This window comes from Bittarella massiliensis (ex Durand et al. 2017) (assembly GCF_017566145.1).
Taxonomy (GTDB): Bacteria; Bacillota; Clostridia; order Oscillospirales; family Ruminococcaceae; genus Bittarella; species Bittarella massiliensis_A.
In genome coordinates this window covers 1-87,927 of the sequence record NZ_JABFCL010000010.1, presented here as the reverse complement: position 1 = coordinate 87,927, position 87,927 = coordinate 1, and the positions used below count along the sequence as shown (strand labels likewise).

General features: G+C 63.1%; 91 protein-coding genes and 1 pseudogene. 23 read left to right on the top strand and 69 right to left on the bottom strand.

Features of this window, described 5'->3' with window-relative positions:
* On the top strand, positions 1-465 hold a 465-nt coding region (locus tag HJY11_RS10445; protein ID WP_208075903.1), incomplete at its 5' end, for a hypothetical protein.
* 106 nt (positions 466-571) lie between these two features.
* Here HJY11_RS10445 and HJY11_RS10440 read toward each other — a convergent pair.
* Positions 572-1,447, bottom strand: coding sequence for a LysR family transcriptional regulator (locus HJY11_RS10440; protein ID WP_208075902.1), 876 nt, complete (start codon positions 1,445-1,447; stop codon positions 572-574).
* 176 nt (positions 1,448-1,623) lie between these two features.
* Between HJY11_RS10440 and HJY11_RS10435 the strand changes: the two genes are divergently transcribed.
* The 3 genes from HJY11_RS10435 (at position 1,624) to HJY11_RS10425 (ending at position 6,211) form a co-directional block, all read left to right on the top strand.
* Positions 1,624-3,348, top strand: coding sequence for an ABC transporter ATP-binding protein (locus HJY11_RS10435; protein WP_208075901.1), 1,725 nt, complete (start codon positions 1,624-1,626; stop codon positions 3,346-3,348).
* A complete protein-coding gene (locus HJY11_RS10430; protein WP_208075900.1) occupies positions 3,348-5,111 on the top strand; it encodes an ABC transporter ATP-binding protein in 1,764 nt (587 codons plus the stop codon). The genes HJY11_RS10435 and HJY11_RS10430 overlap by 1 nt, the downstream gene beginning before the upstream one ends.
* 194 nt (positions 5,112-5,305) lie before the next feature.
* Entirely contained in the window at positions 5,306-6,211 is a 906-nt protein-coding gene (locus tag HJY11_RS10425) for a helix-turn-helix transcriptional regulator (protein ID WP_208075899.1), read from the top strand.
* A gap of 73 nt (positions 6,212-6,284) precedes the next feature.
* Here HJY11_RS10425 and HJY11_RS15215 read toward each other — a convergent pair whose 3' ends face one another.
* The 5 genes and pseudogenes from HJY11_RS15215 to HJY11_RS10405 all read right to left on the bottom strand — a co-directional run bounded on the left by HJY11_RS15215 (position 6,285) and on the right by HJY11_RS10405 (position 8,452).
* On the bottom strand, positions 6,285-6,752 hold the full coding sequence (locus tag HJY11_RS15215; protein ID WP_243764425.1) for a hypothetical protein: 468 nt from the start codon (positions 6,750-6,752) through the stop codon (positions 6,285-6,287).
* 280 nt (positions 6,753-7,032) lie between these two features.
* Positions 7,033-7,161, bottom strand: a pseudogene (locus HJY11_RS15680) (helix-turn-helix domain-containing protein); the annotation flags it as partial.
* A gap of 216 nt (positions 7,162-7,377) precedes the next feature.
* Positions 7,378-7,974, bottom strand: coding sequence for a manganese catalase family protein (locus HJY11_RS10415; protein ID WP_208075897.1), 597 nt, complete (start codon positions 7,972-7,974; stop codon positions 7,378-7,380).
* A gap of 3 nt (positions 7,975-7,977) precedes the next feature.
* A complete protein-coding gene (locus HJY11_RS10410) occupies positions 7,978-8,229 on the bottom strand; it encodes a spore coat protein CotJB (RefSeq protein ID WP_208075896.1) in 252 nt (83 codons plus the stop codon).
* Positions 8,222-8,452 (bottom strand): spore coat associated protein CotJA, encoded by a 231-nt coding sequence (locus HJY11_RS10405; protein WP_208075895.1) that lies wholly within the window; start codon positions 8,450-8,452, stop codon positions 8,222-8,224. The genes HJY11_RS10410 and HJY11_RS10405 overlap by 8 nt, the downstream gene beginning before the upstream one ends.
* 235 nt (positions 8,453-8,687) lie before the next feature.
* On the opposite strand from HJY11_RS10405, the gene HJY11_RS10400 reads away from it, so the two are divergent.
* On the top strand, positions 8,688-9,434 hold the full coding sequence (locus HJY11_RS10400) for a tyrosine-protein phosphatase (protein ID WP_208075894.1): 747 nt from the start codon (positions 8,688-8,690) through the stop codon (positions 9,432-9,434).
* A gap of 47 nt (positions 9,435-9,481) precedes the next feature.
* Positions 9,482-9,967, top strand: a complete 486-nt coding sequence (locus HJY11_RS10395; RefSeq protein WP_208075893.1) for a YbaK/EbsC family protein — start codon at positions 9,482-9,484, stop codon at positions 9,965-9,967.
* Between the two features lie 62 nt (positions 9,968-10,029).
* On the opposite strand, the gene HJY11_RS10390 is transcribed toward HJY11_RS10395, so the two are convergent.
* The 3 genes from HJY11_RS10390 to pyk all read right to left on the bottom strand — a co-directional run bounded on the left by HJY11_RS10390 (position 10,030) and on the right by pyk (position 13,966).
* Entirely contained in the window at positions 10,030-10,653 is a 624-nt protein-coding gene (locus tag HJY11_RS10390) for a DUF47 domain-containing protein (RefSeq protein WP_208075892.1), read from the bottom strand.
* A gap of 39 nt (positions 10,654-10,692) precedes the next feature.
* Positions 10,693-11,745 (bottom strand): inorganic phosphate transporter, encoded by a 1,053-nt coding sequence (locus HJY11_RS10385; RefSeq protein WP_208075891.1) that lies wholly within the window; start codon positions 11,743-11,745, stop codon positions 10,693-10,695.
* A 451-nt stretch (positions 11,746-12,196) separates the two neighbouring features.
* A complete protein-coding gene (pyk, locus tag HJY11_RS10380; RefSeq protein WP_208075890.1) occupies positions 12,197-13,966 on the bottom strand; it encodes a pyruvate kinase in 1,770 nt (589 codons plus the stop codon).
* A gap of 317 nt (positions 13,967-14,283) precedes the next feature.
* On the opposite strand from pyk, the gene HJY11_RS10375 reads away from it, so the two are divergent.
* The 6 genes from HJY11_RS10375 (at position 14,284) to HJY11_RS10350 (ending at position 19,523) form a co-directional block, all read left to right on the top strand.
* Positions 14,284-15,048: a YczE/YyaS/YitT family protein gene (locus HJY11_RS10375; RefSeq protein WP_208075889.1), complete on the top strand. Its 765-nt coding sequence runs from the start codon at positions 14,284-14,286 to the stop codon at positions 15,046-15,048.
* A 358-nt stretch (positions 15,049-15,406) separates the two neighbouring features.
* On the top strand, positions 15,407-16,579 hold the full coding sequence (locus HJY11_RS10370) for a phosphopentomutase (RefSeq protein WP_208075888.1): 1,173 nt from the start codon (positions 15,407-15,409) through the stop codon (positions 16,577-16,579).
* Between the two features lie 83 nt (positions 16,580-16,662).
* Entirely contained in the window at positions 16,663-17,337 is a 675-nt protein-coding gene (locus HJY11_RS10365; RefSeq protein WP_208075887.1) for a YczE/YyaS/YitT family protein, read from the top strand.
* Between the two features lie 146 nt (positions 17,338-17,483).
* Positions 17,484-18,317 carry an HAD family hydrolase gene (locus HJY11_RS10360; RefSeq protein WP_208075886.1) on the top strand — a complete coding sequence of 278 codons (834 nt, stop codon included), beginning with the start codon at positions 17,484-17,486 and terminating at the stop codon, positions 18,315-18,317.
* 382 nt (positions 18,318-18,699) lie between these two features.
* Positions 18,700-19,179 (top strand): DUF6530 family protein, encoded by a 480-nt coding sequence (locus HJY11_RS10355; protein WP_208075885.1) that lies wholly within the window; start codon positions 18,700-18,702, stop codon positions 19,177-19,179.
* Complete coding sequence (locus tag HJY11_RS10350) at positions 19,179-19,523, top strand: GIY-YIG nuclease family protein (RefSeq protein ID WP_208075884.1); 345 nt, start codon at positions 19,179-19,181, stop codon at positions 19,521-19,523. Before HJY11_RS10355 ends, HJY11_RS10350 begins: the two co-directional genes overlap by 1 nt.
* A gap of 75 nt (positions 19,524-19,598) precedes the next feature.
* On the opposite strand, the gene HJY11_RS10345 is transcribed toward HJY11_RS10350, so the two are convergent.
* Both HJY11_RS10345 and mutY read right to left on the bottom strand, forming a co-directional pair.
* Positions 19,599-20,156 carry an NUDIX hydrolase gene (locus HJY11_RS10345; RefSeq protein ID WP_208075883.1) on the bottom strand — a complete coding sequence of 186 codons (558 nt, stop codon included), beginning with the start codon at positions 20,154-20,156 and terminating at the stop codon, positions 19,599-19,601.
* On the bottom strand, positions 20,153-21,250 hold the full coding sequence (gene mutY, locus HJY11_RS10340; RefSeq protein WP_208075882.1) for an A/G-specific adenine glycosylase: 1,098 nt from the start codon (positions 21,248-21,250) through the stop codon (positions 20,153-20,155). The genes HJY11_RS10345 and mutY overlap by 4 nt, the downstream gene beginning before the upstream one ends.
* Before the next feature lie 136 nt (positions 21,251-21,386).
* On the opposite strand from mutY, the gene HJY11_RS10335 reads away from it, so the two are divergent.
* Positions 21,387-21,743, top strand: a complete 357-nt coding sequence (locus tag HJY11_RS10335) for a hypothetical protein (RefSeq protein WP_208075881.1) — start codon at positions 21,387-21,389, stop codon at positions 21,741-21,743.
* Positions 21,744-21,832: 89 nt separating this feature from the next.
* Here HJY11_RS10335 and HJY11_RS10330 read toward each other — a convergent pair whose 3' ends face one another.
* The 7 genes from HJY11_RS10330 to HJY11_RS10300 form a co-directional block, all read right to left on the bottom strand.
* The gene (locus HJY11_RS10330) at positions 21,833-22,444 is read right to left on the bottom strand and encodes a hypothetical protein (protein WP_368041576.1); all 612 of its coding nucleotides are present in this window, start codon (positions 22,442-22,444) and stop codon (positions 21,833-21,835) included.
* Between the two features lie 227 nt (positions 22,445-22,671).
* Positions 22,672-23,181, bottom strand: a complete 510-nt coding sequence (locus HJY11_RS10325) for a prepilin-type N-terminal cleavage/methylation domain-containing protein (protein ID WP_208075879.1) — start codon at positions 23,179-23,181, stop codon at positions 22,672-22,674.
* A gap of 251 nt (positions 23,182-23,432) precedes the next feature.
* Positions 23,433-24,182, bottom strand: coding sequence for a TraX family protein (locus HJY11_RS10320; protein ID WP_208075878.1), 750 nt, complete (start codon positions 24,180-24,182; stop codon positions 23,433-23,435).
* Between the two features lie 76 nt (positions 24,183-24,258).
* Positions 24,259-24,738, bottom strand: a complete 480-nt coding sequence (locus HJY11_RS10315) for a COG2426 family protein (RefSeq protein WP_208075877.1) — start codon at positions 24,736-24,738, stop codon at positions 24,259-24,261.
* 83 nt (positions 24,739-24,821) lie between these two features.
* Positions 24,822-26,591 carry a recombinase family protein gene (locus tag HJY11_RS10310; RefSeq protein WP_208075876.1) on the bottom strand — a complete coding sequence of 590 codons (1,770 nt, stop codon included), beginning with the start codon at positions 26,589-26,591 and terminating at the stop codon, positions 24,822-24,824.
* The gene (locus HJY11_RS10305) at positions 26,581-27,021 is read right to left on the bottom strand and encodes a hypothetical protein (protein ID WP_208075875.1); all 441 of its coding nucleotides are present in this window, start codon (positions 27,019-27,021) and stop codon (positions 26,581-26,583) included. The genes HJY11_RS10310 and HJY11_RS10305 overlap by 11 nt, the downstream gene beginning before the upstream one ends.
* Before the next feature lie 57 nt (positions 27,022-27,078).
* Positions 27,079-27,369 carry a helix-turn-helix domain-containing protein gene (locus HJY11_RS10300; RefSeq protein ID WP_243764424.1) on the bottom strand — a complete coding sequence of 97 codons (291 nt, stop codon included), beginning with the start codon at positions 27,367-27,369 and terminating at the stop codon, positions 27,079-27,081.
* A 264-nt stretch (positions 27,370-27,633) separates the two neighbouring features.
* Between HJY11_RS10300 and HJY11_RS10295 the strand changes: the two genes are divergently transcribed.
* Complete coding sequence (locus HJY11_RS10295; protein ID WP_208075874.1) at positions 27,634-28,782, top strand: hypothetical protein; 1,149 nt, start codon at positions 27,634-27,636, stop codon at positions 28,780-28,782.
* A gap of 741 nt (positions 28,783-29,523) precedes the next feature.
* On the opposite strand, the gene HJY11_RS10290 is transcribed toward HJY11_RS10295, so the two are convergent.
* The 25 genes from HJY11_RS10290 to HJY11_RS10170 all read right to left on the bottom strand — a co-directional run bounded on the left by HJY11_RS10290 (position 29,524) and on the right by HJY11_RS10170 (position 48,769).
* Complete coding sequence (locus tag HJY11_RS10290; protein ID WP_243764423.1) at positions 29,524-29,781, bottom strand: holin; 258 nt, start codon at positions 29,779-29,781, stop codon at positions 29,524-29,526.
* Positions 29,782-29,841: 60 nt separating this feature from the next.
* Positions 29,842-30,186, bottom strand: coding sequence for a hypothetical protein (locus HJY11_RS10285; RefSeq protein ID WP_208075872.1), 345 nt, complete (start codon positions 30,184-30,186; stop codon positions 29,842-29,844).
* A gap of 24 nt (positions 30,187-30,210) precedes the next feature.
* Positions 30,211-31,272: a GH25 family lysozyme gene (locus tag HJY11_RS10280; protein WP_208075871.1), complete on the bottom strand. Its 1,062-nt coding sequence runs from the start codon at positions 31,270-31,272 to the stop codon at positions 30,211-30,213.
* 121 nt (positions 31,273-31,393) lie between these two features.
* On the bottom strand, positions 31,394-33,868 hold the full coding sequence (locus tag HJY11_RS10275; RefSeq protein WP_208075870.1) for a collagen-flanked surface repeat-containing protein: 2,475 nt from the start codon (positions 33,866-33,868) through the stop codon (positions 31,394-31,396).
* Positions 33,869-33,888: 20 nt separating this feature from the next.
* Entirely contained in the window at positions 33,889-34,485 is a 597-nt protein-coding gene (locus tag HJY11_RS10270; protein ID WP_208075869.1) for a hypothetical protein, read from the bottom strand.
* A gap of 4 nt (positions 34,486-34,489) precedes the next feature.
* A complete protein-coding gene (locus tag HJY11_RS10265) occupies positions 34,490-35,065 on the bottom strand; it encodes a hypothetical protein (protein ID WP_208075868.1) in 576 nt (191 codons plus the stop codon).
* A 14-nt stretch (positions 35,066-35,079) separates the two neighbouring features.
* Positions 35,080-36,462, bottom strand: coding sequence for a hypothetical protein (locus HJY11_RS10260; RefSeq protein ID WP_208075867.1), 1,383 nt, complete (start codon positions 36,460-36,462; stop codon positions 35,080-35,082).
* A gap of 5 nt (positions 36,463-36,467) precedes the next feature.
* Complete coding sequence (locus HJY11_RS10255; protein WP_208075866.1) at positions 36,468-36,839, bottom strand: hypothetical protein; 372 nt, start codon at positions 36,837-36,839, stop codon at positions 36,468-36,470.
* A gap of 3 nt (positions 36,840-36,842) precedes the next feature.
* On the bottom strand, positions 36,843-38,963 hold the full coding sequence (locus HJY11_RS10250; RefSeq protein ID WP_208075865.1) for a phage tail protein: 2,121 nt from the start codon (positions 38,961-38,963) through the stop codon (positions 36,843-36,845).
* A 6-nt stretch (positions 38,964-38,969) separates the two neighbouring features.
* On the bottom strand, positions 38,970-39,155 hold the full coding sequence (locus HJY11_RS10245; protein ID WP_208075864.1) for a hypothetical protein: 186 nt from the start codon (positions 39,153-39,155) through the stop codon (positions 38,970-38,972).
* Positions 39,156-39,241: 86 nt separating this feature from the next.
* On the bottom strand, positions 39,242-39,637 hold the full coding sequence (locus tag HJY11_RS10240) for a hypothetical protein (protein WP_208075863.1): 396 nt from the start codon (positions 39,635-39,637) through the stop codon (positions 39,242-39,244).
* Between the two features lie 107 nt (positions 39,638-39,744).
* Entirely contained in the window at positions 39,745-40,335 is a 591-nt protein-coding gene (locus HJY11_RS10235) for a hypothetical protein (RefSeq protein ID WP_208075862.1), read from the bottom strand.
* A gap of 17 nt (positions 40,336-40,352) precedes the next feature.
* On the bottom strand, positions 40,353-40,724 hold the full coding sequence (locus HJY11_RS10230; protein ID WP_208075861.1) for a hypothetical protein: 372 nt from the start codon (positions 40,722-40,724) through the stop codon (positions 40,353-40,355).
* Between the two features lie 2 nt (positions 40,725-40,726).
* The gene (locus tag HJY11_RS10225) at positions 40,727-41,074 is read right to left on the bottom strand and encodes a hypothetical protein (RefSeq protein WP_208075860.1); all 348 of its coding nucleotides are present in this window, start codon (positions 41,072-41,074) and stop codon (positions 40,727-40,729) included.
* Positions 41,071-41,493, bottom strand: coding sequence for a hypothetical protein (locus HJY11_RS10220; protein ID WP_208075859.1), 423 nt, complete (start codon positions 41,491-41,493; stop codon positions 41,071-41,073). The genes HJY11_RS10225 and HJY11_RS10220 overlap by 4 nt, the downstream gene beginning before the upstream one ends.
* 18 nt (positions 41,494-41,511) lie before the next feature.
* Positions 41,512-41,685: a hypothetical protein gene (locus tag HJY11_RS10215; protein WP_208075858.1), complete on the bottom strand. Its 174-nt coding sequence runs from the start codon at positions 41,683-41,685 to the stop codon at positions 41,512-41,514.
* A 120-nt stretch (positions 41,686-41,805) separates the two neighbouring features.
* Positions 41,806-42,633, bottom strand: coding sequence for a hypothetical protein (locus HJY11_RS10210; RefSeq protein WP_208075857.1), 828 nt, complete (start codon positions 42,631-42,633; stop codon positions 41,806-41,808).
* Positions 42,634-42,694: 61 nt separating this feature from the next.
* Positions 42,695-43,246, bottom strand: coding sequence for a phage scaffolding protein (locus HJY11_RS10205; protein ID WP_208075856.1), 552 nt, complete (start codon positions 43,244-43,246; stop codon positions 42,695-42,697).
* Between the two features lie 103 nt (positions 43,247-43,349).
* Positions 43,350-43,682, bottom strand: a complete 333-nt coding sequence (locus tag HJY11_RS10200) for an HK97-gp10 family putative phage morphogenesis protein (RefSeq protein WP_208075855.1) — start codon at positions 43,680-43,682, stop codon at positions 43,350-43,352.
* Positions 43,679-44,644, bottom strand: a complete 966-nt coding sequence (locus tag HJY11_RS10195) for a phage minor head protein (RefSeq protein WP_208075854.1) — start codon at positions 44,642-44,644, stop codon at positions 43,679-43,681. The genes HJY11_RS10200 and HJY11_RS10195 overlap by 4 nt, the downstream gene beginning before the upstream one ends.
* A complete protein-coding gene (locus HJY11_RS10190; RefSeq protein WP_208075853.1) occupies positions 44,628-45,983 on the bottom strand; it encodes a phage portal protein in 1,356 nt (451 codons plus the stop codon). Before HJY11_RS10190 ends, HJY11_RS10195 begins: the two co-directional genes overlap by 17 nt.
* Positions 45,980-47,263, bottom strand: a complete 1,284-nt coding sequence (locus tag HJY11_RS10185; RefSeq protein ID WP_208075852.1) for a PBSX family phage terminase large subunit — start codon at positions 47,261-47,263, stop codon at positions 45,980-45,982. Before HJY11_RS10185 ends, HJY11_RS10190 begins: the two co-directional genes overlap by 4 nt.
* Positions 47,253-47,732, bottom strand: a complete 480-nt coding sequence (locus HJY11_RS10180) for a terminase small subunit (protein WP_208075851.1) — start codon at positions 47,730-47,732, stop codon at positions 47,253-47,255. The genes HJY11_RS10185 and HJY11_RS10180 overlap by 11 nt, the downstream gene beginning before the upstream one ends.
* A 34-nt stretch (positions 47,733-47,766) precedes the next feature.
* The gene (locus HJY11_RS10175; RefSeq protein ID WP_208075850.1) at positions 47,767-47,973 is read right to left on the bottom strand and encodes a hypothetical protein; all 207 of its coding nucleotides are present in this window, start codon (positions 47,971-47,973) and stop codon (positions 47,767-47,769) included.
* Between the two features lie 13 nt (positions 47,974-47,986).
* The gene (locus tag HJY11_RS10170) at positions 47,987-48,769 is read right to left on the bottom strand and encodes a metallophosphoesterase (protein WP_208075849.1); all 783 of its coding nucleotides are present in this window, start codon (positions 48,767-48,769) and stop codon (positions 47,987-47,989) included.
* Between the two features lie 979 nt (positions 48,770-49,748).
* Between HJY11_RS10170 and HJY11_RS10165 the strand changes: the two genes are divergently transcribed.
* A complete protein-coding gene (locus HJY11_RS10165; protein WP_208075848.1) occupies positions 49,749-50,027 on the top strand; it encodes a hypothetical protein in 279 nt (92 codons plus the stop codon).
* A gap of 62 nt (positions 50,028-50,089) precedes the next feature.
* Here HJY11_RS10165 and HJY11_RS10160 read toward each other — a convergent pair whose 3' ends face one another.
* The 9 genes from HJY11_RS10160 to HJY11_RS10120 all read right to left on the bottom strand — a co-directional run bounded on the left by HJY11_RS10160 (position 50,090) and on the right by HJY11_RS10120 (position 58,668).
* Complete coding sequence (locus tag HJY11_RS10160) at positions 50,090-50,326, bottom strand: hypothetical protein (protein WP_208075847.1); 237 nt, start codon at positions 50,324-50,326, stop codon at positions 50,090-50,092.
* 24 nt (positions 50,327-50,350) lie between these two features.
* Entirely contained in the window at positions 50,351-51,664 is a 1,314-nt protein-coding gene (locus HJY11_RS10155; RefSeq protein WP_208075846.1) for a hypothetical protein, read from the bottom strand.
* A gap of 110 nt (positions 51,665-51,774) precedes the next feature.
* A complete protein-coding gene (locus HJY11_RS10150; RefSeq protein ID WP_208075845.1) occupies positions 51,775-52,218 on the bottom strand; it encodes a hypothetical protein in 444 nt (147 codons plus the stop codon).
* 260 nt (positions 52,219-52,478) lie between these two features.
* Positions 52,479-52,808 carry a hypothetical protein gene (locus HJY11_RS10145; RefSeq protein WP_208075844.1) on the bottom strand — a complete coding sequence of 110 codons (330 nt, stop codon included), beginning with the start codon at positions 52,806-52,808 and terminating at the stop codon, positions 52,479-52,481.
* 15 nt (positions 52,809-52,823) lie between these two features.
* Positions 52,824-54,566, bottom strand: coding sequence for a DNA primase family protein (locus tag HJY11_RS10140; RefSeq protein WP_208075843.1), 1,743 nt, complete (start codon positions 54,564-54,566; stop codon positions 52,824-52,826).
* A gap of 2 nt (positions 54,567-54,568) precedes the next feature.
* Complete coding sequence (locus HJY11_RS10135) at positions 54,569-54,850, bottom strand: hypothetical protein (protein ID WP_208075842.1); 282 nt, start codon at positions 54,848-54,850, stop codon at positions 54,569-54,571.
* Positions 54,851-55,132 carry a hypothetical protein gene (locus HJY11_RS10130; RefSeq protein ID WP_208075841.1) on the bottom strand — a complete coding sequence of 94 codons (282 nt, stop codon included), beginning with the start codon at positions 55,130-55,132 and terminating at the stop codon, positions 54,851-54,853. It lies immediately after the preceding gene.
* Between the two features lie 556 nt (positions 55,133-55,688).
* Positions 55,689-57,461, bottom strand: coding sequence for a 23S rRNA (uracil(1939)-C(5))-methyltransferase RlmD (rlmD, locus tag HJY11_RS10125; protein WP_208075840.1), 1,773 nt, complete (start codon positions 57,459-57,461; stop codon positions 55,689-55,691).
* 40 nt (positions 57,462-57,501) lie between these two features.
* The gene (locus tag HJY11_RS10120) at positions 57,502-58,668 is read right to left on the bottom strand and encodes an alkaline phosphatase family protein (RefSeq protein WP_208075839.1); all 1,167 of its coding nucleotides are present in this window, start codon (positions 58,666-58,668) and stop codon (positions 57,502-57,504) included.
* Positions 58,669-58,766: 98 nt separating this feature from the next.
* On the opposite strand from HJY11_RS10120, the gene HJY11_RS10115 reads away from it, so the two are divergent.
* Complete coding sequence (locus HJY11_RS10115) at positions 58,767-58,904, top strand: hypothetical protein (protein WP_208075838.1); 138 nt, start codon at positions 58,767-58,769, stop codon at positions 58,902-58,904.
* A 285-nt stretch (positions 58,905-59,189) separates the two neighbouring features.
* On the opposite strand, the gene HJY11_RS10110 is transcribed toward HJY11_RS10115, so the two are convergent.
* The 9 genes from HJY11_RS10110 to rlmD (HJY11_RS10070) all read right to left on the bottom strand — a co-directional run bounded on the left by HJY11_RS10110 (position 59,190) and on the right by rlmD (HJY11_RS10070) (position 70,138).
* Complete coding sequence (locus tag HJY11_RS10110) at positions 59,190-60,128, bottom strand: phosphotransferase family protein (protein WP_208075837.1); 939 nt, start codon at positions 60,126-60,128, stop codon at positions 59,190-59,192.
* The gene (locus HJY11_RS10105; RefSeq protein ID WP_208075836.1) at positions 60,125-60,691 is read right to left on the bottom strand and encodes a DUF3783 domain-containing protein; all 567 of its coding nucleotides are present in this window, start codon (positions 60,689-60,691) and stop codon (positions 60,125-60,127) included. Before HJY11_RS10105 ends, HJY11_RS10110 begins: the two co-directional genes overlap by 4 nt.
* A gap of 129 nt (positions 60,692-60,820) precedes the next feature.
* Entirely contained in the window at positions 60,821-62,257 is a 1,437-nt protein-coding gene (locus HJY11_RS10100) for an esterase/lipase family protein (RefSeq protein WP_243764422.1), read from the bottom strand.
* Between the two features lie 36 nt (positions 62,258-62,293).
* Positions 62,294-65,371 (bottom strand): bifunctional diguanylate cyclase/phosphodiesterase, encoded by a 3,078-nt coding sequence (locus tag HJY11_RS10095; protein ID WP_243764421.1) that lies wholly within the window; start codon positions 65,369-65,371, stop codon positions 62,294-62,296.
* A 58-nt stretch (positions 65,372-65,429) separates the two neighbouring features.
* On the bottom strand, positions 65,430-66,284 hold the full coding sequence (locus HJY11_RS10090) for an aminoglycoside 6-adenylyltransferase (protein ID WP_208075835.1): 855 nt from the start codon (positions 66,282-66,284) through the stop codon (positions 65,430-65,432).
* 314 nt (positions 66,285-66,598) lie between these two features.
* A complete protein-coding gene (locus HJY11_RS10085; protein WP_208075834.1) occupies positions 66,599-67,069 on the bottom strand; it encodes an LURP-one-related/scramblase family protein in 471 nt (156 codons plus the stop codon).
* Between the two features lie 50 nt (positions 67,070-67,119).
* Entirely contained in the window at positions 67,120-67,491 is a 372-nt protein-coding gene (locus tag HJY11_RS10080; RefSeq protein WP_208075833.1) for a YkvA family protein, read from the bottom strand.
* A gap of 78 nt (positions 67,492-67,569) precedes the next feature.
* Positions 67,570-68,700: a GGDEF domain-containing protein gene (locus HJY11_RS15675; RefSeq protein WP_208075832.1), complete on the bottom strand. Its 1,131-nt coding sequence runs from the start codon at positions 68,698-68,700 to the stop codon at positions 67,570-67,572.
* Between the two features lie 79 nt (positions 68,701-68,779).
* Positions 68,780-70,138, bottom strand: a complete 1,359-nt coding sequence (rlmD, locus tag HJY11_RS10070) for a 23S rRNA (uracil(1939)-C(5))-methyltransferase RlmD (protein ID WP_208075831.1) — start codon at positions 70,136-70,138, stop codon at positions 68,780-68,782.
* 482 nt (positions 70,139-70,620) lie between these two features.
* Here rlmD (HJY11_RS10070) and HJY11_RS10065 point away from each other — a divergent pair, with 482 nt between their 5' ends.
* Positions 70,621-71,370 carry an N-acetyltransferase gene (locus HJY11_RS10065; RefSeq protein ID WP_208075830.1) on the top strand — a complete coding sequence of 250 codons (750 nt, stop codon included), beginning with the start codon at positions 70,621-70,623 and terminating at the stop codon, positions 71,368-71,370.
* Between the two features lie 92 nt (positions 71,371-71,462).
* Here HJY11_RS10065 and HJY11_RS10060 read toward each other — a convergent pair whose 3' ends face one another.
* From HJY11_RS10060 to HJY11_RS10040, 5 genes are all read right to left on the bottom strand, one after another.
* Positions 71,463-74,009, bottom strand: coding sequence for a transglutaminase-like domain-containing protein (locus HJY11_RS10060; RefSeq protein ID WP_208075829.1), 2,547 nt, complete (start codon positions 74,007-74,009; stop codon positions 71,463-71,465).
* A 13-nt stretch (positions 74,010-74,022) separates the two neighbouring features.
* Positions 74,023-75,192: a DUF58 domain-containing protein gene (locus HJY11_RS10055; RefSeq protein ID WP_208075828.1), complete on the bottom strand. Its 1,170-nt coding sequence runs from the start codon at positions 75,190-75,192 to the stop codon at positions 74,023-74,025.
* A 12-nt stretch (positions 75,193-75,204) separates the two neighbouring features.
* Positions 75,205-76,176, bottom strand: a complete 972-nt coding sequence (locus HJY11_RS10050) for an AAA family ATPase (RefSeq protein ID WP_208075827.1) — start codon at positions 76,174-76,176, stop codon at positions 75,205-75,207.
* Positions 76,177-76,539: 363 nt separating this feature from the next.
* Positions 76,540-76,797 (bottom strand): hypothetical protein, encoded by a 258-nt coding sequence (locus HJY11_RS10045; protein WP_208075826.1) that lies wholly within the window; start codon positions 76,795-76,797, stop codon positions 76,540-76,542.
* A gap of 54 nt (positions 76,798-76,851) precedes the next feature.
* Positions 76,852-78,816, bottom strand: a complete 1,965-nt coding sequence (locus HJY11_RS10040) for an alpha-amylase family glycosyl hydrolase (RefSeq protein WP_208075825.1) — start codon at positions 78,814-78,816, stop codon at positions 76,852-76,854.
* A gap of 324 nt (positions 78,817-79,140) precedes the next feature.
* Between HJY11_RS10040 and HJY11_RS10035 the strand changes: the two genes are divergently transcribed.
* The 5 genes from HJY11_RS10035 (at position 79,141) to HJY11_RS15505 (ending at position 83,846) form a co-directional block, all read left to right on the top strand.
* The gene (locus HJY11_RS10035) at positions 79,141-79,821 is read left to right on the top strand and encodes a response regulator transcription factor (RefSeq protein WP_208075824.1); all 681 of its coding nucleotides are present in this window, start codon (positions 79,141-79,143) and stop codon (positions 79,819-79,821) included.
* A complete protein-coding gene (locus HJY11_RS10030; RefSeq protein ID WP_208075823.1) occupies positions 79,809-81,014 on the top strand; it encodes a HAMP domain-containing sensor histidine kinase in 1,206 nt (401 codons plus the stop codon). The genes HJY11_RS10035 and HJY11_RS10030 overlap by 13 nt, the downstream gene beginning before the upstream one ends.
* Positions 81,015-81,092: 78 nt before the next feature.
* Complete coding sequence (locus tag HJY11_RS10025) at positions 81,093-81,983, top strand: ABC transporter ATP-binding protein (protein ID WP_243764420.1); 891 nt, start codon at positions 81,093-81,095, stop codon at positions 81,981-81,983.
* Entirely contained in the window at positions 81,980-83,266 is a 1,287-nt protein-coding gene (locus HJY11_RS10020; RefSeq protein WP_208075821.1) for a hypothetical protein, read from the top strand. The genes HJY11_RS10025 and HJY11_RS10020 overlap by 4 nt, the downstream gene beginning before the upstream one ends.
* Positions 83,211-83,846 carry a hypothetical protein gene (locus HJY11_RS15505; protein ID WP_208075820.1) on the top strand — a complete coding sequence of 212 codons (636 nt, stop codon included), beginning with the start codon at positions 83,211-83,213 and terminating at the stop codon, positions 83,844-83,846. The genes HJY11_RS10020 and HJY11_RS15505 overlap by 56 nt, the downstream gene beginning before the upstream one ends.
* 68 nt (positions 83,847-83,914) lie before the next feature.
* Here the strand turns inward: HJY11_RS15505 and feoB are convergent, their stop codons facing one another.
* Entirely contained in the window at positions 83,915-86,065 is a 2,151-nt protein-coding gene (gene feoB, locus HJY11_RS10010) for a ferrous iron transport protein B (RefSeq protein ID WP_208075819.1), read from the bottom strand.
* Positions 86,066-86,173: 108 nt separating this feature from the next.
* A complete protein-coding gene (locus HJY11_RS10005) occupies positions 86,174-86,452 on the bottom strand; it encodes a FeoA family protein (RefSeq protein WP_208075818.1) in 279 nt (92 codons plus the stop codon).
* A 143-nt stretch (positions 86,453-86,595) separates the two neighbouring features.
* Between HJY11_RS10005 and HJY11_RS10000 the strand changes: the two genes are divergently transcribed.
* The gene (locus HJY11_RS10000; protein ID WP_208075817.1) at positions 86,596-87,036 is read left to right on the top strand and encodes a metal-dependent transcriptional regulator; all 441 of its coding nucleotides are present in this window, start codon (positions 86,596-86,598) and stop codon (positions 87,034-87,036) included.
* A 70-nt stretch (positions 87,037-87,106) separates the two neighbouring features.
* Here the strand turns inward: HJY11_RS10000 and HJY11_RS09995 are convergent, their stop codons facing one another.
* Positions 87,107-87,664 (bottom strand): DUF4364 family protein, encoded by a 558-nt coding sequence (locus HJY11_RS09995; RefSeq protein ID WP_208075816.1) that lies wholly within the window; start codon positions 87,662-87,664, stop codon positions 87,107-87,109.
* Positions 87,665-87,927 lie beyond the last annotated feature (263 nt).

Here is an 87,927-nt window from a genome sequence, read left to right as displayed (position 1 = left end):
ACCCGGCCCGGGGAGTACCTCATCGCCTACACCCTGGAGGACTCGGCCGGCAACCGCACCTCCCTCTTTTTGCGGTACCAGTTGAGCCCCGGCGCGGCTGCTGACCTCGCCCCCGACGGCGACTCGCCGGGCGGCGCCGCCCCCTACACCGGGATGGACGACGGCCGCGGCGGCCACGGGGTGGACGGGCACTGCCCCATCCACTGGTTGGCCCTGCTGGGGACCCTTGTCACCCTGCTTTACTGGCTGGGGCGCAAGACCTTCCTGGGCCGGGAGAAACGGGGCCTCACCTTCTGGGATGTGACGCTTCTGGCCCTGATGGGCGGCTGCGCCGTCTCCCTGGCCTTCCTCGCCCGCTGCGGGCTGGACGCGCCCGCCCTCCTCTGCTGGGGCGGGGTGATCTTCATGGCCCTGTGGAACCTCTCGGCTGAAAAGGGAGAGGGGAGCGAGGGGGAAGCCCTTTAGCGATCGCCCCGCCATCCGGCGCGGGTGAGGGGGGGAAGCCTTCCATACAAACATAAGAGCGCCGCCGGGCAGCTGTCACAGGCTGTTCGGCGGCGCTCTTTCGGTGTTACACCTCCCGCTCCCGGGAAAAGACCTCCACAAACCCCTGTGCCGGGGGGGAGAGGGGGCGGTTTTTGGCCCAGACGGCGGCGATCTGGGTGGTGAGGGCCGGGTCGTCGACCTCCCGGCTGCTCACCCGCAGCCCCTGCATGATCTTGAGGGCCGAGCGGGGCACCAGGGCGACCCCCAACCCCGCCCCCACCCACATGAGGGTGGTGCGGGCGTCGTCATTTTTGCAGAGGACGGTGGGGGCAAAGCCCGCCGCCGCGCACTGGCGGGCGATCAGGTCCTCAAACCGGCGGTAGAGGATGAGGGGCAGACCCTTTAGATAGGAGAGGGGGAGCGCCCCCTCCCCCGGCCAGGGGTGGTCGGGGCCGGCCACCGCCACCATCGGCTCGGGGGACAGGTAGCTGCACTGAAACCCCTCGCTCTGAAAGGGGGTGCGGGCCACCGCCACCTCGATGATGCCGGCGCGCAGCAGTTCCAGCAGCTGGTAGGTGTTGCCCTCGTGGAGGGAGAAGTCCACGTCGGGGTAGAGATCGTGAAACTGGCGGATGCGGCTGGAGAGCAGGGCGCTGCCCGAGGAGGAGACGGTGCCCAGCCGCAGGGTGCCCCGCTTGCCCACCGCCAGGTCGGACAGCTCTTTGCGGGCCACCTGCGCCATCTCTAGGATGTTGGCGGCCCGGGGGTAGAACAGCTCGCCCGCGGGGGTGAGGGTCACCTTGCGCGCCCCCCGCTCGAAGAGGGTGAGGGAGAGCTCCTCCTCCAGCAGCTTGAGCTGGTGGCTCAAGGGGGGCTGGGTCATGTGCAGCCGCCGGGCGGCGGCGGAAATGGTGCCCTCCTCCGCCACGGCGACAAAGGCGGACAGCTGTTTTAGCTCCAACGAAACAACCTCCTCACCCCCCGCGCCCAGGCGGGGGAAACCATACGGGATTTGAATGGAAAATATACAAATAAAATCCTTTTCATATAGGTGTGCATTTGTTATTATAGTAACAGTTTGCCGGGAATTTGCAATAGACGGTCCGGCAAAACCCGAAAAAAGTGGGGGAAAACATCTTGCTGAAATTGGTTCGCTATCTAAAGGAATTTCGGAAACAGGTCATCATCGGCCCGCTCTTCAAGCTGACCGAGGCCATCTTCGAGCTGATCGTGCCGCTGCTGATGGCCAAGATCATCGACGACGGGGTGGCCCGGGGCGACCTGCCCTACGTGCTCAAGACCGGCGGGGTGATCGTGCTGCTGGGGCTGGTGGGGCTGGGCTGCGCCCTCATCTGCCAGTACTCGGCCGCCCGGGCCTCCCAGGGGGTGGGCACCCGGCTGCGCCACGACCTCTTTGCCCACGTGGGCACCCTGTCCCACGCCGAGATTGACAAGTTGGGCACCTCGACCCTCATCAACCGCATCATCGGCGACGTCAACCAGCTGCAGGTGGCGGTGGCCATGCTCATCCGCCTGGTGATCAGGGCCCCCTTTCTGGTGATCGGCTCCACCGTCATGGCCATCTGGCTGGACTGGAAGCTGGCCCTCATCTTCCTGGTGGCGGGGCCTTTGGTGGCCCTGGTCCTCTACCAGGTGATGAAGCGGACCATCCCCTTTTACCGCACCATCCAGAAAAAGCTGGACAGAATCGGCCTCATCACCCGTGAAAACCTGGAGGGCGCCCGGGTCATCAAGGCCTTCTCCAAACAGGAACACGAAAACCAGCGCTTCTACGCCGCCAGCGACGACCTGGCCCAGTCCTCGGTGCGGGTGGGGAAGGTGTCCGCCCTCTTAAACCCCCTCACCTCCATCATCGTCAACTTTGCCATCATCGCCATCCTCTGGTTCGGCGGTTTCCGGGTGGACAGCGGCGCCCTGACCCAGGGGCAGATCATCGCCCTGGTCAACTACATGACCCAAATCCTGCTGGCGCTGGTGGTGGTGGCCAACCTGGTGGTCATCTTCACCAAGGCCTCGGCCTCGGCCAGCCGGGTCAACGAGATTTTTGAGACAGAGCCCTCCATCCTCCCCGGCGGGGCGGAGAGCGGCCTTTCGGGGGCTGCCAAGGTGGCCTTTGAAGGGGTGTCCTTTGCTTACAGCACCGGCGAAAACGCCCTGGAGGGGATCGATCTGGCGGTACAGCCGGGGCAGACGGTGGGGATCATCGGCGGCACCGGGGCGGGCAAGTCCACCCTGGTCAACCTGATCCCCCGTTTCTACGACGCCACCGCCGGGCGGGTGCTCATCGACGGGGTGGACGTGCGGGAATACGACACCGCCGCCCTGCGCAAAAAGATCGGCATCGTCCCCCAAAAGTCGGTCCTCTTCACCGGCACGGTGCGGGAAAACCTGTGCTGGGGAAAGCCCGACGCCAGCGACGGGGAGATCGCCCGGGCGCTGGACATCGCCCAGGCGGCCGAGTTTGTGGAAAAGCTGCCCCAGGGGTATGACACCCCCATCTTGCAGGGGGGCAAAAACCTCTCGGGCGGGCAGCGGCAGCGGCTGGCCATCGCCCGCGCCCTGGTGGGGCGGCCGGACATCTTGATTTTGGACGACTCCTCCTCGGCCCTGGACTACCGCACCGACGCGGCCCTGCGCGCCGCCCTGGCGGCCCAGGCGGGGGAGAGCACCGTCTTTGTGGTCTCCCAGCGGGCCAGCGCCATCCGCCACGCCGACGTGATCGCGGTGCTCGACGACGGCCGCCTGGCCGGGGTGGGGAGCCATGAACAGCTGTTGGAGAGCTGCCCGGTCTACCGGGAGATCTGTCTCTCCCAGCTCAGCGAAGAGGAGGTGAGCCGCTGATGGCAAAGATCGGGCAGGAGGACCGCACCCCGGTGCTGGGGCGGATTCTCAAATACCTAAAACCCTACTGGTGGCTGCTGACGCTGGCCCTTCTCTGCGCGGTGGCCACCGTCACCTGCACCCTCACCGGCCCGGTGCTGGTGGGGCGGACGGTGGACATGATCGTCGGCCCCGGGCAGGTGGATTTCACCGGCATCTTGGGGATGGCCGGCTGGCTGGCCGGGGTCTACGCCCTGGGGGCCTTGACCCAGTGGCTGATGACCTACTGCACCAACAAGATCACCTACCACACCGTCAAGGATATCCGGGTGCAGGCCTTTTCCAAGCTCTCCACCGTCCCTCTGCGCTACATCGACGGCCACTCCCACGGCGATCTCATCACCCGGGTGGTGTCGGACATCGATGTGATCTCCGACGGGATGCTCCAGGGCTTTTCCCAGCTCTTCACCGGGGTCATCACCATCCTCGGCACCCTGGCGTTCATGCTCTCCATCAATGTGAAGATCGCCCTGGTGGTGGTGCTCATCACCCCCCTCTCCCTCTTTGTGGCCAGCTTTATCGCCAAGCGCTCCCACAACATGTTCCGGGAGCAGTCGGCGGTGCGGGGCGAGATGGGCGGCTACGTGGAGGAGATGCTGGGCAACCAGAAGATCGTCAAGGCCTTTGGCCGGGAGGCCGCCTCGCAGGAGCGGTTTGACGAGATCAACAGCCGCCTCTACGACTGCGGGGTGAAGGCGCAGTTTTACTCCTCCCTCACCAACCCCTGCACCCGGTTTGTCAACGGGGTGGTCTACGCCGGGGTGGGGATCATCGGCGCGGTGGCGGCCATCAACGGGGCCATCACCGTGGGCCAGATCAGCAGTTTTCTGGCCTACGCCAACCAGTACACCAAGCCCTTCAACGAGATTTCCGGGGTGGTGACCGAGCTGCAGTCGGCCCTGGCCTCGGCCCGGCGGGTCTTTGCGGTGCTCGACGAGCCCAGCGAGTCCCCCGACGCGCTGGAGGCCGCCCGCCCCGCGTCCTGCAAAGGACAGGTGGCGGTGGAGGGGGTCTCCTTTGCCTACGAGGCGAAAAAGCCCCTGATCGAGGACTTCAACTTGCAGGTGGAGCCGGGCCAGCGGGTGGCCATCGTCGGCCCCACCGGCTGCGGCAAAACCACCCTCATCAACCTGCTCATGCGCTTTTACGACGTGGACGAGGGCGCCATCTCGGTGGACGGCAAAGACATCCGCGACTATGCCCGGGGCTCCCTGCGGGCCTGCTACGGGATGGTGCTGCAGGACACCTGGCTCTTCACCGGCACGGTGCGGGAAAATATCGCCTACGCCCGCCCCGACGCCAGCGAGGAAGAGGTGATCGCGGCGGCCAAGGCCGCCCACGCCCACAGCTTCATCAAGCGGCTGCCCCAGGGGTATGACACCGTGATCTCAGAGGAGGGGGGGAGCATCTCCCAGGGGCAAAAGCAGCTGCTCAGCATCGCCCGGGTGATGCTGACCTCGCCCCCGATGCTGATTCTGGACGAGGCCACCTCCAACATCGACACCCGCACCGAGATCCGCATCCAAAAGGCCTTTGACGAGATGATGCGGGGGAAGACCAGCTTCATCGTGGCCCACCGGCTCTCCACCATCAAGGAGGCTGACCGCATCCTGGTGATGCGCGACGGCAAGATCGTGGAGCAGGGAAACCACCAGTACCTGCTGGAAAAGGGCGGCTTTTACGCCGAACTCTACAACAGCCAGTTTGCCGGGGCGGAGGGATAGGCCGCCCACACCGCCCAGGGGGGCGCAGCCGGGCAGGGCTGCGCCCCCCTTTTGCCGCCCTGGAAAAAATTGCCCCTTGCCACTTGCGACTTGTCCCGGGCGAGGGACAGGTGGTACACTGGCCCCAAAGAGATTGTCCAACCAGGTCAAGCGCCGCCGGGTGCGCTCTGGTACGCTGTGAGAGGGGGAGAGAGATGGAGCTGAGCGAACAGACCGCCGCCGTCCAGCGGATGCAGGACTACATCCGCCGCTGGGCGGGGAGGGACGAGTTTTCCCTGGAGGGGCTGTACGCCGCCGCCGGCTATTCCCGCCGGCACGCCGACCGCCTCTTTAAAGAGCTGCTGGGCCAGACCCCGCGGGAGTACCTGCAGGCCGTTTTGCTGACCCAGGGGGCCGCCCGTCTGCGGGACACCCGGGACCCGGTGATCGCCATCGCCCTGGACAGCCGGTTTGCCAGCCACGAGGGGTTTACCCGGGCCTTTGAGAGCCGCTTTTCGGTCGCCCCGTCGCGCTACCGGCGCGCGCCGTCCCCCATCCCCCTGTTCGTACAGTACCCGATCGGGGACTATCAGGCCCTGATCCGACGCAAGGAGGAACGCCAGATGAGCGAAGAGATCAAGATGTGCACCGTCACCGTCCAGGAGAGACCCCGCAGAAAGCTGCTCTACCTCTGCTCGAAAGAGGGGAAGGACTACCTCTCCTTTTGCGAGGAGATGGGCTGCGAGTGGGAGGGGCTGCTCAATAGCATCCCCCAGAAGATGGACACCGCCGCCCTGTTGGAGCTGCCGCCCCAGCTGGTGAAGGAGGGCTGCTCCAACATCGCCGCCGGGGTGGAACTGCCCCTGGACTACTGCGGCGCGGTGCCGGCGGGGTACGTGCTGGCCCAGCTGCCGGCCGGGGCCCTCTTCTACTTTCAGAGCGAGCCCTACGAGCGGGAGGAGGACTTCTGCCTGGCCATCGAGTCGGTGCAGCGGGCGGTGGAGCGCTACCGCCCCGAGCCCTTTGGCTACCGCTTTGCCCCGGAGAGCGGCCCGTCCTTCAACTTCGGCGCCGAGCGGGAGACCGGCGCGCGGCTGGCGGTGCCGGCGGTGAAGCTGTAAAACGAGCATCCCAAAAAAGGGGAGCGGCGCTGGAATGTTCCAGCGCCGCTCCCCTTTTAAAGCCGGCGGGAAATCAGCTGTCTGCCTCTGGCGAGAGGAGGGCGGAAAGGCGCCCCTCCTCCCCGCAGAGGGTGAGGGTGACCCCCTCTTTGACCAGGGTGCCGCCGCCGGGGACCACCGTCTCCCCGGCGCGGAGGATCTCCACAATCGGCACCCCTTTGGGGAGGGGGAGATCGGCCACAAAGCGGGGCGCGCCCCGCAGCAGCGTGTTTGCCGGCAGCTGCACCAGGCGAGCGGCGCTGGTCTCCTGATAGTCGGTAAAGATCCCCAACACCGTGCCGCCGGGGTCCACCAAACCCAGCTTTTTGGCGGCTACCACCAGGGAGAAGACGATGGCCGCCGCCCCCCGCAGCCCGGCGGCGCAGAGGAGGAGCTTCTGCCGCCAGGGCATGCGAAAGGGGGCCAGCAGCAAAAAGACCGCCGCCGGCCGGGCGACGAGGGCCAGAGAGCACCAGGTCCAAAACCAGCTTGGGCTCCACATCGTCGCGGAAGCGGTTCCAGTCGGTCTGGGCGAGGATCCGCCCGGCGCTCTGGACGATGAGGGGGTCCCACACGCCGCCCAAGGCCTGCAAGACGGTCTCGTCCCTCTCCAAGCGCGACTGAAAGAAGAAGGCAAAGAGGGAGGGGTGCTCCTTCATCGGGGCCAGCTTTTCCAGCGCCGCCCGCTCCAACAGCTTAAAAAAGTCGCGCTCCTGGGCGATGGCGGGGGCGCGCAGCCGCTCGCTCACCAGGTTTAGGGCGTACTGGTAGAGATAGAGCCCCAACTTGTTTTCAAAATAGTGAAAGAGGAAGCCCTTGGAGATGCCCGCCCGGGCGGCGATGTCGTCGGTGACGCAGTGGCGGTAGTCCCTCTGGGAAAAGACCTCCATGGCGGCGTTGACAATCTGCATCTGCCGGCTTTTTGGCAGGGCAAAAAATGTGGGGTGCAAGCGGCGTTCTCCCTTCTCGCGCGGCGTCGAACGGCCGGCTTGGCTCCCATTATAGCACGTTGACCGGATGGGACACCCCCCTTTGTCAAATTGGAAACAGGGGGGATTTTGACAAAAAAGCCCGCGCCGGGCGGGAAGCCGCGGCGCGGGCGAGAGAGAGGGGAGGAGGTCGAAGGGCTATTTGTCGAACTCGGGGTTCATGGCGTAGAAGTTGCGGCAGTCCAGGTTGTCCTGCACCACCCGCAGCGCGTCGCCAAAGCGCTGGAAGTGAACCACCTCGCGCTCCCGCAGGAATTTCAGCGGGGCGATGACATCGGGGTCGTCCACCAGGCGCAGCAGGTTGTCGTAGGTGGTGCGGGCCTTCTGCTCGGCGGCCAGGTCCTCAAAGAGGTCGGTGAGGGCGTCGCCCTTGGACTGGAGCACCGCCGTGGTGAAGGGGAAGCCGGCGGCCGCCTGGGGGTAGACGCCGGTGGTGTGGTCCACAAAGTAGGCGTCAAAGCCCGCCTCTTTGATCTCCTCGACGGAGAGGCAGCGGGTCAGCTGGTGGACGATGGCGCCGATCATCTCGGCGTGGGCCAGCTCCTCGGTGCCCACATCGGTGAGGATGCCCTTGCACTCTTTGTAGGGCATGGAGTAGCGCTGGTTGAGGTAGCGCATGCTGGCGGCCAGTTCGCCGTCAGGGCCGCCCAGCTGGGTGATGATGACTTTGGCCATCGCCGGGTTGGGCGTTTTGATCTGCACGGGGAATTGCAGTTTTTTCTCATAAGTCCACATCGGTCAGTCCTCCAAATCCCAGGGCCACGGGTCATCGATCCAGCGCCAGCTGGAAAACTGGTTGCCGGCAGTGGTGAGCGGGCCGAATGCTTGCTCGTAGGCGTCTACCGCCTTTTTGCGCAGGGCCTGCTGGTCGCCGTAGAGGCGCAGCGCGGCGCTGTCGCGGGGATGGGTATCCAGGTAGAGGGCGCACTCCTGAATGACAAAGTCGCTCTCCCGGATGACCTTCATCAGCTTTTCTTTTTCGCTATTCATGGCGGTGGCACCCCTTTCCGGAAAACGGCTTGTCGAGGGCCCCGAAGAGGGTGCCGCGGCAGAGCGCAGTTGAGGGGGTATACAGTTTGGAGAAAGACTGGTCGGGAACATAGCCCATTGCAGGCTGCTGGGGGCATCTGACGCCGGTTCCGCCGGTGCAGCTACCCCCGCAGTCGCCGCCGCAAGAGCCGCAGCCCTTGGCGTGGAGATCGTTTTGGTACATTGCAGTTGTCTCCTTGTCTGTTGAGAGTAGGGAGCGGCTTTCCGCCGTCCCTTTTCACACTATGGCGTTTGCCCGTCCGCCGTTCCGGCCCGATTTGCCGCCGCCGGGCGGGGCGCCGCCTTTTTTTGGCGCAATGGCTGCGAAAGGCGAGAAAATGGTGTATAATGAAAAGCCATGGCGGACAAAAATGTGCGCCGTGGCTTTTGAACAGATACAAAAGAGAGGAGAGGGGAAGATGACTCCCATTTCGGCCAATGCCCCCCTGCCGCTGCAGGGGACTTACAACACCCGCGATCTGGGCGGCTACCCGGCGGGTTCGGGCGCTGTCCGCGCCGGGCGCTTTCTGCGCAGCGACCAGCCCGCCGGGCTGGGAGAGGGGGACCTGGAGGCGCTGTACCGGTACGGGGTGCGCCTCTCCATCGACCTGCGCTCGGGGGAGGAGTGCAGGCGCGCCCCCAGCAGCCTGCGGGGGTACCGGGACATCCGCTGTGAGGAGGTGCCGCTGCTGGACCGCCTCCAATCCAGCTTGGCGGCGGGAAAAACCGCCGGACTGCCCGCGTCCATGGGGGCGCTCTACGTCTCGCTGCTGCGGGACAGCCAGCCCTCCCTGGCTCGGGCCCTCTCGCTGATGGCCGGCTGCCGGGAAGGCTGCGTCCTCTACCACTGCACCGCCGGAAAGGACCGCACCGGCGTCCTCTCCATGCTTCTGCTCTCCCTGGCGGGGGTGGAGGAGGCGGTCATCGTCGCCGATTACGCCGCCAGCGAGGGCAACATGGCCCCCTTCTTTGCGAGACAGCGGGCCGCGCTGGAAAAGTTGGTCCCCGGCGGCATCCCGAAGGGGGCCTTCTCCTCTGCACCGGAAAACATGGAGATGGCCCTGGCGGAACTCCGCCGCCAGGGGGGAGCCGAGGGGTACCTGCGGGCCATCGGCCTCACCGGCGGCGAGATCGCCGCCCTGCGGGAGCGGCTGCTGGCGGAGTAGGGCGGCCCAACTGACCGCGAAGAGAAAAGAGAAGGAGTTGTTGCGAAATGGCGATCGAAGCAGTGCGAGCGTACTTGAGCGTCCTGGGGCGAGAGGGGGAGATTTTGGAGTTCCCGGTTTCCAGCGCCACGGTGGAACTGGCGGCCAAGGCGGTGGGGACCATTCCGGCGCGAATCGCCAAAACCCTGTCCTTTGTCTGGGGGGAGAGCGCCCTGCTTATCGTCGCGGCGGGGGACGCCAAGGTGGACAACCGCCGCTTTAAGGACACCTTTGGCTGTAAAGCCAAGATGCTCGCCCCCGACGCGGTGGAGGCCCTGACCGGCCACGCGGTGGGCGGGGTCTGCCCCTTTGCCCTGGCGAGGGAGGATATTCTGGTCTGTCTGGACGAGTCCCTGCGGCGTTTCGAGACGGTCTTTCCCGCCTGCGGCAGCGCCAATTCGGCCATTGAGCTGGGGTGTGACGACCTCTTTGCCCTGGCAAAAGCCCAAAAGTGGGTGGATGTCTGCAAGGGCTGGCGGCCCGAAGAGGGCTGATGGCGAGGACAAAGGGCCCCGGCGCATTTTGGCGCCGGGGCCCTTTGTGGTTGTGGGACGGATCAGCTGTTTTTCATGACCACCGTCTCGACGATGTCCGCCACGTGTTCGCAGGCGTCGCAGCAGCCCTCCAACTGGTCGTAGAGGGCGCTCCAGGCCAGCAGGGTGGCCGGGTCGGCCGTCCCGGTGTAGAGCGCGCGCACCGCCTGGGTGTAGAGCTGGTCGCCCTCCTCCTCCAGCTCGTTGAGGGCGACGATCTTTTGGTAGAGGGTGGGGGACTTGCGGAAGTGCCGAAACTCCTCCAGGGCCTCTTCCAGGGCCTGGCAGCAGCGGCCGACGAGTTCGCCAAAGCGAACCGCCTGGGGGGGGACGGCGGAGATGTTGTACATGTAGGCGCGCAGGGCGACCTCCTCGATGTTGTCGGTGACGTTGTCGATCTCCTGCGCCAGGGCGGTGATGTCCTCCCGCTCGATGGGGGTGATGAACTCGTGGAGGAGTTTCTCCATCATCTCGTGCTTGACCAGATCGGCTTGGTGCTCCACCTGGTGGAGCGAGGCCAGCTGGTCCTGCAGGGCGTCGGGGTCAAAGTTGGCGAGGATCGCCTGCAGCAGCCCGGCGGCCTCGGTGCAGTGGGTCACCTGGCGGCAGAGCAGTTCAAAGTAGTCGTTTTCTCTCTTGTGGGCCATGGAAAGTCCCTCCTTTTTCGGTAGCGCACAGCGGTGCGGTTAAAAAATCCAGATAAAGAGCTTGGCCATCAGGTAGCCGATGAGGCCGCAGCCGGGGAAGGTGAGCACCCAGGTGAGGATCATCTCCTTGACGACCCCCCAGTTGACCGAGGAGAGCCGTTTGGCGGCCCCCACCCCCATGATGGCGGTGGTCTTGGTGTGGGTGGTGCTCACCGGCACCCCGGTCAGGGAGGAGACGAGCAGACAGCCCGCACCGGCCAGGTCGGCGGCAAAGCCCTGGTATTTTTCCAGCTTGACCATGTCCATCCCCACGGCCTTGATGATCCGCATCCCGCCGATGGAGGTGCCCAGGGCCATCACCAGGGAGCAGAGGATCATCATCCAGAGGGGGATTTGAAAACTCTGGGCGTCCCCCTGTCCGCCGGCCAGAAAGATGCCCAGCATGAAGATGCCCATGAACTTCTGCCCGTCCTGGGCGCCGTGCATAAAGGCCATGGCGGCCCCGCCGCCGATCTGGGCCCAGCGAAAGGGCTCCAGGGTCTTCTGGCGGTCGGCGCGGCGGAAGAGAAACTCGATGGCCTTGGTGCACAGCCACCCCAGGGCAAAGCCCAACAGGGTGGAGAGGACCAGGCCGTAGAGGACCTTGACCCACTCACCGCCGTTGATCCCCCCCAGCCCGCCGTGCAGGGCGATGGCCGCCCCCGAGAGCCCGGCGATGAGGGCGTGGCTCTCGCTGGTGGGGATGCCGAAGGCCCAGGCCGCTGTCGCCCAGGTGACAATGGCAAAGAGGGCGGCGCAGAGGGCGATGAGGGCCTGGTGGGGATCGCCGCCAAAGTCCACCATCTTGTAGATGGTCTGGGCCACGGTGGCGTTGAGGGCGGTCATCACCAGCACCCCTAAGAAGTTGAAGGCGGCCGCCATCCAGATGGCGTGGCGGGGTTTGATGGAGCGGGTGGAGACGCAGGTGGCGATGGCGTTGGGCGCGTCGGTCCAGCCGTTGACCAGAATGACCCCCAGGGTGAGCAGGACGGTGATGAGCAGGGGCGGACTGGTGACGAGCTGCTGCAAAAAGGCAGAGAGGGAGACGGTCATAAAAAAGGCCTCCTTTGGCGGGTTGTCGAGATCGGCCCTCCTTTCCGGGAAGGGGGAGGGACGGCCGGTGAGACGGCACCACCAATATAGCACCGGGCCGCCGGAGCGGCAATCAAAATGTAAAAAAACGGGAAATGTTTGTGTAAAATTGACAAGGGGAGATTCACCGGGTCAGTATTTTGTTTGCAAGTTCATTTGCGAAGAGGGGGGGAGAGGCCAAGGGGACTTTACACAGATATTACAGAAGGGTAAAGAGTGGTTTCAAAAGGGTTACAACCGGCCTGCCGGCCGGGGCGGGAAAGGGGGGAGCCAGCACACGGCCCGGGGGAAAAGAGGGGGAAGTCTGGAAAGTTGCGGGCTTTGGCATCTCTCCTGTGTAAGGATGGACAGCGGGGAAAAAGAGGGGGGCCGTCCTGTAAGACAGCCCCCCTCTTTTTCTTGCGGGCGACCCCTATCTCTCCCGGCTCAGAGCGCTTTCCAGGGTGCTGGAGGAGACGATGCCCTTGCTGGCGTCCAGCTTGACGGTGGTGCCGCTCTTGAGGGTCTCGGTGCAGCCTGCGGCGTCGATGAGGACGGGGATGTCCAGCGCCGAGCCGACGATGCCGGTGTAGCAGCCGTCAAATCTCTCCTCGGTGATGATGCCGGAGGCCATCTTCAGCAGGTGGAGAATTTTGGGGGAGGTCTCGGGGATGACCAGAATGTCATCCTGCTTGAACTTCTGCAGGGCCTCGTCCTCGTCCTTGCAGACGCAGAGGTTGCCCACCACCTTGCCGTCGCTGATGCCCTTGCCGGAGATCAGCACATCGCCCACGATGTGCACCTTGAGCAGGTTGGTGGTGCCCGACTGGCGCAGCGGGGTGCCGGCGGTGATGACCACCAGGTCGCCGTCGCGCACCAGGCCGGCGCCCTTGGCGGCCTCCACCGCCAGTTCAAAGAGGTCGTCCAGGTCGTCGCACTCGGGCAGCAGCAGGGGGGTGACCCCCCAGGAGAGGTTCATCTGCCGGCAGACGGTGCCGGTGACCGAGCAGCCGATCACCGGGATGGAGGAGCGGTACTTGCTGACCATCCGGGCGGTGGTGCCGGAGTTGGTGACCACGATGATGGCCCTGGCCTCCAGGTCGTAGGCAGAGGTGCAGGCCGCGTGGGAGATGGCGTCGGTGATGTTTAGTTTGTCGGAGATGGCCCGGGCGCGGAAGCGGTTGTCGTAGCGGATGTCCTCCTCTGCCCGGCAGGCGATGCGGGCCATGGTCTTGACCGCCTCCACCGGGTAGCTGCCGGCGGCGGTCTCCCCTGAGAGCATGATGGCGCTGGTGCCGTCGTAGATGGCGTTGGCCACGTCGGTGGCCTCGGCGCGGGTGGGGCGGGGGTTTTGCATCATCGAGTCGAGCATCTGGGTGGCGGTGATGACCTGTTTTCCCGCGTTGTAGCACTTTTTGATGAGCATCTTCTGGATGACCGGGATCTCCTCCAGGGGGATCTCGACCCCCATGTCGCCCCGGGCCACCATGATGCCGTCGGACACCCGCAGGATGTCGTCGATGTTGGCGACCCCCTCGGCGTTTTCGATCTTGGAGATGATTTTGATGCGCTTGCAGCGGTGTTTGTCCAGCAGTTTGCGGATTTGCAGCACGTCGTCGGCCGAGCGGACGAAGGAGGCGGCGATGAAGTCAAACCCGGCGCGGATGCCAAACTCGATGTCGTCGGCGTCCTGTTCGGACATATAGGGCATGCGCAGGCTGACGCCGGGGAGGTTGATCCCCTTGTGATCGCCCACCGGGCCGTCGTTTTGCACGGCGCAGACGATGTCGGTGGCGTCGGTGGAGAGGACCCGCAGCTCCACCTTGCCGTCGTCGATGAGGACGGTGTCCCCCGGCTTTAAATCCCCCGGCAACCCCTGGTAGGTGACCGAGACGATGGTTTCATCCCCCTCCACCTCCCGGGTGGTGAGGACGAAGTTCTGCCCCTTTTTCAGCTTGACCGCCCCGGATTTGAAGCGCTTGGTGCGCACCTCGGGGCCGCGGGTGTCCAGCATGGTGGCGATGGGCAGGTTGAGCAGTTCCCGCAGGGCCACCAGCTTCTCAAGCCGCTTGGCGTGCTCTTCGTGGCTGCCGTGGGAGAAGTTGACCCGGGCCACGTCCATGCCGGCCTTGATCATATTTTCCAATACGCCCTCCCGGTCGGTGGCCGGGCCCAGGGTGCAGATGATTTTCGTCTTTCTCAAAGTGCATCGCTCCTATCTCTCTGGTGATGGTGGCAATCTGCTTGTTATTATAGTACCCCGCAGGCAAAAAGGAAAGCGCTTTCTTTTTTTGCTTGCAGCGGCGGGGAGGCAGGAGAGGGGAAGGAAAACGATTTGACAAAAGAGCGCTTTTTGCAAGGGGGAGGGGCGGCCACTTTTTTTTCTGCGGCCGGCAGAAAAAAAGTGCCGCGCAAAGGCCGTTTACCGGGTATTTTTTGTTGACTTGTGAGACCTTCACTGCTATTATGAGGAATAACGGCCTGTGATGAGATATGGGATTTTTGGAGGGGTAAAACAAGATGTGGCTCAAACAGCTTTACAATGACAAACTGGGGAATATGACCGTCAAGCAGGTGCTGGTCAAGACAATTTTGATGTTTATCGCGGCGGCGGTCTCGGCCTTCGGGGTGGGGCTGTTCATCTGCAGCGGTTTGGGCAGCGACCCCATCTCCGTCTGGCTGGACGGGCTGGATCACACCTTCCACTTCGGCATCGGCATGGCCTCGACCATCAACAACAACGTCACCCTGGTGGTGGCCATCCTCTTTGCCTTTAAGTACATCAACGTGGGGACGGTCATCAACTCCATCTTCTTCTCGGTTGCCCTGGGCCTCTACGAGCCCTTTATGCGCAGCTTTATCGCCGCGCACGACAACCTCTGGGTGCGCAGCGCCTACATCGCCCTGGGCCTTGTCTTTATGATTTTGGGACTGGCGCTGGTGGTCTCCCTCCGCTTTGGGTTCGGCAACACCGACTCCATCCTCTTTCGCATCATGGACAAGCACCCGACCTTTCAGTACCGCTTTATGAAGATCGCCCTTGACGGCTGCTACATCATCGCCGGGTTTTTGATGGGCGGGGTGGTCAGTGTGGGCACCATCATCGCCTTTGTCCTCACCGGCCCCGGGATCAGCGCCTGTGTGCCGGTCATCGACAAGTTCATCCTCACCCCCCTGGGGGTCGGCGACCACCACAACCGCGAGATGAACAAACGGCCCAAAGAGGCCGAAGTCATTGAGGTGCCGGTGGAAGAGGCGGCGGAAATTTTGAAGAGCGAAGACTAGAAATGATCCCTCCCGGGCGGCCCGGGAGGGATTTTTTGTCGCCGCGCGGGGAGGGGCTGCCGGCGGCGCTCCCCGGCGGGGAGGATTGGACGGGCGGCCGAGAGGAGAGCCTGAGCGCGGGCCGGCGGTTGTTTGGGCCCCTCGCCGCGCGGGGGGAAGAGGCGGCCAGAGGAGAAATCACCAACAAAAAGAGAGCGATTTTGTATATTTTGTAAAAGCGTTTCCTTAAAGAGGATGAACAAACTCGAAATTCTGCTGAGAAAGGGGGCAACTTTTGCAATATGCCTTGTTTTGGCAGCTTTGCCGTGATAAAATGAAACCATCATCCAAATCTTTTGGCAAAGGAGAAATAAGCGATATGGCAAAAAGAGCATTTTTGATCGTGCTGGACAGCTTCGGCATCGGCGAGGAGCCGGATGCTGACAAGTTCGGCGATGTCGGCGCCAACACCCTTGGCTCCATCTCCAAGTCCCCCAACTTCAACACCCCCAATCTGAAAAAATTGGGGATGTTCAATATTGAGGGCGTCACCTGCGGCGAGAAGGAGGCCGCCCCGGTGGGCAGCTTTGCCCGCCTGCGCGAGCGCTCCAACGGCAAGGACACCACCATCGGCCACTGGGAGATCGCCGGCGTGACCTCCGCCGATCCCCTGCCCACCTACCCCGACGGCTTCCCCCGCGAGGTGCTGGACCCCTTTGAGGAGCAGACCGGCCGCAAGGTCGTCTGCAACAAGCCCTACTCGGGCACCCAGGTGCTGGACGACTACGGCGAGCACCACATGAAGACCGGCGATCTGATCGTCTACACCTCTGCCGACAGCGTGTTCCAGGTGGCCGCCCACGAGGACGTGGTGCCGGTGGAAGAGCTCTACCGCTACTGCGAGATCGCCCGGAACATCCTCAAGGGCAAGCACGCCGTGGGCCGGGTCATCGCCCGTCCCTTTGTCGGGGAGCCGGGGGCCTTTAAGCGCACCTCCCGCCGCCACGACTTCTCCATCAAGCCCCCCCGCAAGACCGTTCTCGACTACATTAAAGACAGCGGCAAGGAGTGCATCTCCATCGGCAAGATTTTCGACATCTTCGCCGAGCAGGGGCTGACCGAGTCCAACCGCACCGTCAGCAACGACGACGGCATGGACAAACTGATGCAGATGCAGGGCCGGGACTTTGACGGCCTCTGCTTCCTGAACCTGGTGGACTTTGACATGGCGTACGGCCACCGCCGCAACGTGGACGCCTACGCCCAGGCGGCCACCGATTTCGACGGCCAGATCGCCGCGTTCATGAAGGGGATGCGCCCGGACGACCTGCTGATCATCACCGCCGACCACGGCTGTGACCCGGCTTACACCAAGCACACCGACCACACCCGCGAGTACGTGCCCATGCTGGCCTACGGCCCCTCTGTGAAGGCGGGCGTCGACCTGGGCACCCGCTACGGCTTCTGTGACATTGCTGCCACCGTTGCCGAGCACCTGGGCGTCAAGGCCGACATCGAGGGCAACAGCTTCCTGTCCGAGATCAGCAAATAGGCAAAAACACCACCTGAGTTCTAAACTCCTCTGCGGTGTCTCACGCTGCAGAGGAGTTTTTGCAGGCGGGGGGAGGAAAAAACGTGAGTGATAAAGTCAAGGGGTACCTGCGGCGGACGCTGGTCATGCTCCCGGCGGTGCCGCTGATGGCGCTGGGGATCTCCCTTTGCGTCTTTGGCAACCTGGGCAGCGACCCCTTTACCGCCTTTCAGCAGGGGATCGGCAACTTGAGCGGTCTCAAGGTGGGGGACGTGTCGATGATCTGCAACGTCTCCATCGTCGTGGCCTTTATCTTCATCGACCGCAAGATGGTCAATGTGGGTTCTGTGATCTTTGCCTTCTGCACCGGGCCCTGCATCAATTTCTTCAACGGGGTCATCCGCTCGATCGCGGGGGCTGAGTTTGCCGCCGGTTGGGTGGCCTATCTCTACCCGGTGATCGGCAACCTGCTCATCACCCTGGCCCTGGCCTACTACCTGCCCATCGACCTGGGCATTCAGGCGCTGGATATGCTCTCCCTCACCGTGGGGGAGCGGATGCTCAAAAAGACCTACGGTGTCGGCCTCTACATCGTCTACGCCATCATGTTTGCCCTGGCGCTTTTGATGAAGGCCCCCTGGGGCTTTGGCACCCTGGTGAGCATCCTCCTGGTGGGCAAGGGAGTCGACATTCTCAAGCCGCGGCTGACCCCCATGGTCTACAAGTTGGCGGGGATGGGCCCCACAGAGGTTTGCGCGGTGGAGGAAGAGGCGCAGTGACCCTTTTTGGTTGATCTGTCACCCCAGGTGGGGCGGCGGGAACGGCTTTGTTCCCGCCGCCCCCTTTTTGCGCCCGCTCCCCGGATGACAGGGGCGGGAAAAAGGGGTATAATGGCCAGAGAAAAAAAGCGTGTGGAGGGGTTGAGATGGGGATTCGGCTGATCGTCACCGATTTGGACGGCACCCTGTTGGGGGACGACCACAAGGGGGTATCCCAACAGGACAGGGAGGCCTTGGCCCTGGCCCGGGACAGGGGGGCGGTGGTGGCCATCGCCAGCGGGCGCACCTGGCAGGCCCTGGCCGACGCGGCGGAGCAGATCGCCGTGGCCCAGTACGCCATCCTCTCCAACGGGGCCGCCCTGCGGCGGGCGGACACCGGCGAGGTGGAGCCGGTGCGGGAGATCCTGCCCGGCTGTTGGGAGCCGGTGGCCCGGCTGCTCTGGCGGCGGGGCGGGGTGTTTGAACTCTACGCCGGGGGCCGCAGCTACATTGAGGAGGGGGACTTTTTGCGGCTGGGGGAGTGCGGCCTCTCGCCCGGCTTTTTGGCAAACCTGCGCGCCTACAACACCCCCTCCCAGGGGGTGTGGCAGCAGTTAAGGGGGCGGCCGATCGAGAAGATCAACGGCCTCTACCTGCCGGAGGGGGCCTGGGAGGAGATAGAGGCGGCCGTCGCCCAGAGCGCGGGGCTGGTGCGCACCTCCTCCATTCCCGGCAGTTTGGAGCTCAATGCCGCCGGCTGCAACAAGGGAGTGGCCCTGGAGGCCCTCTGCGCTGAGTTGGGGATCGCCCCGGAGGAGACCATGGCCTTTGGCGACGCCGACAACGACCTGGAGATGCTCCGCTTTGCCCACTGGTCCTTTGCCATGGAAAACGGCTCTGCCGAGGCCAAAGAGGCGGCCCGGTACCGCACAGGTTCCAACGCCGAGAGCGGCGTTTCCCAGGCGATTTTGCGGCATCTGGACCAAGTTGGCGGCCGCTAGGGGGAGAGATTTTTTCAGGCCAAACACCCTCTTGCCCTGCCCGGGGGACCTGGACGAGGAGGGGGAAGATGCGGTTGCCGCAGCGGCGGACGGAACGGTTTTCCCCGGGCGGCGGGCACTGACCGAGAGGGGGTGGGGTTGGAGCGCCCGACACCGGCGGCCTTGCCCGTTTGCGGGAGATTGCCGGTGCCGGCAGGATGGAGGTGCCGGAGGGGGAGGCTGCCCGCCCCCGTCGCGAGAAGAAAATGGAGAGACAGGCGGTTCCCCCGGGAGCCGCCTGTTCTTTTTCGCCCTTGACAGGGGGAGAAAAGGGGAGTACAATAAATTTACTAAATTACTAATTTAGTAAATTAGTAAAAATAAACGAGCGGGAGGCGACGAGATGAAAATCCCGACCAATCTCAAACACAAACCGGTCATTGTGACCGAGAACTACGAAAACATTGACGGCCGCCGCGCCTACGAGACCGACGCGAAGGGCCTCTCCCTGGGGTTGGCCCAGTGGAACGACCGGGGCCGGGTGGACATCTCGGCCAAGGTCTGGCGCTACACCGGGGAAAAGTGGTCCCGCCAGTCGGAGGAGCTGCCCCTGCACCGGGTGCTGGACCTGGCCATCCTGGTCTGCCGCTCCCAGCAGTATTTCCGCGACGCCTACCGCTACCCCAAACTCTACGACGAGCGGGACCCGTCGATGGACCAGGTGGGGCTGCAGGGGGACGCCATGCGGATCTCGGTCTGCACCGACAACGGCTGCATCGACGAGGATATCCGCCTCTTTCAGGACGCCCTCGCCAAGGACGACGAGATGTTGGGCGAGCGGTTTGCCGTTCTCGCCCGCATCCTCAAGGAGATGGGGTACTGATGGACAAGGAGCGCAGAAGGGAGCTGGTTCGCGGCTACAAGGAGCGGCCGCTGCGGGGGCTGGTCTACGCCATCGAAAACCAAAAGAGGGGGCGGCGGCTGATCCTCGCCGAGACCGATCCCCAGGGGGCCCGCAACCGCTTTGCCTTCTTTCGGATGACGGGGGATTGCCCCCGCAGCGAGTTGGCGGCCGACTGGCGCGCCGACGGCCCCCAGGCCTTTGCCCTGGTGGAGCTGGAGGAGATCGAAAAGAAGCCCGAACAGGAGCCGGCGGCCTTTCGGGAGGACCTGAAGGCCCTGGGCGAACTCTGGCGGGAGCGGGAGGGGCCCGAGACCCTCTACTGAAAACCCGCCCTTCAAAAATGCCCGCCCCGCCCCAACCACTTTTTCGGTTGGGGCGGGGCGGGCATTTGGCTTGGTTTAGCCGTAGAGGCGCAGCTTGTCGATGAGTTTTTGGTAGACCGGGTGCATCTCCCTCTCGCTGGAGTAGGCGAGCATCTGGTCGATGGGCACCCACTGCACCCCGCTGTTTTCGTCGGGCTTGACGGCCAGGGGCTGGCTCTCGTCGGCCTCCAACAGGTAGGTGAAGTTGAGGTGCTGGTGGCTGCTGACGTAGCGGCCCCGCTTGACATGGCCCCAGACCGGCAGGATGTCCAGGGTGTAGATGCCGGGGTAGAGGGGGCGGGTCTGGGCGCCGGTCTCCTCCTGCGCCTCGCGGATGGCCACGGCCAGCAGGTCGTCGTCCCCGTCGGCGTGTCCGCCGGTCCAGGCCCAGGAGTCGTAGAGGTTGTGGTAGCAAAGCAGGGTCTTGGTCCGCTCCCGGTTGACGATGAAGGAGGAGGCGGTGAAGTGGGCGAACTCGTTGTCGCGGGTCAGCAGGTTGTCAAAGCAGCGCAGGTAGGAGAGGATGGCCGCCCGGTCCTTCTCCTCCTGCGGGCAGGTGGGGGTGTAGCAGTCGAGCTGTTCGGTGAATTTCAAAGCAATTCCTCCAGTAAATCGGTGTAGGCCCGCAGGGCGCCGGGCAGGGAGTAGGTCCGGCGCACCTCCTCCAGGGTGGCAAAGCGGCAGCCGTCGGGCGGGGGGAAGGGGGGACAGAAGAGGGCGAGCCCCTCCATCCGCCACTCCACGTGGGTGAAGATGTGCTTGGCCGGGCCCAGCCGGCGGACCCGGCCGGCGGGAATCCCCCAGCTGGCCAGGGCCTGGGTCCGCTGGGGGGCGGTGGGGCGCCCCTCCAGCAGCAAAAACTCCCACAGGCCGGCCAGAAGGCCGCTGTCCGGCCGCTTGTGGAGGAGGACGCCCTGGGGGGTGATGACCAGCACCACCGTCTTTTTTTCGACCCGGCGGGCCTTTTTGGCCGCCTTGTTGGGCAGGCGGTGACGGGTCTGCCGGGCCAGGGCCTGGCAGCGGTCGCCCAGGGGGCAGGAGGCGCAGAGGGGCAGGGCGTTGGGGAGGCAGACGGTGGCGCCCAGGTCCATGACCGCCTGGTTGAAATCGCCCGGGCGCTCGCTGGGGACGGCCTGCGCCGCCAGGTCGAAGAGGGCCCTTTTCACCGCCGGGGCGGCGATGTCCCCCTCGGCGCTGAGGAGGCGGGAGAAGACCCGGTGGACGTTCCCGTCCACCGCGGGGACGGGGAGACCAAAGGCGATGGAGGCGATGGCCCCCGCCGTGTAGGGGCCGATCCCCGGCAGTTTCAACAGCGACTGGTAGTCGCCCGGCAGCTGGCCGCCGTGCTGTTGCACGCAGACCTTTGCGCAGGCCTGCAGGTTGCGCGCCCGGCTGTAATAGCCCAGCCCCTCCCACAGCTTGAGGAGCAGTTCGGGGTCGGCCGCGGCCAAAGAGGGGATGTCGGGCAGCGCCTCGAGGAAGCGGTGAAAATAGGGGAGGACCGCCGCCACCCGTGTCTGCTGCAGCATGATCTCCGAAATCCAGACCCGGTAGGGGGTGGGGTCCAGCCGCCAGGGCAGGGGCCGCCGGTTTTGGTCGTACCAGTGGAGCAGGGGGGCGGCTGCGCCCTGCAGCAGGGCAAGACAATCGCCGTCGGGCAGGGGGGAGAGAAGGGGGTGCAAATCCATGGGGGCGGTCTCCTTTCTGGGGCGGGGCCCCGGGTTGGCTCCTGTCCGGGAGGAGGCACCGGCACCCTCTGCGCCGGCCGGGCATAGCATGAGGGTGTCAATACAGGGGCGAACTTGCCCGACAGGAGGAATTGCTGTGAGCATGATTTTAAAGACCACTCTGGGCCCGGTGGAGCCCGATCCCCAGAACCCGTGCCAGCACGCATCGGTCTGCGGCTGCGTGCCCGCGCCGGTGGCGGTGCAGAAACTCCACGTCACCGTTGACGTGGAGGGGCTTTGCGGCCGCGACTACTTTGTCTTTTTGCAGGTGCGCGACCCGGAGCGGGAGCACGAGTACATTGTCAGCCAGACCTACTACAACCCGGTCCCGCCGGCTGCCTGCGGCTGCACCACCACCATTCCACTGGACATTCTGGTACCGCTGGTGGACTGCCAGCAGGCGTCGGAGTCGGTGGTGGACGTGGTCGTTCAGTACGCGGGCTGGGGATTTTAAAGGGGGATACCTCCCTCTCTGAAAAAGGGGGGCGCTTATCTGCCACCGGGAACAGGGCGGCAGGGGCGCCCCCCTTTTTGCCTGCGCGGCTACGAGATGGAAAAGCGCAGGATGCGAATCACGTTTTTGGGGTGCACCTCAAAGAGGGTCTCCGCCCTGACGAATCCCCGCTCGCCGCAGTCGGAGAGGAGGATCTGCCGCCCCTGTGCCCCCTCGGCGTAGCCGCTGACAGTCACCCAGTGCCAGTTGTCCTCCTTGAGTTCGGGGGCGCGGTGGTGGAGGATGAGCAGCGCCAGCGGATCGCCCTGGCCGACGCTCTCTTTGACAAAGGAGAAGCCGTCGTCAGGCGAGGCCATCTTGCCGCAGCCGACGGGCTGGGCCTGCAGCCCCCGCTCCCGGCAGTAGAGGGCGAAGTCCCGCGCAAAGCGGCCGGCAAAGGGGTAGCCGTGGATGCCGGGGGTCATGTAGCGGTACATCTCCTCCATGCAGTCGAGGTAGGTGGGGTAGGAGAAGTCCCCCGGGCGGCCGGGATAGAGGGGGGCCAGATAGCTGCTGCGGGCGGCGTAGTAGGCGGCCAGGTTGGCGCCGGTGACGCTGCCGCAGCCGGCGCGCCGCTGCCACTCCCGCGAAAACCACTCCTGGTTGCCGCCGTAGCCAATGATCTCGCCGTCCTTTGCGACGGCGGGGAAATCCAGTTCCACCAGCGCCAAAAAAGCACCTCCCCTGGGCGGCAGGAGCGCCGCCTGTCCTTTGGGTCACCGCGCAACAAAGGGCGTAGAGGGCAGATGCGTTGCCCCTTTTTTGCCGGTTCACAAACCGCCCCTATTTTAGCACAGGGCGGGATGAGAGTGCAAGCAGAAGGATGGGGGCGGCTGCCAAAAAGCAGCCGCCCCCCTTTTGACATGTCTTTTACAGCCGGTTTGCCGGCTTACGGTTCCTGGCGCTCCAGGGTGCTGCCGCCGGCGTCCTCGTGGTAGTGCAGGCAGTAGAGGGGGTTGCTGGTGTCCTCCATGTAGTAGATGATGTCCATGGAGCCGAGGGTGCCGTCTCGGTTGTAGAGAGCCATGATCCAGAAGTTTTGCAGGCTCACATCGTCCCCCAGATAGGACTTGAGATGGCTGACAAAGTAGTCTTGCAGCGCACCGGGGGCGGAAACCACCGTGTCAGTACCGTGGAGACAGTCCACCCGGCGGTCATTCTCCTCCTCGGTATCCAGCTTTCCGTCCGCATAGGCCTCCACTGCGGTGGCGGTGACGGCCTGGCGCACCTGGGCCATCTTGCTCTCGGCCTCTGCCCAGCGGGCCTTGTCGATCCACTTGACCATGGAGGGGATCAACAGGGCCGCCAAGATGGCCAGGATGACCAATACCACGATCACTTCGACCAGGGTAAACCCCCGGCGGCTTACGGTTTTTCTCTCTGCCGTGATTCGTTTCATGCCCATCGCCTCCCAACCGCCTTCAGTATAACACAGGCCGCCAAAAAAAAGAAGATATTGGCGTACCGCGCTGTCCGCCGTTCGGCTAGATGGGGGTAAAGAGCCCTCTTGCCCTCGCCGGCTTGGAGGGGCAAAGGGCGGGATTTACGGCCGGTGCGGCGCAGGGGCAAGAGCTGACGCGTACCCGCCCTTTCCGCCGGTTTTCCCATGGGACGGGGGGCACAACGGGAGAGCAGGGGAGGTGTTTTCCCTCACAGGTGCAGGGCGATCAGCCGGCCGAGCCCCCAGAGAAGCAGCAGGTGCAGGGGGTAAAACCAGTAAAAAAACCACTTGGGGCCCCGCCCCTTTTCGCCGCTGTATAGGGAGATGGGGAGGAGGGAGAGGAGGGCCGGAAGCTCTGACGGGCCCAGGGAGAGGAGGGCGGCGGAGCCCATGGCCGCCCGCGCCGCCGGCTGCCGCCGGGTCAGGTGGAAGAGGGCCGCCAGCAACACCCCTGTGGCCCCGTAGTCGGCGCAGAGGCCGGACGCCGCCAGACAGCAGAGGCCCACCCCCAGCACCTGGAGCAGCGCCCGCCCCTCCAGCCAGACCAGCAGCTGCAGGGACAAAACCCCCAGAAAGAGGGTAAAATAGACGTTTTGGCCGCCCGGCGCAAAGGGGGCCAGGGCGAAGGCCAGGTCAAAGGGGATCTCCGACAAGAGGGCAAAAATCAAAAGTTGCAGGGCGTAGCGCCGCCGGTCGCGGGTGTGGCAAAACCCCTCTGCCAGCAAAAAGCAGAAGAGGGGGAAGGCCAGCCGCCCGACGGCGCGCAGCGCCATATTCGCCAGGAGCAGGGGTTCGTACCAGCCGGGGAGGCCTGCGCCCCCGCCCTCGTAGAGGCCGTAGAGGGGGAGGAGGAAGACCGGCTCCAGGATGGCGGCCCCGACGTGGTCGGCGAACATGGTGCAGACGGCGATCCACTTGAGGCCAAAGCCGGAGAGGGCGGCGGGGCGGGGCGTTTGCATCTGTTCTCCCTCCTTTTTACAACTTGACGGACGAAAGTGCCGCCCCCTGCCGGGGGACGGCACTTTCGCGCGGTTTTTAGGCGGCGAGGAAGCCGAAGGCCCCCAGCAGCCCGGCGCTGGCCAGGCCCATGATGACGCCGGCCATCAGCACCCCACCCATGACGGCGAGGACGCTGGATTTGAAGTCGAAGTCCAGCAGGCTGGCGGCCAGGGTGCCGGTCCAGGCGCCGGTGCCGGGCAGGGGGATGCCCACAAAGAGGAGCAGGGCCACAAAGAGGCCGCGGCCGGCCTTGGCCTGCAGCTTTTGGCCGCCCCGCTCCCCCTTGCGCAAAAACCAGGAGAAGAGTTTGCCGATCACCGGCTTGGTGGAGCCCCACTCCAACACCTTGCGGGCGAAGAGGTAGATGAAGGGCACCGGCAACATGTTGCCGATGATGCAGACGATGTAAGAGGGGAGGAGGGGCAGCCCCATCAACTGGGAGTAGGGGATGGCCCCCCGCAGTTCCACCACCGGAACCATGGAGATCAAAAAGATGAGCAGATACTTCTTCAGCATTGAGAGAAATCCTCCTAAAATTTGTCAGTGCTGGGCCGCTGCCGGCCGGGGGGGACTGCCGGCACTCCGCGCCGGCGGTTCCCTCACCGCTCCAACAGGCAGATGCACTCGACTGTATGTTGCCCGTCCCGAGAATTTTCCTCGCGGACGTACTCCGTGGTCTCGAGGCGCTCGAAGGTCTCGATGCCCAGCTGTTCCTGCATCTCCTCGGTCATGCCGCGATAGAACGACACGGGGCACTTGAACGTCACGCGCTTCACTATGAAGTCGCCTTTCTTGACGTTCGCGTCCGGCTTAATCTCTATGCTGTCGATGATGCTGCACAGGATTTCCTTCTGCTTCTGCGGGTCGTACCCGTCGAAGTTCTCCTGGAACTCGTCGAGCATCTCGTACACGGTCTTGGTCGTGAATCGGTTCTCCTGCGCGCTCTCCAGCATTGCCTCGGCGTTGTACAGCTCGTCGTCCATCTCTCCGCACTCGTCGTACAGCCTGTCGAGTCGCTCCTGCATGTCCTCGTACTTGCGCTCGTAGTTCTTGTCGCCCGCATCCAGCGCGTCCAGCTTGCGCGACAGCATGCGCCGCGCCGCCTCGTTGTTCGCTATGGCCTTGCGGATGCGCTCGACGTCGGCCTCCAGCTTCTCGATGTCGGTGGAGTCGTCCAGCTCCTCGCGCAGCCTCTCGTAGAAGACCTCGGAGTGCGCCGCGCGCTTCACCAGCTCGATGACCTCCTTGTCGATGTACGACTGGCTGTACTGCCTCGTGAACGTGCAGTCGGGCCCGAAGTGCTTCTTGCTGTACTTGCACGTGTACGCATAGGTGGACTTGCCGAGCGTTCCGTCCTTCTTGACGTACTTCGACGGCGTCACGTTGGACACCATCGCGCGCCCGCAGACGGGACAGCGCAGCATGCCCGTGAGAAGGTGCACGTGGGCGTCGGGGTTGGGCTCCGGGAACGGTCTGGAGTCTCTGGCGAGTCGCTCCTTCGTCGCCTCCCACGTCGCCATGTCGATGATGGCCGCGTGCTCTCCCTCGTAGATGTCGAAATTCTTCTGCGCCACCGGCTTGTACTCGTTGCGCGTGCCCTTGACGAGCTCCATGCGACGACGCCCGAAGGCTATGAGGCCGGCGTACACCGGGTTGCGAAGCATGTTCTTGATGGTGCCCGGCGCGAAGAACTCGTACTTGCCGTTCCCTCGCACCTTCTTGCGGTAGCCCTTGGCGTTCAGCTCGCGTGCGATGACGTGGCTTCCCTTGGTGGTCTTGGTGTACATCTTGAAGATGAGGCGGACCACCTCGGCCTCGGCCTCGTCAATCTCCAGGTGGCCGTCGCCTTTCTCGTCCTTGACGAGCTTGTATCCGAAGGGGGCCTGCCCTCCGTTCCATTTGCCCTCGCGGGCCTTCTGCTCGCGTCCCGCAGACGTCTGCACGATGATGTTCTCGCGTTCCATCTCCGCGAACGCCGCCAGGAAGGCAATCATCATCTTGCCCATCTGCGCCTCGGAGTTGATGCCGTCCTTCACGCATATGAGGTTCGTGCCGTAGTCCTGCATGAGTTGCAGGGAGTTGAGCGAGTCGGCGGCGTTTCGTCCGAAACGGCTCAGCTTGAACACGAGGATGTAATCGACGCAGGTGCCGGATTTTATCGCCTCCAGCATCTCCTGGAAGTGAGGGCGACCCGTGATGCTCTTGCCGGAGTATCCGTCGTCGATGTACGTGCCGAGCACGTGCATGTCGTTGAGCTTCGCATAGCGCTCCAGCTCGTAGAGCTGCGCGTCGATTGACTCGCCTTGCTCTGCCTGCATCTTCGTGGACACGCGCACGTATATGAAGCAGGTCTTCCTTTTATTTGCCATTCACCACGCTGCCTCCTTGCGCCTTTTTCGCAGCTTCTTTCGCTTCGTACTCTGCCTCGAGGTCGCGCTCGACAATCTCGAACCCTGCCGCGATTGCCTTCTGTTCGAGCACAATCAAGTTCTCCTCGACCACGTCGTCGGTTTCGCAATCGTCTACCAGCTCATAGTACGCGTCGAGCTCTGACGCCTCGAAGTCCATGTCGTCGACGTTTTGTCCGAACGCCGCCTCCAGCTGTTCACGTACAGGGCGGGGATTCAAGCAGATGGTATCTGCGTCTTTGAACTTCTTCTCGATGTCGTCGTCGACATAGGCAACGGGCACGCCCTCAGCCCTCATGTCGTCGTCGATGTTCAAAATGTGGTCGGCGGTAAGCCCGCCATCGAAATCAAGCACCGGCTTGTATGCGATTCTCTTTTTGTTCTCAGTCATGTTTTGTTCCTCCTTCAATCAATAACGCCGTCAATCCGCAGCGGCGTGTTTGTCTGTTTACTCGATAGCCATAGCACGAGGCGCGGCCATGGCCTTCAGCTCCTCGTTCTGGCGGTTTAGCAGCTCGATGTACGCGTTCAGACGCTTGTTCTCCTGCTCCGTCTCGTAGCACTTGCAGATGGACGCGATGACGAACGGCATGGGTGTACGGCTGCCATACTCCCAATTCTGCAACGTGCGCGGCGGTATATCGAAATATTCGCAGAACTCCCGTCGCGTCATGCCATACGCGTTGCGCAGGGCGACGATGGCCTCGGCGGGGCTCAGCTCTTTGATGTTGTCAAGCATAATCACACCTCCAAATCTGTATCATTGATATGTACTATTATACACCCAATGGGTCATCTTGTAAATAAGAACATGAGGAAAGCGCCAGCAGTATGCCACTCGTTGGGGTTCTGATATACATAGGGCTGTGATTTCAGCCCTTGAAATATGAGCATTTTTGTAGTATATTGAAGGATACGAGAAACGGTATAATCGCGAGACGTGAGCAAGCCAGCACGACCCCTGGTCGTCAAGTGATATACCGATAATAGGAGGTACAACCAAATGAAAGGAAGAATGAAACGCGTCATGGCAGTCGCCATGTCGCTCGCCATGGTCGCAGCGCTAACAGCGTGCGGCGGTGGCGCGGATAAAGAGCAAGAGCCAGAGCTCGAGACCGCACATATCGACATCAAGGCCGACAAGGGCTGGACGAAGGACTCCACGCCCGCAATCGTGCACATCAAGAGCGCCGATGGCGACGATAGGAAGGACGCCGACAAGGTCGACTTCTACCACGCCGTGGCACCGTCCGAGGACAACATCGGCTCCTACGAGGTGGAACTCGAGGTCGGCTCCTACGAGGTGAAGGTCATCAGCCCCGTGAACAGCGACGGCTCCGCATACGAGCTGTTCGAGACCGAGGACGCCAAGACCCTCGAAGTGAAGGACATCGACGAGAAGGGCGGGAACTCCATCGACATGGAGATGAAGCTCATCCCTGCCGACAAGGTGACCGACGAGATGCTCACGGCAATCGTGAAGGACACGAAGGACGCCATCGCCAAGGGCGACGAGTCACTGAAGGGCGATAACGGCAAGGCCGTGCTCGAGGTACTCGACAAGAACATCGAGGCCAACCCGAACGCCGAGGGCGCGAAGGACGAGTCCGACAAGGCCAAGGACGACGCGAAGGTCGACGAGGCCCCAGTCGAGACGCCGGCAGACAAGCCCGCAGACAAGCCTTCCGCTGACAAGCCAGCCAACAACGGCAACGGCAACGGAGGCAACGCTTCTGGCAACGGTGGTGACGGCGGTTCTTCGAACCACGGCGGAAACAGCTCTGCGAGCAAGCCTTCCGCTCCGTCCCACACGCACTCCTGGAAGGACCACACCGCCACAAAGCAGGTGTGGGTGAGCAACATCGTGCCCGTCTACGAAAACCAACAGGTTCAAGTCGGAACCAAGAAGGTATCCGAAGGTTTCTTCTGGCATTGTAATTGCGGTGCTGTCATTCCGAAAGGCCAAGATGCAGACCACGCATTCAATCACATTGCCAACAATGAACCTGACAACGGCTATGTGAAAGAGCACTTCCACGAAGAGCCCGTCTACGAAACCAAGAGGGTGCAAGTGGGAACCCGCGACGACGGCCACTACGAGACCCAGACATATGTCGACTACAAATACTGCGACTGCGGTGCGACGAAGTAGCATCCCGCAATCGCGACCACAGGAGCCGCCCGTGCAAACGGGCGGTCTCTTTTTTTCCTTCACCTTCGCCAACATGCGAGAAAGGGCAAGCCGTCGGACCAACGGCCGGGAGCTATCATGGAGAGCCTGGCAAGGCTCCGAAGACTCCAAAATACGATGGACGAAATCCCTTCCGCGACCCGATAAAGGCGTGGGAGGGATTTCGTTTCCCACGGGAGCTCATACCGCGAAAACGCGAAACCGAAGACATGGAGGACGACGCCCCTGACGGGGCGACAACCTCAGCAACCTCAACAGCCTCAGCTTCCACGTCGTACACGGGGAAGGGCGAGGGGTTGCACTCAAAAATGAGCGGAATACTCAAAAAAACTCTTAAAAATTTGGCCTATTTTTGCCCTTTTTGAGCGTGAAATTTTCCGTTTATCCTCGTATATCAACATTTTTCTTACTTATTCTTAAATACTCATAAAAATATACACTTACTTGCACAAAGGGGTACTGTTATACGATTATAGAATAAAAGTTGAAAAGTTTTTGAGGGTTGAGTTTTGCCCCCTAAACACATGGTTTTCCACTCATAAACGAGCGTTTAGCATCCGATTTTCCCCCTCAAAAACGCTTTTTCACTTTTTGAGGGGAACGCGGTTCGCCCCTCTCGCATGTACCTCGGCGGTAGTAGTCCCGCATTTCGAGGCACGAAAAATGCGCCACCCCTCGAAGGGATGGCGCTCTTCTTTCAGGCTATTCGATTGTGTCGTCCTCGGGGTCGCCGATGGCGAGGTCGCCGTCCTCTTCGACGGACACCTCGGGGAGTCCGACGACGGACATGAGGAAGGATGCAATCATCGCGGCGGTTGCCACGCTCGTGGCCATTCCCCAGTCGATGGCCCCCATGGCGACTCCGCTCACTCCGACGAAGCCGAGCATCGCCTCCGCGAAAGTCTTGACGGCGCGGATTCCCGCAGCCTTAGCCCAGTTAATCCAATACTTCTTACTCATCATGATGTTCTCCTTTCGCCCTTCAGGGCTTCAAATTCGACGCTCACGGCGTCTTTTGCGTTAGTTGCTGTCATTGTGCTTGGACACGCCGAAATGGCGCTCACAGCGTTTCTCGAGCGCCGTGATACGTCGTTCCTGCTCGTCCACCTTCATCTCGAGGCGGGTGATTTGCGTGCCGTGCTGCTCGATTTTTTTGTCGAGCGTCTTCACGATGGCACGGGTCTCATCGACAGATGCCCCGATTGCGTCCAGCTTGTCCGCTATGCGCTGGCGTCGCGCCGCCTCGTCGCGCATGGACTCCGCATCCGTTTTGCGGTTGCGTATCGAGTTCACGATTGCGACGGTGGCTGCGACGAACAGCGATGCGATAGCGATGAGCTGGTCAAGGTTCACTGGTACCTGCATGCTGTTCACCTCTTTCCGTGTGTGTTAGAGAAGCTGGTTCACGCGCTTCTGTACGGCGTCGTAGTCGTAGCCCGCGGCCTCCAGCTTCTTGCGACGTGCGGAGCCGTTGCCCCACTCTCCGCGGATGACCTCGCGTGCCACCGTGTCGATGGACTTCTTGCCGCGTCCGTTGACGATGTTCTGCACATCGTTGTAGCGAGAGCCGAGCACCGTCTTGCGCGTGTCGCCGTTGCCGTACTTGCCGGCCAGCACCTCGTTCGCGAGAGTTCCCGCGCCCGCGCTGTTGATGTGGTTGATGAAGTCCTGCACCTCGTCGTACCGGTTGCCCAGCTTCTTGCGACGGTCTGCGCCGTTGCCCATCTCGCCGCGCATCACCTTGCACGCGAGGTCGAGAGTCGACCCGGCCGGTGCCGACGGCGTCGGTGTCGGAGCCGGTGCCGGCGTGTTGGGCTTGGAGGCTCCGCCACGGTCTCCGCGTGCGATTGCATCCCATCCGGCACGGTCGAGGTACGCGATGTCGAGGTCGAGGTTGCCGTTGTATCCGGGCAGGCGACCCGAGCTCGTGTACTGGTGCATCGTGACGAACTTGAACGCGCCGATGGAACCGGCCGGGAACCACGGGTCGGACTGGTAGCCCGTGTGGTTGTAGTTCGGGTACTGCGCCACCCAGAGCGCATGGTTCGGGGCGATTGCGCTCCAGTTCTCCTCTGTGAGCACGGAGCGGGACGTGTACACCATGCAGCGTACCTTCGTCTTCTCGTACACGCGGTCGAGGAACTTCTTGGCTCCTGCCGTGCCTACCTTGCGTCCGTACATCTCGTAGTCGAGGACGGGGATGCCCTCGCCGAAGTAGTTCTCGCAGTTCTTCACGAAGAAGTCGGCCTCGGCGATAGGGTCGCCGCCGGCCAGGAAGTGATAAAAGCCCCACTTCTTACCGAGCTTTTTAGCCTGCTGAATCCAAGGGTCACATGTGTTGTGCACGATGTTAGTCCCCTCGGTCGCCTTGCAGATAATGAAATCACAAGGCACCTTCGCGAGGTCGAGGCCTCGCTGATAGTTGGAAATGTCAATGCCGTTCATTGCCATAATGTCTCATCCTTTCCGCCGCCTATCGCGGCTCTTCTTGCATCGAGCCCGTATCCCGGGCCCTTATATGAAGAGCGGGCGCTTTCGCACCCGCTCCGTGTATCGTGTATGTCTTAACGTCCTAGACGGCCAGCACCGGCACGTGCCCCTTGATGGCCACCTGTACCGTGTCGCCCTTGGAGACCTTGTCGAGCGTGATGCCCTCGAGGTTGAGATTCAGCTCGTACACCGGCTTGGTCGGTTCCGGGTAGATGCTCACCGGGTTGACCACTTCTCGGAACACCCCGATGACGCCCGCGCCCGTGTCGCCGGCCTTCTGCACGTGCATAGCGTCGATGATGCCTCCGTTCAGCCTCATGGCGTCGGGGCTCATGGCACTCGCCATGCCGGCGATGCCCGTGAACATGTTGCTCATCGCACGCCCCCATTTACCGCCCGCCGCGTCGTATGTGCAGCCGACGTTCATGGGTTCCGTGGCGTTGCCCATGTCGCAGAGGATGTCGAAGAGGATGCGGAACTCTCCGGTCTTTGCCGTCAGCTCCGCCTTGACGTTCGTCACCTTCTCGTCGCCGAGCATGCCCCAGATGACGTTCGCCCCGTCGTGTGCCAGCGTGAACGAGGACGACTTGAACAGCTGGTAGATGTCGCTTCCCTTGAGCGTCAGCGCCATAGGCTTCGGCGTGTCGCCACCGCCTCCGCCGTCCGCTCCCTTGATGGAGATAGGCTCGCCGTTCTCGTCCTCGTACCGTGCCGCCAGACGGCTATTCGCTGTGGACGTCAAATGGTAAAGGATGCCATCGGGCGAGATGACCGTGTCGCCGTAGTACGGGTTTCGTTCATTGCTGATGCTCGGTTTAATCGTACCAACATCAAACTGATATGTGCGTCCGTCGCTCATGACTGCCGGTGCTTTCGTGGCTACATAGATGCCGGTGCCTCGGATGCCCTTCTTACCGTCCGTGCCGTTCTTGACGGTGAACTCTTTAGGGCCGTCCTTGTCGGTGATGGTCACCTTCGTACCGTTGTAGACAGCCGCCGTCGTCACGGTAGGGCTGAAACCGTCGGCTCCCGGTGCGCCAGGGGCTCCATCTGCTCCAGGCGTGCCAGGCTCGCCGGGGTCTCCCTTTGCTCCAGGTGCTCCGTCCTTGCCGGGGGCACCGTCCTGTCCGTTCTGTCCATCGTGTACGGTGAAGGCATGGGCTCCAGACTTGTCCGTGATGGTCACGGTGTGCGTTCCTTCTCCTTCGCTCACCTGTACAGTTGGGCTGAAGCCGTCGGCTCCGGGTTCGCCGGGGTCTCCCTTTGCTCCAGGCGCGCCGTCCTTGCCGTCGGCACCGGCGACACCAGGGGCTCCATCTTGGCCGGGGGCACCGTCTGCGCCGTTCTCGCCACGTTCGCCGCGTGACGGTTTCTGCGTGTCGACGCCGTTGATGTACCAGTTGCCGTTCTCTCCGATGGTAGGCGTTGCAGCCTCTCCGCCGTCCTTGCCGTTCATGACGTCGAACGCGTGGGCTCCGCCCTTGTCGGTGATGGTCACGCGCGTACCGCCTGCGATGTTCTCGGTCGATACGGTAGGGGACACGCCGTCAGTACCGTCCTGTCCATCGGCACCCGGTGCTCCATCTTGGCCGGGGTCTCCCTTCGCTCCAGGCGCTCCATCCTTGCCAGGAGCACCGTTCTGTCCGTCGTGTACGGTGAAGCGATGGTCTCCGGTCTTGTCCGTGATGGTCACGGTGTGGCTGCCCTCTGCGTCTTCCACGTGTACGGTAGGGGAGAAGCCGTCGGCTCCATCAGCGCCGGGCTTGCCGTCCTTGCCGGGTACGCCAGGCGCTCCATCGGCTCCAGGCGCTCCAGGTGCTCCGTCCTTGCCGTCTGCGCCGTTCTCGCCACGGGACGGCTTGCCCGTGTCCTGCCCGTTGATGTACCAGTTGCCGTTCTCTCCGATAGTCGGAGCTGTCACGGTTCCGCCTTCGCCTCCGACGCCGTTCATGACGTCGAAGCTGTGCTCGCCGCTTGCGTCGGTGATGGTCACTCGCGTGCCGCCCTCGATGCTCTCGGTCTTCACCGTCGGGCTCACGCCCGCATCGCCGTCCGCACCCTTCAGGGGCTTCGTGGTGTACTCCGTCTTGTCGCTCATGACGAACGTCACGGAGCTGTCATCGTTCTGCTTGACTTCGACGATGCCCGTTCCGACCTTCTCGAGTGCCTCGAGCACCTGCTTCATGTAGTCGTAGCCGGGTTCCGGCGTTTCGCCTGTCACATCCAGCGCATCCTTGACGCGCGTCGTGAACAGCACGGACTTCACAAGCGTGTCGCCGACGTAGTAGTCCACCTCGACGCTTCCGCGCCCTGCGATTGCCGTGTCCGTGCTCGTGGGCGTCCAGACGAGGCCCTTGCTCTCGTCCACGCTCGCCGCGGGGTATGTCGTCTCCTCGCCGCTGCGCCGTACCAGCACGACGACCTTGCCGCCGTCGCCGTAGTCGTTCTTAATTTCGTTGATGATGTCCGTGAAGTCGATGTCTCGCGCCATCGTCTCGCCCTTGCGACCGATGGGGATGTCTCGCCCGTTGATAGGCCTCACATGTGTACGAATCATAGTCTGATTCCTCCTTTGTCTTATTGTTTCAGTTGCGCGAACTTCACCGTCCACGCACCGCTCACGCCATTCCAGCCCGTACCTTGGCACACGACCTTGTACGGCAAGGATGACGCCATCCACGAGATGCCTGGGATGAACGCGCTGGGGAGCGGTGCCGTTGTCAGGTACAGCCTGGCGTCGGCCAACGGCTCCCATGTGTCTCCGCGAAGTATGAGCACGTCGTGAGAGCCTCGCAGGTACGTGCCGGGTGATTTCAGAAGTTGCGGGATGCTTCCGCCTCTCGGGATGCTGATGTTATCGCCGCACATCACGTATCCGAGGCACGCGCCGTCCCTTGTGTGCGCTCCGCTGGCCACGCTTATCTGCGTCTCCCATTTAGCGCCGCCCACCCGTGTCGATGAGCTCATGACGACCTCGCGCTCCACAAGCCCGACGGTCAGCCCAACGTCCGAGATGGTCGGGAACCGCACGTGCGCGTTCTTCACGAACATCTCGGCGGTCTCCTTTGCGTTGCCCGGGGGCATCAGCCCGCCGTCTCCGCCTTTGTCGGGGATGCGCCAGCCACGGAGCGCCCACCCGACCTCCAGGCCTTTGATGAATGAGTTCTGCTCCATGTCTCTACACCTCCCTTGCTCTCATGTACGGGATGAAGATAGGGGCTCTCATCGTCCAGAGCATGTCGGCGTTGTCGGCCTCCCAGCCCGCGCCTGTCAGCGCCATCCTGTACGCCGTGCCCTTGTACACCAGCTCGCGCTTCACGCCGTTGTCCTCCTCGGAGAACGACACGCCGTCGAGTCCGTTGACCCGCCGCGACAGCGTGAACGCCTTGCCGTCTTCCACGGTGTACGAGCCGGAGATGTCCGGCATGGTCACAATGGTCGGGTACTCTGGCGTATCTGGTAGAGTGAGCTCTGTCGGGGGCATGATGAAGCACTCGTCCCAGCCTTGCTTCACTTTCAGGGCCGACTGGCTCACGATGCGCAGCTCCCAGTTCGTGCCCCTTTCCTCGAATCCCTTGAAGTCCAGATGCGCGAGCATGGTGATGCTCGAGATGACCGCCAGCTCGATGCGGGCGTCTGTCATGGCCTTATTGAACTCCGTGACGTCACCGCCACCGGTCGCGCCGGGTCGTCGACCTCTCAGAGCACGCCCGGCGACGATGCCCGCCTGGAATGATGCCGTGTCGTATGCCATCCTCTCTACCTCCTTTACCATGTGATACCTATAGCGTGGCCGTCCGAGGCCGTGACCTTCGTAGGCCGTCCGCTCGAGTCGAATGTCAGCGTGTACGTCATCACCGTGCCGCCTTCCAGCGTCTCGGTGAACTCCTTGGAGCTCCATTTCGAGAAGTTGAGCGCCGTCGTTCTTTGCGAGCTCATGGAGCCGATGCTGCCTTTGAACGCTTCCAGGTTCTTGTTGGTCTCGCTCAGGCTCTTGTTGGTCTCGCCCAGGTCGCTCTTCAAGCCGGCCACCTCGGCGTCCACCTTGTTGACCTCCTGCTCGACCTTCTTCAGCTCGTGGTTTCCCTTGTATCCCGTGTACACATAGGGGTACTCGTGGTTCAGCTCCTCGTCCTCGGGTGCCGAGAGCGTCGCGTCGCACATCTTGTCGAAGTTGCGGTCGAGCTTCGCCACCATGGACGTCCAGCCGTTAATCTTCACCGTGTCGCCGATTTCCACCGCCGGGTCAAGCAAGGCCTCCGACGCCGTATATGGCCGGTACACCCAGCCGGCAATCGTGCTCAGCACGCTGTCGGCGATGGCCTGCGTGCCCCACGGGCACTCGCCCTCGATGGTCAGACCCGTATCGTTTCCCGCCGTGTACTCCGTGACGCCTTCCACGCCCTGGATGCCCGTGATGCGCACCTTCGTGAACGCGCCGGAGTCGACGCCTCGCTCAAGCGCCCCCACGTTCAGCTTCAGGTCTTGCGCCACCGTCGTCGACTTCTTCAGTCGCACGCAGGCAAGGAGCCCGCTGTCGTTCACGACGAAGTTGCCGCCCAATGCGACGGCAATCTCTCGCAGCAAGTCGCGAGCTGTCTTGTTGCCCGGGTACGGCATCACCCAGCTTGCGGGAATCGCCTGTATCACGTCCGCGCTTCCGGTGACGCCGATGTCGGCGCTGATGTTCTGGTATACCTCCCGGGCTCGCTTCGGCCAGGAGGCTCCGCTGTCGGAGTCCATGTGCTTGTCCAGATACACGTACTCGGTCTTCAGCATGGCGTCGTAACAGTGAACCTTCATCACTTCGCCGGTCTCGTCGTAGGCGCGGGAGTCGATGTAGAACTCGCCCATGGGAATCCATGTGCTCCATTGCTCGAACCCCGTGGCTTCGTCAATCGCTCCGATGCGCGTCTTCACCACGCACTTCGCAGCCGCCGGAATGGTTCCGCGAGGCATGAACTCTAGCTCCATCTCGCGAGACACGGCGGAGCCGATACCCGGGCCACTTGTATCGAACAGTTGCCCGGGCGTGCTCAGCTTCACGATGGCGTCCATCCCGTAGGTGACCCCGTTGATGGTCACCTGATGCTCCGCCCAGTGGTTGGGGTTGGCGAAAATGTCCTTGTAGCTTTGCGTTGTCTGCTTCATAGTCTTTACGCCTCCCTCAGCTCAATCTCTCCGCCCGTGTACCGGCGTTTGCCGTCGACGCTCTTCAATGCGAACACGGCCTCGATGTTCGAGGTCACGCGCATGGTCTTCGTCGTAGTGGCTCCGTCCTTGCTCGGGTCGGTATATATGACCGATACGGAGAGGCGGTTCAATGCCGTGTACAGCCTTGTGGCCTCCGCCTCCGTTATCGGCAGGAATGAGACGCTCAGGATGTCGCGGAGCTTGCCCGGGTACGGGTGCTCGACGTCATCCAGCGTCGTGATTATCTTTTTGTAGGTGACTTCCTTCGTCACCTTGTATGTGGACACGCTGGAGGAGAAATCCACGCCAGCGATGCTCAATGTCAATCCGGTCATGAATTACACCCCCAGTGCTCGACCGATTCGTCGGTTGTAGTTGTACGCCGTCTCGCCGATGACACGGCCATCCAGCACGCTCTGGACGATAATCGTCGTCGGTGTGCCGTCGCCATCGCCACGGCTTTGCGATGCGATAGCGTTGTGCAGTCCACCCGCCGCGCTGTCTCCGTATCCGACGGTCTCAGACGAGAACCCGCCGCGGATGCGCTGCGAGATGTCGCGCACGGAACGCTCGGCGTTGTCGCCTTCGTCCTCGATACCGAGGGCGAGCCCCTCCGTGATGAATCGACCCTGCACGCGCATGACGCGAGAAGGGGAGTTGATGTCGAAGAAGTCGCAGACCTTGTCGAGCAGTCCGAAGCTCAGCGTGTTCAGCACGTCGTACAAGAAGCCAGCGCCGGCCATGATGCCGTCTGCGAAGCCCTTGATGATGTTCTTGCCCACGTTGGCCAGGCCAGAGCCCACCTTTGCGAAGAAGTCGGTGACAGACTCCCACGCTCCGCTCAGTCCCTTCCAGATGGTCTTGCCGACCTCTCCGAGGATGCTTCCGATGCCGTAGATGACGAGCCACAGCCCGTAGGACAGGCCCACGACGAGGCGGGACGCTATCTCGAGCACGCCCTCGACCAAGGTCTCGGACAATGCGACGAAGCCCTCCCATGCGGCCGCGAGCATCACGCCGCCGATTTCTCGGACGACCATGACGATTGCCGCCTTGATTTCGTCGTTTTGCAGCAGGAACACGATGGTGTCGCATATCACGCGCACCACGTTGGCTATCTGCTGTATGTTGTCGCCGGATGTGATGAACTCGCAGATGGCAAGCAGCAACGATTGAACCGCTCCCATGAGCCCCGGCATGATGTCCTCCAGCATGCTGCCGAGCATGTCGAGAATCTCCGGGCCCCGTTCCTCGAACGCGTCGCCCAGTCGGTCGAACACTCGCACGAGAATCGGCCCCACCTTGTCGAGCACGGCGTCGATGGACGTCACGAGGTTGTCAGTCACCTTGTCGAAGTCGGCGTTGGGGTCGGCCAGCGCCACGAGGAAGTTCTGCCACGCGGCCTTCATGGTGGCGATGGAACCCTGCACGGTCGACGCCGCCTCTTTGCTGGACGTTCCCGTCAGCTTCAGGTTCTCCTGTACCTTGTGGATGGCCATGATGATGTCCGCGAACGTCACGCCCTCGAGACTCTCATCCACTGTACGGCCGAGAAGCCCCGCGTCGTTGATGAGCCTTGCCATCTCCGCCGCCGTGCCCCCGTAGCCCAGTTTCAAGTTGTCGAGCATCGTGTAGTTCTGCTTCGCGAACCCTTGGTATGCGTTCTTCACGTCCTCGGCACGCGTGCCGTAGGTGTTCCAGTTGTCGGCCATGTCGTTGATGGCGACGTTCACCATCTCCGCAGCGGCCGCGGAATCATTGCCCAGCGCCTGCATGAGCGATGCGCTGAACGACGTGGCAATCTGCATGTACTCGTTGGATGACATCTGCGCAGACTTGAACGCGTTGTCTGCGTATGCCTTGACGATAGCGGCGCTACCGCCGAAAAGTTTCTCCACGCCTCCGACGAGCTGTTCGGCCTCACCGTAGGCGTCCACGGAGCTTTTGGCCACGGCCGTGATACCGGTGGCCGTGATGGTCACGACGGCCGTTGCCGCCTTCACGATGCCCTTGACGACGTCAAGGGCCTTCACCCCGCCTTTCTGTACCATGTCGATACGCTTCTGGTGGGATGCCGCCTCGTCCTTCTCAAGCTGTTTGCGGATACGCTGCTGCTCCTTGGCGGCCTTCTCGGCCTCCCGTTGCTCGGCGCGTGCCTTCTGCTGCGCCATTCGCTCGGCGTCTCGGGCTCTCTGTTCGGCGTACCGGCGCTCGTCGCGCGCCTGTTGCTGTTCGAATCGCGCCTTGTCGCGTGCGCGTTGCTCCTCGTACCGCTTGGCGTCCCGCGCCTTCTGTTCCGCGTACTTGCGGGAGTCACGTGCACGCTGTTCTTCGTACTTGCGGTTGTCTCGGGCGGATTGCTCGGCGAACTTCTTCGCCTCACGTTCCGCCTTCGAGAGGTTCTCCGTGTATTTGCTTGTGTCGATGGTCATCTTTGCATAGATGTCCAGTAAATCCATGTGTCATCACTCCCTTCCGCTGGTCGGAGTCAGCCCAGCCATTGCGATGATGTCCGCAGCGATTTCGTCGCCTGTACGCGTGTCCTCCTTCGGAGGGTTGACCACGTCGTAGTACCGCTGGCGGGCGTATGTTCCACCGCTGAACCGGGCTGTGTTTTCAGATATCGTGCGCAGGGAATCCGTGACGTACACCCGGAATGTCTCATCGTGCAGGTCTTGCAGGATGCGAGACTTCGCGTACCCGCAGAACTGCCGGAGTGTGTGCCCTCGGAACTCGTTTAGATAGCAGAAGCAGCGATACCGCCCTGTGCCGTATCCGTTCCCGTCGCCACCTCCGCAGACGTAAAAAAATCAGCGAACATAGGGTCACTGATGAGGTCTGTCATGTCTGCGATGAGCTTGCCAAGTGTCAAGTCCTTCGCGTACTCTTCGCGGTCTGCGAGGTTCACCGCCGCGAGGATGGTCACAAGGTCTTCCTTGTGGTCGTGCATGAGCGCGGGCAATCCCTTGGCCAGACGCTTCGCGGCAAGCCCGCGGATGTTCGCCCCAGCAGGTACGACCTCACGCTTGAAAAGCGCCATTGCCTTCTCGTCCGTCGCGATGTTCGTGATAGGTTCGATGCAGTCGGCGATGACGTCGAACACGTCAGCACCCTTAATATCTGAAAGTTTCATTTTCTTGTCCTCCTTCTACGTGTATCTATGCGTTAAGCAAGAGAGGGAGCCTTCTTGCTCCCTCTCCGTGTCTTTGTCGTTGTACGCGGTCGAGCCGCGTTCGCAGCTCAGGCCTCTTCTGCGCCCTTCTTGATGTAAATCTCGAAAGGCACCGTGTCCTGCGCGCTCATGCTGTAGTGGCCGGTGAACTCGAAGCTCATCTTGCCCTTGTCCTTGTCAGCCGTCTGGAGCTTGAAGCCTCCAGTGGAGAGGGCGTTCAGCATGTGGATGGCGATGAATCCGCCGTTCTTGTCTCCGTTCTTGCCGGAGTAGTCGCCCACGAGCCAGATGTCGGAGAAGTCCGCATCCTTGATGTCGTTGCGCGGCGTAATCTTGTCAGCCGTGCCTGCCTTCGCGGAATCCGCAGCGCCCACCATGAGCTTCGCGGAATCTGCCGTGACGGTCACGAAGCTGCCGGACAGCTTCACTTCCCACGACTCGAGCTTCTTGAGCTCCTTCATGTTCTTGGGGCAGTTGTCGATGTCCTCGCCGAAGTCCTTGAAAGTTGGGACGGCCTCGAAGTTGATGCCGCCCGAAGTGGCGCCCAGGATGCCCGTCGGCTCGAACGTGGCCGTCTCCGGTGCGAAAGTCTTCAGCAAGATGCCGGCGTTGAGCTGAATCTCATCGAACGCCGTCTCTGGAATCTTTGTAAACTTCATGTATCTTCACTCCTTCGTTAGTCAATGGTCAGGAACTCAGCGGATACGTTGATGTACCGGCGCTTGATGCTCCTGTCGTCGTATGGTGCGTTCTGGCACCACGGGGTACCGCGCTTCAGCCAGATGGCTCCCTCGTCGCAAGCGACGAGGTGCCCGCCCCGACCGATTGCGTCGGCGAGCTTCTTGGCGAGCGCGTTGATGTCAGCCTCGGACTCTGTGCGGGCGTAGATGTTCACCGTCAGTGCCTGCGGTGCGTCCCCGAAGAATCCCTCGCTGTACGTGTATGTCAGATACGGCATGGCCGCATCGTCTGGAACGGCTGCGGACGGGTACGCCGTCATCACGCCGTTGAAAAATTCATGTATCGCCTTCGCCTTCGTCTGTGCCATGTCTACGCCTCCTCCCATTCGATTGCCGTCACCTGTTTGAGGGAGAACGTGGCGCAGTCGGGCGACTGCGTGTCCTCTTGGTCGCTCACGACACAGAACAGCTTGCCGTCGGAGATGCGCTTGAACACGCTGTGGTAGGGGATGTCGTGCGTCTTGTCCACCGTCACGGTGTACGTGCACGATGCCTGCTCACGGTCTGCGACGACCGTGTCGACGTCCTTGTCCTTGACGATGGCGGGCGTGAACGCCGCGCCGTCGGCCCACGATACATGGGAGCCGCCCTCTCCGTCGGGCATGCTTGTCTTGATGCGCATCACGCAGGGCGTGCGGAAATTGTCGATAAGGCTCATATCTTCCTCCACTCGTTCAATCGCGAGCGGAACACCTTCTTCCATGACAGAGGGGCACCGTCGGCGTCCGTGGCACGCGTGTAGCTGTACCCGCCGAAACTCTCTGATTTATAAGGGGACGGCTTGCTGCCGTCGGAGGCCTCATATGCCTCGATGTCATGCACTAGGTCGATGAGCGCGGGCGGCACGCTCAGCGCCCAGACGGCTCCGGTGAACGTCTCGTCCGTGAGCGTCTCCGCCGGGTTGGCGTACACGCCGTCGTTGAACACGGAACCGCAGATACGGAAGAGCTGACCGTCAAGCAGGAACTCGGACAAGTCAATGCTGCCGTCTTCGATGGTGAACGTGCCCTGATGGATGCCGTCGGGAGAGACGAACCAGTTGTTGAGGTGCTTCAGCACCGCTTCCAGCATACGCATACGCTCGTCCTCCTTCCGCTATTTCGACGCCGCGGCCTTGTCGGCCACAGCCTCAGGCTTCTTGTCCGCCGGCTTGCTCGCCGGTTTCTTCGCCGTCACGACTGTGAGGCGCGGGTCTTTCAGCATCATCGCCTCGACTGCCTCTGTGGCCGGCTCGTACACCGTGCCGTGCGCGTTCTTGAACTTCTTCATAGTCTTCGTGACCTCCTTCTATAAATAAAGCCACCTCGCGGGTGGCTGTTCATGTGTCAGTTGGAAATAGAAGGGGCGGGCTGTTCACCCGCCCCGTCGGTATCTCGGTACCCGTCAGGGTTAGGCAGTCGTCAGCTTGAAGATGAGGTCTTCAGTGACCGCCTTCGTTCCGTAGCTGTAGAACATGCCGAAAGAGTACGCGTTGGACAGCGGAATCTTCGCGGGGTTGGAGACAGTCGGAAGAACCGGCTGCGCGACAGCACCCTCCGCCATGGCGATAGCCTCGTCAGTGGCCGGCAGGTACACAGAGCTGTACACCTTCACGCCGTGGTACGTGTCGACTTCCTCGTCCTTCGTGTTGTGGTTCGCGTTGTCGAGGTACGTGCGAATCTGACCGTAGAAGGCAGGAGCACACACGACCGCAATCATATCGCGCTCGACACCGTCGACGTAGTCGTTGGACACCGTCTCGACGGCCTGAATGAGCTCCTCGAGCTTCTCCTGCGGAGTCGTTCCCTTCGGAGTCACCTTCGTGCCCGCAGCGGATGCCTTCGCGAAGAAGTCGCGCTCGAGCTCGCGAATCATGGACTTCTCGTCCATGGCCACCTGGCGCTCGATGAAGTTGTCAACGCCGTAGAGGCTGACGTCCTTCTGCTCGACCTCGGTGATGAGCTCCTTGTCCGTGTCGATGGCGACAGTGACGGCCTTGGCCTTCGCCTGCTGTCCCTTACCGCCGGAACGAGCCGTGCCGTAGTTGTTGGACTTGCGGTTCACGAAGCGCTTGGCCTCGACGGAACCCGCACCCGGTACGCCGGAGAGGTCCGTGTTCTTCAGCTTGGAAGAGATAGTGTTCTTGCCGACGTTGGCAATGACCTTGCCATAGGACTCAGCAAGATAGTCCTTGCCCGATTCAGTGTCGAGCACACTCAGAGATTGAATACGTGCCATAATAAAATCATCCTTTCGTTTGTTTACTCAATGTATGGCGTGCGCCGTCTTGGCGCACTGGTTAAAAGATTGCAGGGATGCTCACCGGGGTTGACGGTTCGCCGCTGCCGCCTTCTGGAGGCGTTGCAGTGTCCGCGCCCTTCGTTCCGGTCGTCACGACCAGCGAAGCGAGGTCGCCGGCGATGGCGTCGTCAAGGCTCTTCGTGTCCTTAATCTTGCCCTCGTCGAGCTCCAGCGCGTCGACTTCTGCGCCGATGTAGCGCATTGCCAGCGTCATGCCCTTGTCGGAGATGCCCTTTTCCTTGAAGTACGCCTTGACGGCCGATTCCTTGGCCTCCTGCGCCTTCTTCGCCTCGATACCCGCCTTGAAGTCCTCGAAGTCCTGATGCTCCTTCTCGTACTTCGCCTTGAACCTGTCGTCCTTCGCGTCGTTCAAAGCTGCGTTGGCAGTGTCAAGCTGCGACTGTACGTCCTTGAGCTTGTCGGCGTCTGCCTTGTAGTTGTCCCTCTCTTCTTTGAGGGCGTTCACCGTGTCACTGTGGGCGGTGATGATTTCATCCACCTTGTCGTCCTCAATGCCCAGTGCCTTCAGAAATTTGCGTGTAAGTGCCATGTCTATCATCCTTTCCCTTGACGCCATTGCCTCGGCGTCCAGATTTGCATGTTGTATATATGAAAGCGGGGCGTGCCCGCGTTTCACCTGGTTGCGTAGGCGGTTAGCCGTCCAGCTCGCTGCGTATGATTCGCGCATACGCGTCTTGATGGTCGGCGACCGCCGGTTTCAGGAACGGCTGCGCCTCACTGCGCGACGTTCCCAGCTCCACGTGCGGAGCGTATTCGACGTTGCTTCCGACGTACACGGTGGCCGTGTCGTCCTCGGTCTCGACCGCCGTCGTCACGCTGTTGCGCAGGCGTCCGGTGTCGACGGGGCACCTCAGCTTCGCGTGGCGCTCCATCTCGTTCGCGCACCTTGTCGCCGCGTTCGCGATGCGTCGCTCAAGCTCGGCCTGCACCTCCGGGAGGTTGCTCTTCAGATTGAAGTCAATCATGATGCCTGCACCCCCTTGTACGTGATGTAGTCGTCGAATGTCATGTACGGCAGTTCCTCGCCTTGGATGCGTCTGGTTCCGATGTCTCCCTCGGGGTCGACCGTCACCATCGTGCACCGGCAGTTGTACACCTCACCGGGTTTGCCCTGTGGGTCGCCGGGGAACCGCAAACCGTTGGAGAACTTCGCGTCGTATCTGACCGTCTCGCCGTCCAGCGTCGCGTGCGTCTCACGCGTGCGCTTGTCGACGGCGCAGAGCCATTGCTTCTGCATCTCCAGCCCTTGCTGTGCCGCTTCGTCATACGCTTGCTGTCTGCCTGTGTTCTCGGCGCACGTGCAAGCGGTGCGGGCCGTGCGAACCGATGCGCTCTTGCTCATGTTCGCGGCGTTTGCGAGGCGTTTGGCCATCTTGTCGATGGACTCGCCCTGCGTGATGCCCGCTGTCACTTCGTTGCGGATGCGTTGCCGCATCCATTGCGTGTACTTCTTCCTGTTCTGCGTGAGCACAGGGAGAAGTGGGTGGGCGGTGCTTTGCAGCACCCCCAGCGTGTGCGCGTCCACGAGTGTGAACGCCGTATCGTAGAACGTGCGCTCTATCATGTACGCCGTGTAGTTGTGCGCATGCACGAATACGTCGGTGCGTATCTGGTCAATGAGCGCAAGCGCGTCTGCGTCTGTATGCGATAGCAAGGCGATGAGCTCGTCGCTCACCCTTGCGAAGTCCTCGCCGTAGAATACGGTGTCGGTGGCCCATTGAATCCACTCCGCCGTCGTGATGTCGCAGTCCTTCAGCTGTTTCAGCTTGGCGTTCCACTCGGAGCGGTACCGGTTGAAGTAGTGAGCCCCGACGCTCGCCGCGTTGGTCGCCGCCTTCCGATACAGTCGGCGGATTGCCTTCTCGAGATGAGTCAGCTGTTTGGACGTGTGCCGGTGCACGGCGTCGATGTTATGCCTCTTCGCCATCCGTCACACCTCCGCCGGCCAGCGAGAACTCCTCGGAGTCTCGCTCGGCCTTGATGAGCTCGACGTCCTCCGGGGAGAGCCACGGGAGCTTCTTCAGCACCATGTCGTCGCCGATTTGCGGCGCGGCTGCGAGAATCATCTGCGTGTACTCCAGCTGGTTGCTAATCATGTCGCGGTTGAACGTCGGCACGTCGTCGATGCCCACCAGCTCGAACAAGTCCTCGAGGAACTCGTCCACGCAATACTCGAACAGGTCGGCCTTGAGGTTCATAGGCTCGTAGGCCGCCTGAATCTCCGTGGCGGTCTTGTTGCCGCCCATGAGCTTCGAGATGTCCAGCGCGTGATAGTCGGCGTAGAGGTCAGCTTCCAGCTTCTCGAGGTACGCCGTGCGCGACTGGTACGGCACGTCGATGGTGTGCGCGTCCGCCTTGGCTCCTTCGTCGCCGTCCACGACCGCAGCGCCCACGGTGTGGAGCCGGTCGAGGAACCGCGCGAGGTCTAGGTCGTCCATGCCGCCGGTGTTCTGGAGAATCCAGTAAATCATCGAGGCCTGGTCGAGGTCGTTTGCGAAGCCCGACTTGATGAGGTCGTAACTGTCGATGGCCTCGCGGATGCCCACGAGCTCGCTCTGGTGCGTCTGATTGCACCACAGCGGGATAATCGGGAACGACGGGTAGTTCTCGCCGTCGTAAATCTCCGTGCCGTCAATCTCGGACGTGGCGATGTGGAGGATGTAGCTGCGCTTCTCCTTCAGCACCTTCATCGGCTTGTCGTCGCCCTTGGCGTAGTCGGTGTACCCGTCCAGCTCGTAAAGCGTGGCGCGCAGCGGCTTGTCCTTGGCCACCTGCCAGAAGCGGATGCCCGCCATGAGCGCCCCGTTGTTCTCGTCGTATAAAGGCACGAACTCGGTGACGCGGAACACGTCCAGATGGTCGAGGTTCCAGAAGCCGAAGGATACGCCGCCGACGATGGCCGCGTGGCCCAGCTTCTGGAGCTGTCTGTCGAAGCTCTTCCCCAGCCGTTTCTTGTTGTCCGGTTTGGCGAGCGTCACGCCGTTGCCGAGCAGGAACTGGTTCTGCTGGTTCACGAAGCGCGGGAAGAACCCGCTCGTGATTTTATGGTTGGCGCGGAACGGGTCCTCGACCGCAGCGCCGGTCATCGTGTACAAGATACGCTGGTAGTTGCGTATCGTCGTGTTCTGCCTCTTGTCGTACTGCTCCGCCTCCTTGGCGATGCGGTACATGATGCCGTTCTTATGCTCTTCAATCGCAGCGAGTACGAAACGCATACGCGTCGTCTCGTCTTTTCCTGCGTCGAGCAAGTCTTGATATGTCTTCATCGTATCGCGTAACCTCCTCGCTGTCGTTGTCGTTCCAGTAGCGGAACGTAGTCGTCTTTGACCTTCCACGCCTTCGTCGTGTTGACGAAGTACCGCGTGGCGTCCATGGCGTGGTCGTTCTCCTTTATCGGCTTGTCTGCGCCGCCGGTGGACTTCTCCTGCCATGAGTACAGGCCGTATTCCTGTATCGTGTGCTCGCAACAGTCGTTCACGAGCAAGCGCTGCTCCTGAATCATCGTCGCGGTGTGCTGGATGCCGTCCAGCACGTCGTTGTTCGCCTTGCGCACGCGGAATCGCTTGTGCTTGCGAACGAGTGCGATGAACGAGGACGCCGACGGGTCTATGATGAGCTCTCGCACGGGCAGGTCGCCCACCAGCTCGCATAGGTCGTCGTAGTATTCCTCGTCCGTCTTCTGCCGTCCCGTGTCGCGTCCGCTGTGGTAGAACTCGTCCACCTGGTACCAGATGCCGTCGCACAGGCCGAATAAAAGCATGGCCGTCGGGTTCTGTATCCCGTAGTCCATGCTCACGATGTATTTGCTATATGGTCGCGGTTCCGTCGGAACCACGCTCGTCTCCTTGTTGAACGCCTGGTAGATGATGCCTTCGGCAAGCACCCACAGGCCCTTGATGTACCGCTGATAGAACACGCCGGTGTACATGGACTCGTATCGCGCCTTGATTTTAGGGTCGAGGGCGAGGTTGTCGTCCATTGTGAAGTGCAAGTGCAGCGCGTTCTTCTTCTTGTGGTTCTTCACCCATTCCTTGTAGAACCAGTGCTCGGGGCTGTGAGGGTTGCAGTTGAACCAATACTTCGAGCCCGGCACGGAGCAACGGGCGCATGCCTGCTCCACGAACGAGCGGGGCATGAGCGCCACCTCGTCGAACATGACGCCAGCGAGCGTCATACCTTGGATGAGCATGTATGAGGACTCGTCACGACCTCCGAAGAGGTGGTAGGAGTTCTCTCGGCCGTCGGCCGTCTGGATGATGAGGCGGTTCTCGTTGCGCTTCTCAGCGATGATGAAGTCGCCCGGGAGCCATTCTCGCAGGTGGAGTATCACGTTGCGTCGCAGCGACTCGATGGTCTTGCCGCAGATGGCGAACGACTGCTTGTCGAAGCACGACATGCTCCAGAGGATGTATCCGACCGTCATGGATACGGTCTTGCCGGAACGGATGGAACCGTCGGCGATGATGGCATCTCGGTCCTTGTAGCGCGGCTGTTGCCACCACAGCATCGAGAGAAGCTGTCGGCGGGAGAAGGCGCTATACTTCATCTTCATCATCCTCGGGCACGTCGCCGAGGTCTGCCTGCGACTGCTGAATCATCTCCAACAGGTTGTTGTCGGCCTTATGCTCGACCGCCGCGTCGGCCTTCGTGCCGTAGCCGTACTTGCTCATCCACAGCGGGGCGAGCCGGCTGTTGATTTGTCCCGTCTCGAACTTCGCCCGGACGTCTACCTCGCATTCAAGGCGTATACGCGCCACAATGTCAGTGTATGCCGGGTCTTGCTCGTATGTGGCATGGAAGGATTGACGTGTCAATCCGATGTACGCCAGGAATCCCACCTTCGTGTACGAGATGGGCGAGAGGATTTCCTTCACGCTCTTTCCCGTCGTCGTGCCCTCGGGCGTCGTGTACGTGCTGTCGACCTCCTGCTTGATTGTGTAGGAGTCGCAGTACGCCTTGTACTCTTCCCACATTCGCGCAAGGGCGGTCGGTGAACTGATTTTTCGCTTTGACATTATCTGCACCTCCTTACGTTGATGTATAAAATGGCTAGAGCCTGATGCCCCCGCCCGTGCGCTTCGGCACAGGTGAGAGCTCAGGCTCCGCTTTCTGTTCGTTTATCTCGGCTTTGAATCGCTCAAAGTCGTTCTTGTCTTCGGCACGCAGCCGCTCAAGCTCCGCTTCGATGAGCTCCAGCTCCACGCGCTTCGTCTTCGCGATACCCTCCAGTATCGCGATGCGCTCGTACCTTCCCATGGCGCGCACCTCCCTAGATGTGCACCGTGACGGCCTTCTCCGTCCCGCCTTCGCCGTGCAGCTCGATGACCGGATACGAGTTGGACGCAGGGGCGTAGCCCTGTCTGTCGCCGTATCCGCCGTACACGAGGGAAGAGGCGGTGTTGACGAACGTCTTCTCGACGTGCGCCAGCGTGCCGTTCTGGGGTACGGGTCGGATGTACTCCATCTTCGCGACGGCCGGCATGTGCGTGTGGCAGCACACGTAGATGTCCGCGTCGACGATGTTCGCGTAGTCCATGAGGCGGTTTATCTTGCCTCCGGCCTTGCGTCCTCCGCCGGAGCCGTGCGTGTAGTACAGCGTATATACAAAAGGACGGCCGCGAGATTGCGAGCCGACCTTCAGGAAATACAAGGCGGTCGTCTCCGAATACAGCTCGGTGAGCCCTAACTGGTCGCAAAAGACCCTAGTCATATCAACACCGGCCGCCTTGTAGATTCTGTTCTCGTGGTTTCCCGGCAGCACGCCGAGAATCTTTCCCGCGTCGGCCAACGGCTGGAACAGCTCCACGCATTTCTGCAACTGCTCCATGGGCTGGAGCTTCGCCGCGTAGGTGTCGCCGATGGACGATGCGATGGCGGAGTCCATGAGGTCGCCGCCGAGGATGCAGTACACGTCGTCGAGAGCCAGGATTTGGTTCAGCATCTCCTGAATCGCCTTCATGTCTGCCTGAGAGTCGCCTATATGTAAATCAGCGAGCGGGACGATATGCACGTTCTTGCCGCTCGCGCTCAAGTCATGTGTAATTGCCTTCATAAGTCTTTACCTCCTACATAATCACCATTCCTTCTGCCATGCTCCCTCCTCATTCGCGTATATAAAGCAAAACCCCCGTGGCGCTGTGTGGTGAGTCAGCGCCGCGAGGGCAAGCCGCCCGCACCCGCTTACGACCCGGGGCAGGCTATATGAAAGAAAGGAGGTAAATCGAAAAACACGCAACGGAGCCTTCGTCTCGTTACGTGTCAATCGCTATGGAACAGGTGGAAGCAACGCTAACCCATGTGCGTAAAGAATCAAAGAAAGGAATGTTCTCTAATTACATTACTTCCACTATAACTATATTAACATATACCCCTGACATTGTCAAGCGTAAACTTAATATTTTATCACTTAATTTATGCCTTGTCAAGACTTCGGCTCATAAATGAGCGTTTTTGTGTTTCGGCCGGTCGAAAAGGTTTTCGCGAGGGCGTGGAGACCGCCGCGACGACCCCGAGACCTCCGCCACGACACACGAGAAGTGTGGAAAAGGACGCTCCAGAGTGCGAAATCATCCCCAGATACGCCCGAGAGGGGCTCCAGCCCTCAAAAATAAGCGGAATACTCAAAAAAACTCTCAAAAAAATGGCCTATTTTTGCCCTATTTGAGTGCAAAATTTTCTATTTCTCCTCATATATCAATGTATTTCTTACTTATTCTTAAATACTCAGTAAAAAAGTAACTTATTTTCACCACAGGGTACTGTTATACGGTTATAGAATAAAAGTTGAAAAGTTTTTGAGGGTTGAGTTTTGACCCCTAAATGCAAGCATTTCCCCTCATAAACGAGCGTTTAGCATCCCGAAATTGCCCTCAAAAACGTTTTTTCACTTTTTGAGGGCAACATCACGCCCTCCCTTCCGTACCTTGGTTGAAGTGGTCGACGTCACCATATCCGTCGCGGTGGTCGCGGCGTTTATGAGAAGCCTTCGGCTTCGGTTGCTCCCTTGAAGAAAAGAAGGGGAGGTAACCGCCATGAATTTCACGAACATAAAGACATACGCCGACCTCGCGGAGACCTGCGGGGCGCTCATCCTATGCAACGGCATGGGGGACTTGGAGCTGGAGCTCATCAACGGCGAGCCCGCACCGTGGGACGAGGTGTTCCAGTGGTACATCGTCGACGACCCCACGTTCCTGCTCCAGCACACCGACGAGCTCGTGTTCTACTACGAGCCTCTGGACCTGCACGTCTTAGGCGTCACGCATTTCGGGACGGACTGGGCCTACGTCGCAGCCCCGGAGCTGCACTAGGTCCCGGCATGAAAAAACCGCCCTCACGGATTCGCTCCGTGGGGACGGCTCTTTTTTTCACGCTATTCGCTGTACAGGTCGCTGGACATGATGGTCGTTCCGTGCTTGTTCACGATTCCCGTGACGATGCACTCGCGGAGGGCCTGCGCCTCCTTGCGCGTGGTCGCCGCGAACATCCGCACCGCGTGCTTCGGAGGGAGAATCTGCGTCCCCTCCGGCACCGCCTCCATGAACGCGGAGTGTACCCCCGCGTACGCGTCCTTAACCTCGTACACCATGTAAACCTTCTTGTAAGCCATTTATATCATCCTCTCTTTCTCGTATTACCGCTTGAAGCGTCCAAAATCGAAATCTAAGCTGCTTTCTCGTGTCATCCCGACACTTCCAGGGTGGTCGCGTAAAAACCGCTCATATCGCATCTGCTTGGCTTCTCCGAGGCCTGCCGCGTCCTCTCTCGCCTTCCGCTGGATACGCTCCTCTTCTGCCTCCAGCTCCTCGACCGCCCGGCTGTTCAGCCTTGCCGGCGTGTACTCGTACTTCCGGCGGTTGCGCGCGATGCGGTTGCGCTCTTCCTCTTCCAGGCGCTTGCGCTCCTTCTCCTTGCGCGCCCGGGCGATGATGTGCTCCAGCGCCGTGCGCCCGTCCGGGAGCACCGTGTTACGCATCTCCTCGATGAGGCTCAGCTCCTCGCTCACGCTCTCCAGCTCCTGCTTCTTGATGCTCAGCTCCGCCTCCATGTCCGCCTCTTCTCGGCGCATGGACTCCAATGCGGCGTACTGCTCGTCGAGCTGCCGAAGCGCCTCCTGCTCCTCGGCGTACATGCGCCACGGCATGGCCTCGCGGTACTTGCCGGCGTCCGGGTGCACGACCTCGTATCCGTACTGTGACACGATGTCCTCGAGGAACTGCCGCTCTCGGTCCGCCCATACCACGGAGCTGTTGCGCGTCCATCCCTCGCTGATGCAGCCCTGCTGTTCCAGCGCCTTGTTCAGGCTGGTCTGCACCTCCATCCCGCGCTTGTACCCGTCTGCCCACGGGATGAAGTCGATGTGCATGTGTGGCGCGCCGCCTTCGTCTGCGTGGTAGTACGCGCCGTACACGTACAGGTGCGGGTTGCGCTTCTCCCACGCATCGAGGTAGGCCTTCAGCACTTCCTCGCAGATGTCGTCGGGGACGAGGAACGGCATCAGAATCTCGCCGTCCTCGTCGCGCTTGTAGCGCCCCGTCGACTCGTCGACCACCGGCTTCACAGAGCCGATGCCGACGATGACCTCGTATGCGAGGTTCTTGCCCTTCTCACGGGTCTTCTTGTTGACCCGGCCTCGGGCATCAGCACGCACCTGCTCCATGTACTCTCGGACTCCGCCGATTTTACGGTCGCGGCGCTTCTGCTTGGCGTCGTACTCCTCGATAGCCTCGCCGAACAGCTCGGCGTATGCCTCCTCCAACTCCATGTCCTTCAGCACGATGTGCTTGCGTTCCATGTCGATGTGCTTCTCCCACTTGACGGTCGCTTCATCCCGACGGTTGTGTGCCGTCTTGATGTCGCTTTCCCCGCCCATGTGGAATCGCACCGTCGTCGTATTGCTCATATTCGTCATAAACATTCCTCCTATTCGTCTCTCGTCGTACTCCATAACAGCTATTCCTTTGTCATATCTGTTAATCCACTATTACTAATGGCAACGGGTGCCCCGCCGCCATTAGTGTGGACAAGGGGGATGGCCTCCCCCTTGACCCCTGCTTCTCACGAGACCGCAGCGAGAACCGGTCCGCCTCCGAGCACGCACAGCGCGTCGATGGCGTCGTTCTTCATGCGGTACGTCTGCCGTTCGCTCACCGAGAGCGTCTCGGCGAGTTCCGGCCATGTGAGCGCCGGTGCCGCCACATATCGGCCCGTGAGCACGGCGCGCTTGCGCCAGTCCTCGAGCAGCCCGATGAGCGACTCCGCCCTCTGCTTCGCCGCCTTGTAGCGTGCCTTCGCGATGTCCAGCTCCGTGGAGCGCTCCGCGAAGATGATGAGCGGCATATCCGGGTCTCCGCCGCCTCCCGACGTGCCTTCCTTGTCGTAGCGGATGGCACCGCCTGTGCAACGGCTGTATGCTCGCTCGTAGCGTTCGTATGCTCGCTCCACGTCCTGAAGAGCCCACCCGGGGGCCTCGAGGATGCAGAGCACCTCTTCCTTCGTCATATCTGACCCTCCTTATATCGTTTTCACTGTGTAACTGGTCACGCCTGGCCATTTCGGAGCCCATTCGTGGCCATCTGGTGGCCACTGGTGACCATTTGCCGGCCACTTTTTGTCCAGTGGCTCCTCCGTGGTCTCTTTCTGGCCATTTGGTGGCCACTTAGTGGTCACTGGTGACCATTTGCTGACCATTTCGCCTTATCTGGCCACTGGTGACCATCTCGTGACCATTTCCTGGCCATCTGATGGCCACCGTTGGCCACCTAGCGACCTTCCATGAACTTCAGCGCCTTGGCGAGCACCTCGGCGTCTCGTTCGGAGATGGGCGCGAACACGTTCTCGAACCCGGGCACGTCGCACGTGATGGGGTGGAGCGCATAGTCGAGCTCCTCGCGCATCGTGGCGATGACCTCCTCCTTGAACCCGCGATGACCGACCGGGAGGCAGTGCTCAGGGTCTACCATCACCTCGTGGTACGAGCCGAAGGCGTAGCGGTCGTCGCGTGCTCCGTAGGTGGCGATTACGAACGTGTACTTGCCGTAGCCTGGGACGTTCACCTCGTCCCGGTAAATCTCTTCCATGAAGTAGCGCATGTCTGTCACCCCTTCCTACGCCGCGCGGCGGATGCCGCGGATACGGTCTTTCATGCCTTCGAACAGGGTGAGGTCGGCTCCCGCCTCGTTGATGCGTCCGCGGAACTCCGAGTCGTTCTCGACGTCGAGGCGCTCGATGAGCGGCTCATACGTCATACGCTCGGCCTTGTCGACCTCGAACTGGCCGTCGTCGTGGTGGTATTCCCAGTCGTAAACGCCCGTGTCGAGGATGGTGCGGGCCGAGGAGCGGAAGTCGCGGTACTTGACGCATGCGCGTCCGTCAGTGCCTGCTCCGTACTTCTTGAGCCATCCGCGGTAGAAGGCGTAGAGCTCCTTCCACGTCACGGCGCTCCACTGGAGGTCGTCCAGCACCTCGCTCATGAACTCGGCCACGTTGTCGTTGCTCAGACGGAAGTCAGCCAGGGCGTCGATGCAATACTGCGGGGTGTCGATGCTGTGGTACTCCGGCAGGTCTTCCAGGACCTTCTTGAGCACGTACTCGAGCACCTCCTGGCGTCCGAGGTAGTCCTCCTTGATGTACTTGCGCTCACGACCCGTGAAGCACTTGTCGAATGGCACGAAGATGATGCGGCGCAGGATGGAGTCGGTCTTGTCGCGGAACTTCGGGGCGTCGTTCAGGCACTGAATCATGAACCCGCTGAAGCTGAAGCTGATGGGTGCCAGATGCTTGCGGTTGATGCTGAAGCTGTCGCCCGTCACGATGGACTTCAGGTTCGCGCTCTTCTCGATGTACGTGCCGACGTCGTTCTCGTCGACGACGATTGCGCTCGCCTTCAGAAGAGGGGAGAGCATGAACTCGCGACCCATGGCGTCGAGGCTGATGCTGCAACAGTTCTGCATGCCCACGAGGTTGCGGATGAGCCGGCAGAGCGTGCCCTTGCCGTTGTTTCCCTTCGTGCTGTAGAAGAACGCGGCCTGGTTCCAGCGCTCGTTCGAGCGTACCGTCGCACCGATAATCTGCCAGAACAGGTTCGCGGCCTCGGGATGGTCGGAGAGGTCCTTCATCCAGCTCTCGATGTCCCAGTCCGTGCCGTCGACGTCGTTGTGGATGACCACGTTCGCAGCGTTCGGATTGTAGTCAGTGCTGACCTTGGACGAGAACACGTACTCGGGGCTGAAGTCCATGAGCGTCTTGTTCTTGTAGTCGTAGATGCCGTTGTTCACCGGGATGAGGTTGCTGTCGGAGCAGCGCGACTTCACCGGCGCCATGGTGCGGAGGAAGGCCTTGCACTCGTCCACCCCGCGCTTGGAGATGGTCGGCACGGCGTCGCGGATGATGCTCTCGATGTCGCTCTCGTCCGTCGTGTACACGCCCGCGTAGTCGCCCTCGTCGTTGTACACGGCGATGGGGCACATGTCGGCGCTGCTGCTGTCCGTTCCGCCGTAGTTCAGGCGGATGACGTGGTGCTTGACCATGATGAGGCTCGCCACCATGTACGGTGCGGGAGACGCCAGCGCCGGGATGCTCGGTGCCACGTACTCGTCCTCGTCGGGGTTCAGCATGCCCGCCTTGATGCGGTACTTCTTGTCGGCACGCTTGGCGTTGATGCCCTCGATACGGCGGTTGACCTTGTCGGTCAGGTCCACCACGAGGGTGCCGAGGCCGTTCATGCAGACGGCCGCGTCGTCGAGGTCGAGGATGTAGTTGGCCGTGACCTCTTTGACCACCGTGTCCTTCGTATCTTCAATCTTGATGAGGCTCGCCTCATCGAAGTCGTAAATCATATCCTTGTCCATAGTTAAAGTTCCTCCTTCAGTTCTTCGATAATTTCCGTAAACGTCTCGGCCACCTTGTGGCTCGTCTCGACTTTCTCCTTCATGTCGTTGAGCAATTTCTCAACCCAGAAGTGCGGGTCGGGGCTCGCCTTCGCCATCTCCGCCGTTTTGATAAAGGTGCGGAGACACTCTGCCTGACCGATGGCGAACTGGCGCGCGTTGTCGCGTTCGTGGATGGTCAGGAGCGTTTTAGCCTGCTCCTTGTCCGCTGCGGCCACCACGGCCGCTGTAATCTCTTTCGCCATCTACAACGCCTCCTTCAGCTGCTCAATCTCTTCGCTGTACTTGTCGATGTCGTTGCGACTCTCTTCAATCCAGCTCTCCGCGTCCTTGATGAGCTCGCGCAGTCCGAGGCGATACTCGCCGTGACGCAGGTAGAACTTCGCGTTGTCAATCAGCCAGCCGAGCACGTTGATTGCTCCGCGCTCGCTCTCAATCTCGCCCTCGATGCAGTTGATATGGGTGAGCTTGTCGATGAGCTCGTCGTCCTTTGTGGCCACCACAGCCACGTACTTCTTCTCTGCCATATAAATGACCTCCTTCTGATGTTTTTGAATTGCCTAGATAAACAAAAAGAGCGGCGAACCGGAGCCGTGACACATGGGAGAAAAATCCCTATGTCACAACTCCGGTTCGCCGCTCTTCACTTATGTGAGATACCCGTTGTGTCAGCCGATTGTGTGAGCCTCGGGGGCTCGCAGGCAATGCCGACAGTGAACGGTTAGACGCTGTGGCCGTCCCTTCCAGGTTGTCAGTTCTGGTCGGTTTTGGGGGAATGGATTTACAGGCTTAATGCTCAAACCCTCCGCAGGCCTTATACTCGCGAATCTCGTTGTGTTCTATCCAGTTTTCAATGTTCCGAACCGACGTCGCTTCGTCGGCTTCAAGATGTCCTTGTTTCATCTTGTGACCTTAGTATATCACCCAACGGGTGAAAAGTCAACAAGTTTTTAAGAAATTATTTGAGGAAATGAGGATGCGATGCGTTCATTGAGTTTTATTCGGGTTTTATAGAGTTTTATGTCAAAAAAAGCGACGGGGAAAATCCCCGCCGCTCCATGTGCCGCTTGATTTGAATAAAAACTACGCGTCCAGCGCCTCCGCGTCGGACTGGCTCAGCATCCCGAAGTGGACGAAGGCCTCGACGATGGCGTCGCGTTTCTTCTTCGGGCAGTTCGGGCGCTTCTTCGCGGCCATGCCAGCCTCTTTGTAGCTGAACTGCTTCTCCATGCCGCACTCGTCCTTCACGGACGCGATGTTCGCCGACGATACGGTCAGCCCGTGCTTCTCCTTCACGTACTCCCTGATTTGCGGGTACGTCGGGTGCTTCACGTTCTTGCTCCTGCCGCGCATCCCGAGCTCCTCCGGGGTGACGTCGACGTGCACGTACCTCTTCACTGATTTTTCTCGGGACAGGAGGCATACCGTCTCCAGGTGCGCCGTCTGGGGGAACATGTCCACCGGCTGGATGCGGCCCACCCGGTAGCCGGCGCGGCAGAGGGCGTTTACGTCCCGCTGCTGGGTCTCGGGGTTGCAGGAGATGTAGACGATCTTTGCGGGGGCGATGGCGGCCAGCGCCTCCAAAAAGTCGGGGGTGCTGCCGGCGCGGGCGGGGTCCATAAAGACCACGTCGACCCGCTGCCCGTCCTCTGCCATCCGCACCAGGTATTCCCCGGCGTCGGCGGCCACGAAGCGGGCGTTTTTGACGCCGTTTTTGCGGGCGTTGCCGACGGCGTCGCGCACCGCGTCCCGGTTGTGCTCGACGCCCAGCACCTGTTTTGCCCGCCCGGCCGCGAGCAGGGCGATGGTGCCGATGCCGCAGTAGGCGTCCACCACCGACTCGCTGCCGGTGAGGCCGGCCATCTCCACCGCGGCGGCGTAGAGCCGTTCGGTCTGGCGGGGGTTGACCTGGAAGAAGGAGCGGGGGGAGATGCGAAAGCGCAGCCCGCAGAGGGCGTCCTCGATAAAGCCCGGGCCGTAGAGGACCTTTTCATACTCCCCCAGCACGGCGCTGGTCTCCCGGTTGTTGACGTTGAGGACCACCGTCTTGATCTCTGGGTGGCGCGACCGCAGGGCGCGGACAAATCCGCCCTGCCCGGGGAAGAGGGTGTAGGCCGCCACCAGCACCACTATCGCCTCGCCGGTCTGCTGCCCCACCCGCACCAGGATGTGGCGGAGAAAGCCCTCGCCGGTGTCCTCGTCGAAGGGGGCGATTTTAAAGGGCTTCATCAGCTCCCGCACGGTGGCGATGATCTGGTCGGCCAGGGGGTGGTGGAGCAGGCAGTGCTTGACCGGCACCAGCCGGTGACTGTGCTCCTGATAGATGCCGGTGACCGGGCGGCCGCCCCGGTCCCTGCCGGCGGCCAGGTGGGCCTTGCAGCGGTAGCCCAGCGGGTCGGGCGCGGGGAGGATGGGCTCCACCGGGCCAAAGCAGCCCAGCAGCGCCTCGGCCCGGGCCTGCTTTTCGGCCAGCTGCCCTTCATATTGCAGCTGCAGCAGCTGGCAGCCGCCGCAGCGGTCGGCGTAGGGGCAGGGGGGCTTTTGCCGGAGGGGGGAGGCCTTTTTCAGGGCGCGCACCGCGCCGGTGTACGCGCCGAAGCGGCGGGAGAGGGCCACCTCGGCCACCTCCCCCGGGAGGAGGCCGGGAACGGCGATCTCCCGCCCGCGGCAGGAGCAGAGGCCCCGGCCCCGGCTGTCCAGCCGGGTACAGGTGAGGGTTTGGGCGGGCAGTTCTTGGCGGCCCTCTCTTTGAGGGGCGGGCTTGCCCTTTTGCGGGGGATTTGGCCCCGCTTTGGGGTGGGGCGCAGGCCCCTTGCGGCGGGCTTGTCCGCCCTTTTTGGGGGTGGGTTTTGGCATGGATAGGCTCCTTTTTTTGGCTGTTGTGGGGAGGGCGGGTTTAGGGCATTTCGCAGAGGATGAGGGGGATGACCATCTCCGGGGCGGTGAGGCCGGCGTGGTGGCCATAGTAGAGGTGGCCCTTGCCCGGCGCGTTGGGGGTGCGGTACTTGATGTAGCGATCCCCCACGGCGCAGGCCACAAAGTCCCCCACGAAATCCAGCGATTTGGGGTGGGGCGCCCCCGGCCCAAAGAGCTGGCGGGCAAAGGCCTCCTCCCGGGTGAGGAGGAGAAAATCCTCCCCCAGGTGCTTTTGAAAGAGGGCGGGGAAGTCGGCCTTTCGGTCGGGGCGGACAAAGAGGGAGGCGGCCCGGGCGTCCATCGAGGGGGGGAGGAGGAGGCAGGCGGCCAGCTCCTCGATCTCGTCGAGGTAGACCGGCTGGGGCTCCACATTTCGCAGGCCGTGGTCGGCCGAGACGATGAGGAGGGTGTCCTCCAACTGGGCGCACATGGCCTCGACCTGGGCGCTGAAGCGGCGGACCATCCCCTTGATGCCGTCGGTGTAGCAGCCCTGTTTGTGCATGGTGGAGTCGGGCTCGAACCAGTAGGCGTAGATGAAGTTTTGCTGGCCGTTTTGGCAAATTTTGGAGATGGCGTCGCAGTAGGCCTGAACGTCGTCGGCGTGCACCAGGGTGTGGGGCCCCTCCCGGAAGGGGATGAAGGAGGGCTGCAGGTTGTAGGTGTGCACCCCGCTGCCGGTCTCGGCGATCCGCTCGTAGATGGTCTTGTAGGAGAGGAAGCGGTCGTTTGCCCGGCCGCCGGCGATCTCCTCCCCGGAGAAGCTGTCCTGGTTGGGGAAGATGTCGATGCAGCGGCAGTACTCCTTGAAGTAGAGAGACCAGCCGAGGCTGCCGTGTTCCAGTGGGGAGAGGCCGGAGTTGTAGGTGGTGGTGGCCGCCGCGGTGGTGGAGGGGTAGACCGAGGTCAGCTCCCGGCACAGGTGGCGGCGAAAGAAGTCGTCAGGGGCCAGGTTGTGCTCGAGCATATCGACCCCCAGGCCGTCAAAGACCATAAAGACCACGTTGCGGTGGCCGGCTTGCAGGGCCTGATCCAATTCGGGCAGGGTGTCGTGGGTGTCCTGTACCCCGTAGTGGCGCAGGACAGAGGAGATGGCCCCCAACAGGCTGTTGGGGTAGTTGGGAAAGACAATGGTTTCTTTGGTCTGCATGGATGCAGTCCTCCTTTCCCCCGGGCGCAGAGACCCGGGGCAAATCGCTCTTCCCCGCCGGGGCGGCGGGGCAGCCCGGCGGGAAGCAGTCAGAATTTGTGCGTGGGTTACAGATACCATCTATTTTACCACAAACGGCGGAAAAAGGGCAGAAAAAAGAGGATTTCCCTGTTTTGGGGGGAGCGATCGAGCCCTTTTTTGCATTGCTGTTTTCTGTGAAGGGGCGTGAAGTGTGAAAAGGGGACCGCAGATCTGGAAGATCGGCAGGCAATCAGGGTTCTCCGCGCTCCCTCTAGAGGGGGGCGGCCGCAGGCGGTATGGGCAGGCGGTCGAAAAGGGCCGCGCGCCTGCGTCCCCGGCATGGCTGTGCGCCTGCCTGCCGTCTCTGAACAGAGACGGGAATTGTCAGCCCCTGTAAAAAGAGAAACGGCCTGCCGCCCTCGGGCGGCAGGCCATTTTTGATGTTTTTGCGCGGCGGGGAAGGGGGCTATCTGGCCTGAAAGCCGCCGCCAGGGGGGAGGTCAGGCCAGGTAGGGGGCGGCCGTCTCGAGGGCTGCTTGCAGCTGGGCCAGGTGGTCTTGCAGCCGGGGGTCTTGGCGGTCGACCTCCCCCGGGGGAAGGGTCCCCAGGTACCAGCGCAGGGTGTCCGCCCGCCGCAGCAGGAGGAGGGCCGCGTAGCGGGGGCGGTGGGCGGCCCAGCGGGCTTCGCTCCAGCCGTAGCCCTCCAAAAAGGCCTGCCACTGGCCGCCCGAGTGGCTCTCCAGGGAGGAGACCTCGTAGTCGGGGCAGGCGTGGACCGCGGCGCAGCCAAAGTCCACCAGGGTGACGCCGCCCGCGGAGCAGAGGAGGTTGCGGGGCGACAGGTCCCCGTGGCAGAGCCCCAGGGGGATGCGGCGTGGCTCCAGCCCCTCCCACAGCCGGCGGATCGGCCCCTGTAAAGACGGAGAATAGCCGCCCAGTGAGAGCAGTGGGTCGCCCCCTGTCAGGCAGGAGAGGTTGTAGGCGATCTGCCGCTCCAGGGTGGGGGAGAAGGGGTCGACAAAGCGGCTGCCCCCGGCCCACTCCAGCCCAAAGCCCTGCACCGGGATCTGGTGCAGGGCCCGGGCGAAGCGGCCCAACTCCCGCCAGAGGGAGAGGGCCTCTTCCCCCGAGAGGGCGGTTCCGGGCCGCCCCTCCACAAACTGCTCCACCAGGTAGGCGAGGCCCCCCTCCTCCCCGCAGAAGAGGGGGCGGGGGACCGGCAGCCCCGCCGCCCCGGCGGCGCGCAGGCACCAGAGCTCTTTTTGATATTCTTTAAGGGCCCCCGGCCGCAGCCGCAGAAGGCGCTTTTCGCCCCCGGCGAGGCACAGCGCAAAGACCCGGTTGACGCTGCCCCGGCCGCAGATCTCCTCAACGGCGAGAAGGGACCGGCCCATCTTCTCTCGGCAGAGGTGATGGGCCAGTCCCTCGGGGGAGATCACAGCTTTGAGAGGGCCGCTTCCAGCCCCTCGATGGCGTTTTGCAGGGTCAGGGGTTCGGGGGCCTTGTCGGCCTCTAAAATCCGCCGGCCCTCCCGGGCGGCGGCGTCCAGTTCGCCGTCCCCGCCGGCCTGGGCCTCGGCCCGTTCGGTCAGCTGGGTGAGGCGCTGCACCCGCTGAAAGAAGCGGTGCTCCTCCTGCAGTTCGGAAAAGAGTTTGGCGAGGGTCCACTCCCGGTTGTAGGGGGTGATGACCGCCTTGAGCTCGATGGAGAGTTCGCTCTCCTTCAGCTGGGCCAGCAGGTGGTCGAGCCGGTCTTTTGTCAGGCCGCCCAGCAAGAGGGCCTCCTCCCGCACCGGGGCGGGGGGTTGGGCGGGCGGCTGGGCGGGCCGATACCCCGCCAGCCCGGCGCACCAGCCGATGCTCTGGCAGAGGTCCTCCGGCCCCAGTTCCCGGCAGGGGATGCCCAGCTCGTCAAGCACCTCCTGCACCCGGCGGCCCCGGGGCGTGCCCTTTCCCAAATGGTAGAGGAGAGCAATCTCCTGGGGGATCGTCCTCGCTTTCATGGCAGTTCCTCCCAAATCATTCTGTTCTCGCTATGAGTATACACCAAAAACGGCAAAACCAAAAGCAGGGGAGAAAAAAGGGGAGGGCGGCCCCCCTCAAAAAGGAGGGCCGCCCCCTCTTTGCGGACTTTAAAAGCCCATCTCTCGCAGGCGGGATACCAGCTTGACATACTCCTCCCGCACGTCGAAGCCGCGGTAGTCGTCCCGCCGCAGATCGATCACGTCCCCGTGGGAGATGCCCCGGTAGCCGCCGGCGCGAAAGACCCCCAAGAAGTTGCCCCAGACCGCCGAGGGGACCGACACCAGCCCGTCATTGGGCCCCTCGGCCGCCTTGACCACACAGTAGGGGAAGGCGAGGACCATGTCGCTGAGGGCCCCTTTCATCACCGAGGCGCAGCTCTGGTAGTAGACGCCGGGACAGTCGGGGGCGATCTGGGCCAGGTGGGCGGCGTAGGCGGTGGTGAACTCCCGGCTGGCGGTGTAGAAGTCGGGGTGGGTGTCGCCCAGTTTGGCAAACACCCGGTCGACCGTCCGCGCCAGGGCGCGGTAGAGGCCGTCGGGCATCTTCACCAGCCAGTCGATGACCCGGGAGCCCCGGTGGGGGGTGGAGACGGTGGTGAGGGAGGCCACCTGCCCCCCCATCCCCAGGCAGCTGATCATGTAGCGGGCGTCCAGCCCGCCCTTGGAGTGGGCGATGATGTTGACCTTTTCGCTCCCGGTCTCTGCCAGGATGGCGAGCACCCGGCGGCGGATGTCGGCGGCGTTTTGCTCCACCGTCCCCCAGGCCTCCTGGTTGCCGTAGTAGAGGCGGGCCCCCAGCCGGGTGAGTTCCTTGGGGATGCGCCCCCAGTAGCAGAAGTGGCGCAGGTCGCGAAAGCCCACCCCGTGCAAAAGCAGGATGGGGTAGCGGGTGGCGCAGAGGTCGGACTCGGCCCGCACCCGGCGCACCCCCTCCATGAGACAGCCGTGGTCGTACTCAAACCGGGCCTGCCGGCAGAGGTACCAGGCGGCAAAGAGGCCGATCACCGGCAGGGGGAGCAGCAGGATGACGACCACCCGGCGCACCAGGTTGAGCCATTTGGAGGTGCAGAGGACCCGCAACACCCCGTTTGCGCAGAGCGCCGCGGCGAGGAGGAGGGAGACGGCGATGTCCGCGGCCACCAGCGGCCAGGGGAGGGAGAACCGCCGGGCCAGTCGGGGGTAGAAAAGCCAGATGGGGAGTTGTGCCAGCAGGGCGTAGATGCCCGCGATGGTGAGAAACCGCCCGTCCCAGAGGACCCGCAGCCGGGCGGTCTCCCCGTCCCGCCGCGGCCGGGTGGGAAAGGCGCTGAGGCGGACGGCCCCGTAGAGCCAGAGGAGCAGGAGGGCGGCCAGGGAGACCCCCCTGGCAAGGGGCTGGGCGGCCCACCCCCAGAGCAAAAAGAGCAGCAGCGGCAGGTGCAGCAGCGCCGGCAGGGTGAGGGCCAGTACCCAGCGCCGGCAGAGATCGATCCGCCCGCACCCGTCCAAAATTGTCAGGGCGAGGACGGCGGCCAGCGCCAACAGGGAGAGGGGGAGAGGGGACAAGGGGAGAACCTCCTTTTATGGTGTTCAGTTGCCGGGCTACTGCCGGCTGGTCTCGGCCCAGCGCTCAAAGTCCTGCCGGGTCATGGGGTGGGCAAAGTAAAAGCCCTGGATGGTGTCCAGCCCCATGGGGCGGACGATCTGATACTCCTCCCGGGTCTCGACCCCCTCCAGGCAGACGTGGATGCCCACGTCGTGGCAGAGGGCGACGATGAAGCGGATGAAGGTGGCGTCAAAGCGGCTGTTTTGGATCCCCTTGACAAAGTCCCGGTCGATCTTGACGATGTCCGCCGGCGCCCGCTTGAGGATGTTGAGGGAGGAGTAGCCGGTTCCAAAGTCGTCCATGGCCAGGCGGATGCCCATCTTCCGAATCTCCTCAAAGGTCTGGGACATGGCGTCCGCGCTGGAGGCGATGCAGCTCTCGGTCAGTTCCAGGACGATGTGGGTGGGGTCCACCCCCATGTCCAGCAGGGTCTGGCGGGCGAAGGGGAGAAAGTCGGGCTGGGACAGCTGCAGGTAGGAGAGGTTGATGCTGAAGGAAAAATCGGGGAAGAGGGGAAGCCACCGGGCGCAGGTGCGGATGGCGCTGGCGAAAATCCAGCGGCCCACCGGGTGGATGAGCCCGCTCTCCTCCAAAAGGGGGATGAACTCGCCGGGGCCGATGGAGCCGTAGTCGTCGCACTGCCAGCGGGCCAGCACCTCGGCCCCGCGAAGAGCGCCGGTACAGGCGTCCACCTGGGGCTGAAAGGCGAGGGAGAAGCCCTCGAAATCCCGCTCGACGCTGGTGCGCAGGTGCTCGATCAAGTCGAGGCTGCGCTCCTTGGCGCGGAGGATGGAGGGGGAGAAGGGGACCAGCTGATTTTTCCCCCGCGTCTTGGCGTGTTCCAGGGAGTAGGAGGCGTACTTGAAGAGGTCGAGATAGTTGTTTCCATCGTCGGGGTAGAAGGCGGAACCGGCCGAGAGGGTGCAGTAGTACCGGCGGCCGGAAAATTCCTGCTGGCGGGAAAAGAGATCCCGCAGGGCGCTGTAAAACGCCTCTGGCGCCGAGCGGCCGCCCCCGCTGAAGATCACCCCGAACTCGTCGCCGTCCAGGCGGTAGACGGTGGCGTTAGAGGGGAGGAAGGTCTGGATTTTTTGGGCGGTGATCCGCAACACCTCGTCCCCAAAGACCCGGTCGTAGAGGTCGTTGACCCGTTTGAACTCGTCGAGGTCGAGGACCATCACGCTCAAACTCTGGTCCGGCCGCTCCTGCAAGAAGTGGTTGACATCCTCTTCAAAGACGAACTTGTTGAGCAGCCCGGTCACGTGGTCGATCTTGTTTTTGCGGCCCAGATTGGCGATGGTGCCGGCAAAGAGGACGGGCTCTCCCCCCTCGTCTCTCTCCACGTGGCCGCGGCAGCGCATCCACACCCACTCGCCGCGGCGGTTTTTGGCCCGGTACTCGATGTTGTGGCAGCTGGTGCGCCCGTCTTCAATCTCCTGGTTGGACTCCAAAAAGGCCTGCTTGTCGTGGGGATGGATGCGGCTGCCCCAGACGGCGGCGGCGTTTTTCACCACCTCGCTGGGCAGGTCGAACTCCTCCACCATGGCCCGGGGGTAGCGGAAGGTGCCGGTCTTCATGTTGCAGACGTAGACGTAGTCGTCGGTGCTCTGTACCAGGGCGTCGTAAAGGCGGTCCTTGTCGTAGGTAAAGGCCTCGACAGGCTCGCCGACCTCGCCGCCGGCGACCCGCTCCTCCGCCCGCTGGATGTGCAGCAGCCGCTTTTGCCGGTACATCTGCTCATCGGCGCGGGCCAGAAGTTCGTCTGCCCCCAGCCCCTCTTTCAGCGGCACCTGCACCAGCCCGTAGCAGAAATCGGGCTGGTAGGGGAGCGCGTTCTCCTCTGCCAGGGCGGACAGTTCGGCCTTGGCCGCCTCGATCTTGGCCCGGGCGGCGGCCTCGTCGCTGTTCCAGAACACCAGGCAGAACTCGTCCCCGCTGAGGCGGAAGGCGTAGTCGGCGTCCCCCAGCTGGGAGGTGACGGCCCGGGCGGTCAGTTGCAGGGCGCGGTCGCCCTCCAGGTGGCCGTACTGGTCGTTGATCTGCTTGAGGGAGTTGACGTCGTAAAAGCCCACCACCAGGGGGAGATCGGCCCGCTGGGCCGCCCAGACAGACTGCACCAGCGCCTTTTTGCCCGAGCGGCGGTTGCGCATCCCCGTCAACTCGTCGATGGAGGCGGCCTGGAAGAGGGCCTTGCGCTCGCTGATGTCCAGCGACTGTTGCAGGTGCGCCCGGGAGCCGTCGATCCACTGCACCAGACTGTCGTAGTTTTGGTAGGTGCGCCCGGTGCGGCTGTTGTGCGCTTCCCAGACGCAGGAGGGATTGTCCGAGGGGTCTTGCAGCAACAGCTGTACCGGGCAGAACTGGCAGCGGCCCTCCTGGCCGGACTGCAGCACCTGCCAACAGATCTTCCCCTCCGGCTCGGTTAGGGAGAAGGCCTCTTTCATGGCGCGGTTCATGTAGAGGATGCGGTCGGTCTGGGGGTCGGTGATGTAGATGTTGGCCTCCAGGCTGTCCATCAAGGCGCCGAAGATGAAGGACTGCAGGCGGATGGCGTCCATCCGCCCCTGCTGGGCGAAGAAGAGGGAGAGGATGGCGGCCAGCGATTCCAGCGCCGCCTTTTCCCCCTCGGTCCAGGGGCCCTTTTCCCGCGCCTTGCCAAAGTAGAGAAAGCCCAGGAGGAGCCCCTCCCGCTCAACGGGGAGGATGGTGGGGGAGTAGGGGGGCGTCTGGGCGCCGAGGAGGCCCAGAACCATCCCCTCCACCGCGCTGTCCTCCACCGGCTGCCCGCGGGTGAAGGCGTCCATCAGCGAGGGGAGGTGGCGCTCGAGAAAGAGGGGGTAGAGATTTTCCCACTGCTCCTGCGAATCGCCCCAAAAGCCCGCTTCCGCCGGCTTTTGGCTGCTGTCAAGGCGAAGAAAGGCCACCCGGCAGACCGGGACGGAATGCCCCACGAATTCGGCCAGGCACCGCGCCCGCTGCTGGGGGTTGGAATCGCTTGAAAAGAGGGGGCGCAGGGCCAAAAACCCCTCGTATAGCTGGTAGAGGGGGCCCTGCCCCCGATTGTGCTGTTGCATGGTTACACCCTCCCACTTCTTGTTTGAGATGCCCGGATGGCAGCTGGGCAGGGGCGGCTTATCCGGCGGGGCCGTCGGGGTAGCGGCGCAGGTACTCGGCCACCCGCCGCTCCTCCTCTTCCCGGTAGGGGTAGCCGAGGGCGGCGGCCACCGCCCGCGCAGCCTGGGAGAAGAGGCGGCCCAGGTCCGAGAGGGATTGGCGGCAGGCGGGGTAGCTGTCGCAGCGGTAGGTCTTCAGCAGGGCCTGCCAGGTCGCGGGGGGCAGGTATTGTTCTAAGTATTTGCCGCACTTGCCGACACTCACCGAAAAGCCGGTCTGACAGCCCACCTGCCAGCCAAACATCCGCACCAGTTCGCCGCGCAGGGCGTGCAGGTGTTCGGCGGCGTAGAGGATCTCCCCCCGGCAGATGCCCTTGAGCACGTAGGGAGAGAGCCACCAGAACTGGTTGCAGCAGGCCCAAAACACCTCCCTGCTGGGGCGCTTTACCCAGTGGCAGCGGTCCGACGGCGGGGGAAGGGGGGGACAGCGCCCGTCCTTGTCCAGCAGGATGACGGTCTGGGTGTCCTCGCGGAGATAGCCCTCCAACATGTCCAGGGTGCGCAGCATCAGATCGATGCGGTTGCCGTCGGCAAAGAGCATCAAGTAGGTGTAGGCGCCCCCCAGGGAGGGGGGAAAGAGGACGCCGTCCTCCGGGGTTTGCAGGATCAGCCGTTCGCCGAAGACGTCGATCCAACTGGGGTCGGCCAGGAAGGGGGCCATGTCGGTGACGAAGTAGACCGCGTCGAAGTCCTGAAAGGCGTCGCGGGGCGCCTGCGGGTTGGCGCGGGAGCCGTTGAGCGCCACCAGGCGGACGCGGGGGTCGTTCTGGGCGGTGTCGAGGATGAGCTGGTACATCTCCTGTTCGGTGCGCATGGCGGGGCCCCCTTCGTTTGGATCAGATAGATAAACCCATTATACAGGAAAACGGGGCACAAAAAAACAGCTGATCCAAAAAGATCGGCTGTTTTGGGGGCATTTTGTGAAAGGCGCTGCCGGGGAGGGGCCTTTTGTGGGCCGGGCGAGGGCGGAGAGGGCTGCAAGCCACGGGGCGGCGGCTCTCTCCTGCATTTGGCGGCAGGCCGGCCCCGAGGAGGAGGGGGACAGCGCACAGCAAGGCTACGGCTTTTTTGGCAGACGTGAAAAAATTTTCCCTTTGCCGAGATGTTCTGTGTGGGCGCCGGGCGGCATTACCCGTTGGAGCAGTTGGCCGCGTCGATGGCCAACACGATCATCAGGGACAGCAGCGCGTTCTCCTGCTCGGCCACCTCGATGACGTAGGTATCGGTCCAGCGCAGCGGCTCCTTGTAGACCCGGGCGATCTCCCGGCCGGCGGCGTCCAGCACCTGGTAGTTCCAGCCCAGCCAGTCCCCCTCTACCCGCCAACCGCTGCAGTCGAGGGTGTAGGAGGGGCGGAAGAGGGTGAGCTCCCGCTTGATCTGGCCGATGCAGCGCTCCCCCAGGTAGAGGGCAAAGCGGGGGAGGAAGGTGAGGACCTCCTCCTTGACCTGGCCCAGATACCGGCCCTGGGCGTCGGCGATTTCCAGCCGGTGGCCCCAGGAGAGCTGTCCCTTTACGGTGAAGAGGGGGGCGCCCCACTCGTCGCAGATGTCGTAGCTGTCAAACCAGGAGAAAAAGCGCTGCCGAATCAGAAGTTTCATAAACCGTTCCTCTCTGTCGTCTTGGGGGTGGATGTTGGAAAGGGGAGCCCTTAGAACCAGATCGCCTTGACGACTAGCCAGGCGATGAGGAGCCAGAGCAGGAGGATGGGAAGGGCGTAATACCATTTTTTTGGCTTCCCGTCCCGCCAGACCCCGGCTGCGCGCTCCCTGCTTCTGGCCCAGACCTCGGACGGGATGCAGCGGACGGTCAGGGCCACCAGGGCCGGCAGCAGGAGGAGGTCGTCCAGGTACCCGAGCACCGGGACAAAGTCTGGGATGAGGTCGATGGGCGACAGGGCATAACCCACTGTGAGGGCGGCGAAAAACTTGGCGAGGAAGGGGGTGTCCCGGTCTTTGAGGGCGATAAAGACGGCTGGAATATCGGCTTTCAGCCGCTGTGCCCGCTCCTTGATGGATGACATCGGTGTCTTCTCCTCCCAAACGTTTGGCTTTGGACTTGGCGGGGCGGCGGGGGCTTGGGCCAATGGACGCCGCTCTCTTCAGTTTTGTCCCGGTCTGCCGGCGGGCGGGCCGCCCTCCCCCACCGCCGGGGCGGGGGACTGCCGGCTTGGCATTTCGCCCTTCATCCGCCGCTTGTCCTCATACATGTCCCGGTCGGCCGTTTGGCAGGCGCGATCAAAGGCAAAGGGGTAGGAGTACATGGCGTACCCGATCGCACAGCGATAATCTGTCTGTTCCAAATCGCCGCGTATTCTGCCGATGAGGGACCGGACCGCCCGCTCGTCTAACTTGTAGCAGAGGATCATGAACTCGTCCCCGCCGACGCGGTAGAGGGAGGCGCGGGAGCCCATGTGCTTTTTGATGGTCCTGGCGAGGGTGACCAGCGCCTTGTCGCCCTCGGTGTGGCCGTAGTGGTCGTTGAGGCTTTTTAGGTCGTTGAGGTCCAGCGAGATCACCGCCGCCAGCGCCCCGCGGTACTTGTCCGCGTCCAGGTAGAAGCGGCGCCGCGTCAGCGCCCCGGTCAGGGGGTCCCGATTGTTTTGGTTGCTGTTGAGAAAGAGGTAGAAGAAGGTGACGGACGTGGCCATACAGGGGTTTTGGATAAAGCGGAAGCCAAGCAGTGATTCCATCGCGGTGGAGAGGAGGGCCAGCAACACGATGGCAGAGACGATCAGCGCTTCTTTAAAACTCCCCTTCCGAAACTCTCGGGCCGTTTGGACAAGGAGGAGGGCTGCGTAGAAAGCCGCCGCCAAAAAGGGGGCGCCCCCCAACGGCCCGCGCACAAATACATTGTCGGGGGTGTACCAGAAGGCCAGGTTGCAAAACAGGGCGGAAAAGGACACCAGCGCGTTGCACAGGAGAGGGGCGCTGAGTAGAGCGAGCCGGGCCGACGAGTACTTTTTTTGAGTGATGATGAGAAAGTAGGGGATCATTGGGCGCAGGGAGTACCCGAGCGCCGAGAGGGCGGTGCGCAGAGCGGCAGGGGAGGCGGCCAAGGCCAACTGCGCTTCCCACGCCTCCTCAACAATCAGGATCAAGATGCAAAAGGCAGCTGCAAGAAAGAGGTTGTTTGTCCTTTTGTCAAAGTTGTTGTTGGTAAAGGCGAACAGGATCAAGAACGAGGTGATTGCCACAGCGACAAAGCTGTTCTCTACAAACTCGAATACCACGGTTTCTCCTCCGCCTATCGGCCTTGCGCCTTCTCACAGGTTCGCTGGACATACGGTGATTTTGGGCGCGGTGATCGCGTCAGTCTTTTCGCGTCATCAAAACGACTGTCTCCACGTGGGCGGTGCGGGGGAAGAGGTCCACCGGCTGGATCTGCTGGGCGGCGTAGCCCCGCTCGGCAAAGAGGGCCACATCCCGGGCCATGGTGGCCGGGTTGCAGGAGATCATCACCACCCGGTCGGGGGCGAGGCGGGCCACCTCGTCGATGACGTGGACGTCGCAGCCCTTGCGGGGCGGGTCCAGGACCACTGCGGTGGGGGAGATGCCGTTTTGGGCAAAGTAGTCCACCGCATCCCTGCAGTCGCCGCAGAGGAAGTGGGCGTTTTCGATGCCGTTGAGGGCGGCGTTTTTCCGGGCGTCCTCCACCGCGGCGGGAACGACCTCCACCCCGTAGACCTTCTTGACCTGGCCGGCCATGGTCAGGCCGATGGAGCCCACCCCGCAGTAGAGGTCGAGGAGGACGTCCTCCCGGTTCAGCTGGGCCATCTTGGCGGCGAGGGTGTAGAGGGTTTCCGCCGCGTCCCGGTTGACCTGGTAGAAGGAGAGGGGGGAGAGGGCCAGGCGGATGCCGCAGAGCTCGTCTACGATCCGCTCCTCCCCCCAGAGGAGGGTGCACTCCTGCCCCATGATCACGTTGGTGGCCCGGCGGTTGTGGTTGAGGTAGATACTGCGGATGGCGGGGAACTGGCGGGTGAGGGCGTCCACCAGTTGGCCGCTGTGGGGCAGCCGCTCCCCATTGATGACCACCGTCATCATGATCTGCCCGGTCTTTTGGGCCAGGCGCAGGCAGAGGTGGCGCACCAGCCCGCGCTGGCTCTCCTCGCTGTAAACCGAAATTTTGTGGCTCTCCAAAAAGCGGCAGAAGCTGGCGGCGATTTGGTCGAAGACAGGGGGGTGGAGGGAACAGCTCTGCAGGGGGACGATGCGGTGGCTGTTTTTGCCGTAGTAGCCGCAGACCACCCGCCCCTCCCGGTCGAGGCCGACGGGCAGCTGGCACTTGTTGCGATACCCCTCCCGCCGGGGGCTGGGCAGGCAGGGGGGGAGGGTGCATTCCATCCCCGCGCCCTTTTTCAGGCAGCTCTCCACCGCCGCCGTCTTGACGGCCAGCTCCTTGCGGTAGGCCATCTGCCGGTAGACGCACCCCCCGCAGCGGGGCCAGAGGGGGCAGTCGCTGTCGATCCGGTCGGGACTGGGCTCCAGCACCGCCAGCAGACGGGCAAAGCCGTAGTTTTTCAGCAGTTTGAGCACCCGCACCCGCACCCGTTCCCCCTCGATGGCGCCGGGCACAAAGAGGGCAAAGCCCTCATGCCGGCCCACCCCACTGCCGTCGTGGGTGGTGCCGGTGATGAGCAGTTCCAATTCATCGTTTTTCTTCAGCATTTCAGTCAATACCCCGTTGTGGCGGGCCGGAGCCCGGTGATGCGCGCCCCCAAAAGGCTGGAGGGGGGCGGTGAAAGACGGCTTTTGACGGCGCTCCCCCCCTCCTGTAGGGAGGGGGCCGCCCCCGCGATCGGGCGATGGGAGAGCCCTCCCACCGGCGCCGGTGCGGAGAAGCCGGCAAAGTTGTTTTCGGTCCTTGAAAGGTTGCGCCCATATATCACAGCTGTGAAACGCGTGATGGCATCGGCCATGGGGCAGGGGCAAAGGTCGTTTGCGCATCTGCCTGGCCGTTTTCAGGTATAATGGCCGCTCTGCGGCTATTATACCATAAAATCGCGCGCAGGGCACCGGCCTGTCTGCGCGACCTGTCGAAAAAGGGGGAGATTCAGGTTGAGGAGGGGGGAAGATGTGTTATTCTGGTGAAAAGAAGCCGAGTCGCCCGGAAAAGGGCGGGGCGGCGAGGAGAAGGGAGAGGGGCGCAGATGGAAGGGACCTTTATCAACCTGACGGAGGAGAACCTGGCCGATGAGCACCTGTGCTGCATCATACGCAGCAGGGTGGTCCACCCGGGGGTGGAGGCGAAGCGGCAGTGGCTCGCACAGCGGCTGAAGGAGGGGCACGTCTTTCGCAAGCTGGACGCAAAGGGCACGGTCTTCATCGAGTACGCCCCCCTGGAGACGGCCTGGGTGCCGGTGGTGGGCGAAAACTACGACTACCTGTACTGCCTGTGGGTCATCGGCCCTCACCGGGGCAAGGGATATGGGCGCGCCCTGATGGAGTACTGTCTGTCCGACGCCCGGAAGAGGGGGCGCTCCGGCGTCTGCATGCTGGGGGCGAGGAAACAGAAGTCCTGGCTCTCCGACCAGGCCTTTGCCAAGGGATTTGACTTTGAGGTGGTGGACGCCACCGCCAGCGGGTACGAGCTGCTTGCCCTCTCCTTTGACGGGACGGCCCCCGCCTTTGCGCCAAGCGCCAAGAGGGAGCGAATCGAGAGCGAGGAGCTGACTGTCTACTACGACATGCAGTGCCCCTACGTTGCGCGGAGCGTGGAGCGGGTGGAGGGCTACTGCCGCGAAAACGGCATTCCGGTCTCCCTCGTCCAGGTGGACAGCCTGCAAAAGGCCAAGGAGCTGCCCTGCGCCTTCAACAACTGGGCGGTTTTTTACAAGGGGGAGTTTCAGACGGTGAACCTGCTGGACACGGCCCAGCTGCAGCGGATGTGCAGCCGGTGACCGGTGCTGCCGGATACTGGTCCAAAGAGAGAGGGAGGGGGCACGGCTCAAACGAGCCGCGCCCCCTCCCTCTGTTGCAGCCAGACGGGGGACTAGTTGAGGTGGATAAAGCGGAAGGAGAACTGTTTGGGCAGCGACAGGTCCTTGAACACCCGCTTGGCAAAGTGGGCCACGAACGCCTCCATCCACCGGCTCTCCCCGGCGGTGCAACCGCCTTTGGAGAAGCGGGCCTTCTGCGCCAGCTCCAGGGCCTTGGCGAAGTCGCCCTCATGCACCGTCAGGTGGCGGATTTGCAGGGAGGCGGCGTACTCGTCCAGCGGCAGATGCTGCCGGTTGCCCTCGCCCAGGTAGCGCAGCACCCGCTCCAGCCGGCCGTAGTCGAGCAGGACCCTCTGGGTGTGGCCGGCCCGGCGGTAGCGGCTGGCCCGGCCGGCGCGGACGATGCCGGCGCGCAGGAGAAGGGCGGCGAGGAAGAGGGTGAGCAGCGCCCCCACAAAGAGGAGGATCATCAGGGGGAGGGGCAGCTGGCCGATCCAGGTGTCCCCAAAGCGGAAGCCCAAAAACTTCTCCTGCACGGTCTGGGGGCCGTCCGCCCCGCCCACATCCTCCTCCCCCTTGGCGCTGTCCTCGCCCTCCAGCGGGGAGCGGTCGCCCGAGAGGAGGGGATAGCTGTACCCGTCGTAGGGGTCGCGGAAGGTGGTGGTCATCTCCATGGGGATCCAGCCGTAGCCGTCCACATAGACCTCGGCCCAGGCGTGGGCGCTGTAATCCAGCACATCCACCTGGCGGGCGGGGTTGGAGATGGCCTCGCCGCTGATGTCGTAGACCAGCTGGTCCCCCGCGTCCTTGCCGCTGGAGAAGGTGTCGCCCTTGACCAGGTAGCCCTCCACATACCGGGCGGGGACGCCGGCGGCCCGGAACATGGCCACCGCCGCCGAGGCGTAGTGGACGCAGAAGCCGCCGTCCATCTTGTCGTAGAAGTAGGTGATGAAGTCCTCGCCCTCGGGCACCTTGCCCGGGTTCATGTCGTAAATTTTGTTGGATTGCAGCAGGGTGCGGACGTATTTGGAGTACCCCTCGAGGCCGCCCAGCTCCCGGTATTTTTCGGGGGTGCAGGCGGCGCGGATGCTGGAGAGCCCCTTGTCGGGCAGCTCGGTATAGGTCTGGTGGACATAGGCCTCGTAGGCGGCGAGGCGCTCGGTGTAATCGGCGGGGGCGTCGCTGGCCGAGGCGGCGGCCTGGCGCAGGCTCCCCACCTCCAGCATGCTGGGCAGGGCAAAGTAGTCAAACTCGTACTTGCGCTTTTTGCTCTTGACCGAGACGTTTGCCTCCCCCGAGAAGGTGACATCGTCGCCGCTGAAAAGGCCGTTGTAGGGGGTGTAGGTGTAGGCGGAGTTGGCGTTTCGGTTTTCGACCTTCACGTGGGAGAGGACGCTGCGCTTCACCTGGTTGCTGAAGGCCTTGCGGGCCAGGGAGACGGTCTCCCCCTGCAGGTTTTGGGGGTGGCTGCCGCTGCTTTCAAAGGCGTCGTACATCTCCTGGGCGAGCTGGGTCTCCCTGGCCATGTCGGCGGGGAGCCAGGCGGTGTGGATGTACTCGCCCCCCACAAAGCCCCGCAGGTAGAAGGTGTCGCCAAAGTAGGGGCCGGTGACCCGCAGGGCCGTTTGGCCGGTGAAGTGCAGGCCGTCCACCTCGTAGAGCTTGCCGCCGTTGAGCCCGCCGGAAGCGCCCCCGAAGTTGCCGCTGAGGGGGAAGTCCTCCAGGGCCTCGGCCATGTCGTCGCGGAAGTTCTGCACCGCTGTCGAGTCGTAGAGGGCCGGGGCCAGCAGGGCGGTGGCCCCGCCCATGCTCAGGCAGACGGCGGCGATCAGGATGGCCGAGACGATCATCGAGAGCCACTTGCGGTGCACGCCGTTGTAGAAGAGGACGTCCTTTTTCCTTTTGGGGTGGATAAACACCCCCTCCCCCCGGCGCTGGCGCACCACCTGCATGGCGCCGATGCCGGCGTAGGCCGCCACCAGCAGCAAAAAGGAGAAGTAGGCGGGCACCAGGCCCACGAACATCCCCACCTCGATGACGGGGAAGCTCAAGAGCAGCACCATGGGCAGGCTGGGCCGGCGGAGGATGAACCAGCAGATGCCGGCGGAGAGGAGGAAGAAGACCAGCATGAAACAGAGATCGGAGCTGTCGCCCTCGGCAAAGGAGTAGGAGACGTAGGGCAGCTCGGTGGGGATGCGGGTGTTGATCCGCGCCGCCAGGGCGTTGTAGGCCATGTAGGCGCTGGGGAGCAGGCGGTCCCCCATCCAGACGCAGACCCCGGCAAAGCCGGCGAAGGCGATGGGCAGGCCGATGCGGGTGGTGTACTTGTTGAAGTAGATGAGCCCGAAGAGCAGGGGGAAGACCGCCACCCCCAACATCAAGTTGGAGTGGGATTGGTCGATTTTGTAGATGGTCGAGAAGGTGCTGGCAAAGCCCAGCAGGCAGAGAAAGGCCAGCACAATGGTGACGAAATAGCTGAAGCCCGGCACCTCCCAGCGAAAGGCGAGGGAGGCGCCCTCCTGAAAGAAGAGGCCGCTGTTGTGGCCGGGCTCGACGTCCTTGCGCCGGGAGGGCGCGCGGGAAGCGGATTTTTTTGACAAGACAGGGCCCTCCTTACAGCATGAGATTTTGCAGGCTTGCGCCCACCTGGTCGGGGTCGATGGGGACCAGTCCCGGCCCCCGGGCCTGCTCGCCCCCGTCGGGGTTGGTGTAGAAGATGGTGAAGCTGTCGCCAAAGCTGCGCAGCCGGTCGTCCTTGGCCACCTCCTCCGTCAGGTTCGGGGTGACGTAGAAGGCGTAGGGCTCGGTCCCCGCCAGCTGGTCCAGGTAGTAGTCCTGCAGCATGTGCGGCCGGTCGGCGTAGGGCTTGGCACCAAAGACCTGTTGCAGGGCGTCGAGCACCTCCTCCTCCGAGCGGACGGGGGAGCGGTGCAGCCCGCTCTCATCGCACCAGCAGAGCTGGTGTTCCCCCACCTGTTCCAGCAGGTAGAAGGAGAGGGAGGCGCAGGCGTCCAGGGCGGCGCTCAACTCCTTTTTGTAGCGGGGGCGGCTGGGGTCGGCCCAGAGTTCGAGCAGCAGCAGGGGGGCGTTTTGCAGGGGATAGCTGCCCTGGCGCACCATGAACCGGCCCTGGGAGGCCGTCAGCTTCCAGTGGATGCGCTGCAGCTTGTCGCCGGGCTGGTAGTCGCGGATGCCGAAGGTCTCGGAGTAGTCGTCGCCGAACCGGTTTTGGTCGAAGGTGTCGCTCTCGCCCAGGGCGTGGCGCTGGGCCATGTTGGACTCGATCTCGTAGATCACCGGCATCACGGTGAAGGGCACCGGGTCGGGCAGCTCTTTGGCCCGGCGCTTCCAGAGTTTAAAGGCGTCAAAATAGACGATGGAGCGCACCTCGATGACGGCGTTGCCGCCGTAGAGGGCCCGGATGGGGAAGGTGAAGTCCTGTCCGTTGAGGGGGAAGAGGGGAAAGACCACCGTCTGCAGGTCCTCGCCCCCGTAGTACTGGTGCCGGCAGGCCAGGGTCACCCGGCACTCGGACACCGGCAGAAAGGAGCGCACCCGCGCCTTGATGTGCAGCGTCTGCAAATCCCCCGCCACCACCGAATGGTGTTCGCAGGAGAGGGAGATCTTGGTGTAGCGCACCGCCAGGCGCAGCAGGAGGTAGAGGAGCAGCGGCAGCAGCAGGGTGATGGCGAAGGTCAGATAGGAGAGGTAGTCCTTGTAAAAGATCGAGAAGAGGGCCATCCCCACCACCAGCAGGCCGTAGACGCATTTGCGAACCCACATGGCGCCCGGCCCCTAGCGGTCCCGCCGGGGGCGGGTCGGCTGCTGGATGGAGGGGGGCTCGATCTCCCCGAGAATCTTCTCCAGAATGTCGCCGCCGGTCAGCCCGGCCACCCCCGCCTTGGAGGTCAGCAGCACCCGGTGACCAGCCGTGGCCTTGAGCACGGCGCGCACGTCGTCGGGCACCACGTACTCGCGCCCCAGGTAGTAGGCGTTGGCCCGGGCCATCTTGGCCACCGCCAAAGTGCCGCGGGGGCTGAGGCCCAGCCGCAAGTCGGGGTGGCTGCGGGTGGCGGCGGCGATCTCGGTGATGTAGCGGTAGATGTCGTCGTGGACGTGCACCTCGTCCACCTCATTTTGCATGGCCATGATCTCCTCGCCGCTGGCGATGGGTTCGATGTCCTCGAGGGGGTTGTGGCCCTTGCGGTCGCGCAGGATGTTCAGTTCGCTCTCCGCGTCGGGGTAGCCCATGGTGAGGCAGACGGCAAAGCGGTCCAGCTGGGACTCGGGCAGCAGCTGGGTGCCCACCGAGCCGATGGGGTTTTCGGTGGCGATGACCACAAAGGGGCGGGGGGTCTGGCGGGTGACCCCGTCCACGGTGATGCTGCCCTCCTCCATCACCTCCAGCAGGGCCGACTGGGTCTTGGAGGAGGTGCGGTTGATCTCGTCGGCCAGAAAGAGGTTGCACATGGCCGCGCCGGGCTTGTAGACAAATTCCTGCTTTTCCTTGTCGTAGATGGAGAAGCCGGTCACGTCCGAGGGCATGACGTCGGGGGTGAACTGCACCCGGTTGTAGTCCAGGTTCATGGCCTTGGAGAAGGCCACCGCCAGGGTGGTTTTGCCCACGCCGGGGATGTCCTCCAACAAAACGTGGCCACGGGCCAGCACTGCAAGCATGACCTTGGTGACCACGTCGTCTTTGCCGATCACGGCCTTTTTCACCTCGTTGACAATGTCCTGGGACTTGTAGACATAATCGCGATTCATCTTCCCATTCCTCCGCATTCTAATCTCTTGGGTGGCCTTTGAAAAACACACAATCTATCGATATTTTACACGGCGGGGGGAGATGTGGCAATTCTTTTATTTTATTTTCACAAAGCGGCCGCCGAAATTTGCCCCCCTTCTTCCGCAGTGGAAAAAGGGGGACAAACCCGCTCTCCAGGCGGGCTGAAGGGGGGTAAAAGAGGGGGAGGGAAGAGAGGTGGCTATAAAAGGTGCACAAAATAAAGTTGCAAAGTTCATGCAGCCTGTTTTGGAGAGAGCGGAGGAAAAGGCCCTGCCGGGGAGGATTTTTGGAGGGAGGAGAAAAACGCCCCGCCGAGAGCGGCCCGGCGGGGCGTTTGAAGGTTACGGGTCGCGCCGGGAAGGGGCGTCCTCCCCCTCCCGGGCGGTTTGGGCGATGTAGAGTTCTGCCGCCCGCTCCATCTTGGGGAGGGCTTTTTGCGCGGCGGAGAGGGTGCGGTAGAGTTTGTAGGCAAAGAGACCGCCCACCGCGGAGACCACCACCGCCCCCACCGAGACGACCGAGCCCACAAAGGCCAGCGAGCGGGCGATGGACTTGGAGGATTTGACCAGCCCGGCGGGCTGCTTGATTGATTTTTTCAAAAAATCGCGCTCCTTTCTCGCGGCCGGCAGGCTGTCGGGCCGGCCGGTTCGCGGTTACGACAGTTTGTAGACCACCCCGCTGCGGCGGGGGAGGAAGAGGGGGTCCGGCCCGGCGGGGGGGATGTCGCCGCTCTCCATCCAGCCGCCAAAGCGCGTTTCGGCGGTGTGGAGTACCGGAAGCCAGACCCGGCCCTTTTCCGGCGGGGGGAGTTTGGTCTTGCAGTCGTTTACGGGGTGGAAGTTGAGGGCAAAGAGGTAGTCGCCCCGGCGGTAGACCAGCAGTTTGCGGTTGTGGCTGAGCTTTTGCAGGTTGGAGGGGGCCCCCAGCAGGTTGCCGCTGTTTTGCAGGTCGATCATGGCCATGTCAAAGGCCTGCAGGTGCTGGTAGCGCAGGAAGGGGCTGTCGGCCAGGCTCCACTGGCGGCGGGCGTACTGGTAGCTGTTGCCGTTGCCCTCCCGGGGCATGTCGATCCACTCGGGGTGGCCGAATTCGTTGCCCATAAAGTTGAGGTAGCCCTCTCCCGCCAGGGAGAAGGTCACCAGCCGGATCATCTTGTGCAGGGCGACGGCCCGCTCGATGACGTCGCTGTGGGAGTTGAGGTCCATGTGCCAGTACATCTCCGCGTCCGCCAGCCAGAAGATGAGGGTCTTGTCCCCCACCATGGCCTGGTCGTGGCTCTCGCAGTAGCCGATGTTTTTCTCCTGCGGGCGGCGGGTGGTGAGTTCAAACCACATCTTGCCCAGGTCCCAGTCCTCGTCCCTCTGGGACTTGAGGGTCTTGATCCAGAAGTCGGGCACCCCCATGGAGAGGCGGTAGTCAAAGCCGATGCCGCCGTCGGCGATGGGGACGCACATCCCCGGCATCCCGCTCATGTCCTCGGCGATGGTGACGGCATTGGGCGAGACCTCGCGGATGAGGTCGTTTGCCAGCTGCAGGTAGGTGACCGCCTCCACATCGGTGTTCATGCTGAAATACTTTTGGTAGGAGTCAAAACTCTCCCCCAGGCCGTGGTCGTGGTAGAGCATGGAGGTGACCCCGTCGAAGCGGAAACCGTCGAAGTGGTACTCGGTGAGCCAGTACTTTAAGTTGGAGAGGAGGAAGTGGAGCACCTGGGGCTTGCCGTAGTCAAAGAGCTTGGTGTTCCAGGCGGGGTGGTCCCCCTGGGGCCCGGCGTGGAAAAACTGGTACTCGGTGCCGTCGAAGGCGGCGATCCCCTCGGCGGTGTTTTTGGCCGCGTGGGAGTGCACCAGGTCCAAAAAGACGGCGATCCCCATCCCGTGGGCGGTGTTGATCAGCTCCTTTAGGTCTTCCGGCGTGCCCAGCCGGGAGGAGACGGCGAAGAAGTTGGAGATCTGGTAGCCGAAGGAGGCGTAGTAGGGGTGTTCCATCACCGCCATCAGCTGCACCGTGTTGTAGCCCAGCCGCCTGACCCGGGGGAGGACGGTCTCGGTGAACTCCCGGAAGGAGGAGACCTTGGGCTCCTCCCCGGCCATCCCCACGTGGCACTCGTAGATCAGGGGCGGGGTGTCCCGGTGGCGCACAAAGTCGCCGTCGGTCCAGACAAAGGGCTTGTCGGGCCACCAGATCTGGCCGTTGAAGCCAAAGGTGAGGGGATCCTGTACCGCCCGGCGGGCGTAGAGGGGGATGCGGTCAAAGAAGGTGCCGTCGGCCGTGATCTGCACCTTGACCTCCGACTGGTGGGGGATGGGGCCTTTGACCCGCAGTTCCCAGTTGCCGTTTTCCAATTTGCGGCAGGGGTGGGACTCCCGATCCCAGCCGTTGAAGTCGCCGAAGAGGTGCACCGCCTCGGCGTGGGGGGCCCACTCCCGGTAGACCCAGCCGTCTTCGCTGGGGTGAAAGCCGTAGTAGAGGCTGCCGTTGGCGAAGTCGGAGAGGGTGCCCCTCCCGCCCAGCAGCTGTTTTTTGACGCCGCGGTACCGCTCGTCCCGCAGGCGGATGTCCCCTTCAAACGGGGTGAGGAGGGGGTCGATCTCGAGCAATTTCAATCTGTTTTTCACAGCGGTCACTCCTTGTCACGAGAGGGGAGGATGCCCTCCCTCTCACCGCGGGGAGAAAATTCCCCCCTTTTTCTCTACTGTATAGCAAATGGGGACAAAGGTCAACGAAATCAGTATAGTTTGCACATATTTCACGATATTTGAACCCATTGTCTGTCAATTGATACAAATGTCCCTTTTGGCGGGAGGGGGGAGATGTGCTATACTCGTGGGGGAGGAGGACAGGCCCTCCTCCCCTTTACAAAGATAACCGGGTCTGCCCGCGAAATTGATAAAAAGTTGAGAATTGCCGGGTAGACTGTTTGAAAAAAGGAGTGTTGCGAGATGGGAGAGACGCTGCTGATCGTGGATGACGAGGCCGATATCCGCGCCATGTTGCGCGACGCCTTTTCGCTGGAGGGATACCGGGTCTTGACGGCGGCCAGTGGGGAGGAGGCCCTGTCCCTGCTGGGGCGCCGGCCCGACCTGGTGCTGCTGGACGTCTCGATGCCGGGGATGGACGGGCTGGACTTCTGCCGCAGGGTGCGGGATTTTTTGGCCTGCCCCATCCTCTTTCTCACCGCCCGCGTCGAGGAGGGGGACAAGCTGGCCGGCTTTTCGGCGGGGGGAGACGACTACGTGAGCAAGCCCTTTGCCATGCAGGAACTCAGCGCCCGGGTGGCCGCCCACCTGCGGCGGGAGAGCCGCCGCCAGCACAGCGCCCAGGTCCGCTTTGCGGGGGAGCTGACAATCGACTACTCCCAGCGCGCGGCCTGGGTGGCGGGGGAGGCGATCCCCCTGGCCAAAAAGGAATTTGACATTTTGGAGCTGCTCACCCTCAACAGCGGCCAGACCTTTGACAGGGAGCGCATCTACGAGCGCATCTGGGGCTACGAGGGGGAGGGGGACAGCGCGGTGGTGACCGAGCACGTGCGCCGGTTGCGGGCCAAGTTGGCCGCCGCCTCCCCCGGGCTGGAAAAGGGGTTGGAGACGGTCTGGGGGGTGGGGTACAAATGGGTCGGCTGAGGCGGGCGCTGCAGAAGACCTCCATCCGCCGGGCGTTTGTCCTCTACACGGTGGGGGCGCTGTTGGTGGCAGGGCTTCTCTCCCTGGGGATCGGCTGGTCCACCGAAGCGGCCAAGGACGCCATCTACCGCAGGTACCAAAAGCCGTCCGGCCAGATGGTGTCGGAGGGGGTGACCCTCCTCTTTGGAGCGGGCGGAAAGGAGATGTCCCCAGAGGACCGGCGGGCGGTCTCGTCTCTGACCGGGCTGCAAAACGCCGGGATCGGGGTCGCCTTCGCCCTCTCGGTGACGGGGGCGGCGGCCCTCTTTTACCGGCGGCGGCTGGCCCGGCCCATCGCCCAGCTCAAGGACGCCTCGGCCCAGATCGCCGAGGGGAATTTGGACTTTGTGCTGACGCCGGTCAAGATGGACGAACTGGGGGAACTGGCCGTCTCCTTTGAGACCATGCGGGCGGCGCTGGAGCGGGCCGAGCGGGAGAACTGGCGGGCGCTGGAGGACCGCAAGCAGCTCAACGGGGCCTTCTCCCACGACCTGAGGACCCCGTTGACGGTCCTGCGGGGCTATGCCGACATGCTCGCCGCCTATCTGCCCACCGACCGCCTTCCCCGCGAAAAGCTGTTGGAGGTGAGCCAGTCCATGTCCCGGCAGATTGCCCGCCTGGAGCAGTACACGGCGGGGATGAACGACCTGCAGCGGCTGGAGGACACCCCGGCCCGCCCCCGGCTGCTGGATTTGGAGGAGTGGGGCCGGGAACAGGGGGACACCGGCAGCCTGCTCTGCCAGCAGCGGGGGCGGCGCTGGCGGTTTTCGCTGGCGGCCCAGGGCGGGGCCATGCTGGACGGGGCCCTGGCGGCGAGGGTCTTTGAAAACCTGCTGCAAAACGCCGTCTCCCACGCCTCGCGCCAGGTTTTAGCCGCGGTGGCGCGGGAGGGGGAGTGGCTCCTCTTGCAGGTGGAGGACGACGGCCCCGGCTTCTCGCCCGAGGCCCTGCAGCGGGCGGCCGACCCCTTTTACAGGGAGGAGAGGGAGGGCCACTTCGGCCTGGGGCTGAGCATCTGCCGCGCCCTCTGCCGAAACCACGGCGGCTCCCTCTCCTGGGACAACCGCCCCGCCGGCGGGGCCCGGGTCACCGCCCGGCTGCGGTTAAAGCCCCCAGAGGAAGGCGGGGCAAGGGCGGGGGAAAAGGAAAAATAAAAGTTTGGCAATTGAGAAAAAGTTGAGAAACGGCTGGTACACTCTCCTTCGATGAAATTGGAAGGAGGGTGTATTTTGTTGGAAAAAAACACAGTGGAAATACGGGACCTGTCGGTCGCCTACGGAAAGAAGGAGGCCCTGTCCCACCTGAACCTGACGGTTCGCCCGGGGCTGTTTGGCCTGTTGGGCCGCAACGGGGCGGGAAAGACCACCCTGATGCGCACCCTGGCGGGGCTGCTGACCCCCTCGGGGGGGAAGGCGGTCGTCTGCGGGGTGCCCCTGCAGATGCGCGCCCAGATCCGGCAGATGACCGGGTATCTGCCCCAGGACTTCAATGTCTACCCCTCGATGCGGGTGGAGGAGGCGCTGGACTACTTGGGGGTCCTCTCGGGCCTTCCCCGGCGGGTGCGGAAAGAGAGGATCCCCGCCCTGCTGCGGCGGGTCAACCTGGAGGAGCAGGCGGGGGCCCGGGTGCGCGCCCTCTCGGGGGGGATGCGCCGCCGCCTGGGCATCGCCCAGGCGCTGCTGCACGACCCCCGGGTGCTGATCGTGGATGAGCCCACCGCCGGGCTGGACCCGGAGGAGCGCATCCGCTTTCGCAACCTGCTGGGGGAGGTGGCCAGCGACCGGGTGGTCCTCCTCTCCACCCACATCGTGGGGGATATCGAGGCCGTCTGCGAAAACCTTGCCGTGTTGGAGCGGGGGCGGCTGCTGTACAGCGGCCCGGTCGAGGGGTTGGCAGAACAGGCCCAGGGCCAGGTCTACCAGGTCTCGGTGAGCCGCGCCCAGCTGGAGGCGCTCAAGGAGCAGTTTTCGGTGACTGCCGCACTGCAGGAGGGCAGGGGCTTTGTCGCCCGGGTGCTCGCGGACCGGCCGCCCCTGCCCACGGCTGCCCCCTGCATGCCCGGATTGGAGGACGGCTATCTCTCCCTCCTCGCCCGGGAGAAGAGAGGGGGTGGGGGAAGATGAGCGGGTGGTCCCTCTTTACAAAGGAGTGCAGGCGGGTGGTCACCGGCCTTCCCTTCTGGTTGCTGGTGGCGGCGCTGCTGGCCTTTCTCTCCACCCAGTTCATGGCCGGGCTGAAGCCGCTGGAGGAGCCCCAGCCCGGCCTGGCGAGTTACGGCGCATCCGACCGGGTGGACTGGGAGAAGGCCATCCCCGCGGCCCTGCAGTCCCTGGCGGGGGAGTACAGGGAGAACCGGTACACCACCTACCCCTTTGGACTGGTCAAAACCGTCCGCCTCAAGGAGGAGGAGCGCCGGCAGATGGGGGAGATCCTCTCCCAGCTGACCGGCAGGAGCGAGGGGGAGTTGGCGGCGGCCGCCCAGGCCCCCGGTTTTGCCGTCGGCGACGGGGTGAGGCAACCCGACGGCTCCTTTGCCGTGCAGGTCCCGCAGGGGGAGCAGACGGCCCCCTCCCTCACCCTGGCGCCGGGCCTTGCCCGGGAGGACTTTGTGCGGCTGATGGAAGAGGCCGACGGGCTGTTGGAGGGCGGTTCCTCCTATGCGGCCGAAAACCTGGGCGGTTTTGGCAGGGAGCCCCTGCGCTATGAGGAGGCACTGGAGCAGTACCGCCAGATGGTGGAGGAGGACCGGGTGACGGGGGCCTATGCCCGGCTGTTTTGCGACTACATGGGCATCCCCCTGGCGGTGCTCCCCGCCTTTGTGGCGGCGGCCCTCTGGCTCAAGGACCGGCGCGCCGGCGCGCGCGAGGCCATCTGGTCGCGCCGGGTGTCCTCCCTCTCCCTGACGGCGGCCCGCTTTGGGGCCGTGATCGCCACGGTGATGGGGGCGGTGCTGGTGCTGGCCGGGTGGATGACGGCGGTGGTGCTGGCAAAAAACAGCGATCTCTCCGGCAGCCTCACCGCCTTTTTCAGCTACTCTCTGGGCTGGCTTTTGCCGGGGGTGCTGATCTCTGCCGGGGTGGGGGCCTTTCTCACCGAGTGCACCGGCACCCCGATCGCCATCTTCGTGCAGGGGGTGTGGTGGTACCTCTCCCTCTTTGCCGGGGCGGGCGAGCTGGTGGGGGACTACGGCTGGTCCCTGCTCATCCGCCACAACCGGTTGGGGGGCTATGCCGAGTACCGGGCGGGGCTGGCGCAGATCGCGGCCAACCGCCTGGTGTACGCCCTGGCGGGGTTGCTGCTGATGCTGCTGACGAGTTGGGTGCTGGAACAAAAGAGAAGGGGGAGATTTGGTGGAATGGGGAAAGCGATACGCAGCCATTGCCGCCGTCAACGGGCGGCGGTATAGCCTGCCGGCCCTGCTGCTGTCATTGGCGCTGCTGGCGCTGCTGCCGGTGATCTTTGGGATGGCGGAACTGGACCCGGCGGCGGCCGCCCAGCCCCTGGAGATGGGGGCGGTTTTGATCGGGGTGGTGCTGTTGGCGCCGGTCTGCGCACCGGAATTGGACAGCGGCGTGCGGGAGACGGCAGACGCCCGCCGCACCCCCGCCGTCGGGGTCTGCCTGGTGCGCGCCCTGTTGGGCGCGGCGGCCGCGGCGGCGCTGCTGGCGGGGCTGGTGGGCTGGATGGGGCAAAACGGCTGCCAGGTGAGCGCCCTGCACTGGTTTGACGCCTTTGCCGGCGCCCTCTTTCTGGGGGGATTGGGGATGTTGTCCCTCGCCCTGGCAAAAAACCAGGTGGTGGGGTACATGGCGCCGCTGCTCTACTACTCGGTCAGCCTGGTGTCCAAAAAGGGGCTGTTGGGGCTGCCCTCGCTGCTGGCCATGAGCAGGGGTGAGCCCAGCGGCGCCCCGGTTTTGGCGGCCGCCGGTGGGGGGGCGATCGCCCTCGCCCTGCTGGTGCGCAGCCGCTGGAAGGCGGGGAGATAACAAAAAGGGGGGAGCGCCCCGGGCCGATTCGGCGCCCGGGGCGCTCCCCCCCCTTTTTGGCGGGGTGGTCAGGCCAGCCCCAGCAGCCGGGCGGCGGTGGCCACGGTGAAACAGACCAGCATCCCCACCAGGGTGGGGACGGCAAAGGAGATGGCCGTCCACTTGAGGCTTTTGGTCTCCTTGCCGATGGTGAGACAGGTGGTGGAGCAGGGCCAGTGCATCAGGCAAAAGAGCATGGTGCAGACGGCGGTGAGCCAGGTCCACCCATTTTGCACCAACAGCTCTTTGAGGGCAAAGAGGTTTGTCATGTCGGTGAGGCTGCCGGTGGCCATGTAGGCCATGATGATGATGGGAACCACGATCTCGTTGGCCGGGAAGCCGAGGATGAAGGCCATGAGGATGACCCCGTCCATCCCCAACAGGTGGGCGAAGGGGTCCAGGAAGTGGGCGCAGTGGAGGAGGACGCTGGCGTCCCCCACCTGGATGTTGGCCATCAGCCAGATGAGGAGGCCCGCCGGTGCGGCCACCGCCACGGCCCGGCCCAGGACAAAGAGGGTGCGGTCAAAGACCGAGCGCACCAGCACCTTGCCGATCTGGGGGCGGCGGTAGGGGGGCAGTTCCAGGGTGAAGGAGGAGGGCACCCCCTTGAGGATGGTGTGGGAGAGGAGGCGGGAGATCCAGAAGGTCATGACCACCCCCAGGACAATGACCCCCAGCAGGATCGCCGCCGACAGCCCGGTGGAGAGGGCCCCCCCGGCGGCCCCCACGAAGAACATGGTGATGATGGAGATCAGGGTGGGGAAGCGGCCGTTGCAGGGGACAAAGTTGTTGGTGATGATGGCGATGAGCCGCTCCCGCGGGGAGTCGATGATGCGGCAGCCCACGATCCCGGCGGCGTTGCAGCCAAAGCCCATGCACATGGTGAGGGCCTGTTTGCCGCAGGCGCAGGCCTTTTTAAATTGGTGGTCCAGGTTGAAGGCCACCCGGGGGAGATAGCCGAAATCCTCCAGCAGGGTGAAGAGGGGGAAGAAGATGGCCATGGGCGGCAGCATCACCGAGACCACCCAGGCCAGCACCCGGTAGACCCCCAGCACCAGCGCCCCGTGCAGCCAGTCGGGGGCGTGCAGGTAGACAAAGAGATCGGTCAACCGGTCCTGCACCCAGAAGAGGGCGTTCGAGAGCCACTGGGAGGGGTAGTTGGCCCCGGTGATGGTGATCCAGAACACCGCCGCCAACAGGGCCAGCATGATGGGGATGCCGGTCCACTTGTTGGTGAGGACCGCGTCGATCTTGCGGTCCCGGTCCCGGCTCTCGGCCCGGCGCAGGGTGACGCTGTCGGCGCAGGCGCCCTCGGCGGCGAGGACGATGGCGGCGGCCACCCGGTCCCGCAGCCCTTCGGGGGTGATCCCCTCGGCGGCCAGCCGGGCGCGGGCCCCTTCCAGCGCCGCGGCGACGGCGGGGTCGGCCAGGGGGTCAAAGCCCAGGTGGGTGCGCAGGGAGGCGGTGAGGCTGTCGTCCTGGTCCAGCAGTTTGAGGGCCACCCAGCGGGGGGAGAGCCTGCCCGCCAGCTTTTCTTCCAGCAGGGGCTGCAGGGAGGCGATGGCCGCCTCGATGGGGGCGGTGTAGCGGATGGGGTCGGGCGGGGTGGGGCGCCCCTCGTGGGTGACCGAGGAGAGGGCCTCCATCAGCTCCCGCAGCCCCTCGCCGCTGCGGGCGGCGGCCCCCACCACCGGGACCCCCAGGTTGCGCGAGAGCTGCTCCAGGTCGATGTCGATCTGCTTTTTTCTGGCCTCGTCCATCAAGTTGACGCAGACCACCACGTTGGGGGTGATCTCGATGGTCTGCAAGACCAGGTTGAGGTTTCGCTCCAGGCAGGTGGCGTCGCAGACCACGGCCACCCCGTCGGCCCCGCCAAAGCAGATGAAGTCGCGGGCCACCTCCTCCTCGGCCGAGTGGGCCAGCAGGGAGTAGGTGCCGGGCAGGTCGACCAGGATGTAGTCGCTTCCCCTATATGTATGGGTGCCCTGGGCGGTGGCCACCGTCTTGCCCGGCCAGTTGCCGGTGTGCTGGTTGAGGCCGGTCAGCTCGTTGAAGACGGTGCTCTTGCCCACGTTGGGGTTGCCGGCCAGGGCGATCACCCGGTCGCCGGGGGCGCGGCGGGCGATCTGCAGCCCCTGGTCCAGGGCCCCCATGCCGGTGGAGTGCGCGGTTAATCCCATGAAATATCAGCTCCTCTTTTGCAGTTTGCAGGAAAAGGCGGCGGGCAAAACGGGCTTCTGGCCGCCGCGCCTATGTACCCCGGCGCCCCGATGGGGCCGGGAAGGGGGCTAGCTCTTGAGCCCCTCCGCACTGCGGTGGAGGCCGACGGTCTCCACCAGAATCTGGTCGCTGTCCTCCTCCCGCAGGGCGATCACCGCACCCCGGATGAGGTAGGCCACCGGGTCGCCCCAGAAGCTCTTTTGCAGGCACTTGATGCGGGTGCCCTCGATGATGCCGATGTCCTGTAAGCGCCGGCGCATGGTGCCCTCTTGCAGGATGTCTTTGACGCGGGCGGTCTGCCCCTCTTTCAGGGCGCCCAGACGGGCTATGTCTTGTGTGGAGTTCATGGTGCTCTCTCCTTTGACAAGGCGGGCGGCATAATTGTGGCCGCCGGCCGAATAGGTATAAGTTGGTTTGAGGAAACTCTCTTTCCTGCCCCTATCTTATTGGCCGGCGGGAAAAAAGGTGACAGGGACCGGGAGGTGCGCCGATGGATAGCGACGTCGATTTTTACACCCTCAGCGGCTATGCGCTCAAAAATCCCCCTGCGCTCTCCGCTTCTATGGAGGATTACCTGGAAATGATCGCCCGGCTCTGCGCGGCGGAGGGGTTTGCGCGGGTGGGGGCCCTGGCCGAGCGGCTGAACGTCAAGCCCTCCTCCGCCTCCAAGATGGTGGGGCGGCTGCGGGGGGCCGGCTTGGTGGCCTTTGAGCGCTACGGGGTGGTCACCCTCACCCCCAAGGGGGAGGAGGAGGGGCGCTATCTCCTGCAGCGCCACCGGCTGCTGGCGCGCTTTTTCTGCCTTCTCAACCGCTCCCCCCACCAGCTGGAACAGGTGGAGCGGGTGGAGCACTTTCTCTCCCGGGAGACGGTGGCAAACCTCAAGTCCCTCGTGGAGCGGATGGAGGGGGAGTGGGGCTACACCGAGTGAAGGCCCCTTCTGCGCGCAACAAGGCCCGGCGGTCAAAACCGCCGGGCCTTGTTGAAAGGGGACATTCTGTCTATTCGGTGTAGTCCTCCCCGGTGAGGAGGAAGAGGTTGTACTGGTAGAGCCGCCCCGGGTCCTGCAGGAAGTGGTCCCGAATCCCCTCGGCCTGCTCCCGGGTGGGGGCGAAGAGGGAGACGGAGAAGAGGTCGGTGCCGATGTCCAGCACGCTGCAGCGGACCACGTAGCCGTCGCTGACCTTGATGATCTGCACGTCGGTCTCGCTTCTGTTCTTGGCCAGGCCCACCATCCGGTCGAGGGCGGCGGCGGCTTTTTCCCGCACGGCGGGAGGGATCTCGTCCCCCAGCAGGGCGGCGGCGCGGCGGCCCTCCCCGCCCAGCTTGACGCAGTCGCCCTCGAGGATCACCTGGCCGTTTTCCAGCAGGGCGGAGATGGCGGCGGTGATCTCAAAGTAGTTGGCCAGCCCTTCGAGGGTCAGGCTGTCGATGAGGAGATTTTGGGGCACCCCCTCCGGCTGGCGGGAGGCCAGCCAGCAGACCAGCACCCGAATTTCGTTGGTGGTGGTGAGCCCGCCGGGGATGATGCCGTGGATGAATGCGTTGTTTTTGTTCATGGAGAACCTCCGGAATGCCGTTTTGAAAAGAAGGGATTGGTGGCGTTGGGGCGTTGCCGCCTGGACGCGGGGCAGAGGGGGGCGAGAGCCGCGCGGCGGCCGGGCCATCCTCAGGTATAATAGCCGCTCTGCGGCTGCAATACCGCAAGCGCGGAGCGCGGCGCGGGATTTGGCCATGGGGCAGGGAGCAAACAGGGTTTGCGCATCTGCCGGGCCATCCTCAGGTATAATAGCCGCTCTGCGGCTGCAATACCGCAAGCGCG

Bases quoted from the DNA above. Each gene is read 5' to 3' on its own strand.
- HJY11_RS10430 (WP_208075900.1), top strand. From the start codon at position 3,348: ATGGCAAAGATCGGGCAGGAGGACCGCACCCCGGTGCTGGGGCGGATT.
- HJY11_RS10425 (WP_208075899.1), top strand. From the start codon at position 5,306: ATGGAGCTGAGCGAACAGACCGCCGCCGTCCAGCGGATGCAGGACTAC.
- HJY11_RS15215 (WP_243764425.1), bottom strand. From the start codon at position 6,752: ATGTGGAGCCCAAGCTGGTTTTGGACCTGGTGCTCTCTGGCCCTCGTC.
- HJY11_RS10415 (WP_208075897.1), bottom strand. From the start codon at position 7,974: ATGTGGACTTATGAGAAAAAACTGCAATTCCCCGTGCAGATCAAAACG.
- HJY11_RS10410 (WP_208075896.1), bottom strand. From the start codon at position 8,229: ATGAATAGCGAAAAAGAAAAGCTGATGAAGGTCATCCGGGAGAGCGAC.
- HJY11_RS10405 (WP_208075895.1), bottom strand. From the start codon at position 8,452: ATGTACCAAAACGATCTCCACGCCAAGGGCTGCGGCTCTTGCGGCGGC.
- HJY11_RS10400 (WP_208075894.1), top strand. From the start codon at position 8,688: ATGACTCCCATTTCGGCCAATGCCCCCCTGCCGCTGCAGGGGACTTAC.
- HJY11_RS10395 (WP_208075893.1), top strand. From the start codon at position 9,482: ATGGCGATCGAAGCAGTGCGAGCGTACTTGAGCGTCCTGGGGCGAGAG.
- HJY11_RS10390 (WP_208075892.1), bottom strand. From the start codon at position 10,653: ATGGCCCACAAGAGAGAAAACGACTACTTTGAACTGCTCTGCCGCCAG.
- HJY11_RS10385 (WP_208075891.1), bottom strand. From the start codon at position 11,745: ATGACCGTCTCCCTCTCTGCCTTTTTGCAGCAGCTCGTCACCAGTCCG.
- HJY11_RS10375 (WP_208075889.1), top strand. From the start codon at position 14,284: ATGTGGCTCAAACAGCTTTACAATGACAAACTGGGGAATATGACCGTC.
- HJY11_RS10370 (WP_208075888.1), top strand. From the start codon at position 15,407: ATGGCAAAAAGAGCATTTTTGATCGTGCTGGACAGCTTCGGCATCGGC.
- HJY11_RS10360 (WP_208075886.1), top strand. From the start codon at position 17,484: ATGGGGATTCGGCTGATCGTCACCGATTTGGACGGCACCCTGTTGGGG.
- HJY11_RS10355 (WP_208075885.1), top strand. From the start codon at position 18,700: ATGAAAATCCCGACCAATCTCAAACACAAACCGGTCATTGTGACCGAG.
- HJY11_RS10350 (WP_208075884.1), top strand. From the start codon at position 19,179: ATGGACAAGGAGCGCAGAAGGGAGCTGGTTCGCGGCTACAAGGAGCGG.
- mutY (WP_208075882.1), bottom strand. From the start codon at position 21,250: ATGGATTTGCACCCCCTTCTCTCCCCCCTGCCCGACGGCGATTGTCTT.
- HJY11_RS10325 (WP_208075879.1), bottom strand. From the start codon at position 23,181: ATGAAACGAATCACGGCAGAGAGAAAAACCGTAAGCCGCCGGGGGTTT.
- HJY11_RS10320 (WP_208075878.1), bottom strand. From the start codon at position 24,182: ATGCAAACGCCCCGCCCCGCCGCCCTCTCCGGCTTTGGCCTCAAGTGG.
- HJY11_RS10315 (WP_208075877.1), bottom strand. From the start codon at position 24,738: ATGCTGAAGAAGTATCTGCTCATCTTTTTGATCTCCATGGTTCCGGTG.
- HJY11_RS10310 (WP_208075876.1), bottom strand. From the start codon at position 26,591: ATGGCAAATAAAAGGAAGACCTGCTTCATATACGTGCGCGTGTCCACG.
- HJY11_RS10305 (WP_208075875.1), bottom strand. From the start codon at position 27,021: ATGACTGAGAACAAAAAGAGAATCGCATACAAGCCGGTGCTTGATTTC.
- HJY11_RS10300 (WP_243764424.1), bottom strand. From the start codon at position 27,369: ATGCTTGACAACATCAAAGAGCTGAGCCCCGCCGAGGCCATCGTCGCC.
- HJY11_RS10295 (WP_208075874.1), top strand. From the start codon at position 27,634: ATGAAAGGAAGAATGAAACGCGTCATGGCAGTCGCCATGTCGCTCGCC.
- HJY11_RS10290 (WP_243764423.1), bottom strand. From the start codon at position 29,781: ATGAGTAAGAAGTATTGGATTAACTGGGCTAAGGCTGCGGGAATCCGC.
- HJY11_RS10285 (WP_208075872.1), bottom strand. From the start codon at position 30,186: ATGCAGGTACCAGTGAACCTTGACCAGCTCATCGCTATCGCATCGCTG.
- HJY11_RS10280 (WP_208075871.1), bottom strand. From the start codon at position 31,272: ATGGCAATGAACGGCATTGACATTTCCAACTATCAGCGAGGCCTCGAC.
- HJY11_RS10275 (WP_208075870.1), bottom strand. From the start codon at position 33,868: ATGATTCGTACACATGTGAGGCCTATCAACGGGCGAGACATCCCCATC.
- HJY11_RS10270 (WP_208075869.1), bottom strand. From the start codon at position 34,485: ATGGAGCAGAACTCATTCATCAAAGGCCTGGAGGTCGGGTGGGCGCTC.
- HJY11_RS10265 (WP_208075868.1), bottom strand. From the start codon at position 35,065: ATGGCATACGACACGGCATCATTCCAGGCGGGCATCGTCGCCGGGCGT.
- HJY11_RS10260 (WP_208075867.1), bottom strand. From the start codon at position 36,462: ATGAAGCAGACAACGCAAAGCTACAAGGACATTTTCGCCAACCCCAAC.
- HJY11_RS10255 (WP_208075866.1), bottom strand. From the start codon at position 36,839: ATGACCGGATTGACATTGAGCATCGCTGGCGTGGATTTCTCCTCCAGC.
- HJY11_RS10250 (WP_208075865.1), bottom strand. From the start codon at position 38,963: ATGGATTTACTGGACATCTATGCAAAGATGACCATCGACACAAGCAAA.
- HJY11_RS10240 (WP_208075863.1), bottom strand. From the start codon at position 39,637: ATGAAACTTTCAGATATTAAGGGTGCTGACGTGTTCGACGTCATCGCC.
- HJY11_RS10235 (WP_208075862.1), bottom strand. From the start codon at position 40,335: ATGAAGTTTACAAAGATTCCAGAGACGGCGTTCGATGAGATTCAGCTC.
- HJY11_RS10230 (WP_208075861.1), bottom strand. From the start codon at position 40,724: ATGGCACAGACGAAGGCGAAGGCGATACATGAATTTTTCAACGGCGTG.
- HJY11_RS10225 (WP_208075860.1), bottom strand. From the start codon at position 41,074: ATGAGCCTTATCGACAATTTCCGCACGCCCTGCGTGATGCGCATCAAG.
- HJY11_RS10220 (WP_208075859.1), bottom strand. From the start codon at position 41,493: ATGCGTATGCTGGAAGCGGTGCTGAAGCACCTCAACAACTGGTTCGTC.
- HJY11_RS10215 (WP_208075858.1), bottom strand. From the start codon at position 41,685: ATGAAGAAGTTCAAGAACGCGCACGGCACGGTGTACGAGCCGGCCACA.
- HJY11_RS10210 (WP_208075857.1), bottom strand. From the start codon at position 42,633: ATGGCACGTATTCAATCTCTGAGTGTGCTCGACACTGAATCGGGCAAG.
- HJY11_RS10205 (WP_208075856.1), bottom strand. From the start codon at position 43,246: ATGGCACTTACACGCAAATTTCTGAAGGCACTGGGCATTGAGGACGAC.
- HJY11_RS10200 (WP_208075855.1), bottom strand. From the start codon at position 43,682: ATGATTGACTTCAATCTGAAGAGCAACCTCCCGGAGGTGCAGGCCGAG.
- HJY11_RS10195 (WP_208075854.1), bottom strand. From the start codon at position 44,644: ATGGCGAAGAGGCATAACATCGACGCCGTGCACCGGCACACGTCCAAA.
- HJY11_RS10190 (WP_208075853.1), bottom strand. From the start codon at position 45,983: ATGAAGACATATCAAGACTTGCTCGACGCAGGAAAAGACGAGACGACG.
- HJY11_RS10185 (WP_208075852.1), bottom strand. From the start codon at position 47,263: ATGAAGTATAGCGCCTTCTCCCGCCGACAGCTTCTCTCGATGCTGTGG.
- HJY11_RS10180 (WP_208075851.1), bottom strand. From the start codon at position 47,732: ATGTCAAAGCGAAAAATCAGTTCACCGACCGCCCTTGCGCGAATGTGG.
- HJY11_RS10175 (WP_208075850.1), bottom strand. From the start codon at position 47,973: ATGGGAAGGTACGAGCGCATCGCGATACTGGAGGGTATCGCGAAGACG.
- HJY11_RS10170 (WP_208075849.1), bottom strand. From the start codon at position 48,769: ATGAAGGCAATTACACATGACTTGAGCGCGAGCGGCAAGAACGTGCAT.
- HJY11_RS10165 (WP_208075848.1), top strand. From the start codon at position 49,749: ATGAATTTCACGAACATAAAGACATACGCCGACCTCGCGGAGACCTGC.
- HJY11_RS10160 (WP_208075847.1), bottom strand. From the start codon at position 50,326: ATGGCTTACAAGAAGGTTTACATGGTGTACGAGGTTAAGGACGCGTAC.
- HJY11_RS10155 (WP_208075846.1), bottom strand. From the start codon at position 51,664: ATGGAGTACGACGAGAGACGAATAGGAGGAATGTTTATGACGAATATG.
- HJY11_RS10150 (WP_208075845.1), bottom strand. From the start codon at position 52,218: ATGACGAAGGAAGAGGTGCTCTGCATCCTCGAGGCCCCCGGGTGGGCT.
- HJY11_RS10145 (WP_208075844.1), bottom strand. From the start codon at position 52,808: ATGCGCTACTTCATGGAAGAGATTTACCGGGACGAGGTGAACGTCCCA.
- HJY11_RS10140 (WP_208075843.1), bottom strand. From the start codon at position 54,566: ATGGACAAGGATATGATTTACGACTTCGATGAGGCGAGCCTCATCAAG.
- HJY11_RS10135 (WP_208075842.1), bottom strand. From the start codon at position 54,850: ATGGCGAAAGAGATTACAGCGGCCGTGGTGGCCGCAGCGGACAAGGAG.
- HJY11_RS10130 (WP_208075841.1), bottom strand. From the start codon at position 55,132: ATGGCAGAGAAGAAGTACGTGGCTGTGGTGGCCACAAAGGACGACGAG.
- rlmD (WP_208075840.1), bottom strand. From the start codon at position 57,461: ATGCCAAAACCCACCCCCAAAAAGGGCGGACAAGCCCGCCGCAAGGGG.
- HJY11_RS10120 (WP_208075839.1), bottom strand. From the start codon at position 58,668: ATGCAGACCAAAGAAACCATTGTCTTTCCCAACTACCCCAACAGCCTG.
- HJY11_RS10105 (WP_208075836.1), bottom strand. From the start codon at position 60,691: ATGAAAGCGAGGACGATCCCCCAGGAGATTGCTCTCCTCTACCATTTG.
- HJY11_RS10095 (WP_243764421.1), bottom strand. From the start codon at position 65,371: ATGCAACAGCACAATCGGGGGCAGGGCCCCCTCTACCAGCTATACGAG.
- HJY11_RS10090 (WP_208075835.1), bottom strand. From the start codon at position 66,284: ATGCGCACCGAACAGGAGATGTACCAGCTCATCCTCGACACCGCCCAG.
- HJY11_RS10085 (WP_208075834.1), bottom strand. From the start codon at position 67,069: ATGAAACTTCTGATTCGGCAGCGCTTTTTCTCCTGGTTTGACAGCTAC.
- HJY11_RS10080 (WP_208075833.1), bottom strand. From the start codon at position 67,491: ATGTCATCCATCAAGGAGCGGGCACAGCGGCTGAAAGCCGATATTCCA.
- rlmD (WP_208075831.1), bottom strand. From the start codon at position 70,138: ATGCTGAAGAAAAACGATGAATTGGAACTGCTCATCACCGGCACCACC.
- HJY11_RS10065 (WP_208075830.1), top strand. From the start codon at position 70,621: ATGGAAGGGACCTTTATCAACCTGACGGAGGAGAACCTGGCCGATGAG.
- HJY11_RS10055 (WP_208075828.1), bottom strand. From the start codon at position 75,192: ATGTGGGTTCGCAAATGCGTCTACGGCCTGCTGGTGGTGGGGATGGCC.
- HJY11_RS10050 (WP_208075827.1), bottom strand. From the start codon at position 76,176: ATGAATCGCGATTATGTCTACAAGTCCCAGGACATTGTCAACGAGGTG.
- HJY11_RS10035 (WP_208075824.1), top strand. From the start codon at position 79,141: ATGGGAGAGACGCTGCTGATCGTGGATGACGAGGCCGATATCCGCGCC.
- HJY11_RS10030 (WP_208075823.1), top strand. From the start codon at position 79,809: ATGGGTCGGCTGAGGCGGGCGCTGCAGAAGACCTCCATCCGCCGGGCG.
- HJY11_RS10020 (WP_208075821.1), top strand. From the start codon at position 81,980: ATGAGCGGGTGGTCCCTCTTTACAAAGGAGTGCAGGCGGGTGGTCACC.
- feoB (WP_208075819.1), bottom strand. From the start codon at position 86,065: ATGGGATTAACCGCGCACTCCACCGGCATGGGGGCCCTGGACCAGGGG.
- HJY11_RS10005 (WP_208075818.1), bottom strand. From the start codon at position 86,452: ATGAACTCCACACAAGACATAGCCCGTCTGGGCGCCCTGAAAGAGGGG.
- HJY11_RS10000 (WP_208075817.1), top strand. From the start codon at position 86,596: ATGGATAGCGACGTCGATTTTTACACCCTCAGCGGCTATGCGCTCAAA.
- HJY11_RS09995 (WP_208075816.1), bottom strand. From the start codon at position 87,664: ATGAACAAAAACAACGCATTCATCCACGGCATCATCCCCGGCGGGCTC.